The following is a 115,343-nucleotide window of genomic DNA, read 5'->3' as shown; positions in this document are numbered from 1 at the left end:
CCGCAACAACACCGCCCACGGAGTCTCCTTGCTTACGGATTTCATCAATGTATTGAAACATTTGATCAGCCATCGCCGTATCAGGGCAACGCACGGCATTGGTTTCAGTTAAACTCAAATCCAATTGCTCAACAGGTGTCCCCAACTTTATCGTACCCACTTGTGAAACATAAGCTGTAATTTTTACGCCTAATTGGGCTAAAACCAATTTCGCCAAAGCTCCAGCTGCCACGCGGGCTACTGTTTCTCTAGCTGAACTACGTCCACCTCCCCGATAATCCCTTAAACCATATTTAGCAAAATACGTGTAATCTGCATGCGAAGGTCTAAACTGATCAGAGATGTGAGAATAATCTTTAGAGCGCTGGTCGCCATTCCAAACCAACATAGCTATTGGTGTGCCTGTGGTTTTGCCTTCAAATACCCCGGAAAGCACCTCTATACTATCTGCCTCTTTTCTTTGGGTCGTAATTCTAGATTGGCCAGGCTTTCTTCTGTCCAATTCTGACTGAATGAATGCTAGATCAAATGAAATTCCTGCAGGGCAACCTTGTACCACCACACCTACTGCCGCACCATGTGACTCCCCAAAGGTACTAATCTGAAATATTTTCCCGTAAATACTCCCCATATCGCTTTATTTTTTTGTTTTCCAAACCAGGAAAACTAAGACTACAAAAATTGAAAAAATGGTCAAATTCGCCAATTGACGCCAATTTACCCACCGATTCCACACCACATCATCCGAGTTTAAATTCTCTAATCCACGGTATAAACCTTCCATTTCCCGACTGGTATTTAAACGCGTGTCGGAGGGTTGACCTTGAATTTCTACATTGATTTTGGATCTTAATGTATCAAACTTTTCCGTTCGTGTGTTAAAATAAATCCAGTAAAAATACTGCTTTAATGCAAATTTACCCGGTTGTTTGGGAATAATCTGAATAATTTCTGATTTATCTCCCAACATTTTATCCATGGAAGGATACACGGAACTCTGGGTAGAGAGTCGATTAAAATCGATAAAATAATCTGATTCTAGGCCTTTTGAATCCCACAAAATACCATTTCCATCACCAATGATACTGGAACTATACAATAACTGTTCCCCCGTTTTAGCTTGATTTTTAGAAATGGATTCTCTTAACTCATAAGCACCCACGGGCACTTTACCCGCTAAGGGGTGATTAGGCAAAGACCTAGGTTGTATCAACAAGGCTGGAGATTTAAAAACTATGGGTAAGGATTTCATCTCTCCACCCACTTTTTCTTTCTTTAAAATCTGTAAACTCAAGGAAGGAATTTGAATGGGGCGATTATTTAAGGCAAAATATGTTGCCTGAAAAAACCGGTATTCCGTATATTTTTTTTGATTGATTTCTACTTTTGACACCTTCTCTACCTGTAATCCAAAACTCTCCTCCCAACAATTCCTAGGCCTTAATTGTTGAATCAACTTGGGTATTTGAATATCATTTCTGTCAAAAGCAAGGTCCTGCGTATTGTTCTCGGGAACAAACAAGGAGAACTTCAGGGTAAACCCTTGTCCAACAAAAGGTCGAATATGATTACTAGCTACTAATAAAAAGGGTTGATTCGCCTTAGCTAAAACCTCATCTGCAATAGAGACTTCATCTGGGTTATTTTCCACCACGTTTCCATTACTCGGACTCACAGAAATATAAAATGGTTCAAACTTTTGAGATTGTTGATTCACGCTCACCTCATCGGTGGGAATGTAAAACTGCCCAACACCCAGCGGTTGATAATGCTGGGAATATATAATTCGCTGTTCTATTTGTCCATTTTGGAAATTAGATGATTTACCCCGACTAATTCCGAGTTTTTGAAAATTGGCTAATTCAGGAAATTTATATTGGATGGCTTCGGAAGAATTTCCCGTGGCAGGAACCGTGATAGAAATAACAAAGGTCTCATCTTGGTTAATATTTTTATCCCCTATTTGTATAGCAAAGTCCACTTTACTTTGAGCTACCAAAGCCTGAAGACCTAACAGAAAATAAAGAAATACGCCCGTAAAGACAATCCGTGAATTCATTCCGGCAATTTAAGCAATTGTCTTAAGGTCTTTAGGCTTGTATCTAAAAAACTTTGAAACGGAAGGATAATCCCAAAGCAGCATACCAAGTATTATCTATCTGCAGGCTTCGACCTGCGGAAACATCTAATTTTACATCATCAGAGATATAATAAGCCATTCCACCGTCTACCCATTGGTCTGTTTGGCTGGAAGAAGGCATCCTTCCAAAAACCTCGACATAAGCATATCCTCTTTTACCGATATTCATATTGGGGGCAAAACGGTATATCGCTTCCACCGTTCCATTGCTATGAACTTCTGCGCCTAGGTTATAGCCTAAACCAAAACCCTTGGGAAAATCATGTTGAATGGTAAAAACAAAATCACCGACTGAGTGGCGCTCATTATTTCGTTCACTTTCATCTCGCTTTTGATCATTGACCCGATAGTGCGCAATCAACGATACTCGAGCAAAGGACTTTTCTGGGAATAGAATTGCATACTTAAAACCTACGGCATCTGACTGATAACTAGACTGGCCTCCTTCTTGACCCCAAACGGAAGTATATCGAGCTTCCCAGCGTTTCCCTAATCCAATTTTCATCAATGAGGTGGGATAGGTTAAGGAAAGATCCCCCGATTCGATTTGTCGATTAAAACCCCATTCCATTTGAATATACCCTTTTTTGACAATAAAAGGGCATTCTGTTTGATCTGGACGGTCTGTTTCTATCCTGCCTTCCTGCTGTGCAAAAAGTGAAAAACTGGATAGGAAAAATAAGATGTAAAAGTATTTAGCTCGCAACATAGTGCGAGTTTACAAATTTTTAGTTTAATCTAAAAATTTATTTAGCCTTTCCTATTGAAAAACCGAGGGCCGCATAAAATTCACCAAACCAAATAGTCTGGGAAGCATGATCTACCGAACGCCCTGTCGTATGAACATCCCACAAATTGGTATACCCCCCTTTAAACGTGGTTTCAAAAAATAAAAGCTTGGTTAAATTCAAACGCAAACCTGTTTTGGCAGAGACTCCAGCACCGGCAAGGTTCCAAAAATTATTGGTTCCAACCGTAAATAAACGTACATCAGAACGGGGAATCACAGCCCCAATACCCAAACCTTTGATCCAATCCAATTGCAACTTAGACTTCGCTTTCTTCCAAATAGGCTGGTAATTTTCAATTTCGAGAGCCGCATAATTATAGCCATCGGTATGCTCATATTGTAGAAAATCTTTAGACTGAATAACAAATGGACTATGTTGATATTGGCCGACATAGGCTGGGTTTACCTCTATCTGTGGATTAGACACTTGTGCTTGAATTTGACCAGTAATATGTGATTCCTGATCAGGTGTGACCACATATTTCATATGATCCCAACCCAAACTGATTGACCAATTATCATGAAAAAAATAGCCTCCGTGTAAATTGAACTGAGGAATGGAAAATAAAGATGGGTTAAAGTACGTTTGAAAACCATCAAATTGGGTAGGTGCATCGCTGGCTTTGACAGCCTCCAAGGTAAAGTCATAGCCTGGACCTTGAAAACGGATATCGGAAGTAGGATAAGCCGAGCGATTATATCCCCAAAAGACAAAATAAGTACCTTTTCGATGTAAATAGTCGGTTTGTGATGAGGCAAAAAATGGAATAAAAAAAAGAAAGAATAGGATGTACTTAGGCATGAACGATGGTATAAATTGATAATAAAATGAAAGGCAGTTTACTTGGAGCCAAAAAAGCTTACAAAGCTGCTATTTTTTCCACAAAGTATGCTCATTTTATCATGATTTTCATCAGAAAATTAGGATGGAATAATCAAATTTTAGTAACATTGACGTAACTTGCATGTTCAAATTTATAATTAGAGTACCAATACTAAGCGAGAAACAAAACGCGCAAAATTGGCCATAGAATATGAAAAAATCATCACCAAAGTTTGAATACAAAACGTTTACTTTAGGTAGTGAGATAACTCAGGAGCAGAAAGAATACTTTACCAAATTTGGAGTTATTCAGTTCAAGGGTTTCATTACTGATGAAACAGCGCAGTTATTTATCCAAGAATTAGCTCAAATTGAGAAAAAATGGTTGGATGAAAAGGTGGAGAAAATCAATGGTATTCCATTAAAATTCGGTAAAGATCCACAAGGTAACGACATGATTCAGCGTATGTGTTTTACCAATAAATACAGTCCAGTTTTAGGTGAATTCCTAAAAGATCCTCGCTTTCAGCTATTAACTGAATTTTTGGCTCCTTATGATGGCCGTATCAGCGAAGATGAAAAGGATGGATTAGTATTTAATCATTATGTCAATCAACCCAATTCCAAATTCACTCAAATGGGCTGGCATACCGATAGCCCTAGAGATTTGTTTTTAGGTCAAAAGATTTTACCTATGTTAAATGTAGGTATACATTTAGATAATTGCCCATCTGCCAACGGAGGTTTGCGCGTCATTCCAGGTACACAAAACCAGAGTGTCCTTAAATTATTGTTTGGCAAGAAACAATTCATAGATCACCGCCCGGATCCGCGTGAGGTAGCTTTTGAAATTGAGCGTGGCGACTTAACCATTCATGACGGCCGTTTGTGGCACCGCGTGGAGGTATCTCCTAATTTTGGGGAGAAATCTAGAAGACGTGTGATGTACGTTCCGATCATCACAGGTAAGTTTAAACCGAAATCTGAAAATAGTAAAACCCCATTCTACCATCGCTTTGCGAAAGTAGTTCAGAAATAAAAAAAGCCCTCGAAATTGAGGGCTTTTTTTATTCTATCTTGATTCCATATAAGACTGCAAAATGATCGTCGCTGAAACGCGGTCAACCGTAGCTTTAACCCGACGGTCTTTCTTGGACATCCCTCCAGCAATCATAGCCTTCATGGCCATTTGAGAGGTAAATCTTTCATCGTGCAAATGCAATGGAATAGCAGGAAATTTCTTTTGAATCTGCTTGATGATATTCCTCACAGCTTGCGTAGAATCGGTATCAGTATTATCTAGGTTCTTAGGCATACCTATCACCATTTCATCTACTGCTTCTTTCGCCATATATGCTGACAAAAATGTCAATAACTGGTGAGAAGGTACCGTCTCCAATCCATTAGCAATGATTTGCAAAGGATCCGTGACAGCAATTCCTGTACGCTTTAAGCCATAGTCAATGGCCAATATTCTTCCCATGCTGGATGATTCCTAAGAATCGTTTTATGACAATAAACCTTTGTCGCGCAAAATCTTATCCAATAATTTACGATCGTTATCGCTCGTCAACACATTAAATGGAAGGTGAATAAACTGGTATTTACCCATGGTAAACACATATGCGTCTTTATCCTTATACACACTATTTATCATATCCCACTTAATCATCCCACCTTCTTTATCTGAGATTTTCATGAAAATCTGTCGACTGTCTATTTCATAGCGATACTTATCAAACAATTGTTTGTACTGGGCCAATTGTGTAATTCCTGTAAATTGAATCAACCAAAATAAGATATAACCAATCACACCAACGGCGATGAAAATATAAATCCAATAGTTTTTATACACAGCAGTCAGATTCAATGCCACGTTTCCAATAATCAAGGCCAATGGCAAAAAAGACCATTTCCACTGATTAGAGAAGAGTTGACGCATACACAAGCCGATGTATTTATTCTTTTCAAGAGAAAATTTCTTCGTCTTAATTGCTAAAGGGTTACTGGGTGCTTGCTGAACTCGCTGCTGAGCCCCATACATTTTGGCCATATATCTATTATTTTAATCGCTAAATAAGTCGCAAAGGTACAAAATTTGAATACTTTTTGGTAATTTCAGAGGCTATTTTGAATGAATCCCATTAGCATGAATTCCAAACAAATACTTGACGGTCCTGCTTTACTTCAAAAAATTCGCCGAATTGCCTTTCAGATTTTTGAAAACAATTTTGAAGAAAAAGAAATTATCATCGCTGGGATTGTAGGCGAAGGCTATTCTTTAGCTCAACTACTTTGTCAAAACATCTTGGAAATCTCCTCCATCAAAGCACAGGCTGTTGTTATTCAATTAAATAAGGATGTGCCTTATGAAAGTCCTGTTCAGTTTGATTGCGATAAAAACATTTTTGAAGACAAGGTCATCATCGTCGTGGATGATGTGCTTAATACAGGAAGAACTTTTTCTTATAGTTTAGCGCCCTTTCTCAGTATGCACGTGAAAAAGATCCAAGTAGCCGTGGTGGTAGACCGCAATTACCGTAAGTTTCCCATTTCAGCGGATTACATTGGATACCAAATGTCGACCACTCTTTCTGAGCACGTAGAGGTAGTTTTATCTGACAAAAGCAGATTAGGCGTTTACCTACGTTAGGAATTCCAAATCTCCCAGGCTTTGTCGGCCTGCCCATGTAGCATTTCTAACCCTTCATAAATCCCTCCTACCCCTTGGGCAAGTCCTTTCTCTAAAAAAGCAGTGCGTAATGGATTGTATACGATATCGTATAAAAAATGTTGACCACGTAATAAGCTATAATCCAAAGGAGGAAAAGACTCAATTTTAGGATACATCCCTAAAGGAGTTGTATTCACGATTAAGCCAACCTCATCCATGATATTTGCCAAGCTTTCATAGGAAATCTGACCTTTTTCAGGAGTTCTGGATACTTTACAAATCTCCATACCCAAATCTTCTAAGGCCGCAATAATGGCCTTTGCCGCTCCACCTTGTCCTAATACCACGGCTTTCTTCGACTTAAATTGGGCTAAGGCATCCCAAGACTCAATCGTTTGGCGAAAGCCCCAATAGTCCGTATTAAAGCCCTTTGTCTTACCATCTGGATATATTTTAATGGTATTAACAGCACCAATTTTAGCCGCGGCGGGGTCAATTTCATCCAACAAGGGCATAACTTGCTGTTTGTAAGGAATGGTTACATTTAAACCTTTTAGTATGTCTTTCTTGGCTGATGTAAGAGTCAAAAAATCTTCAATTTGTGGAATCTCAAATTGTTCATAACAATGACTTTCGGATAAACCCAATTTGACAAACTTTTCCGTAAAGTACTTTTTAGAAAAAGAATGACCTAATGGGTACCCAAGCAAACCGTACAAGTGGGAAATGGACATATTACTTTGATGAGAATTTTTGCTTAAGAATACCCAAGATAATTGGCAAAACGGAAACGCCAACTATCCCCAACACCACTTTTTCAAAGTTGGATTTTACCCATTCATTATCGCCTAAAAAATAACCCGCTAAAGTGATGCTTGTCACCCAAAGGCAAGCTCCAAGAAAACCAAATAACAAATAAACGGAATAGGACATCCGGCCAGCACCCGCCACAAAAGGCGCTACAGTACGAACTATAGGCACAAAACGAGCGATAATGACTGTTTTGACTCCATATTTCTCATAAAACTTTTCTGTTTCCTCAAAATGAGACCGTTTCAAAAACAAGATTTTATCCTTGGAGCGAACATAAGCACTAAAATATTTTCCCATGAAATAATTGACCTGATCTCCACTTAAAGCAGCTAAAATCAACATGGGAATAACAATGGCAATAGAAAGCTGACCACTGGCCGCTGCAATTAATCCAACTGAGAATAATAATGAATCACCGGGTAATAAAGGCGTAACGACTAGGCCTGTCTCCATAAATACGATGGCAAACAATAAGGCATAAGTCAATGAACCGTGGGCTGCGATAAACTCCGTCAAGAAATGCAATGGATCTTTTAATAGATCTAAGGCTTGCTGTATCATGTTTGTTTCAATTAGATAACATAAAAAACCCCGAATATTCGGGGCTTAACTTTATTTGGTTAAGAAATGGTCAAAGGTGTCTCCCCGTAGTCCAAGTCGGATGGTTTCTAATGAAACAACCTCATTAGGAGCAATATTTCCTACGTTGACATTGGCACCAACCAGTTTAACAAACCATACTTGTTGTGATTTTTGAGGTGCCTCCCAAATGATACTTTCTTCCGGAATTTCCGTTAATATTTCTTCCACTAAACCTTGACGAACCTCTCCCGATGAACGGAATAGTCCCACATTTCCTCCTTCTCTAGCTTCTCCAATTACCTTCCAAGCACCCGCTTCCAATTCCATGCGCATTAATTTAATCCACTTATAAGGAGGAATAATTTTTGCCTCATCTTTAGAACCCACTTCAGAAAGTACAGTCACCTGCTGAGAAAGTTGACGTATATACTCACACTTAACATCTGAATTCATTTCGACGGAACCGTCTGAAATCTCTGCATATTCCATGCCATATTGATCTAACACACGGCGGTATTCATCTACCTGCCCACGGATGTAAAATGCTTCAAATAAGGTTCCACCGAAATAAACGGGGATACCTGCCGACTTATAAATAGCTAATTTCTCTTTTAAATTAGGGGTAACATAAGAAGTCGCCCAACCTAATTTGACTAAATCCGTATAACTTCCCGCTACTTCTAAAAAATCTTCAACTTGTCGAAGGCTAAGCCCTTTGTCCATGACCATGGTCAAGCCCTTCTGACGCGGCTTATCAAATCTTTCAGGTATTTGCGATAAATTATAGTTCATATAGAAACAAGCATTAGGTTATTTGTTGACTGTTATTTTCCTGCTATCCTACAAAAATAAGCATAACATCTGATTGAGCCAAACCTCTAATAATCCAATTCTCCTGAAAGCTCAAAAGAAGATATCCTTTTGTATATTTGCAAAAAAAATAAGAAATGAAAAAATCGTTTTTGCTTTTGATTTTTAGTAGTCTTTTTATGTCCATGAGTATGGCTGAACCACCAAGTGATGTCATTTTAGGGGATTGGATATCTCAACTAAAAGATGGCAAAATCACGGTGTATAAACAAGGGGATAAATATTACGGAAAGATTTCTTGGAGTAAAACTCCTGGAAAAAAAGATGTAAAAAATCCAAATGAAGCCCTAAGAAATAGGGATTTACTTGGATCTGTCATTTTAAAAGATTTCACATTTACTGGTTCAGCTTGGGAAAACGGAACTATTTATGATCCGCATTCAGGGAAAACCTATGACTGCATTTTAAAAGTTAAAGATAATAATAAGACCCTCGATATTAGGGGATTTGTGGGCGTGGCTATGTTTGGAAGAACTAGCACTTGGACCCGTCCTTAATAAAAATTATATATCACCGCCTATCCAAATATCCATATGAAAGCAAATGATAAAGCCATTGCATTTTTGTCTCAGTACATTGGCAAAAAAATGGCACATGAAAATCCGAATCCCATTACACGTTATTTAGATGGAATTTTAAAATCGGTCTCCGCGGGTTCCATGACGGCTGAATTTGAGGTTAGGGAAGACCAATGCAATCATGCCGGGGTATTACATGGTGGAGTTATATCCATGCTATTGGATGAAATGATGGGGACTACGCTAATCACCTGTGATATAGAACATTTGTATGTCACCATCAACTTGAGCATAGATTTTCTGTATGGAGCTAAAGCCGGAGAAAAAATCACGGTAGTTTCAGAAGTGTTCCGAGTGGGTAAAAAAGTAGCCAATGTGGAAGCCAAAATGTTCAATGCCGAAGGCAAATTATTGGCCAAAGGATCTAGCAATTTAGCTGCCACATCCATTCCATTTAAAATGTAATTAGGATAAAATTTGGTATACCAAAAACGCGGCTAAATAAGCCAAAGTGGTCATGTAACCGAACTGAATTAAGGGGTATTTCCAAGATTTCGTTTCACGGTAGGTAGTAGCTAAGGTACTCATGCATTGCATAGCAAAGGCATAGAATATCAAAAGCGAGAAGCCTAAAGCAGCATCGTACATAGGTTTTCCTGTATCAGGATTAATTTCAGCACGCATCCTATTTTTGATGGTAGCATTCTCGTCATCTACTTCGCCGCCCAGGCTGTATATCGTTGACATTGTACCAACAAAAACTTCACGTGCTGCAAATGAGGTGATCAAGGCAATACCGATTTTCCAATCATATCCCAATGGTTTGATGGCGGGTTCAATCAATTTACCAAAATGGCCTGCGTAAGAATTCTCCAATTTCTCCGAAGCAATCTTATTGCTTAAATCTACTCCGCTCAGGCTTGGGTTGTTCAATCGAACTTGCTCTTCAATTTTGGACATACTATCACCCGGGCCATAACTAGCAAATACCCATAAAACAATGGAAATAGCCACAATGATTTTTCCTGCTTCGAATACAAATGCTCGAACAGAATTATAAATAGAAATAGCTACGTGCTTAAAACGAGGACCTTTGTAAGTCGGCAATTCCATGATGAAATAACTTCTTTCTTTGGCTCTCAAAATTTTCTTCAGCACCCAAGCAGAAAGTAAGGCCATAAAAAAGCCTAATAAATATAAACCAAACAAGGCTACTCCTTGCAGATTAAACACTCCAAAAAGAGTGTTTTTCTCGGGCACAACCAAAGCAATTAAAACCGTATAAATAGGTAGCCTAGCTGAACAAGACATCAAAGGTGTAACCAAAATGGTGATCAAACGATCTTTCCAAGAACCAATGGATCGGGTACTCATGATGGCAGGCACTGCACAGGCTATACCTGATATTAAGGGTACTACCGATTTGCCATTTAATCCAAAACGTCGCATCATTTTGTCCATGATGAACATCACGCGCGACATATATCCGGTTTCTTCCAACATGGAAATGAAGAAGAACAAAAAGGCAATTTGAGGTACAAATATCAATACTCCACCAACTCCAGCAATCAAACCGTCGGTCAATAAACCCGTTAAAGGAGATTCAGGTAATATTCCTTTTAACCAATCATTCAACTGGGCCACCCCTCCATCAATCAAATCCATGGGATAGGTTGCCCATGTAAATACCGCTTGGAACATCACAAATAGAATGGCCAAGAATATCACATATCCCCAGAATGAATGAATAAATGCTTTATCTAGGCGATCGGTCCAAGTCTTAACTGGTTCAGCATCCCATTGGCGATTCAGATTGATCACACAACGCTCCACGACCTCGGAAATCTGCTCATAGCGCTTAACCGTTTCTGCTGATTTGTATTTCTTTGGTTCAAAATGATGTTTCTCCATCAAATGATCAAAAGATTCCCGCTGTGCTTGATCAAACATTTTCATTCGATCATGCTCCATCAACCATAAAAGTGATCGATAAGGATCCGCTTCTCCAAACTGTTTTTGCACATCTTCAATCAGAGCTTCCTCCACAGGTAAGGGCAAGGCATCATTGGAAGCATATCGATGTTTCAAGGTTTTGACAACCGCAAGCTTCAAGCCACCCACACCAATTCCTTTTTTGGCATTGATTTCTGCCACTTCCACATTCAACTCACGAGCGAGCTTCAACGAATTAATCACAAATCCCTGATTTTCAGCTACATCTATCATATTCAAGGCCAAGACTGTCGGGATACCGAGATCTCTTACTTGAGAAAACAACAATAAATTACGCTTTAAATTGGAAGCATCCGCCACCACGATTGCCATATCAGGATAATCTGGATGATTGGGATTAGCTAAAATATTGATGACTAATTCTTCATCAATTGATTTAGGATAAATGCTGTATATGCCTGGTAAGTCCAGAATTTCGATATTTCGGCCTGGTTCTAATTCCCAAACACCGGTTAACTTATCCATGGTTACCCCTGGAAAGTTCCCTGTTTTTTGGTTCAATCCTGTCAACGTGTTGAACAAAGAGGATTTCCCAGCATTTGGATTACCAATAAGCGCTATTCTGGTTACGTTAGCCAATGTAATTTTATTTTCGTTTGATTTGAATGGTAGCCGCTTCTTCTCTTCTCATGGTTAAGGTATAACCAGAAACTTTTAAGGCAATCGGGTCACCAAATGGTGCATGATGCGTTAATATCACTTCGGTACCTGGCAAGCAACCCATTTCTAAAAGCTTTAATGAGAGAATTTCGTCTGTAAACCCTGTAATTTCCCCATGTTCTCCTATCCGTAAATCCGCCAGTGTTAGCATAAACAAACCTCCATTCTTATTTAGAATAATTCAAAATTAGGCACAAATGTACTAAGTATTTCCGAGCTAAAAAATGATAATTCTTAGTTTTAAATAATTTGATTTTAATTCCCCAAAATACTCCTTGGAATATTCATCAAAGCCAACTTTCTGTCGTAAATTGCAGGTCCTTTAAAATATTGACATTGATAATGCTTCAGGAGATCAAGGTTTTGTTTCAAAAAGAGTTACAAATGGAATGGCGTCAAAAATATGCCGTTTACGGTTTGTTGCTTTACTTGGCCTCTACCATTTTCGTTTGTTATTTAGCTTTCAAGGCCAAGCAAGAATCCATTAGTCCGATTACCTGGAATGTCCTTTTTTGGGTTATTTTGCTCTTTATTGCCATCAATGCTATCGGTAAAAGTTTTACACAAGAATCATCACAGCGGGGTCTGTTTTATTATACATTAGTAAAACCGGAATCCGTTATATTTTCCAAAATCCTCTATAATTCCATCCTAATGATGGGCATATCGTTGATAGGAATCTTTATGTACTCTTGGGTAATGGGAAACCCTGTAGGCAACATGTCGCTGTATGTCATTACCCTGTTACTAGGATCTATTGGATTTGCTTCAACCCTTTCCTTGGTTGGTGGGATTGCTGCACAAGCTGAAAATACGTCTACCCTGATGGCGGTATTAAGCTTCCCCATCATCATACCCTTATTGTTATTTTTGTTAAAACTTTCCAAAAGTGCTTTAGATGGGATTTCAATCTCAGAAAACTGGGATGAAATTGCGGTTTTAGCTTCACTTGATGTGATTGTCATCGTTTTATCTGGTATACTTTTCCCTTATATATGGAGACATTAAAAAAACAGTATTGGAAATGGGCCGGCATGCTATTGCTGGTTTACACCATGTACATGGGTTTTGCAGGGCAGGTGCCCCGCCAAGCTATTTTGAATGAAACTGTTCGTAATCTATACTTCCACGTAACCATGTGGTTTAGTATGATTGCCCTCTTAGGCGTGTCCGTGTTTCATTCCATCCAATATTTACGCAAATCTGACCCTTTGGATGATTTAAAGTCGAATGCCTATGTCATTACAGGACTTGTATTTGCCACTTTGGGCTTAATTACGGGCAGCATTTGGGCTAAATTTACATGGGGAGATTGGTGGACGAATGACCCAAAACTAAACTCGGTAGCCATTGGGATGTTAATTTATTTAGCCTATGGTTTGGTTCGTTCTTCTTTACCGGATGAACAACAAAAAGCGAGAATATCATCTGTTTACAATATTTTTGCATTCATCATTTTCATGGTCCTGATTTGGATACTTCCCCGCATGACGGATTCCTTACATCCGGGAAATGGAGGAAATCCTGGTTTTAATTCCATGGATTTGGACAATCGAATGAGGATGGTATTTTATCCGGCCATTATAGGTTGGATGTGCCTAGGTTTTTGGTATGCTCAATTACGAATCAGAATCCGAAAAATTGAAGTTTTATTAGAAGAAAAAGAACAAGCATGAAAAAATATAGTTTAACCTTATTGTTCAGTTTAACCTGTTTTCTTGGTTTAGCTCAAAGCGACATTGAAATGGCGGATAACTTTCGCGCTGATGGCAAAATCTACGTGGTGATTGCCGTAGTTCTCGTTATTCTCTTGGGATTATTCATTTACCTGATAAGTCTCGATAAAAAGATTAGTAAGCTCGAAAAGCAAGTCAATAAATAAAAATATGAAAAAGACACATATCATTGGTCTGATTCTAATTGCAGTGGCTATTGGAATTATTTTGATTACCACAGGAGATGCCAGTACCTATGTGGGTTTTGATGAGGCAGAGCGTATATCACAAAATGACCCCAATCAAAAAGTCCATGTGGTAGGTACCTTAAAAAAAGATTCCCAAGGAAAGATTGTTGGGATGCATTTTGACCCCGCAGTGGATGCTAATCGCTTGGAATTCATTGTTCAAGATAGTTTAGGAAGAGAAAACCAAGTGGTTTATGCTGCTCCCAAGCCTCAGGATTTTGAACGTTCAGAGAAAATCGTTTTGGTGGGAAGTATGAAGTCTGACAAGATTTTTTATTGCGATAAAATTTTATTGAAATGCCCTTCTAAATATCAGGAAGGTAAAATTTCGGCTGATTCAACAGCCACATATGAAGCAAAAAAACAATTATGATACACGAGACAATCGGATCAGTTGGTCACCTATTAGTCATCATATCCTTTGTAACTGCCCTTTTGGCAACTTTCTCCTATTTCAAAGCCACTCAAACGGCTGATGAATTAGCCGCCAAAGATTGGGTAAAATTAGCCAGAGGCATTTTTATCCTTCACCTCCTAGCGGTGATTGGTGTAGCATCTAGCCTATTTGTCATTATTTACAACCATTATTTCGAATACCATTACGCCTTCTCCCATTCATCTAAGGCTTTACCAATGGCATTCATGATTTCATGCTATTGGGAAGGACAAGAGGGCAGTTTCTTGCTTTGGATATTCTGGCAAGCGATTTTGGGCGTGATTTTGATGGTCAAAAACCCCAAATGGGAAGCACCCGTAATGACGGTATTTGCCCTAGTTCAAACCTTTTTGACTTCCATGATTTTGGGCGTCATTCTTCCTTACATTGATCTAAAAATTGGCTCATCGCCCTTTTTATTATTGCGTGAAGCCCAGCCAGATCTTCCGGTTTGGAGCATGCAACCGAATTTCATTCCGAAAGACGGACGTGGATTAAACCCTTTATTGCAGAATTATTGGATGGTGATTCACCCTCCTACCTTGTTCTTGGGCTTTGCTTTAACCTTAGTTCCTTTCGCTTATTTGATAGCTGGTCTATGGAAAAAGCAATTAACAGAATGGATTAAGCCGGCCTTGCCTTGGGCTCTCTTTGGAGCAGGAATCTTGGGTATTGGTATCATGATGGGGGCATATTGGGCCTATGAAACCTTGAACTTCGGAGGGTATTGGAACTGGGACCCGGTAGAAAATGCCTCTTTTGTGCCATGGTTGGTGCTTATTGGTGCTATTCACACCATGATTGCCTACAAGCATTCTAGTGCAGCCTTAAAAACCTCCATCATCTTGGTGATTGCCACCTTTATCTTAGTCTTATATTCTACCTTCCTAAATCGCTCAGGTATTTTAGGAAATGCGTCTGTTCACTCATTTACAGACCTGGGATTATCTGGACAGTTGCTCATCTACATGTTAACTTTCTTGTTTGTTGCTATATTCTTTGCTGTCAAGCGATGGAAAGAATTACCAGTAGACGAAAAAGAGCTAGGAGTTTACTCCCGTGAATTCTGGATTTTTGTAGGGGCTTCCATTTTAGGACTTTCTGCATTCCAATTAATTTTCACCACCTCCATCCCGGTATACAATAAAATTGCGGAAGCTTTTGGCATCGTATCAAATATTGCATTACCAGCTGATCAAGTAGAGCATTACAGTAAAATTCAAATTTGGATCTTCATTGCGATTGCTGCTTTAAGTGCGGTAGGACAATACATCTGGTGGGGAAAATTGAAAGAATCCACCTCATTTAAGCCGCTTACAAACTCGGCTTTGGTAGCTACATTATTTACTGTACTTTTTGTCAACCTAGGCAAGGTCTACACGATTTCCTATATCTTCTTATTGTGGACCAGTTTATTCTCGGTCATCGCTAATTTCAACATACTGATATTCTTAATTCGCCAGCGTTTCAATTTGGTAGGAGGAGCTATGGCTCACGTGGGTCTTGCAGTAATGTTGATTGGTATCTTATTTTCATCTGGATATTCCAAAGTCGTTTCACTGAACCGTTCAGGTTTCGCTATTTCCAATAAAGTGGAGCAGTTTACGAAAGATGACAACAAGGAGAACAAGGAAAATCTTCCACTTTGGTTAGGCCAAGGGGCTCAAATGCAAGATTATTTGGTTACCTACAAAGGCCGCATGATTGAGCTAAGAGGAAAGCCAGGATATTACCCTAGAAAGGATTTTGAAATCATTGAGGGTGATTTCCATGCAGTAGCTCTACGTAATGTAGAAAAAGATGGCCAATTGATTGCCAAAAAAGGGGATACTTTAACCGTAGAACCAGAGAATACCTATTATGAATTAGAATTTAAAAATGCCGAAGGGAAATCTGTTTCATTATTCCCGCGCTGGCAAGTAAATCCTAAAATGGGTACAGCCATTTCTCCCGACGTGAAACACGCCTTGAGCCACGACATCTATACTTACGTTTCGCTTGATCCTAGATTAGCAGCAGAAGCAGGAGAAGAAAAACAATGGAGTCAAACGGTGAACTCCACGGTTAGTATTGGCGATACTTTGTTCCTAAATGATTTTGTAGCTGTATTGCAAGATGTTTCTCGTGTTAATACGGTGGAAGATATGACTTTAGGTCCGAATGATGCCGCTGTGAAAGCACAATTCCTGGTCCTTGGAAAAAACTTCCAGCAATTCTCCCTAGCTCCACTTTTCATCATTAAAGGTGGAATGGTGGCCATGCCGGCATTTGAGAGCGAAGAAACGGGAATTAAAATTAAATTCACGGCCATAAATCCTAAAACCCAACAGTTTAGTTTTGCGGTAAACACGACCCAACAAGATTTGATTATCATCAAAGCCTTAGAAAAACCCTACATTAATTTGGTATGGGTAGGATCTATTTTGATCTTTATGGGATTATTTGTGGCCATGTACCGTAGAATGCAACAACCAAAAGTAGCATAATCACATGACTAGGAAAGAGATTATCATATTGTCAGCTGGCATAGGTTTTTTTATCATTTGGATCATAGACTTAAATGCTCCAACACCTGTTGAAATCAAAGGAAATTTTTGGTTAGAGATTTACTTTCATTATGTTTGGCTTATGTTTGCTCTAGGTTCACTCCTTTACTTTCAATATTCCAAGAATTTGCGCCTCAAGGAAGAAGAAAAAAAAGCGGGAGAGTCCAAACAAGATATCCGTAGCCGAGCTATGAAAAGTAACAAGCGCAAAAACTAATTTAAATGGACCCAGATCCCGGATTATATACCACTCAAGTAGCTGGAATAATCATTTCAATGATATTCTCTGCCTTCTTTTCTGGCGTAGAAATGGCCTTCGTTTCCTGTAATAAATTATACTTTGAGCTCAAAGCGAAGCAAAATATCCTGAGCGCCAAAATCATTTCCAATTTTAACCAATCACCCTCTAGATTCATAGGAACTATGTTGATTGGTAATACTTTGTCCCTTGTGGCCTATGGTATTTTTATGGAGGAGTTTTTGCACCATCAAATTTTACATTACATCCCATTACTTCAAAATGAAATCCTGGCACGTTTATTAGCTTCCATTGTTGCCACCATTCTCATTCTCATAACTTCCGAATTTACCCCAAAAAGTATTTTCCTCATTAACCCAGACGTCATATTGGAGTTTTTGGCTATCATCATTTGGATTGTATATGCTTTAATGTTCCCTTTAGTCTGGGTGACAGTTGGTTTATCTAAATGGTTTATTACCCGAGTTTTACGACTAAACTATTCGGAAGAAAAACCCGCTTTCGGTCTGACAGACCTAAATAACTATTTACAAAATTTAAATCGCAAGGTTTCAACGGAAGAGGAGGCGGAGGTCGATACCAAAATCTTTCATAATGCCCTGGAGTTTAAACAAGTAAAAGTGCGTGATTGCATGATTCCGAGAACAGAAATCACCGCCATAGATTTAGAAGAAGGAATAGAGGGTCTCAAACAAGTATTTATTGAATCAGGGCATTCCAAAGTATTGGTCTATAAAGAGAGTTTAGAAGATGTCTTGGGCTATTGCCATTCATTAGCCCTATTTAAAAAACCCAAGGATATTCAATCGATTCTTACCAGCATATTGATCGTTCCAGAGGCTATGCCAGCCAACGACCTGATGCTGAAGTTTTCCAAAGACAGAAAATCGCTGGCCTTGGTGGTGGATGAGTTTGGAAGCACATCGGGCCTAGTCAGTATGGAAGATGTCATGGAAAAGATTTTTGGAGAAATTCAGGATGAATACGATGATTCGGAAGATTGGGTAGAAAAGAAATTGGATGAAAATACCTACCTACTATCAGGAAGGCACGAGATAGATTACCTCAATGAGAAATATGATTGGAACCTTCCTGAAGGCGACTATGAAACCTTAGGAGGCATGCTAATCAGTTTGTATGAAGATATTCCGCAAGCCAATGAAATCATTACCTTGAATCCTTTTCAATTTCAGATTTTAACGTCCACTGAAACAAGAATTGACACGGTAAAATTGACCATAGTCGGTAAGATTTCTCCGAAAGAAGAATCAAAAATTAAACACTAATTTTCTAGTACCCGCTGTAAAGTTTGGCATTTCATCACCGTTTCCTGCCATTCCTTTTCTGGATCGGAGTCTTCCGTTATACCACAACCGGCAAAATAGGTAGCCCGACTTTTTCCTTCTACTTGTTCTACTTTAAGGGTTCTTAAGTTAACAAATAGGTGAATTTCATCTCCTAAATTGACTGGGCCTAGGTATCCAGAATATAATTCACGAGCATGGTTCTCCGCTTCTGAAATCCATTCAATTGCTTCCTGTTTCGGAGTCCCACATACCGCAGAAGTAGGATGCAACAGCGACAATAATATACCCGGCAATTGTGAGAAGTGTAAGGCCTTGGTATCTACTTTAAACTCGGTTTTTAAATGTAGGAGATTTCCTGCCAAAATCGTTTTAGGACCAATCTCTTCATATTCCCTCAAACGGATTTTCTTAAAACATTCGATGATGTAGCGACAAACATAAGCTTGTTCCTCGATTTCCTTTTGAGACCAACGTGCATTTTGAGGAGGAATTATTTGTCCACTAGGGTCTAAGGCAGATTGGGTACCTGCCAATGCGATGGTACGAAAAATCCCTTTTGCATCTTGCTCCACCAAAGTTTCTGGTGTAGCGCATAGCCAAGTACTTCCCAATTCAGGTATATATAAGGCGCAAACAAAGGCATTGGGATAGGCTTGGCATAATTGCCCAAAAGCCTTTAATGTGGAAAAGTCTCCCTGAAATTCAACCTCATCGGTTCGAGAAAGTACTACTTTTTGAAAATGCCCAGATTGAATTTCTTTGATGGATTCACTGACCCAATGGGTAAAATGCTGATGTTTTCGATCATTTTCCTCCGAATTATGTTGGGGTTTCCAAGTGGAACCAAGCACTTCATCCGACTCAATAGACTCCTCAAGCAATATGTCCGATTTAAGAAAATAAGGCAAACCAATGAAAGGAGCTACTAAAAAACCTGCCGGAAAAGATTCTAAGTCTAAAGAACCGAGCTTCTCTCCTCCCGAAGAATCAACTAAAAAATACCGTTTATCGCTCTTGGGTAATCTCCAAACAGCCATGCCTCCACGCTTTTGTTGCGTATCCTGCCACAATTGTTCCCAATCGAGCAAAGAGGTCATCGTTTTTGGAATTGCGTTAGGCATATATTGGGGTATCGAATTTCAAAGTTAATCAAATAGCTAATTTGATTCCGAATTGGATAAGAATTTTACAAAATTCAACTAATGATACACTCAAAAGGTTTTAATACAACATTTACCTCAGAGAGTGCTTGTTTCAAAATGGTATAGGATTTCTTTTTCTTCTCCCCATCAAAAATATAGGTTGCCACCATTAATTCATCAATGCCCGTTTCTTCAATAAAATCCCCTAATTTTTCTTGTAAAGTTTCTTGACTTCCATAAAAACTACATGCCAACATTCTATCGGCCATGGTTCTTATTTCTGGAATTTGATACGCTTCTGGTAATGGGCCCGGAGGGGCTAAAGGCACGCGACGGTTTGTGATGATGCCCACAAACATACGAATCAAACTACTACGAAGGAAAGATGCCTCCTCATCAGTATCGGCACCCACGACATTCACACAAGCCATGACATAGGGTTTATCCAATAGGGCAGAAGGAATAAAATTCTTTCTGTAAATATCGATAGCCGTACGGAATTGGGCAGGAGCAAAATGAGCCGCAAAAGCATAAGGTAATCCCATTTTCGCAGCCAAATAAGCGGAATCAGTACTTGAACCTAAAATCCAGATAGGTACATCGATTCCTTCGGCAGGGAATGCCCTAACTTGCGCTAAGCTATTTTCTTCACTGAAATACATTTGTAATTGCTCCACATCTTTTGGGAAATGGTAGGCCGTATCCATATTATCCCTTCTTAGCACTCGAGCAGTTTGTTGGTCCGTTCCTGGAGCACGCCCCAGTCCTAAATCAATCCGATGTGGATAGATGGATGCCAGGGTGCCGAACTGTTCGGCAATGACTAAAGGACTATGATTGGGCAACATGATACCACCGGAACCTACCCGAATCTGGGATGTTTTTCCCGCCACATGACCGATTAAAACAGAGGTAGCCGAACTAGCGATGAACTCCATATTATGATGTTCTGCTAACCATATTCGTTTATATCCCAATGCCTCCGCATGCTGAGCTATTTCCACCGTTCTATCGATGGCCGTTGCAGCTGTTCCTCCTTGTGGGATAGGAGCAAGTTCCAAGACAGAAATGGGTATTTGGCGCATTTTCAAATAATTTACAATAAAGGATTAAAACGATATGCTTCCAGATTATGTTCCCTTGGTTTACTATAATTTCACCTGCCGACTATAATATAGGTCATCAACTTTTCCGTCAAGGTCGAAATCTTCTATTCCCCAAAATTCAACCTGCTTTTTCTTGATTTTCAGTTTGAATTTATAGGTGATACGCTTTGGAATGGTGTCCTGAATGATCAAAGTATCTTGCTTAATGGTCCAAGTTCCCGCAGGATCATAGGTTGTTTTTCCTTGTAGGTTTCGGTGCAAAGAATGATACCGCCCATCGGCTGAATAGGTGGTTTGAATATTTTTCGCCTTCATTTTTGCCTCCCAATCTTTGGCCAGCACTTCCATCTGAAAAGTAGAATCCGTGTTTTTATAGGTAGGCATGGATATTTTTAAATGAGCTATCTCCCAAGTACCAATGATGGCTTTGGATGTGGGTTGACTGCAGGAAAAGGTCAGTAGGCTAACAAGTACGATGAAAGCTCCAAAAAGGTTTTCATGTGTTTTCATCTAGATTTGGTCTAACACAAATTACCAATATTTACGCCGACAATATCGCCACGGTCAAACGGCTCACACAGACTAAGTCGCCCTGCTCATTATGAATTTTAATATCATATACGTGCATGCTCCTGCCTATCCGAATGGGGCTGCAGGTACCTATCACCCAACCCTCTCGAACTGATTTCAAGTGATTGGCATTGATTTCTACCCCCACAGCTTTCATGCTTGCAGGATCCTTAGCCACCAACATGGTGGCAATACTGCCCATGGTTTCTGCCAAAACTACGGACGCTCCACCGTGCAATAGACCAAATGGTTGCTTTGTCCGATGATCTACTGGCATACGAGCTGTGAAATAATCCGGGTGAATTTCTAAAAATTCAATTCCTAGATGTTCAATCATATTGCCCTGGCTGAAGCTATTCAGTTGTTCTATCGTGATGGATGTATTAAACATATATTTCGTATTTTTGTGCCTAAAATTCGCAATAATTTACTAATTCCAATCCCAATTCGCCTTTTTTATGCACCCTATCAAAGACATTTACTTAATTCGCCACGGAGAAACTGATTATAATAGAATGGGGGTGGTGCAAGGAAGCGGCATTGACGCACATTTGAATGAATTAGGCCGTCGACAAGCACAGGCTTTTTTTGATCATTACGGTGATTTATACTTAGACAAGATTTATACCTCTGCTTTAGTCCGTACCCACCAGTCGGTAGATGGCTTTATCAAGAAGGGAATTGCTTGGGAACAACACCCCGGATTGAACGAAATTTATTGGGGAAATAAGGAAGGGAAGTCGCCCAACACGGAAGACGACCTTTACTATAAAAATTTAACCAGAACTTGGCGAGAAGGGAACATTCATGTACCTTCGGAGGAGGGAGAGAGCCCGGTGGAGGTTTTGGAAAGACAAAAACCCGTAGTTGATTTAATCCTATCTAGACAAGAAGAGCAGGCCATTTTAATTGCGATGCATGGTCGAGCGATGCGGGTTTTATTGACACATTTGTTTGAACAGCCTCTACATAAAATGGATGATTTTGCACATAGCAATCTCTGCTTATACCATTTACAATACTCTTATCCCGATCGTGCTTTTAAATTGGTAAAAGGTCCATTAACGGAACATTTAAAGCACTTGCCAGATTCTATGTAAATATGAAGAGACAAAAGCTGTATTGGGTATTACAATTTTCCGGCTGGTTTGCCTGGACACTCAATGAGGCTTTGTTGTACACCATGCAATATGGCTGGCGTTGGGCTTGGCTTTATGCCTTTGTGGGCAATATTTCTTTGGCTATTTTACTGACACATCAATACAAACAGATTACTCAAAAATACCAATGGCAGAATTTTCCGCTATTTAAATTATTGAGGAGGAATTTACAGGCGCTTTTGACCATGGCCTCCATCCTTTTAGCCTTTAATTTACCTCTCGATTTCGCCTTATTGCAAGAAAACTATGAAGTCAAATTGAATACCTTCATCATTCTACAATACCTATTTAACTTCATGAAACCGCTGGCCATTTGGCAGTTAATTTATTTCTTCTTTCAATACTCCCAAAGAAAACTGGAAATCGAAAGGCAAAATGACCAACTGGAGAGAACCATACAGGAGACAGAAGGCAAAGTCCTTCGGGCTCAAATGAACCCTCACTTTGTGTTCAATGCCCTCAATAGTATCCGAGCATTAATTACAGAGGATCCCAATAAAGCCAAGAGAGGAATTAATCAATTGTCGAAATTATTACGAAGTTCCTTACTGACTGAAAGGAAAAAAACGATTCCCCTAGCAGAAGAAATAGAAACCATTGTGGATTACCTTTCCCTGGAAAAAATACGGTATGAAGATCGCCTTTTCTGGGATGTTCAGATTCCCAAGGAGGATTTAAAAGCGGAGGTTCCTCCCATGATTTTACAAACATTGGTAGAGAATGCCATCAAACATGGAATTTCTCATTCAGTCAAAGGAGGTACCATTCTTATCCAAGCCTACAAGGAAGGAAATTTATTGCATGCCCATGTCATTAACCCCGGAAGCATTAAAACCAAAGAAAGCGAAACTGGCGTAGGAATGAAAAATTCCATTTCTAGATTGAAAATTTTGTTTGGTGAGACCGCTCAACTAAGACTTAAGCCATTCGACAAAAATCAAGTGATTGCCGAATTAATAATACCTTATCTTGTGCCTTAAATTTCTGTGTTTATATAAAAAAGCCCTATTATGAATGCTATAATCATCGACGACGAACGTTTAGCTAGAAATGAACTAAAACGTTTATTAGAAAATTTTCCTCATATCCATGTCATTGGAGAAGCTGCTAATACAGATGAGGCGGGGGCATTAATTGAAGAATTACATCCTGATGTTATTTTCTTGGACATTCAAATGCCTGGCAAAACTGGTTTTGAGTGGTTGGAAGAATGGGACGGATATTTACCAGAGGTAATTTTCACCACTGCCTTTGATGAATATGCCTTGAAGGCATTTGAAGTCAATGCACTTGATTATGTACTAAAGCCTATTGAACTAAGTCGATTGAGTGAAAGTGTTCAAAAACTGGAAAAACAAATTGCAAATAAGGTAAAATCCCATCCAGAACAAGTTTCGGTAGTGCCTCAACATTTTTTGACTGCGCAAGATCAAATTTTTGTAAAAGATGGAGAGAAATGCTGGTTTGTACGTTTAGATAAAGTCCGTTTATGTGAATCTATGGGCAATTATGTACGTTTATTTTTTGATGACCAAAAGCCTTTGGTATTGAAATCTTTAAATGCCTTAGAGGACCGTTTAGACCCTAAAGTCTTTTTTAGAGCGAATCGAAAACACATCATCAACCTCAATTTTATTGAAAAGATTGAACCTTGGTTTTCAGGTGGGTTACAAGTAACCTTACAGGGGAAAGGCGAGAAAATTGAAATCTCTAGAAGACAGTCGATTCGCTTCAAAGAATTACTCTCCCTCTAAATTTTCTTCTTTTACTATTTCTTCTTTCTTTTTGCGAGAGGGTGCTTCACCAAGCACATAGCCATAAGCGTGCAAGGACGGTACATAGTCAAATATCACTTTGACTATGGCTGTCAATGGCAAGGCCAATATCAAGCCCGGAATTCCCCAAATCATTTCACCTAATAGTAGGGCTAGCATAGCCACCATCGGATTAACACTTACTTTAGAACCAATCACCAAGGGCGTAATGAAGTTGGCCTCAATGAATTGAACTGCAGCAACCCAAGCAATTACCCCAAGGGCATGAGAAGGGCTCAATACTATCAAACTAAGGACAATTGGGCCACTGGCACCCATCCAAATACCCACGTAAGGAATCAGCAATAGTAAACCTGTTAAGATGCCAAAAAAGTAAGGGTAATCTACTCCAATCCACCAGAAACCGATGGTATTTAATATGGAAACGATGAGCATGACGACCATCAGTCCAACCAAATAGGCTTGTACAACTTGCCCTGTTTTACTCATGATGCCTTTTAATACATGTGATTCCGTATTGGGAAAGACCATTTCCAAAAATTTGGCAAAAAAGCTGCGGTAATACAGGAAAAAGAAAACGAAAATGGGTATTAAAATAATGGTGGTAATGGAATGAATAATGGTTCCGAAGGTGGTCGTTAAAATGGTCCCTGAATTCTTAAGAAGATTAATGGTTTGATTACTGATTTCCACCATTTGTTTTTTGCGAGAGATATTGAGATTCCTCGATAAAAAGCTCTGTAAACTAGCAATATAGGATTCTGCCTTCTTGATAAAAATAGGCCAATCTGAGGCAAATTCAACCATTTGAACCGTCAAAATAGCCAAAATGCCGACTATGGCAGCTACCGTAATCAAGAGGCAAATCGTAATAGAAACGGAGCGAGGTAAACCTTTCTTTTCCAGCCAAGAGGTTAGGGGAAGTAAGAGGAGGGCCAGAATTAAAGATGCTGCTAGGAGGATCAATAAATCCTGCAAAAAGTATAATCCCAAAACCAAGAGCGTAATGGAAATCAAAACAGCTGCTAAACGGACAATATAGGAAGATTCTTTCGCCATAAACCAAAGCTAATGATTAAATTTAGTCGAAAAAAATTAATAATTTAGTAACATAGCCCTCTCTATATTTGCAGCAAGTTTTAAAAACACTTCCCTAAATTCATCTTATGAGCCAGGCAGCAGCCAATTCGACAAAAATTCTTTTGGTAGATGATGATCCTGATATTTTAGAATTATTGGAATACAATTTAGCCAAAGAAGGTTTTGTGTTAGCGAAAGCAAGTGATGGGAAAGAGGCCATTGCGATGGCACAGGAATTCAATCCTCAATTAGTGATATTGGATGTGATGATGCCGGCTATGGACGGTATTGAAACCGCTCGCCGCATGAAATCCATGCCTGAGTTAAAAGATGCACTCATTCTTTTTTTAACCGCCCGGGGTGAAGAATATACCGAAGTAGCCGCTTTTGATGCCGGGGCCCATGATTACATCATTAAACCCATTAAACCGAGGGCTTTGGTGAGTCGAATCAAAGCGATGCTCAAGCGAGAAACGGTCGAGGATAATCAAGATATTATTGAAATTGGGGGCTTGCTCATCAACCGCACTCAATATGCCGCCACCTTTGAGGGAAAAGCATTGGTACTTCCTAAAAAAGAATTTGAATTACTTTCATTCTTAGCCAAAAACCCGAATAAGGTCTTTAACCGGGATGAGTTATTGGAGAAAGTTTGGGGTTCAGATGTGTACGTGGTAGAAAGAACCATTGATGTACATATTCGAAAATTAAGGGAAAAAATTCCTGAATATTACATCAAAACATTAAAAGGTGTTGGTTATTTATTTTCGATTGAAAAGAACTAATCGTAGAAAATTTCCATCATTTATCGGTAAATTGCGCCCTCAATGAGGGGTTCTTATTTAATTCTAGCACTATATTTTTTGATCCATTCCTTGGCGGCTCAAAGCCCCAAGCGAGAATTGCGTGGCGTTTGGGTAGCAACTGTCCAAAACATCGATTGGCCATCTGCGAGAAATTATAATAGCATTAAACAAAGGGAAGAATTCATAGACCTGATCAATTCTCACCATAAAACGGGCATGAATGCCATTTTTGTACAGGTTCGCTGTGCGGCAGATGCGCTTTATGCCAAAAGTACAGAACCTTGGTCGGCTTATTTATCTGGCTTTCAAGGACAAGCTCCAAGTCCCTACTACGATCCCATGGAGTTTATGATTGAGCAAAGTCATGAGCGAGGTTTGGAATTTCATGCTTGGTTAAATTTGAATCGAGCTACCATGTCTTCCAAAACCATTCTGAGTTCAGATCACCTGGCTCGCCGACATCCTGATTGGTTGTTTTCTTATAATGGTCAATTGATTTTAAATTTTGGTATACCTCAAGTCCGGCATTATATAGCGGAATTAGTTAAAAATTTAGTTAAAAATTACGACGTGGATGGGGTCCATTTTGATGATTACTTTTACCCCTACCCTGTTAAGGGAGCAAATATTGCTGATGAAAAAACCTACCAGCAATATAAATTTCCTGAGGAAAGTTTGGCGGATTGGAGAAGAAGAAATGTCAATATGCTCATTCAAGAAATTGCTGAAACGATTAAATCCACCAAGCCAAAAGTGAAGTTTGGCATTAGTCCTTTCGGGATTTGGAGGCACCAAAGTATTGACCAAGAAGATGGCTCACCCACCCGTGCAGGTTTACAATCTTATGATGATTTATTTGCCGACACAGAATTATGGATTAGAAAAGGTTGGGTAGATTATTTAGCCCCTCAATTATACTGGGGCACAACGCACCGGGTGGCACCTTACAAGGCATTGGCTACTTGGTGGAATGAGCATAGCTTTGATCGACCTATTTACATTGGGCATGCGGCATACCATTTAAGTGATTTGTGGGCACCCAATGAATTGGCAAAACAATTGAACATTTCAAGAAGTTTACCTAAAGTTCAAGGAGCCATTTATTTTAGCTCCCGACAAATCAGCCAAAATACCAAAGGTTGGAGAGATAGTTTACGTTCGAAGCATTTTGAGCATGTTGCCTTGATTCCCCCTATGTTATGGTTGGATAGCATTGCACCCACTGCACCGCACCAAGTTAATTTAAGTAAACAAAAAGACCAATGGGTCTTACGCTGGAAAGAGGGTGAACCCAGTTTGGATAATGATCCGCCTCTGTATTATGTGGTGTATCGGATTCAAAAAGATGAAATTGAGCCTTTGGACAAGGCGGAAAATATCATTTATAAAGGAAGTGATAAACAAATAATAATTGACACGAAATGGATCAAATCGGGCACCGGGTTTGTTGTAACAGCTTTGGACCGATTACATAATGAATCTATTCCTGGGACAATCCAATGGATAGTCCCCAATGTGGTTGAATAAATTGATGAACATGAAATTCTTGCATTTATCTGTTAAAGAAATTACCGAAGAAACGAAAGATACCAAAACGATACATTTTTGGCATCCGATACATGAGGCATTAAGCTATCATTCAGGACAATTTTTAACTGTGATTCCTGTAATTAATGGGAATAAGGTACGCCGAAGCTATTCCTTATCTTCCTCTCCCTTAATTGACCATTCTCCCGCCATTACGGTAAAGCGCATCCCTGGCGGAGTGGTATCCAATTATTTATGTGATCAAATTAAGGTTGGAGATAGCCTTGAGGTGATTGAGCCAATGGGCAACTTTTTTGTTGAACCGCAGGCAGACGCTGCTAAAACCTATGTATTCATGGGAGCTGGGTCAGGTATTACGCCATTGATTTCCATGATTAAGACAATACTGAAGTCGGAACCTCAATCCAAAGTACATTTGATTTATGGATCTCGACATGAGGATCAAATAATATTCAAGAAAGAATTGGAACATTTGGAAAAGTCACATGTTGGGCGCTTCCTTGTTTTACATGTAATTAGTCAACCGTCAGCGAATTGGCCTGGGCTAAAAGGACGAATCAATAAAGCTTCAACGGTATATTATTTGAAACAAGAATTTGGCCTAAATATAGCAGAGGCCCATTACTATTTATGTGGTCCAGTTGGCATGATGGATGAGATCCAGGAAGCCTTAGGCATGTTTGACGTACCTTCTACACATATTCATCGGGAATTATTTCACGCTAATACTCCTGCAGAAGAAACCCCGGAAGATGATGGTAGCTTAAAAGAGCAGGAAATCACCATTATTTATGAAGGTAAGGAGCATCGAGTTACCGTAAAGCCTCATGAGACCATTTTAGAGGCGGCCCTTTCAGCCGATGTTGATGTGCCTTATTCATGTCAGGCAGGAATGTGTACGGCTTGCATGGGCCTATGTAAAAGTGGCAAGGTTATGATGGATGAAGAAGATGGTTTGACAGACAATGAAATCAAAAAAGGCTATGTACTTACCTGCGTGGCTCATCCTTTGTCGAGTGGTGTGGTTATTGACCTAGATTAATATATCAATTTATTGATTCAATAAAAAAATCGTTTTTTCGTTAACCTTGACAGCGTTTCAAACGCTGTCAAGGTTTAAAAAATCAAAAAAAATCTCTTGGATCCCACGCTACTCGCGTATTGTCATACAGCAGATTTAGCTTTTGCATATCATCAGGTGCAATACTAAAATCAAAGACCTCCATATTCTCTTGAATCCTTGCTTTTTTAACTGATTTTGGAATAGTTACAGCACCTAATTCAATGTTCCATCGAACCAATAATTGAAAGGTACTTTTCCCATATTTTTCCGCAATTTCGTTTAAGGTAACATCGTCTTTTTTCCAACCACGAACTAAAGGAGCATAGCCTTCTACTTGAATATTGTTACTTTGATTAAAAGCAAGTTCATCTGGCATATAACAAAATGGACTCAATTCAAATTGATTCACTGCTGGACAAACATGGGCACTCACAAAAAGTTCTTCTAGGTGTTTTTGATAATAATTTGAAACACCAATGGAGCGACATAATTTTTGTTCATGCAAAGTCTCTAGGGCCTTCCATGTTTCTTTTCTGGCATTATCCTTGGGCCAATGAATCAAGTAGAGATCTAGGTATTCTACATCTAGGTCCTTTAAAGTTTTATCAAAGGCCCTCAGTGTAGAATCATAACCCATATCATCCATCCAGACTTTACTTGTTATAAATAGCTCGCTTCTAGGTATACCGGACTCATTTATTCCTTGTCCAACTTCTTGCTCATTCCCGTATATGGCCGCTGAATCTATCAAGCGAATACCCAAATCTAAGGCATCCAATACGGATTGTTTGATTTCATTTTGCTGTTTTGGAGCATATAATCCAAGGCCCAATTGGGGCATTTTTATGCCATTATTTAATGTTACGAAAGGTATGTTCATGTTAGAATTTTCTTGCTTTTCACCTCCTAGATTTGTCAACTTTTGAAAAGTTGACAAATCTAAAAAAAAATCATTTCAAAAATAGTGCCCATTTTATCAATCAATTGATTTATACCAATCAAGAAACCTATTTTTTCATCTGCAAAAGCCAAATACCTTGTGTATTTTTGTAAAAAATTATTCGCATGAGTAGAACGATTGGCTTAGAAGCGCCCAAAAGAAGTTTTCTTCCTTCTGATTTCCAGTTAAGCACTTGGGAAAGTGTATTACCCTATTTTGAAAAACTAAGTTCTTTGTCCATTCAAAGCCTGGAAGAGTTAGAACAGTTTTGCATCAGCCGATCTGAATTAGAAAGCTATTTATCTGAAAATTTTGCTTGGAGGTATATCAAAATGTCTTGCGACAATCAAAATGAGGAGCTACAAAAAAGTTACCAGCAGTTTGTCAATGACATCATGCCCAATGCCTCCATTTACGAGGATGCTTGGAACAAAAAAATAGTTGAATCTGGCTTTGCAGATCAATTACCCGCACATGGATATGGCATTATGCTTCGTGGCATGAAAAAAGCCATTGAAATATTTCGAGAAGAAAACATCCCATTATATACGGAACTATCCAATCTTTCCACCGAGTACGGTGCCCTAACTGGTGGCTTAATGGTCGAAATTGATGGTCAGGAAAAAACACTTCAACAAGCAAATGCCTATTTAGAATCCACTGACCGAAATAAGCGCCAGGAAGTGTATTTACTCGTAGCCAATAAACGGCTAAGTATCAAACAGGAATTGAATGAGCTATTCAATAAACTGATAGAACGAAGACATCAAGTGGCTCTAAATGCTGGTTTTAATAATTTTAGAGATTATTCCTTTGCAAGCTTAGGTCGTTTTGACTACACAGCAAATGATTGTTTTGAATTTCATGATGCTGTCGCTCAAACTGTTGTTCCCATGGTCAACCAGCAAGCGGCTAAAAGAAAGGAAGTCCTTCAAGTAGAGGCATTAAAACCTTGGGACAAAGCGGTTGATCCATGGGGAAGAAAGCCTTTAGTGCCTTTTACCACCGCTGATGATTTACTGAATAAAACCATACACGTATTTGATGAATTAGACCCATTCCTAGGTAACTGCCTCAAAGAAATGGTCAAATTAAATCGATTTGATTTAGATTCCCGAAAAGGGAAAAACCCAGGTGGCTATAATTACCCATTAGAGGAAAGTGGATTCCCTTTCATCTTCATGAATGCCGCAGGACAAGTACGCGATATGGTCACTTTACTACATGAAGGTGGACATGCTGTACACTCCATCGTCACCAAGGACCTAGCGCTGAATGCTTTTAGAAATGTTCCGTCTGAAGTAGCCGAACTGGCTTCCATGAGTATGGAATTATTAACCATTGATCATTGGGATATTTACTTTCCCAACCCAGAAGAAGCTAAAAGAGCCAAAATCAAGCATTTGGAAGACATTTTAGAAACTTTACCTTGGGTGGCCACGATCGACGCCTTTCAGCACTGGATTTATGAAAACCCTTCGCATAGCCAAGCAGAAAGAGATGCTAAATGGTTAGAAATCATTTCGAGATTCTCAGATAATGTCACAGATTGGTCAGATTTACAAGAAATCAAAACCAATATTTGGCAGAAACAATTACATCTATTCGAAGTACCCTTTTACTACATCGAATATGCCATCGCCCAGCTGGGTGCTTTGGCCGTTTGGAGAAATTATTGCCGTCAGCCTAAACAAGCTTTGGAGCAATATTTACAAGCTTTGGAATTAGGCTATACAGAACCTATGAAAACAATTTATGCCACGGCAGGAATTGAATTCAATTTTAGCAAAGCCTACATTGCTGAATTAATGAGCTTTTTAGCTGAAAAAATCAAAAATTTAGAAGAAAGCTAAGCCGCATATTTAAAGAAATTTTTTTTGTACCAATTTTGGACTTATTTTTGCATCGGATTTTTTACACAACTATATGAAATTGAAAAGTTTATTACCTGCCCTTCTTGTTGTTGCTTTAGCTAGCTCATGCGATTACCAAAAAAACAATCGAATTAAGCAAAAAGATGTTCGTGAAGGTGATACTTATGTATACGGTGTTCATCCAGATAGTGCAGCAGCTCAAACAAAACAGACTTACACAGCTAAACCTGAGTTGGAAGTGAAAGCCAATGAATTGCGTGCTAAATTGTACAACTCTAAAAATGTAAGTGAGTAATACCACTCGCTAGACCATATTCAAGCCTCCGAAATTTCGGGGGCTTTTTTATTTCTCCATGAAATAGTCGCGAATAAAATCCAACTGATAAATTAAGGCCGTGTAGATACTTGCCCATAAAAAGGCTGAAATTGCCATAAAAAACAGGATTCTTGGTAAAGGAACTTTAAAGGAGAGAGCCAACAAACTACCTCCAATAGGAGTCAAAAATAAGGGGGTACATGCCGCTATCCCTTTGATGCCAAACTTTGTCCAAATCTTAACCGCTAATCTAGCCCGTTTACTAAAAACCAAGGGTTTTTGTTGGCGCCATTGGGCAATATATTTGACTAACCATTGACCTAAACTAATCATAAAACTCACGGTAATCATCATCCCCAGCCAGGTAAAAAGTATCGTTTCAACCCAGCTGAGACCCATACTGAAACCTGTAATAGGACCAGCAATGAACTTGATGGCTGTGGCTGCCATGACAGCCGAATAAGAAGACCAATCCATCTTTTTAGTTCAATTTATATTGACGCAAACCTTTATCCAAAAACTCTACAAAATGGTCCACATTGGCATCAAATGCTACCGGGCTTACCAAAGGTCCACCCTCGGTTCTAGGATCCAATAAGACATAATGTGGTTGTGCGTTAGAATTAAATCGACTTATCTGAAAATCTAAGTTCTGATCACCCAAGGTTTTCTTTTCCTGTCCGTCCACTTTTGAAACGTACCATTGATCAGCAGGCAATTCCGTCTTATCATCACAATATAAAGCCACCACCACATACTCCTCTTGCAAACGTTTCAAGACCTTGGGATCAGACCATACATACTCCTCCATTTTTCGACAATTCACACAACCATGACCGGTAAAATCAATGAACAATGGCTTACCTACTTGAATGGCATAGGCTTTTGCCTCTTGGTAATCGAAAAAGCCGGTCAAACCTAGGGGCAACTCTAAGAAATCTCCGTATTTAACTGTTCCAGTTGAGCCTGGCTTTATGCTAACTTCTCCTGAATTACCTTTGAAATCTTGGCTACTCATAGGAGGCAACCATCCTGATAAACCTTTCAAAGGTGCACCAAACATTCCTGGAATTAAATACACCACAAAAGCCAATACAGCCGTGGCAAACAAAGTTCTTGGAATGGATAATTTTCCTGCAGGACCATCATGTGGTAAAGAAATTTTACCAAACAGATACAAGGTTAAGGCTCCAAAAATAGCAATCCAAATGGCTAAGAAGATTTCACGGTCCAATAAGTGCCAGTGATATACTTGATCCGCTACACTCAAAAACTTGAAGGCTAGGGCTATTTCTAAGAAACCCAATACCACCTTTACCTCGTTCATCCAATTCCCAGATTTGGGTAATTTTTGCATGAAACCAGGGAAAATGGCAAATAAAGTAAAGGGAATAGCAAAGGCTAAAGAGAAACCAAGCATGCCAATGATGGGTTTCACAAAAGCTCCTTGGGAAGCCGCTATTAAAATACTACCAGCCAATGGCCCCGTACATGAAAATGAAACCAACACCAAAGTGAAAGCCATAAAAAACACCCCAATCACCCCACCTTTGTCAGATTTAGCATCTACTGAATTAACCATGCCTGAGGGCAAAACTATTTCGAATGCTCCTAAAAAGGAAATACCAAAAAAGATAAAAATTCCAAAAAACAAGAGATTAGGAATCCAATGAGTACTTAAGAAATTGGCAAAACTAGCCCCAGCAAAAAAGGCCAAAAGCGTTCCGAAAAACACATATATCAACACGATGAAGGAACCATACAAAAAGGCCAATCCTTTACCCCCTTTTTGTTTGGTAAAAAAACTCACCGTCATCGGAATCAAAGGATAAACACAGGGTGTCAATAATGCCAAAAGTCCAGCCCCCATTGCAATCCAGAAAAATTGCCATAAAGACTCATCAGGAACTACGGGACTAGCACTAGGAACTACTGGTTCAAGGATTTTTTTTTTTGAATCGTCTGAAGTTACATTCGAGGCGGCAGCAGTGCTAGCAAGGGTAAATGCCCCTTTGACGGGCACACAAAGTCCACTTTCATTGGAACAAGCCTGAGAATCATAATTCCCTTCAATCTTCCAATTTTCAGCATTGATCTTGATTTTCTGTCTAAACTCCCCTTTTTCGGTAAAATAGGTGTACGTTCCATTCCAAATCTCTTTATCAAATTTAGAATGTGGATTAACAGCTTTTAAACCACCCACCAATTCAAATCCAATTGGATTTTTGATTGTCACGGTAGTCACAACCGGGCCTAAATCTTTGTCAAAATCAGATGAATAAAGGTACCATCCTTTTTCAATACTTACCTGAAATACAATTTCAGCCTCCTGGCCTACGGTCGGCTTCGCTGGCTCCAAAGTCCAAGACCATTTGGCGGGTACAAGCTTTTGGGCTAACACAGGGCTTAGCACAAAAAGAAACAAGCTTAGGAGAAGTAATTTGTATTTCATATGTTCAATATTTTCATAACCAAACGTTGTTTGGTGTATATCTAGTTCGTGAGAGTGAAATAATTTTCAAAATTAAACAATTTAGTGGATATCTATGACAAATCTATAGAACGGAAAAGGCCGTAAAATGGTTTTTCTATTCGGATAAAAAAACGTAATTTTGTGCCCATTCTAACGTAAATACGAACAATATATTTCCATGGCTGCAAGCACATTCCCACAACAGCGCGATAACGAAATTTTTTCATTGATTAGTCAAGAAGCTCACCGTCAGGAATTCGGTATCGAGTTAATTGCTTCAGAAAACTTTACTTCTCCTCAAGTGATGGAGGCTCAAGGTAGCGTTTTGACGAATAAATATGCGGAAGGACTTCCAGGCAAACGTTATTATGGAGGTTGCGAGGTAGTGGATGAGGTGGAAACGCTAGCCATAGAGCGTGCTAAGCAATTGTTTGGAGCTTCATGGGCAAACGTGCAACCACACTCTGGGGCACAAGCCAATGCAGCAGTATTTTTATCTTTTTTAAATCCTGGCGACAAGATTTTAGGATTTGATCTTTCTCATGGGGGTCACTTATCCCATGGTTCTCCGGTAAACTTTTCTGGAAAATATTTTCAAGCATTTTTTTACGGTGTAGAAAAAGAAACAGGTTTAATTGATTGGGATAAGGTAGAAGCAACTGCCGCCAAAGAAAAACCAAGATTAATCATATGTGGCGCTTCTGCCTATTCTCGTGATTGGGATTACGCTCGATTAAGAGCCATTGCAGATCAAGTGGGCGCCATTTTATTAGCCGATATTTCACATCCATCAGCGTTAATTGCCAAAGGTTTATTAAATAACCCGATGCAACATTGCCATATTGTGACAACTACCACGCACAAAACTTTACGTGGACCTCGTGGAGGCTTGATCATGATGGGAAATGATTTTGAAAATCCTTTTGGGTTCAAAACATTGAAAGGCGACTTGAAAACCATGTCGGCTTGTCTAGATGGAGCCGTATTCCCTGGAACTCAAGGTGGTCCACTAGAGCATGTGATTGCGGCGAAAGCCATTGCCTTCGGTGAAGCGCTTACTCCGACATTTGAAGCATATGCTAAACAGGTACAAAGCAATGCACAAGCTATGGCCAAAGCATTTTTAGCCAAAGGATATGATATCATTTCAGGAGGAACGGATAATCACTTGATGTTGATCGACCTACGCCCGAAAGGTCTAACTGGAAAATTAGCAGAAAATACCTTAATCAAATCAGATATCACCATCAACAAAAACATGGTGCCGTTTGATGATAAATCTCCATTTGTTACTTCGGGAATGCGCGTGGGTACTGCCGCTATGACAACCCGTGGTCTAAAAGAAACAGAAATGGAACAAATCGTTGATTTGGTTGATCGCGCATTGATGAACCACGAAAACGAGACAGTATTGGCACAGGTTAAAACAGAAGTAAATCAGTGGATGAAGCAATTCCCACTTTATTTATAAAAAACAAATATGGCATTAGATCAGGATTGGGACGACGAGGACCAGGATGAAGATAAGGACGGCACAGAAATGTCGTTTATGGATCATTTAGAGGAACTAAGGTGGCATATTATTCGCTCTTTAGCTTCTATTGTGATTTTTACAATCTTGGCATGGATTTTCAGAAATGAAATCTTTGGAATCATCATCATGGGTCCTACCAAAGTAGATTTCTATACGAATCAAGTGCTGTGCCATTTAGCTGAATTAACAGGAATGACCAGTTTGTGTATGCAAGCTGCTGACTTCATTCTGCAAAGTAGAGAGGTATCTGGTCAATTCATGATGGCTCTAACCCAGTCGATCATCGTGGGACTATTATTTGCATTTCCTTATGCCTTTTATGAAATCTGGCGATTTATCCGTCCGGGTTTGAAAGAAAAAGAACAGAAGGCAGCCCGTGGAGCAGTTTTCTGGGTTTCTTTACTCTTTTTTGTTGGGGTGTCTTTTGGCTATTTCGTGGTAGCTCCCATGGCCATCAATTTTCTGGCAAACTTCAAATTAGATCCTAGTATCCAAAATCAATTTGACATCAACGATTACATATCGTTATTATCCATGTTGACTTTGGCATGCGGCCTTACTTTCCAATTACCGATGATTGCCTTTGTACTATCTCAAGTGGGAATTCTTACGCCTTCTTTCATGAGAGAATACAGAAAACATGCCCTCATCGTGATTTTGTTAGTAGCAGCTATCATCACCCCTTCCCCCGATGTGATTTCACAATTATTGGTCGCCTTCCCTCTCTTTGGCCTCTATGAAATCAGTATCCTCGTTTCAGGAAGAGTATTGCGCAGAAAAATGAGAGAAGAAGCGCTTGAATCGAATTCGTAAAGAGTTCCTAATTAACCAACATGAATTACCTATCCGCGGAAAATATTTCTCGCAATTTGGGTGAAAGATGGGTCTTTAAAAACCTATTCTTTGGCCTACAAAAAGGAGAGAAAGTATCCCTCATTGGAAAAAATGGCACGGGTAAAACTACCCTCATGGAAACCCTTATGGGTCTCCAAAGCCCTGATGAAGGTAAAGTAACCATTCGCAAAGGTATTCGCGTGGGTTATCTTCCTCAAAACCCTATTTTTCAAGAAAATGAGGAAGTACTAAACTACCTTTTTTCGGATGATTTACCCAGTGCACAAGCCATCAAAGCCTATGAAAAGGCTATGATTTCTGGAGATGCCAAAGAACTTGAAGATTCTTTTGCTCTCATGGAAGCTAATAATGCTTGGGATTACGAGGCTAGAGCCAAACAAATCATTACGCGCTTAGGAATTCCCGATGGAGATCAAAAAGTTAGTACACTTTCAGGCGGACAAAAGAAACGTCTTTCGCTGGCCAAATTATTGATTGAAAGTCCGGATATCATGATTCTGGATGAGCCGACCAACCATTTAGATATTGAAACCATCGAATGGCTAGAAGGCATCCTCTCGGGCCCCAATGTAACGGTGCTCGTTGTCTCCCACGATCGATATTTCTTAGATAAAGTTTGTAATAAAATGCTAGAGCTAAGCAATGGCTCTATTTATACCTACGAAGGGAACTATGCCTATTTCCTGGAGAAAAAAGCAGAACGGGAAGCTTCCGAGGCTAGTACTATTTCCAAAGCCAAGAACTTATACCGTAAGGAATTGGAGTGGATGAGAAGGCAGCCAAAAGCCCGTGGAACTAAAGCTCAATCACGCATTGATGCTTTTGCTGAGACAGAAGAAGTTGCTCACCGTAAAGTAGATGATAGCAAACTGGAATTAAACATTCAGATGTCGCGTTTGGGCAATAAAATCATTGAGATTAATCACCTAAAGAAAGCCTGGGGTGACAAAAAAATAGTTAATGACTTTACCTATACTTTCAAGAAAAAAGACCGTATTGGTATAGTAGGTAAAAATGGAGCTGGAAAGACTACTTTCCTTCAGTTACTAACTGGACTTGAACAACCTGATGCCGGGACCATTGACCCCGGAGAAACTTTAGTCATTGGATATTATACCCAATTGCCTTTTGAATTTAAGCCAGAGCAAAGAGTCATTGATACCATTACAGAAATTGCCGAAGTGATTCCTTATGGAAAAAATGAGTCTTTGACACCAAGCCAATTTTTAAGTAAGTTTTTATTCCCAACAGCTCAACAATATACGCCCGTTGAAAAACTTTCTGGAGGGGAGAAAAAAAGGCTTCAATTGATGCAAGTATTGGTCAAAAACCCCAACTTCTTGATATTAGATGAGCCTACCAATGATTTAGATTTAGATACCCTACAATTATTGGAAGACTTTTTAAGTGAATTTCAAGGCTGTTTGTTATTAGTTTCCCACGACCGTTATTTCATGGATAACCTTGTGGATCAATTGATTTTAGTAGAAGGGGAAGGAGAAGTCAATTTCTTCAATGGAAATTATACTGATTATCGAATTGCCCTAGAAAACAAAGAAAAAGAACCTGTTGCAGAGAAAAAAAATCCAACTCCCGTAGTTGAAAGTAAACCAGCCCCTAAAGGAGCCAAGCTTAGTTTTAAGGAAGCCAAAGAATTGGAAGAACTTGAAAAAGAAATGGCCGTGATGGAAGGGCAAAAAGAAGCACTAATTGAACGTTTAAGCAAAGGGTCTGATAATTTTCAAGATTTAACAGCCTGGGCTGCGGAAGTTGAGCGATTAAAAAATAGTTTAGAGGAAAAAGAAATGCGTTGGCTAGAATTATCTGAGCGCGCTTAAACCAATACCTATGAGCGAAGGACAAATATCCAATGACCCTTTACATGGTAAAACCTTGGCTTTCATCATGGAGCAATTGGTAGAGCGTTATGGATGGGAAGAACTTGCCAGAAGGATACGGATCAATTGCTTTGCGATCAATCCCAGTATCAAATCTTCGTTAACTTTTTTACGAAAAACCCCTTGGGCAAGACAGAAAGTAGAAAATTTGTACATTCGAACTAAATGGTAATAAAAAAGGCTCCTTTCGGAGCCTTTTTCGAACATATTACTTTCCTAATTCTCAAAATAGATTTCCTTCAAACCATACAAAGGCTTATCACCTGCAGCAGGATTGGAGAAGACAAAATATAAGTTTTGAGAGCCCGAAACATTGACTGGCATACGAGATTGACCCGTGCTATTAATATCAATAGATCCTAGAAGAGTACCAGTAGGACTACCTGATCTCAATTCTAATTTACCTCCAGCGGTTTGACCTGGCATCACAAAAGATGAAACCTGAATCGACTTAATTCCAGTTAAATCAATCATACCAAAATTAGCATAACCCTGATCAGCAGTTGCAACTAATAACTCCCCCACTCCATCCACTTTATACTTCATCGTTTTCGAAGTCTTATCCGCTGAAGCAGCTGCTACATGTGAGTTTCTAAGGGTTATCACTTGTTGACCCGTAGCCGAACCTACCTTTGAGCCTCCTTTATCTGTATAACTAGCTACAAACAAGAACGTACCTGGTTTACCACCATCATTGGTTACATATTCACCTTTCAATGGCTTTGAAGTTTTCTTAGTATCCGATAAACTTAAAATGTAACGAACCATTTCTTTGGCATCATCGGATTTGATTTGTGGATGGGCAGCCATTACTTGTTCTCCCCAAACACCACCACCACCGTTAATAACTTTCTTCGCTAACATATCAATATTAGCCGCTGAAGCACGGTATTTTTTACTTACCTCAGTGTATGATGGCCCAATGGATTTCTTTTCCACTGCATGGCAGGTTTTGCAGTCTGATAATTCAATCAAACGCTTTCCATTGGAGAATGACGTATTACTCTGATGACCTTGCTCAATGAGCGTTTTATCAAATCCTTGTAGGTAGTTGATATTCAATACAACATCCTCTTCCGCAATCTTCTTATTACTTAAAGAACCATCTTCTTTATCTTCTACCTTCACGGCATACTTTACAGGTTTGTCATTCCAATAGAAGGATTTATTGCCTTCAATACTTACATCCACTTTAGGAATTTCATTACCCACCTTCACAATTGTTTCGGCTGAACTAACATTTCCTTTAGCATCTTTTACTTTCAATACGGCTTTAAATACCCCTGATTTGGTATAAGTTACCGTAGGGTTGGCCAAGGTACTGGTTTGACCATCACCAAATGACCATGCATATTGAATGGCATCTCCATCATAATCCAATGTTCCTGCAGAAGAGAATTTCACTTTCATTGGAGAAGCACCAGCTTTTTTGTCAGCGGCTATTTCCACTTTCGGAGGACGATTCCCCGCGTTGTATTCAATTTTATATAAGGTTGCTTCCTCATTCTGTGCAAACCAATTTGGACCATATTCTAAACCATAGAATGTACCATCTTTGGCAAATTGCATGTCAATTGGATGAGAGAATTTCACAGAAGGCAAGAAACGCTCCATAGAATCGAAATCCCCATTTTGCTTCATGCTAACCGTGTAGATGATGTCTCTAGCCCAATCATAAGCAAACAACTTGCCATCATAATACGATGGGAATTTCGTTTTTGAATTGGCTGGAAAATCTTCTGAATAATAAACAGGACCTGCCATAGCATTTCTAGACCCCTTACCAATAACTGGACCAAAATCTGGAGAATCTACATATGGGTAAAAAATAAAGGCTTTTTGAGGTTTAGGCAAATGAGCAAAACCCGTATTGTGAGGAGAATCGTTGATTGGCGCTTCCACACTAAACTTAGCCCAAGTACTGTCTTTCACAAAATCTCTTTGATTATAGGTCTGATTATTTCCTACGAATAAAGGCCAACCAAAATAACCTGCCTCACGCGCTTGGTTTACTTCATCGTATCCTCTAGAACCATATTTAGGTGAATTTTCGCCGGCATCTGGACCAACTTCACCCCAATATAAGAATCCTGTACGTTGATCTACCGCAATGCGGTATGGATTACGGTTACCCATCACATAAATCTCTGCCTTAGCATGTGGCGTCTTTTCTGGGAATAAGTTTCCTTTCGGAATCGTAAAGCTTCCTTCTGGCGTTGGTTTGATACGAATAATCTTGCCTCTTAAGTCGTTGGTATTGGAACTAGTAGCGCGCGCATCCCAGCCTGCTCTTCCAGGACGATTATCAATGGGACCATATCCATTGGATTCAAATGGATTGGTATCATCACCTGTAGATAAAAACAAGTTCCCTTCCTTATCCCAAGCGATTGAACCTCCTGTATGGCAGCATCCAGTACGCTTAACTGGAACTCTTAATAATACCTTTTCCGTGTTCATTAACAAGGTATCTTTCAAATCATCGTAGGTAAAACGAGATAAATGCTGCGCTGTATCAGACTGACCTGTTTGTGGAGAATAGAATAAATATATCCATTTATTTTGATCAAAATTGGGATCAATATTCATACCCATTAATCCGTATTCAAACTTATTGAAAACATCCAAATTGGCTATTACTTTCGTTTTGCCTTTCTTTGGATCATACATTTTCAATTTACCTTTACGCTCAGCAAAAAAGATTTTTCCCTGATTCGTAACTGCCAATTCAGTAGGTTCATCCAAATTACGATCTAAAGTAATTTTAGTGAATCTATTTTCTTCTGGAAGAACTCCTGTACGTAATTTCTTATTGTAGTTGATATCTGGTCCAGAAGCTACCCATTGCAATCCTCCCCAAATATGCTTCAGCACTAGATCTTCAGAAAATGTCTCATGGGTATGTCCCCAGTTGGTGTAAAATGCACGGCCGCCATCAAATTCATGGTACCAAGCCATTGGGTGAAAATCGCCCATTTTACCATCTTTATATGTTTTCTCATCCACTGTCACCAAGACCTTAACATCTTTATTAAATTCCTTGATGTCATAGAATTCATCCTTGCGAATAAAACTTGCTGGCATGTGGGAGGTAGAAATATGGCTACCATCTACCACGTTCATCTTTCCTTCTTGAACATTTGGACGACCTGGGTGAGAAGCAAAATAACCTCCAGATAATTTGCCATACCATGGCCAATCGTATTCTGTGTCAGTGGCGGCATGTATACCTAAATAACCTCCACCCGCTTGGATAAAACGCTCAAAAGCATTTTGCTGAGGATCATTTAATACATTACCCGTGGTGTTTAAAAACACGACCACACGGTATTTCTTTAAATTACTTTCGGTAAAAGCAGCCGCATTTTCAGTAGTATCCACTGAAAATCCTTTTTCCGCCGCCATTTTCAAAAAGGCAATTTTGCCCGGCTCAATGGAACTGTGACGAAAACCTTTGGTAGAGGAAAAAACCAAAACCTTTTTACCTTTGAGTACGTTTTTGTCTTGCGCTACTAGTGAGAACGAAAATAAGCATGCAAGACAGAAGCTAGCCATGATTCGGAGAGATCCGAAGAATTTGTTTTTCATATTAATTGTCAGTCTTAAAGAGTTGACAAAGTTATAGTAAAAGCTTCATTTTCGATTAATTTATTCAAAATTTTTATCCAAATAATACCATGAAAAAAATCGTCTTTTTACTCACCTTATTGGCTGGTTTTCAAGAACTAAACGCACAATCCTGTTGCTTTTTAAAAAAGGATGACATGCAATTGATGGCTTCCAACAAAGCCTTCCAGCGGTCGCATAAATTACCAAAACCCTACGTACATATCTCCAAAGCAGGAGGTGAAATGATTGAATTTAGCACGCCAGATGGTCAAAAGGCTCATGCTTTTTACATCAAAGCCGCAAAACCCACCACAAATACTTTATTTGTATTTCAAGAATGGTGGGGGTTAAATGACCATATCAAACGAGAAGCCGAACATTTCTACAGCACCCTGGGGAATGTCAATGTCCTAGCCATCGATATGTATGATGGGAAAGTAGCTACTACTCGGGAGGATGCTGGTAAATACATGGGAGAGGCGAATCCTGCCCGTTTGGAGGCCATCATTAAAGGTGCTATCCAACATGTAGGTCCAAAAGCAAAAATAGCCACCGTGGGCTGGTGCTTCGGAGGCGGACTATCGTTAAAAGCTTCTATTTTAGCTGGAAACCAAGGGGTGGCCTGCGTGATGTATTATGGCATGCCAGTTAAAGATATCAATGAATTAAAAGCTTTAAATACTGATGTTTTAGGACTTTTTGCTGGTAAAGAGCAATGGATTTCTCCTAAGGTTGTTGCTGAATTTCAAGAAAACATGAAAGCAGCAGGCAAAAAATTACAGGTTAAAAGCTTTGATGCAGAACATGCTTTTGCCAATCCTTCTAATCCGGCATTTGATAAAAAATCAACCGAAGAAGCATGGAACATGGCCATTGCTTACTTCAAAGAAAGAATAAAATAAGGCCTTGGGCAGCTTTTGGAGTGCCTATTCCAAGACTTCAGAAGCTGCCCGATAACCTGATGAAATGGCCCCATCCAAATAGCCATTCCACTTTTCGGCGGTTTCTGTTCCTGCAAAATGAACATGTTTAAAGGGCGCACGTATTTGATGTCCAAATTGCGTTAAAGTATTGGGACCCATTAACCCCGTGTAACATCCACGAGAATAAACTTCTTCCGTCCAGCACTTATCGACATATTGCAGAGGTTGTACCGCTTGATGCCCAAATATCTTTACTACACGCTCCAAAATCATTTTTCGGCGAACATCTTCTTCCAATTCAATGAAATTTCGAGCATCATTTCCTTCCACAAATACCAATAATACCCCATGATCTGAATCGGTATGTCCTACATCAAAGGTTACTTTTAAAGGGTACTCATCACTTACAATTTGTCCACTATAACCCATTCCCCGCCAAAAAGGACTAGGGTAAATTAAATATACTTTCATGGCCGCTCCCATGGGCATCCGCTGGTACAGTTGTGCCTTTTGCTGGAGTAAAGGTGGATCAAATACAATGGAATTAATCAGAACCGGTGGGATACTTAGAATACATTTATTGGCTGTAATCCTCAAATTTGCTGATGTAGCCACTATTCCCGTTTCGTGTTGAACCAATTTTAACAAGGGCTCATTCAACTGAATTTTTTTCATCCAAGGTGCAGCTATTTTCTTAACTAAACCCTGAGTACCGCCTTTCAAGATACTTTGTTGAGCCCCATTTTTTATGGAAATCAAGGTGTCCATATTATCACCTGATTTAAAATAAAATAAAGCAAAAAGGAGGGAAATTTCAGAGGCTTCTACTGCAAAAACCGTTTGAATCCCGATTTCAAATAAATGTTTGGCCTTGGCTGTCCATATATGTTTATCCATCCATGTGGCCAACGTCATTGCATCATATTCCTTGGCTTTCGGATGATTCCAAGGTTCGGAGATAGAAATTTGCTCCGAAAGCTTATTCATTCGATGGATGGCCATGCCTAAATCAATCAATGAAATGGGGTCTATTTTAGGAATAGTGCCCGTGTAGGAACTGATTTTATCTTTGAATTTTAATAGGTTTTTTCCTTGGTCATAGGTTTCATAGGTTTCCGTTTGACTTTCCTTAATCCATTCCCAAACCAAATGTTGGGTTGGACCGACCCATTTGGCCCCCATGTCCACGCTTGGACCCGATGTTAAATTCTCCGTCAACGTTCTTCCCCCGATCCGATCCCTCGCTTCTAAGATGATAAAATCTTTTCCTGCGGCATGAAGCTTTTTTGCGGCAGCTATTCCGGCATAGCCTGCTCCTACGATCAATATTTCGGTATTAATTTCTTTCATATTACATGACTCTATTTTGCCACTTCCAATACAAGGAATAGGCTAAAGATTTTAACCTGAAGGTAGGTTTAGGTTTATGTTGTTCCAATTTCATAGCCAATTGAAGGCATTCTTGAATAGCCCTCTGACTTAATTCTTCTTTCTTTTTTAGGTCCTTGCTGTTCGCCAACAATTGATCCTCTTTCAGCCAAAGCTTTTCTTTCTCCTCTCGAAATGCTTGAATTTTGGCATGTAGGGAGTGGTAATCCGTCAATGCCTTTCGATGAATTTTCTCCCATTGCCACCAATAGGAATCATCTAGATGCGAAGATGCTTGAGGGAAATTTTCAACGTCTAAGGTTATTGTTCCAAAATAAAATGGCTTAAATATGGATAAACAGGGAGCCGATGAACCCGTCAGCCAAACGCTAGATTGAGCATCTTTTCTCAATTCAACTACCAAACTACCTGTGGTTTGTGAGGGAGTTAATAATCCTTGCGCATGCAAACAAATGTTGCCCATATCTCCTCGACAAGGCTCAAAATTCTCTCTAATTCGATGACTTCTCAAAATATCAAAGGCATCTTGAAGCTCAAAATCCCTATTTTTAGAAAAAGGACCTTGCCATTCGCATTGTTGTTTTCTGGAGGCACCGCGACCCATAAAGGTCATAAATGGCTCAGAAAATGCTTGTTGAAAATCAAATGGCACATCTCGTTTTATCCAAGATTTTTGATAAGCATAAGCTTGGGCATCAGGATGAATTTGGTCAAAATCCGTTCCAAGAGTCAACAGATTGGAAATCGCATAAAAGGATTCAATATGCTTAAATGCCCAAAATGGCCCAGCCGTTTCTAAGACATAGGCAGCATGAGTGTCAGCTATTAGAAAACTATTACTATAATACATGCCTTTATCTTGATATCCACCGCAAGCGTCTTGACCGTATTTTTCTAAGTACTTGATGATAACATCCAGGGCCTCTTTGGCTGTTTTCGACTGTTCCAATGCCAAACGCAATAAATCCATTCCAGTCAAGCCTGTATTCTTTTTTAGCAATTTCATTTTGGTAAAAACTGCCTCATTTCCAATGGCAAGTCCGTGTTCATTAACCCCCATTTCAGCCCCCCACATATGAAAGGGCTTTGATAAAATAACTTCAAAAACCCGTTCTGGACATTCCACCGCAATATAGCTTGCTTGAACCCCTTTTTGAGGTCTAGTATGGGCAGGGAATCGAGCGATTTGCTGAGCTTCATTGGGCTCACGATCTGAATTTTTAGCCAAAATTGGGTTTCCTCCTACATTGAATTGAGAAGGGCTAAAAAAAGTATCGCACATAATTGGATGGTTTAGAGAGCCATTTTTTTTACAAGTATGGTATTTATTTCATGCATCTCAAAATAAATGGGATGACTTAAAATGAAATAAGATCTCTGAGGGAGATTTCAGTCAAAAACCTTATGTTTGTAAACTATTTAAAGCGATAACGCCATGAAATACTTGATTTTACTTTGCTTGATTTCATTCAGCATTCCGGCTAATAGCAGCACAGCTAAATCTTCAACTGAATTGAGCTATTCCATTTCTAGTCAAAAGAAAATGGCGAAATATCGCAAAAAGAAAGGGTTCCTTTGGGGACTTTTCAAAAAGAAGAAAAAAGGCTGCGATTGTCCCAAATTGTAACCTAAGGCCAATACATCGAAGAGAGTAATTACCTAGCTTAATATAGGATTCAAGGGAGAGGCGGCAGGTTGACCAGGAGCTAAACCTTGTAACCAACGCTGGCGGTCAGCTTCTTGATTGTCATTCAGCGGCTCTATGATTTTAGCGTTCGCATCCATGTAAATGATGGTCATTACTTCGCGCATAGTATTAGAATGATTTCCCGGAGCAGCATGTAAAGTCCAGCCTTTATGAAAAGTTGCATCTCCCGCTTTCATGGTTTTTTGAGCCACAATGGGGTAATTCTTTTCTTTGACAAACTGGCTAATCATTTGTTCCGACTCATCGGAAATATTTACTAAAGGTAAATTGACATTTTGAGTCCCTGAAGCAAAAGTAAGCATACCCATATCCTCGTCTATATCCACTAAGGGCATCCACATGGTGACCGTATTGGTGGTATCTAAAGGCCAGTAATATTGATCTTGATGCCAAGGTGTTAGGCCTCCTCCAGGCTCTTTAAACAAGGCTTGATCATGGTAAAGGCGAACATGCTCCACTCCTAATAATTCCGCTGCTATCTTAGCAAATCGCTTGGCAAATGTGAATTCTTTGATTTTGGCATCCTCTTCCCACAAATTCATCATTTGTAAAAAGGCTTTTCCGTAGGTATCGCGTTCAGCTAAGGATTTTTGCTTAGCGCGAAAATCCTTAGCACAGCGATTGATTGCCTCCCGATAGGGTTGCAAATCATCTTTACTCAACACGTCTTCTAAAAAGACGTGTCCATTCATATTAAAATAGGTTTTGTCTGTGTTCTTCAGTAAGTAAGCTTGATTAAACATCTAGCTAAATTTTTGATCAAAGGTCTCTAAAAAGAATCTCACATTCTACCATGAAATTTGTAAAAAATAATGCAATTTTACCATAATTTAATAAATACAATCCCAGTTTTGATAATTTTCAAATAAGATGAAAGCTAGTTTGGAGCATTTGGCCAAGAGTACCGAAGATTTATCGTTCGAGATAAAAGAAGTTAAACAAGCTCGATTTGATGCCCCTTATCATTTCCACCCAGAATTGGAGTTAACATTAATTATTGCCGGAGAAGGAAAGCGCTTTATCGGAAATCAGATCAGTGATTTTAGCGCGGGAGATTTGGTGCTGTTGGGCTCCAATTTACCCCATTGCTGGCAAAATCACCGCAAAGATTGGCTAACAGAAGATGTTGATCCAGATGCAGCACAAGCCCTGGTCATTCACTTTTCCGCAGATTTCCTGGGTGAGACCTTTTTGAATAAAAAGGAAAGCATGGCCATCAAATCTTTACTAGAAAGAGCAAAATTGGGCTTTTCCATTCAAGGCAGCACTCAAGAAAAGATTGCTCGAGAAATGCTCTTATTGAAAGAACTAGCTCCTTTTCCACGATTATTAAATTTCTTACAAATACTACATATATTAAGTACCCAAACGGCAGATCTTCAACCCATAGAATCCAGCGAAAGTAATTATACCTTATCGACGGTAGATCTAGAAAGAATTAATCGAGTGTATGCTTATGTAATTGCCAATTATACCCATGAGGTACATTTAGATGAAGTGGCGCATTTAGCCAACATGACTGAAACCGCATTTTGTCGCTATTTCAAAAAAGTAACCCAAAAAACATTTGTTGAATTAGTCACCGAATTCAGAATCAAACATGCTTGTCAATTACTTCGAAGCACCTCAAAACCCATGATTGAGATTTGCTTTGAAAGTGGATTTGGGAATCTATCTCACTTCAACAAACAATTCAAGCATTGGATGAAAATGCCTCCATTACAATATCGAAAATTGACTCTTGAGTGGCACCAGTAAAGGCAAAATTTTTAACGCTGTCAAGGTTTAAAACCTTGCCAGCGTTGGGCAAAAAAAGCCATTTTCCCTCAAATTCCCCACCAAATACCTGATAAAAAACTGATTATTTTTTTTCGGGGAAAAGCATGCTTAACACGATGCTCACAGTCAAAATTCCAATAATCACCCCAAGGGAGGCCAAAGTTCCAAAACCTATTTGCTCCAAATAATGATGTGCCAGCATTTTTATTCCAACAAAACTTAATAGTACACCCAAGCCCATGGGTAAAAAGCGGAAAAGTCCCATTAGGTTAGACAGGAAGAAAAACAGTGAACGTAAACCCATCACGGCAAATACATTGGAAAAGAAAACGATGTATGGGTCTTTGGAGATAGAAAATATAGCTGGAATGGAATCGACAGCAAATAAAATATCTGTAAATGCGATCACTACAACAACCACAAAAATCGGGGTAATATACAATTTGCCCGTTTTCATTCTTACGAAAAAACGACCAATCACATTCCGTTTGTACACATTAAAGTACTTAGACAATATTTTCACCACAGGATGATGTCCAGGCACCATCTCTTCCTCGCTTTCCTTTTTTACTATTATACTTATACCTGTGTACACTAAAAAGGCCCCAAACAAATAAATAATCCAATCAAACTTTTGTAAAAGTGCTGCTCCTAAAAAGATAAAAATGAGTCGTAATACAATCGCTCCTAGCACTCCCCAAACTAAAATCTTTTTATAGTAGCGTTTTTGAACACCGAATGAATTAAATATAAGAATGAAAACAAACACATTATCAGCGGATAATGAATATTCTACCAGGTAACCTGTTATGAATTCCAAGGACATATTTTCCTGAAATACAGCTAGTTGATCCAAATATAACCCTGACCCTAGATCAATCTGCTTGGCATATAATCCCTGCACTACTTGTAAGCTAGGGATATGATGTATACCATGTACCATCCCTCCATTGAACCTCAAAAAAAGATAAAATAATAAAGCTAACGCGACCCATGCACCACTCCAAAATCCTGCCTCCCGAAAAGTCACTTCAGCCTGCGGGCCCGTCTTAAAAACACCTAAATCAACCAACATCACGGCCAGGACTCCCAGTGAAAACAGAATAAAAAACAAAGTTTCGCTCATAAATATCTAATTTTGCATCAAAGCCCAAAGTTCGTAAATCTTTGGCACACATTTTATGTACGAAGGGAAAAAGGTAATTGTTGTGATGCCTGCCTATAAAGCCGCACTCACACTCGAAAAAACGTATAACGAAATTCCGCACGATTGGGTGGATGAAGTCATTTTAGTCGATGACCATAGTCCAGACAATACCGTGGAGGTAGCGAAACAAATCGGTATCCAACATGTGATTCGTCATGATAAAAACAAAGGATACGGTGGAAATCAAAAAACCTGCTATACGAAAGCGTTGGAGCTTCAAGGGGACATTGTGATCATGTTACACCCGGATTACCAGTATACTCCCTTGCTGTTGAAAGCCATGATTAGTATCATTGGAAATGGTCTTTACCCCGTAGTTTTTGCTTCTAGAATTTTAGGCAAAGGGGCTTTAAAAGGAGGAATGCCCATTTACAAATACATCGCCAATCGTATTTTAACCCTGTATCAAAATATACTTATCGGCCAAAAACTTTCTGAATACCATACCGGATATCGTGCTTTTTCCAGAGAAGCACTTGAAGCAGTTGCCTTTCATGAATGCGACGATGATTTCATCTTTGACAATCAAATGGTACTTCAATTATTTTGGAAAAACTTTGAAGTTGGAGAAGTTACTTGCCCTACCAAATATTTTGAAGAGGCTTCGTCCATCAATTTCAAACGCAGCTCCATCTATGGATTTGGCGTTTTATGGTATTCCTTACGTTACCGACTAGCCAAAATGGGTTGGACTTGGGAATTAATGGGGAAATAAATTCTTTTAAATTCAAAAAAATCCCCTGTTCAAATCAACAGGGGATTTTTTATTTCATATTTCTACAAGCGAAGGGATAAACCTAGTAAAAAGTTAAATCCCGCTTGAGGATATTGGAAATTTTCAGTAATTACTTTTTGTTCATACACATAGCTATAGGTATAGCCATTGGATGAATACAGGGTGTTGGCGACATTGTTTAACAACAAACTAGCTTGTAAATGCTTGGCCCAAGCTGTCTTTATTGGATATGTTAAGCGAATATCCTGTGTCCAATACGCTTTTAATTTTCTTTGCTCATCCGATGTATTATCCAAAAATTGCTGACCCACATACTTGGTCATTAAGGTCGTCTCTAGGCCCTTCCAAGTATAAGTCAGTTGACTCCCAGCAATAGTCGAAGGAGAATAAGCAATATCAGTGGTACCATGATTGACCAATTTAACCCCATAGGTATCATAATCAGGAATGCTTTCTACAAAATTCAATACCTTATTCTGACTCAAGGTTAAATTTGCTTGCCAATTAAAATGACGGGATAATCGGTAATTCAAACTTGCTTCAATTCCCATGCGATAACTTTCAGGTACGTTCGTCCTTATGGCCTCTCCTACGCTATTCACCGCACCTGTCAAGACCAATTGATCTCGATATTGCATTCGGTATGCATTTAATTGAAAGGAATAATTCGAGGCCACTCGTTCAAATCCAAGTTCATAATCTGTCAAAAACTCAGAACGAGGGGTTGTTCCCGGATTATCAATAAAATCTTGCCTACTTGGCTCTTTACTTCCCACGGCCATCGACCCATAAATTTTGTTTGATTCAGATAATTGATGAGTCAAACCCAATTTAGGATTAAAGAAATTATAGGTCCAAATTTGAGATATATCTTGCATTTTATCTGCTGTACCTTGCATTTTATACCCTACCGTACGATACTGCAAGTCGAGATAACTTTGCCATTTATCCGCCAAAGCATAATTTATTTTAACAAACATATTCAAATCCGTTTTCTGTGATCGACTTTGATACCATCGATGACCTAGATAAGAACTTGGCAATTTATCTCCAGCAACAACTTCCCCAAAGTGACGACCCAAATAACGGCTCCATGCCCCTCCCAAAGTAATTTTAAAGCCTTGATTGGCATCATAATTTAAAGCAAATGTGCTACCATAAAAATCATTATCCAGCCATTTTCTTCGCACTAAATTGGTACCTGTAAGCAAAACCGAACCCAAATTGATGGGTGCTAAACCATACTTGGATAATTCAGCATCAGCCTTGAATTCCTCATAATATCCTCTACCGTAGGTATAATGTGCATTTAAATCCAAATTCCAATATTTCCCAAGGCTATGGTGCGTCAAGAATTGATAATGATCTTGCGCATAATTATCCGTTTGATTAGGATACATATAGTAATTAAAAGTCCTACCGCTTTCCAACAAATTCTTAGCATCCGCTTCACTCAGCCAATTTCGCTCGATGTAAGCTTTCATTCCCAAAACATCGTTATTTACCCGACTATCCGGAGTTCCATACCAAGATTGAAAGGTCTTTTCCTTACCAATAAAATAATTCAATCGGAAAAAGGATTTCTTCCCAAAATAGGCGGCCGACAAATAGGCTGATTGCAAATTGGAAAAAGAGCGATCAATATAACCATCTGAAACCACACGAGATAATCGGCCATCTATGGTCCATTTCCCACCCATTAAACCTGTTCCAAGTTTCAAGGTAGATTTTAAGGTCCCAAAAGATCCACCAGAAACATTCAATTCGGCATAGGGATCTTTTTCAAAGGTATTCGTTTGCATATTCACAGATCCACCAAAGGCTCCTGCACCGTTCGTAGATGTTCCTACACCCCGCTGAATTTGAACAGAAGCTACCGAACTTGCAAAATCTGGCATATTTACCCAATAGGTTCCTTGTGATTCTGAATCGTTGACTGGAATCCCGTTAATGGTCACATTGACACGTGTGGCATCAGAACCACGGATACGAATCCCTGTATAGCCAACTCCAGCCCCAGCATCGGAAGTTGTCACAATGGATGGCGTAAAATTGAGCAAAACTGGCATATCTTGGCCCAAATTTGACTTTGCCAATTCCTTCGCCCCAACATTGGTATAGGCCATGGCTGAATTTTCATCAGCACGTGTAGCCTTGACCACCACTTCATCATTTAAGAAAGATGATTTTTTCAGTTGAATGGATATGGATTTGTCCGAAGATTTCAATTCCTTAATCTGAGTTTCATATCCAACAAAATGAATCGAAATACTGATTGAGGGTTGAGTACTAGTCAACACAAAATGTCCCTTGCGGTCGGTAACTGTACCTCGTTGACTATCCTTTAATTGAATACTAGCCCCCCAAAGTGCCTGAGCATTTTCTTGGTCTACCACCGTCCCTTCCCATCGAAAGGTTTTCTGCGCCCAAACAGGCGCAGCCATCAAAGCAATCATTACTATTAAAATAAATGTTGTCGTTATCTTTTTCATTTTTGAAAAGTTTAACAACAGGTAAAGGAGTCAAATCCTGTCTGATTTAACATGCTAACCCTTACATCGATGATTTTTTTGAGTTTTCAGCGCTAAAAACTCTACAAAATCCCTTCGACGGTACTAACCGTATCAGGTTCAATGGGTATAATCTCAGCCCAAATATTTGGGCACCCCTTTTTGTGGATGCACAAAGATACAAAAATTCCTACCTTTGCAAGCCCTAAGAAAAAATTGGCTGCCCTGATTCGGTAGATTATGATTGTAAAAGATTTTATTGCCCACTACCAGCAAGATGGAATTATTCAAACTCTTTCCTCGCAAATCCACTATGCCCCTAAAGGGAGCAAATTTCATATAAAAGGCTTATCAGGCTCATTGGACGCCATCCTGATGGCGGCCTCCAAGCAAGAGAAAAGACCCTATTTGCTGATTTGCGAAGAAAAGGAAGAAGCACATTATTTGCTCAATGACTTACAAGCCTTGATGGCAGATGCTGAAGTCTTGCTATTTCCAATGTCCCACAAAAAGCCCTATGAATGGGAAGAAATAGACAATGCCAATGTTTTGATGCGGGCTGAAGTGCTCAATGTGCTCAGTAATTTATCCCATAAAGACACCTTTATTGTCACCTATCCTGAAGCATTAAGCGAAAAAGTAATTAATCGAAAATCGCTAGTAAAAAATACGCTTTCTATCCGAGTTGGAGACAAAATAGATCCCAATTTTGTGGCGGAAACGCTCAATGAGTACGACTTTGAGCGAACTGATTTCGTTTATGAAGCTGGACAATACTCCGTTCGTGGCGGCATTTTGGATGTGTTTTCTTATGCCACAGAATTCCCATATCGATTGGATTTCTTTGGAAATGAAGTAGATAGTATACGAACCTTTCATCCAGAAACCCAACTTTCCATTCAGTCAGTTTCTGCCATGCATCTCATTCCCGATGTACAAACGAAGCTCATTCAGGAAAGTCGAGAAAGCTTTCTAAGTTTCTTCCCAGAAAATAGCATCATTTGGATGAAAGATCAGGAAATGCTTCTAGAAATTATACAGAACTATTTCCAAAAAACGAATGCTGCTTTCGAAGAACTGAAAAGCAAAGGAAGTGACATTCAAATCATTTCTGACCCAACAGAACGCTGGGAAAACAAAAAAGATTTTATAAAATCCCTTAATCAGTTTACCCAAGTCGAATACGGAAAAAGAAATCATTTAAAAAATGCGGAAACTATCACCTATGCTTCTAAAAACCCGGGAGCTTTTCATAAAGATTTTGAACGCTTAGCGGGAGCATTGCTCGACAATCAAACCCAAGGCTATCAAAACATCATTTGTTCGGAATCATCCCGACAACTAGAACGTTTGGAAGTCATTTTTAATGAATTAAATACCTCCATACAATTCAAAAACCTGCAGATTTCCTTACGTGAAGGATTCATTGACGAACAAACAAAAATTGCATTTTACCCCGACCATCAATTATTTGATCGCTTTCACCGATTTAAAGAGAAAAACAAATTCTCCAAGAATAAGGCCTTAACATTAAAAGAATTAAGAAGCCTTCAAGTGGGTGATTTTGTCACACACATTGATTATGGAATCGGTCGATTTGCCGGATTAAATCTAATAGAAACATCCAATGGAGAGCAAGAGGTGATACGATTGATTTACCGAGATGATGACGTTCTCTCTGTATCCATTCATGCTCTACATAAAATCTCCAAATATTCTGGAAAAGAGGGTGCGCCACCTAGCATGTCCAAACTGGGATCCCCAGATTGGGATAATAAGAAATCCAGAGTTAAAAAACAGGTAAAGGACATTGCCAAAGAGTTGATTTCTCTGTATGCCAAACGTAAATCTGCGCCCGGATTTTCATTTTCGCCAGATACCTATTTACAAGCTGAACTTGAGTCCTCCTTTTTATATGAAGATACACCTGATCAAGCCAAAGCCACACAAGATGTGAAAGCGGATATGGAAAAACCTCATCCGATGGACCGCTTGGTTTGTGGGGACGTAGGATTTGGAAAGACAGAAATAGCCGTTCGGGCTGCATTCAAAGCAGTAGCAGATTCTAAGCAGGTGGCTGTATTAGTGCCTACCACAGTATTAGCTATGCAGCATTTCCGAACCTTCCATGATCGTTTGGCTGCATTTCCTTGTAAAGTTGAATACATCAATCGCTTTAAATCTCCCAAACAAATCAAGGAAACCCTTGAGCGAGTAGCCAAAGGAGAAACCGATATACTTATTGGAACGCATCGTTTGGTCAACAAGGACGTAATTTTCAAGAATTTGGGCTTGATGATCATCGATGAGGAACAAAAATTTGGAGTGAAGGTAAAAGATCGACTGAAAGAAATGCGGGTGGATGTGGATGTGCTGACCTTAACGGCAACACCCATTCCTAGAACCTTGCATTTTTCTTTGATGGGCGCTAGGGACCTATCCATCATTGCAACTCCTCCTCCTAACCGACAACCCGTTGAAACAAAATTGGTTGTATTAAATGATGAACTATTACGAGACGGAATTAGGGAGGAATTGGCAAGAAACGGACAAGTTTTTGTGGTTTATAATCGAATCGGTGAACTTGAGAGCATTGCCAACCGCATTTTACGACTAGTGCCAGATGCCAAAATTGCCGTAGCTCATGGCCAAATGGATGGTGATAAATTGGAAAAAATCATGCTGGGATTCATTGAAGGGCACTATGATGTATTAGTGGCTACCAACATCATTGAATCAGGTTTGGATATCCCCAATGCCAATACCATTTTCATCATCAATGCCAATAATTTTGGCTTGTCGGATTTACATCAAATGAGAGGTCGTGTGGGTAGGTCAAATAAAAAGGCATATTGTTACTTGGTTACTCCTTCATTGGCCAATTTGACAAGCGACGCTCGAAAAAGATTGAGTGCCTTGGAGGAATTTTCAGATTTAGGAGATGGCATCAAAGTGGCCATGCGAGATTTGGATATTCGGGGAGCTGGAAATTTATTAGGGGCCGAACAAAGTGGTTTTATCAATGACTTAGGCTATGATATGTATCACAAAATATTAGATGAAGCAGTTCAAGAGCTCAAGGAAAATGAATTTAAGGCCTTATTTGAAGCTGATTTACAGGAAGTTGCAGAGACATTAAAAGTAGATTGCCAGATTGAAACAGATTTGCGAGTCTTAATTCCAGACACCTATGTTCAAAGCATTTCTGAGCGACTGGCCTTATATACTCGCTTAGATGAGATAGACCACGAGGAAGATCTTCAAAAATTTATCCAAGAAGTTGAAGACCGATTTGGGAAAATGCCGCAAGAAGTAAGTGATATGATTGACTTGGTTAAATGCCGATGGAAAGCTCAGGTTCTGGGAATTGAAAAAATACTGCTAAAAAACAATATCCTTAAACTTCATTTCGTTTCATCTGAGACGCATCAAAAACATGCCAGTTCCATTGTTTTGAAGGTTATCAACTTTGTTAATGCTCGAAAAGGCCAATGTCAGCTGAGGGAAAAAGCGAACAAATTGATTCTTCAGGTGGACCGAATCAGTAGTATTGACGAATTAAATACTATTTTAGTGGATATTTTAGGCTAGTTTTGAGCTTATTAATTGAATTTTATACCTTTGCTTTTCAAATTCTTACGATAAAAGATATCAATGATTGCTAAATTGAAAATTGTAATGGGGATTTGTGCTAGTGTATTTCTCTTGACATCATGTCCAAGCGGAATCAAATCTGGCGTAAAACCTAGCAGTGTAAATATCGGTTCAAAATCCTCTGCTACCGGCATTTCCTATAACCAAAAGGGCGGATTTCAAGTAGATAAAAAATTCAGCGGTCAATTAACTGGCCCGAATTTAGTGTTTATTGAAGGTGGCCGTTTCACCATGGGTTCTTTGGAAGAGGATGTTTTAGGTATGCACGACAACGTAGAAAGAACTGTTTCTGTTCAATCCTTTTACATGGATGAAACGGAAATTGCCAATGTGCATTACCTCGAATACTTATATGCCGTTCAAAAGGATTCTACTCAAGATTTTTACGAATCTGCTCTACCTGATACCACCGTTTGGAAAAACGATTTAGCCTTTAATGATCCCTATGTGGAGCAATATTTACGTTTCCCTGGATTCCGTATGTATCCAGTAGTAGGTATTTCTTGGAAGCAGGTGAATGATTACTGTGTATGGAGAACGGCAGCGGTTAATCAACAATTAGCCGGAGGCGAAAAAATCAAAGAAAAGAAGCCTAAAAAAGGCGCTACAACTGGTACAGCCGCTACGGCAGCAACCACTAGAACCAACACTACAGCTCGCTTAACGATTGAGTCTGGCAGAGTATTACCTTCCTATCGACTTCCAACGGAAGCAGAGTGGGAATATGCCGCCAAGGCTATGATTGGTACTCAGCAAGAAGATGAGAATCAAATCAACCAACGAATTTACCCATGGGATGGCCCATCTTTACGTCAATCTCAAGGAAAGGCGAGAGGAACCATGCTAGCTAACTTTAAACGTGGGCGTGGTGACTATGCAGGTATTGCCGGTAAGTCAAATGACGGTGCCATTATTACTACGGAAGTTTATAAATACCCACCAAATGACTTTGGTTTATACCAAATGGCGGGAAATGTCAATGAATGGGTACAAGATTTGTATCGTCCGCTTTCCTTTCAGGATTTCAATGACTTGAACCCTGTTCGTAGAAACGAAAAATTAGATAAGGCCAGTCGTTACGACAGCAAAAACAATAATTCATTAATTGACAATAAGGTTCGCGTTTACAAAGGTGGATCTTGGTCAGACGTGGCTTATTGGTTGGCTCCTGGAACTCGTCGCTTTTTAGATGAAGATTCCGCAACAGCGACCATCGGTTTCCGTTGTGCCATGATTTCTGCAGGAACAAATAAATAATTCCTTTCTTATTGCAAAGCCGCCAGAGCTAAAAAAGACACTTGTCTAGCTCCGGCGGTTTTTATTTTTTGGCCTAATGCCAACATCGTAGCCCCTGTAGTCAACGTGTCATCTACGATTAGCACATGTTTCCCTTGAATCAATTCTGGATTAGAAACACTAAATACATCCTCCAAAGCATGAAATCGATCTTGCCTGTTTTGATGAATCAAGGTTTGACTATTTTTCACCCTTTCTATCCCATGAGATAAAATGGGAATTTGCGTACTTTTAGATATCCCTTCAGCGATACAATGTGCTTGATTATACCCGCGTAAGCGAGTCCTTTGGGAGTGCATGGGAATAGGAAGGATTAGATCATATTCTTGAGACCAATTGTACTTATTTAATTCTGCACCACACCAAAAGCCAAGAAAACGACCCAATTCTTGGGCACCTTGGTATTTAATTTGGTGCATTAGGTGCTGAACTCGACCTCCTTCTGAAAATAAAAAGAAACAATGAGCATCTTCATATTCCATCCAACCATCAAATTTAAGACTGAGCCAATTGGGCCTAGGAAGGAATAAACCTGGCCTTGGAAGCTCCAATCGACACCTGGTACATAGGAATTCTTCGGAATCCAAGAGGGTATTGGAACACGCAAAACAAACTTCCGGATAAAGCAATTGTAAAATGCGCTTAAACATTTGAAAAAAGTTTTGTATTTAATTAAGATTCAGTAATTTTGCACCCCTAAATAAGAACCTAAAGTTTACATGTTAAAACCATGTAGTTCAAGTTCTTGATAATCTTAGCGAAGAGTAAAAACACTTATATCATAATTAACCTTTAAAAATGGCACGCGATTTAAAATTCACTAGAAACATCGGTATTGCTGCGCACATTGACGCTGGTAAAACCACCACCACGGAACGTATCCTGTATTACGCAGGTGTGAGTCACAAAATTGGTGAGGTACACGATGGTGCGGCAACCATGGACTGGATGGAGCAAGAGCAGGAGCGTGGAATCACGATCACTTCCGCTGCTACGACTGTTAACTGGAAATACCGTAACGAAGATTACCATGTTAACATCATTGATACACCGGGTCACGTTGACTTTACTGTTGAGGTAAACCGTTCACTTCGCGTGTTAGATGGTCTAGTTTTCTTATTTTCTGCAGTAGATGGTGTTGAGCCACAGTCAGAAACTAACTGGCGCTTAGCTAATAACTATAACGTTGCTCGTATTGGTTTCGTTAACAAAATGGACCGTTCTGGAGCTGATTTCTTAAACGTGTGTAAGCAAGTGAAAGAAATGTTGGGTAGTTATGCGGTGCCATTACAATTGCCAATCGGTGCTGAAGAGCATTTCGAAGGAGTGGTTGACTTGGTTAACTTCCGTGGTATCAAGTGGAACGAAGCTGACAAAGGAATGACATTCACTGAGGTACCTATCCCAGATGATATGTTGGAAGAGGCGACTGAATACCGTGAGAAATTATTAGAAGCTGTAGCTGAGTTTGATGAGACTTTGATGGAGAAATACTTCGAAGATCCGAACTCAATTACTGAAGATGAAATTTTAGCTGCCCTACGTGCTGCTACTATTTCCATGAAAATTGTACCAATGCTTTGTGGATCTTCTTTTAAAAACAAAGGAGTTCAAACGATGTTGGATTACGTAATGGCAATCTTGCCTTCTCCAATGGACAAAGAAGGTGTTAAAGGAACAAACCCTGATACAGGTGAAGAAATCCTTAGAAAACCATCTGAGTCGGAGCCATTTGCGGCTTTGGCATTTAAAATTGCTACAGACCCTTACGTTGGTCGCTTATGTTTTATCCGTGCCTATTCAGGTGGATTGGATTCAGGTTCTTATGTATTGAACAACCGTTCAGGAAATAAGGAGCGTATCTCTCGTATCTTCCAAATGCACGCAAACAAGCAAAACTCCATTGAGCGCTTAGGTGCTGGTGATATTGGTGCGGTAGTAGGATTTAAAGACATCAAAACGGGTGATACTTTATCTGATGAAAAACACCCAATCATATTAGAGGCAATGGATTTCCCAGAGCCAGTAATTGGATACGCCATTGAGCCAAAGAAAACAGCTGATGCTGATAACTTCTCAAAAGCTATTACCAAATTAATCGAAGAAGATCCAACTTTACAAGTAGAATCTAACGAAGAGACTGGTCAAACCATCATCAAAGGAATGGGAGAGCTTCACTTAGAAATCATCATCGACCGTATGCGTCGTGAATTCAAAGTAGAAGTAAACCAAGGTGCACCGCAGGTTGCTTACAAGGAGTCTTTAACTAAGACAACTGAGCACCGTGAGGTATACAAAAAACAATCAGGTGGTCGTGGTAAATTTGCTGATATCGTATTTGAAATCGGACCAAGAGAAGACGACAAACCAGGTTTAGAATTTGTGAACAATATTGTGGGTGGTGTAATTCCTCGTGAATTTATTCCAGCAGTTCAAAAAGGATTCGAAGAAGCCATGAAAACAGGTGCTTTAGCAGGATATCCAATGGATTCGATGAAAGTGCGTTTGTTCCACGGATCTTACCATGATGTCGATTCAGATTCATTATCTTTCGAATTAGCCGCTCGTATGGGTTACAAAGAAGCAGCGAAAAGTGCAGGTGCTAAATTAATGGAACCTATCATGGCTGTAGACGTAGTTACTCCAGATGAGTACACAGGACCTATCACAGGTGACTTAAACCGTCGTCGTGGTATTATGAAAGGTATGGATTCTCGTCAAGGTGCTGTTATCCTAAAAGCGGATGTACCTTTGTCAGAATTATTCGGATATGTTACTGATTTACGTACTATGTCTTCAGGACGTGCTACGGCTTCTTTAACTTTCTCTCACTATGAATTCGTTCCGCAAAACATTGCTGACGAAGTAGTTAAGAAAGCGAAAGGATTATAATATCCAAGCAAAATAAGTAGGGAAAGCCTCCGATTTCGGGGGCTTTTTTTTATGGGTCAATCTTAAAACATCCCCAATCAGAATACTTATATTTATTCAAAATTTCATGAATGACAAGTACTAAAACGGAAATCCTTTCATTTAAAACAAGCAAAGCATGGCGTGATTGGCTTGAATTACATCATGCAAGTTCTCCGAGTATATGTCTTCAAATCGCTAAAATTAGCGCACCAGAGCAAACTATTTCTTACAAAGAAGCATTGGATGAAGCCCTATGCTTTGGTTGGATAGACGGACAAAAACTTCCTTTCAAAAATTTCAACGCTGTCAAGGTTTAAAACCTTGCCAGCGTTAGGCAAAAATATCAATTTCCTTCCTTTTTATACACCAACAAACTGATAATCAACCAATGTTTTAAACAAAATATCGCTTAAGTGATTGAATGGGCTTTTCGAAAATATAATAAGAGATAAAACTAACCACAAACAAGGCTATTATTCCATAGATATGAAATGTATCTTGAATAGGGAGGTGAATTCGATTTGCCAACTGATAAAATAAATCAGGTATTACCATGTGATACAAATACAATCCATAACTAATTTTACCGACCTCCCTTAAGGGTTTTACCGATAAAAATTGAGCCAAAATACCTGGCCTCATGGCGCCTAAAATTAACCCAGCAGAAAGAATTGAGGTAAAGGTTCGAAAAAATAATTGTTTACCTAAATCAGCATCAGATAATAGCAATGAGGTCCATAAAAATCCGAAAAAGGCCAATGGAAGTAGCCATTTGGCTAGGGCCCTTACTTGTATTTCTTTCCCTTCTCTCAAATAAAACGCCAATAAAGCACCCCAAGCGAACGTATCAACACAGGTAATCATATAAACCCCGATGCCACTATACTGATGTATTAACATGTACCTTGCGAGTAAACCTATCAAGGTTGTAGCCCAAAGAAGGCCCAATAAACTCCTTTTAGAGGCTATTCCTAAGATTAATACCGGCCAAATGATGTAAAATTGTTCCTCCACAGATAATGACCAATAAGGCGAAAGCATATCTGACCAATTTTGGCTTTGCTCTAACCAATGGTTGTATAAATAGGACCAATAATAAATCGGATGTAGGTAAAAATCACTTACGATTTGAATGCCTACTTTTTTTAAAACAAGCAATGAGGCTAATACGGCGTAATATATAGGAAAAATACGTAATGCTCTACGAGCAACAAAATTACCAAATGCCTTCGCAAATGAATGTTTCTCTCGCTGACTTAATAGTATGGATGTAATCAAATACCCACTCAAAACAAAGAAAAGCGTTACTCCAACCGGCCCATTAGGGATCGTATTAATCCAATGATTCGTGGGAAACCAATGAAAAATTAACACTAATAAGATGGCGATGGCCCTAATGCCATCCAAAGCTGGTATGTATTTCATCACTTTAATCTACGGCTAACAAAGCTAAAACATATTGAGCAATAAACCTCTTATCCTTGCTAGCGCTACTTTATCCACGATGCGTATCTTTTGTAGAAAAGTGAAACTTCTTTCAGGTATTGGATGTATTTTTAAGATATTTTATTCCTGAGATTATGACCAAAATTATTGAAACGAAAAATATTTCCAAACGCTATGTGATGGGAGAAGAGGTAATAGATGCCTTAAAAAACATCAGTATTTCAGTGAATAAAGGCGAATATGTAGCATTTATGGGCCCTTCGGGTTCTGGTAAATCTACCCTAATGAACATCGTTGGCTGCTTAGATACACCAAGTACAGGTAAGTATATTTTAAATGGTCATGATGTAAGCGAAATGTCCGAGAATGAATTAGCCGCTGTTCGTAACAAAGAAATAGGCTTTGTATTTCAAACATTCAACTTATTACCCCGACAGTCGGCTTTAGACAATGTAGCCCTTCCTCTAATCTATGCTGGATATTCCAAAAAAGAAAGGAATGAAATCGCGATGGAAACGCTAAGAGGCGTTGGGCTTGACAATCGAGCTAACCATAAACCGAATGAACTATCAGGTGGTCAAAGGCAACGAGTAGCTGTAGCGAGAGCCCTGGTGAATGAGCCATCCATCTTATTAGCTGATGAACCTACAGGAAACTTAGATACCAAAACTTCTTATGAAATCATGGATCTTTTTGACCAACTTCATAAAAAAGGGAATACCATCGTGATGGTTACCCATGAAGATGATATTGCTCAATATGCTCACCGTATCATACGTTTAAGAGATGGGTTAATAGAATCTGATACCATCAATCAAAATGTACGCAAAGTTATCAAATGATAACTCTCACTATAAGGCCCTGATTAACAATAATATACAGACATCAGGGTCTTATGTTTTTTTCTTCTTTCAGTTTCTTGAGAAAACGCAAGAAATTCAATTTATAGGTAGCTTTCATACATTCAAAATTGCCTATCCTCTAAAGGATTTATATCTTATGCGATATAAATCAATTACTCCTTGAGGATTAAATTACCACCTTTCCTATCGCTTTATTTAATCACAAGAAAATCAAGTCTGATTTATCGGTTATATATGTATTGCATACAGTTCTACTCTCTTATACAAAACTTTAATTTTAAATTTTATGACGCCTTCAACTCTGCTAGAAGCCTACCTAAATTCCTATCAATTAATGCCACCATCTGAAGTAAAAGAAATTACTCGCTACTTTAAATTTGCAACCTTTCAGAAAAACCAAATCCTCTTAGCCGAAGGGGACATTAACAACAAATTTTACTTTCTAGCATCCGGATTATTAAGGGAATATTCTTGGGTCGAACAAATGGAAAAGACAGAGCCCATATCCAGATGGTTTACGCTTCCAGGAAGATTCAGCTTTGCCCCAGATAGTTTTTTCAATGAAAGACCCAGTGAAATTAGTATTGATGCCTTAAAGAAGTCGGAAGTTTTCTATATCGAAAAAGAAGATCTCTTAAGAGCCTACATAGAATTACCTATTTCAAATACCGTTTGCCGAATCATTTTACAAGAAATTCTTATTCAACAAGAACGAATTACCTCTTTCCTACATATCAGAAATACACAAATTCGATATGAAGCTTTTTGTAAATCATTTAAAGAATTGGATGAGCAAGTTCCGGATAAATATAAAGCCTCCTTTCTAAACATGAGCCCTTCTGAACTAAGTCGAATCCGAAGAAAAATCATGGAAAAAGGATCTCTAATTAGCTGATTGTTGCGTTTTATCAATTTAATTTATTGCCTTTTCGCAAGAAAATTTCATGATAAAATTGGCAGTTTTGTAGCATAGAATTTGCTACAACATCTTGGGTGGTTTCAAGATGTTCTATTTTTCAGGTTAAATAGAGTGAAGCATGGCAACCTGTGTTCTATGATAATTTGTAGAAATGAAAGAATGGGTGACTCAATATCTAAGTTTCCCTTTCAATTGCATTTATGCTTTAGTTTCAAAAATTATTTATTACGTGCTCACTCTACTTAACCAAATAATCTCTAAAAATTTCTAGTTTTTGAGGGAAGTATATGACTTCTCTCAAAAACTAGAAATTTATTCTTTTTTCCCTGCATCGAACAAAAGTGAAACTTATTATCAACTAATTATTGGGCAAAAACAAAAGAGCTGCCCTTGCGAGCAGCTCTTTCTATATCAAAGAATTCAAACCTCTTATTTTTTCTTCTCTTTAACACGAGCCGCTTTACCTTGCTTACCTCTCATGTAATATAAACGAGCTCTACGTACTTTACCACGACGTAATACTTCAATTTTGTCAATGTTTGGAGACAAGATTGGGAAAATACGCTCTACTCCAATTCCGTTTGAGATTTTACGAACTGTAAATGACTCACCAGCACCTGAATTCTTGCGCTGAATAACTAATCCTTGGAATACCTGGATACGCTCTTTGTTACCTTCACGAATCTTTACGTGAACATTAATAGTATCTCCTGCTGCAAATTCAGGATGATCTGCTCTACGAGCTGCATTTTCTGCTTCAACTAATTTAATTAAATCACTCATCTTAATAATTTGTTCAAACTTTGGTGATTATCAGTGCTTAGCGGTCCAATCGTACATAAGGCTCACTGATTTGGGTTGCAAAGATAGAAAATTTATTTTTTCTAAAAAACTGTTAGTCAAAAAATTGTGAATTAATTCAAGCCTTTTATACCCCTAACAAAAGCTATAATATCCTCTCTTAATTGACTAGACTTTGCTAGTAATTTCACAAATGCACTTCCTATGATGGCTCCAGAGGCAGATGAGGAAGCCTTTAAAAAGCTTTCTCTGTCAGAAATACCAAATCCGATTAACCTTGGGTTTTTCAAATTCATTTGATTGATTCGATCAAAATACCGTTCCTGCTCTGAACTTATACCCGTTTTGGCTCCTGTAGTGCTGGCCGAGGAAACCATATAAATAAAACCTTGACTTACTGAATCAATCCGACGAATCCTTTCGTCAGTCGTTTGAGGAGTAATCAAGAAAATATTAAACAAGCCGTAACTTTCAAAAATAGCTTGATATTCTGACTCATATTCCGCCATGGGCAAATCCGGCAAAATCAATCCATCTACTCCCACCTCTTGGCATTTTTGACAAAAACGCTCAACCCCGAATTGCAATACCGGATTAATGTAACCCATCAATAAAACGGGCACTTGAATTTTCTCTCTCAACTCCTTCAATTGCTCAAATAAAAGAGCTACCGTCATACCTTGATCCAAGGAAATTTGATTCGATTGCTGTATGGTTTCTCCATCTGCTACAGGATCAGAATAGGGCATTCCAATTTCAATGATATCAGCGCCTCCTTCTTGAAGTGCCTCCAAAACAGTCATGGTATCTCCCAATTTAGGAAATCCTGCCGTGGCATATACATTTAAAATAGGCCCATTTGCCGATTCAAAAACTGCTGAAATTCGATTCATCTATAATAAATTTAATCGTTGTTGGTAGGTAGCCAAATCCTTATCTCCTCTTCCTGATAAATTAATGACCACTATTTCCTCAGGCTTGGCCTGTAATTTTGGTAAAACAGCCAAGGCATGAGCTGATTCCAATGCAGGAATAATTCCCTCTAATTGACTTAATTCCAATGCCGAAACTAAGGCTTCATCATCCGTAATATCGTAGAAATGTGCCCTGCCGGTTTTAAATAAATGAGCATGCATCGGGCCAATGCCTGGATAATCTAATCCGGCTGAAATAGAATAGGGTTCTATCACCTGACCATCCTCCGTTTGCATCAATAAACTCTTACTTCCGTGTAATACTCCTGCCTTACCTAAAAAAGTCGTAGCAGCAGAATGTCCAGTACTAACTCCTTGACCTGCCGCTTCTGCAGCAACTAACTGCGTTCTAGGTTCATCTAAAAAATGGTAAAAAGCTCCTGCAGCATTTGACCCTCCTCCAACACACGCTAACACATAATCAGGGTAATTTCTCCCAACTTTCTCAGTCAATTGGGCTTTAATTTCTTCTGAAATAACAGATTGAAAACGTGCCACCATATCTGGATATGGATGCGGGCCCACCACTGAACCTATAATGTAATGTGTATCCACCGGATTATTAATCCAATGGCGCATGGCTTCATTGGTTGCGTCTTTCAAGGTCTTCGAACCCGATTGTGCAGCCACCACCGTAGCCCCCAACATTCTCATTCTGGCCACATTAGGCGCCTGACGTTCTATGTCAATAGCTCCCATGTAAACAATACATTCTAGGCCCATCAAGGCACAAACAGTAGCCGTTGCTACTCCATGCTGACCTGCACCCGTTTCCGCCACAATCTTATTTTTCCCTAATTTCTTAGCGACTAAAATTTGACCAATGGTATTGTTTACTTTGTGCGCACCGGTATGGCAAAGATCCTCTCGCTTGAGATAGATCTGCGTTTGGTATTTCTCAGATAATCTTTTAGCCTCAAACAAAGGCGTTGGCCTACCCACAAAATCTTTCAATAAATCATGAAACTCTTGTTGAAAGGATGGATCATAAATTATATCTAAGTAATGTGTTCTTAGTTCTTCCACATTGGGATACAGCATTTCAGGAATAAATGCCCCGCCAAACTCCCCATAATAACCTTTTTCGTCAACTTGATACATAAGTGCCATAGCTCTATTTTTCTGCTAATCGTTTCGAAATTTCTCGTACAACTTGTACATCTTTTAATCCCGCTTTGACTTCAATTTTACTGTTAAAATCTAAGGCATGAATCGGGTATTTTTTACTTAATTCCATCGCTTCTTCCAAATTCTCTTTTGATAAGCCTCCTGCCAAAATAAAGGGCTTATCTAAGGTATAAGCTTCTAAAATATTCCAGTCAAATCGCTGGCCTGTACCTCCTGTTTGCTTTCCTTTCTTGGTATCAAATAAATAAAAATCAGGCAAATCACTCAATCCTTGTAAATCCCACTTATCTGACACTGAAATAGCCTTAATGACTTTTATACCTGCTTTTTGTAAGGCAATTACCTCTTCATCTCCCTCCTCTCCATGTAATTGAACCCATTTAAAGCCTGCTTGTTTTGACAATGCTAGTATACTTGCAACAGACCGGTCAACAAACACCCCCACGGCAATAGTTTCCCCCAAAACTTCTTGAGGAATGATGTAGTCCTCTCCCACATACCTAGGCGAAGCTTCTGCCCATATAAAACCCATAAAATCTGGCTTGGCCTTGGCCACTTCTTGGATATTATCCAAGTCTCGCATACCACAAACCTTCCATTTCATATTAATCCTGGTTTAAAAAATCTGACAATGCCTTTCCTGGAGCATCGGTCTTCATAAAACTTTCTCCAATCAAAAACCCTTTATAACCATATCCCCTCAATTCTTGTATGATGGAGGGCCCTGAAATGCAGCTTTCTGAAACTTTAATGCATGTCGCTGGTATTTTTTCCGCCAATTGCTTGGATGCCTCAACATTTTGCTCCGCAAAATTCTTAAGGTTACGGTTATTAACTCCTACCACCGAAATATAATCGCCTAAACTTCTTTTCAATTCTTCTTCGTCATGTACTTCCAATAAGGTTTCCATCCCCAAAGAACGTGCCAAAGTCCCGAATTGCTTGATTTCCTGTGGACTTAATGCAGCAGCAATTAACAAAATCACATCAGCTCCCATGGCCTTTGCCTCAACAATTTGGTATTCATCCACCATAAAATCCTTACGGAGAATGGGCGTATTTGGATTGGCCCGACGAGCCTTTTCAAAATCATCATCTGTCCCACCAAAAAACGGAGTATCCGTTAATACAGACAAACAAGCAGCTCCAGCAGCAGCATAGGCTTGGGTTACTTCCTCGACGGATAAACGATCGTTAATAATTCCTTTGGAAGGAGATTTACGCTTAAATTCAGCAATAATTCCCGTAGAAGCAGGCTGAGTTAAGGACATGGATAGCGAATGACAATGACGCGCAAAAAATCCTGTTTTTTCCAATTCACGCATAGAAATACGCGACTTTCTCTCTGCAACTTCCTTCCTTTTGGAATCTAAAATAGTAGCTAAAATACTCATCTTAATCCATGATAAATTTCTTGAAAACTTGAAAGGCTCTACCGCTTTCTAGGGATTCTTTGGCCATTAAATAACCATCCGACAAATTACTAACTTTTTCTGCTACCAATAAAGCAGCGGCAGCATTGGCTAATACTACTTGAGTTTGGGCAGGGCTACCTTGTCTTTGTAAAATCTTATACAACATATCTGCTGACTGCTCTACATTGGAGCCTCCGCTCAACTCTTGTGATTGGAAGGTTTCACATCCGAAATCGCCGGGCAAGTATCGAGTTTCGCCTTCTTTCGTTGTCAACAAAAATGAACTGGTTAATGAAATCTCATCATAACCGTCCTCCCCAAAAACAATACCAAATTTCTTAGATCCAGCATCATAAAATTGTACAAATAAATCATACACTTCCTTGGCATAAACTCCAGTTAATTGTTTGGTAACCAAGGCTGGATTCATCAAAGGACCTAATAAATTGAAAAAGGTTTTCATTCCTAACTCCTTGCGGATAGGACCTACGTGACGCATTGCAGGGTGGAATAAGGGAGCATGCAAAAAACAGATGCCTGAAGATTCCATTTTCCGTTTTAAATAACTTGGATCATTACTAAACTTAACACCCAAAAATTCCAACACAGTGGAAGAGCCTACCGCAGAAGAAACACCATGATTTCCATGCTTAGCGATTTTTTGCCCTGCACCAACCACCACAAAAGAAGAAGTTGTACTCACATTAAAAGTATCTTTTCCATCCCCTCCAGTCCCACATACATCCATGGCATCAAATTCTGTCAAATCGATGGTAACCGCCAATTCCATCATGGCAGAAACAAATCCTTTTAATTCTTGAACTTGAATAGGTGTATACCAATAACTAGCTAAAAATGCAGCAATTTGACTAGGATTTATTCCTCCTTGACCCACGCGCAACAAGACCTCTTTGGCTTCTACTTCTGTTAAGGAATACCCTTGAACTCGTTTACTTAATATATCTTTCATGTTTTATTGAATCCAATTTTTAATCATTTGTAATCCATGCTGGGTCAAATAAGCCTCAGGATGAAACTGAACACCTCGAACATCGTATTTCTGATGCGCCTCCGCCATGACAAATCCCTTATCATCCACAGCAGTAATTTTCAAATCTGAAGGCATGGTTTCGGGGATAACGGTCCAAGAATGATATCGACAAACCTCAAATCGAGATGGAATACCTAGAAATAATTTTTCGGTTGGATCAGTTACCACGCATTCGGTCGTTACTCCATGCAATACCTCGCCCATATTTTGCAATTTCGAGCCAAAAGATTCTGCTATGGCTTGATGACCTAGGCAAACACCTAAAATTCGTTTCGATGGGGCATATTCCTTCAATAAATCAAGCATAATTCCTGCTTCTGAAGGAATTCCAGGACCGGGGGATAGTAAAATATGATCGTATGCCTTTACTTCTTCCAAAGCAATTTTATCATTTCTGAATACATCTACTTCAGCCCCAATCTCTTTCAATAGGTATACCAAATTGTATACAAATGAATCATAATTATCTATTACTAATACTTTCATGGCTTCCTATGATAAATTTTCTGCTACATCTAAGGCCTTTTTGAGTGCCGCTAATTTATTATGTATCTCCTGCATTTCACTGGCCACAACAGATTTAGCAACAACCCCCATTCCAGCTTGATAAAACAAGGTATTCCCTTTACTTAAAAATGTGCGAATGGCTATGGCATGATTGAAGTTGCCTTCAAAATCCATAAATCCTATGGCTCCCCCGTAAATATGACGGTTGGTAGGTTCCAGTCGATTGATGATTGTCATGGCATTGTGTTTGGGAGCGCCACTTAGGGTTCCTGCTGGAAAGGTATCTGCCACCATTTGTAATGGATTCACCCCTTTTTGTAAAGTTCCCGTCACCTTAGATACTAAATGTATCACATGGGAGAAAAACTGCACCTCCTTAAAAGTTTCTACTTTCACGTTGTCTGCACTTCGGCTCAAATCATTTCTAGCTAAATCCACTAGCATAACATGCTCAGCCGATTCTTTGGGGTCTGCAATTAACGCCTGAGCTAATTCCGCATCCCGAGCATCGTCTCCTGTTCGTCGGAATGTTCCGGCAATCGGATGAATTTCTGCCAATTCATGATCAATCTTAATTTGTTTCTCAGGCGAAGCGCCGAAAATACGATATTGCTCGTAATCAAAAAAGAACAAGTAGGGTGAGGGATTCACTGAACGCAAAGCCCGATATACTTGAAAATCATCACCAATAAAGGTTTGACTAAACCTTCGGGAAGGTACTATTTGGAATACATCACCTCTCAAACAATGCTTGATACAAGTATTGACAATTTCTTCTGTTTGTGCTTCCGTTAAATTACTCTGTTCCTCCCCTACGCGCTTGAATGGCTCTAAGGTATAATGAGGCATTTCTAAATGATAGGCAACTGCATCCAGATTTGGCGTTTGACCTTCCAAATAACTATGGGCATACCAGGTCATTTGATTATTGAAATGGTTCAAAGCGACCACATAACGATACACATAATACCGAATGGAAGGAATAGCTGTTTCTGGATTTTTATCTTGGATATGAATATCCTCAAAATAACTAACGGCATCATAGCTAATGTGACCAAAAAGTCCATTGGCCATCGGTGAATCACCAACTTCTTTTTGATAAGAAAATCTTGAAGAAAAATCCTGTAAAACTTTAACAGCATCTTTCGGATTTTCCAAACGGAAAGTCTCTACGCTACCATCGGGGAATTGCTGAGTAACAAGCTGTTGATCTAAAACAAAACTGGCTACGGGATCAAAAGCAATATGAGAAAAACCATGTTCACGACCGTGATAATCAGCACTTTCAAGGATAACAGAATTTTTATAATTTTTTCTGATTTTCAAGAAAATACCAATGGGCGTTAACGTATCAGCTAACAAGGTCTTCCTAGTGGTATGAATGGTAAATTTATTTGAACTGGACATGAGGCTATCGACAAAATTAAAATAAAAAGGCTTACTGGGAACAGCAAGCCTTGAGTAAAACATATCATATACACACAGCAAAACTGTTCAAGGAAGTATTAGCCTTGCCACCAGTTTTTGTTGTGCGTTGTTTTAGTCATTTCTATTATAATTTGATGCAAATGTAATCTGAAATATGGTAAATCAAAATTTCAAACTAAAAAAACTAAGCATTCTTCTCCACTAAATCCCATAAATTACCATACAAATCAGCAAAAACGGCTACTTTACCATATTCCTCTATGCTTGCTTCTCGTACTATTTTAACTTCATTTTTAATTAGACCTTGGTAATCACGGTCAAAATTATCGGTAAGTAAAAATAAGAAAACTCGACCACCTGTTTGATTCCCTATTCGAGACTCCTGCTCTTCATTGGCGGCTTTAGCTAACAATAATTGGCAAGACCCCTCTCCCACTGGCTTCACGATAACCCAGCGTTTAGTAGGACTCATGATGGTGTCTTCTACTAATTCAAAACCTAGCTTTTGTGTATAAAAAGCAATGGCTTCATCATAGTCCTTCACCACCAAAGATAATTGGGCTAAACGTTGATTCATGGTTTTAGTTTTCGTCTCTACCAACAAAATTAAAAGGTGAAATCAATAATAATTCAGCCTTGATCGCCTCAGAAACCTCCAATCCTTGAATGAACTGCTGAAATACACCCTGATCTATCTTTCCATGATGACGAGTTAATTCTTTCAAGGCTTCATAGGGTTTTGGATATGACTCCCGACGTAAGACGGTTTGAATCGCCTCGGCAATGACTACCCAATTTTCCTCCAAATCTTGGTGAATTTTGGATTCATTTAATTCCAATTTTCCCAAGCCTCTTTGCAAAGAAGATAAGGAAATCAAAATATGAGATAAAGGAGTTCCAACATTTCTTAATACTGTGGAATCCGTCAAATCTCTTTGTAAACGCGAAATAGGCAATTTGGCAGATAAAAATTCCAATAAAGCATTGGCTATGGCTAAATTACCTTCGGCATTTTCAAAATCGATGGGATTAACTTTATGAGGCATGGCGGAAGAACCAATCTCCCCAGCTTTGATCTTTTGTTTGAAATATCCCATAGAAACATAGGACCATATATCCCGAGCCAAATCTACCAAAATGGTGTTTAGTCGCTTTAAGCCATCAAAATAAGCCGCCAAATTATCATAATGCTCTATTTGGGTCGTGTATTTGCTACGATGAATACCTAATTTATTTTCTAACAAATTAGCGCCAAATGCAGGCCAATTAATTGTTGGAAATGCTACATGGTGGGCATTAAAATTACCTGTGGCACCCCCAAATTTTCCTGTAAATGGTACTTGAGATAATAACTCCAATTGCCTATCTAAACGCTCAACAAATACCTGGATTTCCTTACCTAAACGAGTAGGAGATGCGGGTTGACCATGCGTATGGGCCAACATGGGAATATCTTTCCAATCAGTAGCTAAAGCTGCCAATTGATCTTTAACTTGAATATAAGTAGGTAATAGGACCGCACGATGCGCTTCCAAAATAGAAACAGGGATAGCTGTATTATTGATATCTTGAGAGGTTAATCCAAAGTGAATAAACTCCAAATAGGCTGATAAGTCACCGAATTGCGTAAATCCAGAAATCTTTTCTTTGATAAAGTATTCAACCGCCTTGACGTCGTGATTTGTTTCTTTTTCTTTCTCTTTAATCCAGAGGGCATCTTGCTCGGAAAAATTTTGGTATAATTGACGTAAAGCCGCTATCGCTTCCGATGGAAAGTTTTGTAAGGGAGCCAATGGAATTTCGCACAAAGCAATGAAATATTCAATTTCCACTCGAACACGGTATTGAATTAATCCAAATTCAGAAAAATAAGGAGATAAGACTTCCGTTTGTTTTCGGTAACGACCATCAACGGGAGAGATGGCACTTAAGCGATTTAATTCCATGGTATTTTGTGTAAAGCGCAAAGGTACGAAAATGTGCGTAAAACCTGATTATACTAAAACAATTGGAAAATGATCCCCCAAAAGAAATTTAAATCGTAACTTGAAAACAAAAATTTCAGCATGTTAAGCCCTAGATACCTTTCCCTTTTATTGGCCTTTGTCATTGCTGGGGTATGTACCTCTTTTCTTTCCTTTTTACCCAATACCGACTTTACTATCCTTTTTGTCTGTTTTATTAGCTCTTTCATTTTTGGTAGTGCGGTCATTTATTTTGCCTTGGACAATCTAGTTTTTAAGGAAGTCAATAAATTATACGACCGCATCAAACAGATTAAAAAGAAGAATTTTTCTGTTATTCCACGTAAGCAATTAATCGAGAAAGAGAATCCGATTGTATTATTGAAAGAGGAGTTAAATTCTTATGTAACGACCAAAGAAGACGAGGTTAAGGAGTTGAAGAAAGCGGCCAAATACCGGCAAGAGTTCTTAGCGGATGTCTCTCACGAATTAAAAACTCCGATTTTTGCCGCACAAGGTTTTGTTCACACACTATTGGATAATCCTGAAGAAGATCCAGCAATCAGAAAACGTTTTTTGGAAAAAGCTGCCAAAAGTCTCGATGGATTGGACATCCTGGTGAAAGATTTACTCACGGTTTCTCAAATTGAAACAGGCGCCATCAAAATTGATAAAAGAGCCCTTGATTTAAAGCCATTGGTAATAGAGATTTTTGAACAATTAGAAGCCAAGGCAAAAACTAAAAACATTGAATTAAAACTCATCGGTCATCAAGGCCCCGTTCTAGTAAAAGCTGATTATCAGCGAATTAGCCAAGTATTAGTTAATTTAATTGATAATGGCATTAAATATGGCCATCAAGATGGTAAGGTAACAGTACATTTGGAGGAGAAGAAAAAGGCATTTTTAATCATGGTAAAAGATAATGGGCCTGGAGTTCCTGCAGAACATTTACCTCGTTTATTTGAGAGGTTTTACCGGGTGGATAAAAGTAGGGCCAAGTTAAGTGGTGGCTCAGGATTAGGCTTATCCATTGTGAAACACATCATTCAAGCACATAACAGTAAAATTGCTGTTTTCTCAAAAGTTGACAAAGGAACATCCTTTCAATTCAAATTAGAAAAGGCCTAAAAATCTTAACGCTGTCAAGGTTTAAAACCTTGACAGCGTTGACGTTTTAACAATTTTTAGATTCTTTTTGTTTCTATTTTTTCATCAAGAAATTGATAAAAAAACGGCCATATTCTGAAGAATAAGGCCGTTTCAATACTTTATTTATATTAGCTTACATAGAGCCTTCTTTCAATCGCTCTGCGTTTTCGGCAATACGTAATTGCTCAATAAATTCTGCTATCTCTCCATCCATCACCACGGGTAAATTATATACGGTTAAACCAATACGATGATCCGTTACTCGACCTTGTGGATAATTATAGGTTCTAATCTTATCTGATCGATCTCCCGAACCCACCATGGACTTTCTGTTTCCAGCTATTTCAGCATTTCTTTTTTCTAACTCAATCTCATATAATCTCGAACGCAAAACAGTCATTGCCTTGTCAAAGTTTTTAATTTGAGATCTTTCATCCTGGCATTGAACAACTAAACCCGATGGAATGTGGGTAACACGCACAGCTGAATAAGTGGTATTTACCGACTGCCCTCCTGCTCCTGATGAACAGAAGGTGTCTTTACGAATATCATTCATATTAATCTGAACATCCACTTCATCTGCTTCAGGCATAACTGCTACCGTGGCGGCAGATGTATGAATTCTTCCAGCAGATTCTGTAGCAGGAACTCGCTGAACACGATGTACTCCCGATTCAAACTTCAGTTTAGCATATACATCTTCACCTTGAACAGAAACAATAATCTCTTTAAAACCGCCAGCTGTTCCTTCCGTAAAATCCATAATTTGAAATGTCCACCCCATTTTCTCAGCATATCGCTGGTACATACGGAACAAATCCCCAGCAAAAATGGAAGCTTCGTCTCCACCAGTACCACCACGAATTTCAAGAATACAGTCTTTGGAATCATTCGGATCTTTAGGAATCAACATTTCCTTCAACTCCTCCTGCATTTCTTTTTCTTGTGGAACCAATATCTCTAATTCCGCTTTTGCCATATCTCTAAAATCCTCATCCTTCTCCGTAGCAATAACATCTTTCGCTTCTTCTATGGATTTTAGTAAATTTTGATAGGCCATGTATTGATCTACTATCTTTTGTAAATCTTTGTATTCTTTACTTAAAGTTTTGAATTTCTTTAAATCAGAAACGATTTCAGGCATGGCAATTTGTTGCTCTACCTCTAAAAATCTTTCCCTAATAGCCTCCAGCTGCTCCAACATACTCGTATAATATTTTTAAAATTCCCCGCAAAGATAACAATTAAATTCATTGCCCTTTCTGCTTGGATAGAATACCTTTGTACAACAAATTTCACCCCATGAAAAAAACACTTCTTTTCTCTTGCCTAGTTTCAAGCATCCTTTCGCTTCAATCTTGTGATTTCTCCAAGCGCATCGATACTACTGCTGCGGTAAAAGAAATGAAAAGTCGACAAGTAAAGCGAATTCTACCACAGGATATTGTTAACAAAGCGGATACTTGGGGCCAAGAAATTCAAAAGCTTATTGAAAGTCCCTCTAATAAATTGGGCCTAGATAGCATTGCCAAGCAATTTCAAATTAGAATCCAATCCGGCAAAGCCCTTGACCTAAAACAACAAAACAAGGACAGAAAAATTCAGGAAGTGTTGGATGCCTTAGATTACAGTTTATCCATAAAACAAGAAATCCCCCCTAGCATTCAAAAAAATACAGCAGGAGATAGCCTTTACTACATCTTCATCGATAAAAAGAAAGATGTTATCCTGTTAGGATTCAGCAAATCGCAAATCGTTTTGAATATAGATAAGCCTTTGATCAAGTAGTCTTAACTATATGTTGAACCATGTTTCGATAAACCTCTTGTAGTTCAACGCTTGACAAAAATCCTTGTTGCTCAAATACCATTCGGCCATCTTGTAGTGCGCTGGCTTCTACTTGGCTAGAAACAGGTAAATTCTTAAAATAAGATTGTACATAGTTTTGTATCAAGCCTTGTAATAAAGAAGTATCCAATTCGATGGAGTGCAATAATTTACTGGCCTCTGCCCAGAGTTGTTGGGTAAAGGTTCCTGCCAAGAGCATGGACAGGTAAATTTTCTTTCTTTCCTCCCCATTCACCAAATACATGGCATCAGTCACATCTCGAGCCAATTGAACTAGGACTTGCTCCGTCTCCTCAACCATCACCTCTAGGCAAATAGGCATGTGACTCAAATTGATTTTCCTTCCGCTTTGTAAATGCTGTACGGGGAAAAATATAGCCAACTGGTTGGTACTTTCTCGGGCTGGATCATACCAAATGGACGCTTCAGATAAAAGAACTGTACCCGAAACCAGTAAAAGAGTCGCGTATTTAGGAAGGATTAATTCCTTTAAAACAGTGGGATATGCTAATTCTGGAACACAAAAAAAGAATACACTGGATTTTGATTCTGAAAAATCCAAGTGCTCCTGGACTTTAGCATTGTATAAATAACTGACTAAATCTTTCGCTTTAGCAGGGTCTCTACTAAAAACTTCTTGAACACTATGACCTGCATTTTCAAGAGCCTGCGATAAATGCCAGGCCACATGACCAGAACCAATAAAAGAAATATTCATGCTTAAACGATTTGTTCCATTTTAGATCCGACAAATGGAATCCATTGTTGATCCAAAATTCCAGAAAAATTCCGCAAAAACATAACAAAGGAAGGTTTAAATGGTCTTCGCTTTAAAGTCATTCCTGCCTCTTCGGGAGTAAGGTCTCCTTTTTTTGAGTTACAATACTTACAGGCTGTGATTAAATTATCCCAAGATGTACGCCCTTGCCTTGATTTTGGCATAACATGATCTAAGGTCAAATGATCCCTCGAGCCACAATATTGGCACATATTATCATCTCGCTTAAAAATATTTTGCCGACTAAGAACCACTCCCTTGTAAGGAAAATAGACATATCGGTTCAGTCGAATCACAGATGGAAAGGGGAAAGTTTGGGAAATAGAATGAAGTTTTTCGGTCGTCGACTCCGCAACCAATTCCGCCTTATTTAAATAGACCAATAAAAAGGCCTTAGGCATAGAACAGATGGTTAATGCACTATAATCTTGGTTTAAAACTAAAACTTTCCGACTCATAGGACAAAAGATTAAAGGTGAATACTCTCCTACACATCCCTTGTCTTTAAAGTTAAGAAAAAAACTCTTTGAAGCAATATTTTGTAGATTTGTAAAAAATTAAATTTTAATATGTCGAGCCTACTTAAAAAGATACAGGAACTAGCTGAGCAACAGGCCAGTGCTAATATAGCTGCACGCCGTCACTTACACGCCAACCCTGAACTTTCCTTCCATGAATTTGAAACACAAAGTTATGTGGAAAAACAATTGCATGAATTAGGTATCCCGACACAGCGTATAGCCAATACTGGAGTTATTGCCATCATTGAAGGCAAAAACCCAAGTAAAAAAGTGGTGGCATTACGGGCCGACATGGATGCACTACCCATTCAAGAGACAAATGATGTTCCTTATAAATCCCAAAATCCAGGTGTCATGCATGCCTGTGGGCATGATGTACATACGTCTTCATTATTGGGAAGTGCCCGTATTTTGCAATCTGTTAAAGATGAATTTGAAGGAACCATTAAATTGCTTTTTCAACCTGCCGAGGAAAAAGCTCCCGGAGGTGCCAGCATCATGATTCAAGAAGGAGCACTAAGTAATCCGACTCCTTCAGGTATTTTAGGTCAACACGTAGCCACCAATATTCCAGTAGGTAAGGTTGGATTTAGAGAAGGAATGTACATGGCTAGTGCAGATGAATTGTATTTAACTGTCAAAGGTAAAGGTGGGCATGGAGCTATGCCCGACCAATGTATTGACCCCATCGTGATTGCCTCCCATATTATTATTGCCATGCAGCAAATCATTTCCAGAAATAAAAACCCAAGACTCCCTTCGGTGCTAAGTTTTGGAAAATTCATTGCTGAGGGTGCGACGAATGTTATACCGAATGAAGTAAAAATTGAAGGTACATTCCGTGCCATGGACGAAGAATGGAGAGCAGATGGTTTGGCTAAAATGAAAAAATTGGCAGAAGGCATCGCTGAATCCATGGGAGGTTCTTGTGAGTTTTTTGTATTGAAAGGATACCCATTTCTAAAAAATAATCCAGAATTGACTCGTCGAATGAAAGAAGCTGCCATAGAATATATGGGAGCAGAAAATGTCATTGATTTAGATATTTGGATGGCGGCAGAAGATTTTGCCTTTTATACGCATCATGTTGATGCCTGTTTTTATCGATTAGGAACCAGAAATGATGAAAAAGGAATTATAAATGGAGTACATACCCCAAATTTTAACATTGATGAAAAAGCCCTGAATGTAGGTCCAGGACTAATGGCATGGTTGGCCATACAAGAATTAAACTTGGCTTAATTTTCGATCGGAAATGACATGGGATCCGGGTATTGAAATGAATAATTCAATGCCTGGATTATTTTTTGGGAGCTAATCCATTTCATGGGTTCGCTACTTTCTATATAATCTAATGGCATATTCAACTTCCGTCTTTGACACTCTTCCTTGACCAAATCAGCTTTTACTGGATGCAAAGGTGCCACCACATTACATGTATCGGCTAATGAAACCTGAATACATCCATGAATTATTTGTAGAACATCGCTGCGGTGAACATAATTAACCAAGTGATTGGCTGCTGGCACTTGCTTACCCGCGTAATATTTGGCTACATACCGCTCTCCTCCCATTAAACCACCCAAGCGTAGAATTAGTACTGGACTTTTTATTTGGTTGATTAACTGCTCCGCCTGATTCATCAAATTAAATTCTACGGGTGATTCTTCATCGACAGCTTTATTCTCCGATTTATAAATGGATGTGGAAGAAAGAAAAATCACTTGCTGGTATTTTCTTTGATTGACCAAACGAACAAAATCAGTTAAAACATCTAAATAAAATGTATCCCCATGCTGCTTTCTACGTGGAGGAATGGTCCAAATTAAAATTTTAGCCTGTAATATTGGCTCCCAAGCCTGTTGAGAAAGATTGACATCCGCTCTCCATGCCTCAACATGAATAGCTTTATTCTGAATTGATTGAGTTTGAGAGGATTGACTAATTTGCACTAAATAGCCCTTTTGAGCCAAATTTTCAGCCAAAGGAACTCCCACCCAGCCACCACCTAAAATAGAAATATCAAACATATGTGTACATGCGGGAACAAAATATCCCTATTTGCCGTTAAGTCAGCAATTTAAGGAGGATTATCCTGGCTTAAACACCGCTTGTCCAGAATATTTTTGATAATTCCTTGAATTACCTCTATTTGCTATCCTAAATTTAGACATGAATAAATTATTATTTATACCCTTGATGAGTTTGTTGATACTTGCCATTGACTATTATGTCTGGCAAGCATTCAAAACAGGCTTTCAACAGCAAAGTCAATCCACCCAACAAACCATTCGTTGGGTATATTGGTCCATTTCAACCTTAGTCATTCTAGGAATCGTTGGATACAATTTTCTTCCCTTAAGCTATTGGAATAAAACGGTTCGTACTTTTTTTATGGCTAGTGTCATGATAACGGTGGTATCAAAGTTATTCGTAGTTATATTTCTATTTATTGAAGATATTACCCGCATCATTCGCTGGGCCTTTGCCAATAAAAACTTAGATATCATTCCGGGCGAACCTGCACCAGGTCAAATCAGTCGAAGTGAATTTTTATCTAAAACAGCATTGGTGGTAGGGGCCGTACCAGCAGCCACCTTCACCTTTGGCATACTTTCGGGTGCACATGACTACCGAGTTGAAAATATTAGTTTAAAAATCCCAAACCTCCCCAAGTCATTTGATGGCCTGCGCATTGCCCAACTTTCCGACATTCACTCAGGAAGTTTTTACAATAAAAGAGCGGTGCAGGGAGGGGTAGAGATGGTCATGCGGGAGAAGGCCGACTTGCTTTTTTTTACAGGTGATTTAGTGAATAATGAAGCAACAGAAGTGGAAGACTATTTTCAGATGTTTTCCAAATTGAGTGCCCCATTAGGGGTTTATAGTACTTTAGGTAACCACGATTATGGTGATTATGTACGCTGGAAAACTCCTCAAGCTAAAAAGCAAAATCTACAAGATTTAATGAAAGCGCATGAATTGATGGGTTGGAATCTATTGATGGATGAAAATAAAATCATCGAAGAGTCCGGCGAAAAGTTGGCATTGATTGGTGTTCAAAATATTGGAGTTGGTCGTTTTCCTTGGTATGGAAATTTAGCAAAAGCTCACCAAGGGACAGAGGAGGCAAGTACAAAATTATTATTGTCTCATGACCCGACGCATTGGAATGCGGAAGTAACTGAAAAATATCAGGACATTGATGTGGCTTTTGCTGGCCATACCCATGGAACGCAATTTGGAGTAAAGGTGGGTGATTTTAAATGGTCTCCAGCTCAATATGTATACAAACAATGGGCAGGCTTATACCAGGAAGGAAAACAACAATTATATGTGAATCGCGGATTTGGGTATATAGGATATCCTGGACGCGTAGGAATGCCTCCCGAGATTTCTGTATTCACCTTAACTAGGGCATAATAGAAATAGAATGCTCCATCACAGGGACCTTTCTTAAATGAACCAAAGAGTTGAAAAGGAATACACGTGGAAAATTAGCCAATAGCTTCATTTTAGCTGAAAAACTGATTTTTATCTCCTTAACTTCCCCAAACAATTAAAAAACACTTGGCATTTAAACAAAAATGACCTAATTTTGTGTCCCCAAAACGATGGTTTCGTGGCCGAGTGGCTAGGCAGAGGTCTGCAAAACCTTCTACAGCGGTTCGAATCCGCTCGAAACCTCCCAAAAACCTCCCAAACTGGGAGGTTTTTTTATGCCTAATGGGTTTTATGCAATTAATTGTCAAAATATTCAAATTTCAACTTTGCCTTATTTTGAAAAATTCTAAATAGTAGACTAAAGCTTAAAAATTACTGAAATTGAATGGCAAATAAATTGTTTCCTAAAAATTCGAATTGTAGTTTTGCGGACTGAATAAATAGGAGATTTTCAAACATGATTCGCAAAAATTTTACGCTCGTTAAGTTCCTTTTCTCATTTCTGTTTTTGTTTGCATCCACATATGCGACTTTAGCGCAAGACGCTGCAGAAGGTGAAACATTGTTTAAAAACAACTGTGCTGCTTGCCATAGCAGTGGAGATGATGTACTAGTTGGTCCAGGTTTAAAAGGCATTGGAGAACGCAGACCGATCGAATGGATCGTGAAATGGGTACATAATCCACAAGCTGTTATTGCTTCTGGAGACAAATATGCCAATGATCTTTACAACAAGTTCAACAAGGCAGCGATGACTCCTTACCCTAACTTTACAGAAGGTCAAATTAAGAGCATCGTAGCCTATATTGATGCTTCTAATGCAGCTCCTGCTGCTCCTGCTGCCGGTGCTGCCCCTGCGGGTGCTGCTGCGCCAGCTGCCGCTGCTAGTTCAGGTGGTATGATGGAAGTATTATTAGTTGGCTTATTAGTAATCATGGTTTTCGTTTTGATTGCTTTACTTTCAATCGTAAGCACGCTAAGTAAATTAGCTGGTGGAGAAGCTGACGCTGAAGCTCCGTTGATGAAAAGAATTGCTGAGAATGCTAAGAAATTAGCTGCGAACTCAGCAGTTAAAACTGGAATCATCATTTTTGCTTTATTATTAGGTGGTAAGGCTACCATCGATGCCGCTTATGGAGTGGGTATTCACCAAGGATATGCACCAGAGCAACCGATTAAATTCTCTCACAAATTGCATGCTGGACAATATCAGATCAACTGTAACTATTGCCATACAGGCGTATATGAAGGTAAAGGCGCTAACGTCCCTTCTGCAAACATTTGTATGAACTGCCATAATGCCATTAAAAGAGAGTCCCCAGAAATTCAAAAAATCTATCAAGCACTTGAGAAAGACGAGCCAATTCAATGGGTTCGTGTACACAACCTTCCTGACTTAGCATATTTCAATCACTCACAACATACCAATGTGGGTAATTTGGAGTGTAAAAACTGTCACGGAGAAATTGAGAAAATGGAAGTAGTAGAGCAACGTTCTACTTTAACCATGGGATGGTGTATTGATTGTCACCGCAATACTGACGTAAATGCAAAAGGCAATGCCTATTACGACAAGTTGGTTGAGGTTCACAATAAGGATAGCAAGACACCCCTTAAAGTTCAAAACATTGGCGGTTTAGAATGTTCTAAGTGCCACTATTAATAGTATACGCGTCATAATAGATTCAATTTTAGTCTGAATAAGAAAGATTATATGGAAAATTCGAACAAGAGGTATTGGAAAGGGATTGAGGAGTTAACCAATGAACCATCGTTTGTAAAAAATATCCACAACGAGTTTGGCAATATGCCATCGGAGAACGATTCTAAAGGGGAAGCCCTAGTGGATGGTTCAGGAACTCATCGTCGTGATTTTCTTAAAATGTTGGGATTCGGTGTAGCAGCAGTTTCATTAGCTGCTTGCGAGGCTCCAGTAAAGAAAACCATTCCTTACTTGAACAAACCAGTAGATGTAGAACCTACCATTGCTAACTGGTATGCTTCTACGTATACAGATGGAGGTGAATACGCTTCCATTCTAGTAAAAACTAGAGAAGGTCGTCCTATCAAAATTGAAGGAAATAAACTTTCTGCTGTTTCTAAAGGTGTTCTTTCTGGTAGAGCTCACGCTTCCGTATTGAGTCTTTATGACAACGAGAAATTAAAGGGTCCACAAATTGGTGCTAAAGCTGCTGATTGGGCTCAATTAGATAAAGAATTCACAGCTAAATTAGCTGCCGTTGCTGCTAAAGGAGGTCAAATTAGAATTGTTTCTAATACCATCCTTTCTCCAACTACTAAAAAGGTGATTGCAGAATTCACAGCTAAATATCCAACTACACAACATGTTGTTTATGATGCTAACCCAGCTTACGGCTTAACACAAGCACATGGTGGAATTCTTCCAAGTATTGATTTCAGTAAAGCTAAAACCATAGTTTCGGTTGGAGCTGATTTCTTAGGTACTTGGGTGGCTCCTACGGAGTTCGCAGCACAATGGGCTGAAACCCGTCGTGTAGGTTCTGCAAAAGATGGCAAAAAAGAGATGTCTCGTCATTATCAGTTTGAGACCATCTTATCTAATACGGGAGCAAATGCCGACTACCGTTCGGCTTACAAACCATCGCAAGAGGGTTTAGTCGTAATTAGTTTATACAATGCTGTTGCCAAATTAACTGGTGCCGCAGCATTAGCAGGAGCTTCCATTAAAATTGATCACCTAGATAAGGCTGCTAAAGATTTAGTTGCTTCTAAAGGTGCTTCAATCGTTGTGGCTGGTTCAAATGATCCTGAAGTACAAAAAGTAGTTGTAGCCATCAATGCCTTAGTAGGTGCTTATGGTACTACTATCAATACAGGTGTAGCTGTTAATTACCGCCAAGGTAATGATATGGCAATGGCTAATTTCATTAAAGAAGCAGGTGCAGGTAAAATTGCTGCTGTCATTTTCTACAATGCCAACCCAGTTTACAACCACCCAATGGGTGCCGCTTTAGCTACTGCACTACCAAAAGTAGAAGTTAGTTTAGCTACCAATGAACGTGCTGATGAAACTGCTTCATTATGCCAATTCATTGCACCTGATTCGCATTACTTAGAGTCTTGGAATGATGCAGAACCAAAAGCAGGTTTCTATTCATTAACTCAACCAACCATTTCGACTATCTTCAAAACTCGTCAAGCTCAATCAAGTTTCTTAACTTGGGCAGGTTTGAATGGGGATTATGCTTCTTATTTAGAGCGTAACTGGGAATCAACTATTTTAAAAGCTGGTGCTGTTCAATGGAAAAATGCTTTGCATGATGGAGTTTTCCAACCAAATGCAGTGAGTATTTCTAGTGCGGTGCCTTCTGTAGATGTTAACGCCGCTGCAGCAGCTATTTCAAAAGCTTATACCGCTAATTCTACTGGGTTAGAAATTTCAGTATATGAAAAAGTTGGTTTAGGTACAGGATCTCAAGCCAATAACCCTTGGTTACAAGAATTCCCTGAGCCAGTATCAAAAGCATGTTGGGATAATTACGCATCTATTTCGCAACCTACAGCCACTAAATTGAACTTGAAGCAAGGCGATGTAGTGAAAGTAGCTGCTAAAGGATATGAAGTTAGTTTACCCGTGTTAGTTCAACCGGGTCAAGCACAAGATACCATTGCTATAGCTATTGGTTATGGTAGAACAAAAGCAGGAAAATCAGCTGATGGTGTAGGTGTAAATGCCTATCCATTTATTTCAGAGATCAATGGTGCTTGCGTAGGTACCTGTACTCAAGGCGTATCGCTAAGCCCAACGGGAGAAACTAAAGACATTGCTCAGACTCAAACTCACCACACGGTGATGGCCCGTCAAGCGGTGATTCAAGAAACTGTTTTAGGAGAATTTGTTAAGAATCCTCAAACAGGACGTTTCAATCCTACTGTTGCTACATCAGAAGGCAAGAAAAATGCTACTGATTTAACACTTTGGAATGGTCACCAATACAACAACCATGCTTGGGGTATGGTGATTGATTTAAATACTTGTACAGGTTGTTCAGCTTGCGTGGTTTCATGTTCGGCAGAAAATAACGTACCGGTAGTAGGTCGTCAAGAGGTTATCAACCGTCGTGAAATGCACTGGATGCGTATTGACCGTTATTATTCTTCTGATGCAGAGGTAGAAGATTTAAAAGGATTAGAAGTAGCATCAGATAATCCGGAGGTTGTATTCCAACCTATGCTTTGCCAACACTGTAACAATGCTCCTTGTGAGACTGTTTGTCCAGTATTGGCTACGACTCACTCAACAGAGGGTCTAAATCAAATGACATATAACCGTTGTATCGGTACTCGTTACTGTGCTAACAACTGTCCATATAAAGTTCGTCGTTTCAACTGGTTCCGTTATTTCCAAACTGATGATTTTGATTTCCATTTCAATAATGATTTGGGACGTATGGTTATCAATCCTGACGTGACAGTTCGTTCACGTGGAGTAATGGAAAAATGCTCTATGTGCGTTCAACGTATCCAAGAAGGTAAGTTGACAGCGAAGAAAGAAAAAAGAAGACCAATCGATGGAGAGATCCAGGTTGCTTGTGCTCAATCTTGTCCAACCAATGCGATTACCTTTGGTGACATGAACGATCCTGCTTCTGAAATTTCTAAATTATTAGCTATTGAGAAAGAAGGAAGAGCTTACGGAGTTATCGAAGAGATTAACGTGAAGCCAAACATCTCTTACTTAATGAAGGTTCGTAACAAGGACGTTAAAAAAGAAGCATAATTAATCAATCGTATTAAAAAGTAAATAAAAATATGTCGCACGTTGTATCACCCATAAGAGAGAAACTAGTTACTGGTGGCAAATCTTATTCCGATGTTACCCACGATATTTGCAAGCAGGTAGAAGGGGAACCCACCAAAGAATGGAAATGGGCCTTCGGTATATCCTCCCTTGTATTTATCTATGGAGCTTACTGCCTATTCTATACCTGGTGGCAAGGTATTGGTGTTTGGGGTCTAAATAAAACAGTAGGTTGGGCATGGGATATTACCAACTTCGTATGGTGGGTGGGTATTGGTCACGCCGGTACGTTGATTTCTGCCGTATTGTTATTATTCCGTCAAAAATGGAGAACCTCCATTAACCGATCAGCGGAAGCGATGACCATTTTTGCCGTACTTTGTGCTGCCTCATTCATCTTAGCTCACATGGGTCGCCCATGGTTAGCTCATTGGGCATTACCACTTCCCAATGCTTTCGGATCACTTTGGGTTAACTTTAACTCTCCTTTGGTTTGGGACGTATTCGCGATTTCTACATATTTATCTGTTTCCTTATTATTCTGGTACATGGGTTTAGTACCTGACTTAGCATCGATTCGTGACCGTGCAACTACAAAAGGACGTAAGTTTTGGTATGGTTTATTCAGCTTAGGCTGGACAGGCTCATCTAAGACTTGGGCTCGTTATGAGTACATGTCATTAATTTTGGCTGGTATCTCCACTCCTTTGGTACTTTCAGTTCACACCATTGTATCCATGGACTTTGCTACCTCGGTAATCCCGGGATGGCATACGACCATCTTCCCTCCATATTTCGTGGCTGGAGCGATTTTCTCTGGATTTGCCATGGTACAAACTTTATTGTTAATCACTCGTGTAGTTTTCAAATTAGAAGATTATATCACAATAGAGCATATTGAAATGATGAACATCGTTATCACGGTAACGGGTTCTGTGGTTGGTATTGCCTACTTAACTGAGTTTTTCATAGCTTGGTACTCTGGGGTAGAATATGAAAGTTATGCTTTCATTAACCGTGCAACAGGTCCATACTGGTGGGCATATTGGATGATGATGACATGTAACGTTATCTCTCCGCAATTATTCTGGTCAAAAGCCATCCGTACCAACTTAATGGTGAGCTTCTTCTTATCTATCGTTGTAAACGTAGGTATGTGGTTCGAGCGTTTTGTAATTATCGTAACATCCTTGCACAGAGATTACTTGCCTTCATCATGGGCTATGTTCTCTCCTACCATGTATGATATTGGAGATTACATTTTCTCTTTCGGTTTATTCTTTACACTATTCTTCTTATTTGCTAAATATTTACCAGTTGTAAATATGGCTGAGGTAAAATCAGTAATGAAAGGTGTGTCTAGCAATTTTCCAGAAAAGAAAAAAGCAACGAAAAAAACCGAAGAATAAATTATTAGCAATTCGAAATTAAAACGATATGAGTTCGACAACTAACTACATTTTAGGTGTATACGATGATGAAGATGAGGTATTGCACGCAGTTAGCGAGGTAAAATCCAAAGGCATCAAAATTGAAGACGTATTCACTCCATTTCCTATTCACGGACTGGATCGTGCTGTTGGGCATGAGCGTACACGCCTTCCTATTGCAGCCTTCTTATTTGGCGTACTAGGATTAACATGTGCCCTTTCATTGATCAGCTATACAATGGTTTTTGATTGGCCTATGATCATTGGAGGTAAAGACTTTTTTGCCTTACCAAACTGGATTCCAGTAAGCTTTGAAGGTACAGTATTGTTTACCGCATTTGGATTGGTAACAACCTTTTGTATTTCCAATAACCTTTATCCTGGTAACCAACCTGACCTACTTGATCTTAGAATCACGGACGATAAATTTGTTATGGCAATCAATGTTGACAAAAACAAAAAAGTAAGTGCCGACGATATCAAGAAAGCCTTGAAAGATTCAGGTGCGATTGAAGTAAATGTTAAATAATTAACCAAGAACAATTGTTCACGAAGAAGCATAACAAAATGTTGAATCCAAGATACCAATTCGTTTTATTTGCTGGTTTAGCCTTAGGCTTATTGTCCTCTTGTAGTGACGACCACAATGATACAGGAACAGAATTTGCTCCAAACATGTACCATTCCGTTGCTTATGAGCCAATGACTCAAACTGATGGCGATACCAATACAATCAATCCATACGGCATGAATATGCGTCAACCTGTTGCAGGTACGATTGCAAGAAGCAAATTCACCGGAAATGATTCCTTACAAAAAGAATTATTACATCAAGATTTGATTTCAAGAACTATTCCAAACGATAGCATTACCTATTCAGCTGCAGCTTTGAAAAATCCTTTAGCTGCAACACCTGAAAATATTGAGGCAGGTAAATTACAATACGAAAGATATTGCCAGCACTGCCACGGTGAAACAGGTAAAGGAGATGGTTTGGTTGCTAAAATGTACAAAGGAGTACCAGTATACTCAAGCGACGCATTAAAAACCTTGAACGATGGTCATATCTACCACGTGATTACACATGGTAAAGGAAGAATGTGGCCTCATGGCTCACAAATCACCTCAGCCAATCGTTGGAAAATTGTACTTTATGTACATGAATTACAAAAACAATAGTTCAATTATTAAAAATTAAAATACCAGATAAAATGGCGGGACACTCACATTTTTCCCCAGCAAACGTTGAAGAGCATTTTGAATTCACTTCTGAAGGCAAAAAAAGAGTTATTTATGCTTTCATTGCCGGAGTAGTAGCTTTAGTGCTTGGAATATATCTTTTATCCAAAGGTGAGGCTGGTGGCCACGAAGTTGCCAATGCAGGTCATGATGCTGTAAAAGCAGGACATGAAGCTGCCTCAGAACACCTTTCAGGCGGAGCGGTTTCCCACCAACCTGCTGCAGAAGAACATTATGATTGGACCAACCGTATTTGGGCCAACGTATGGTTAAATGCCGTTTTCTTTACTGGTATAGCCGTTATTGGTATGTTCTTCGTTTCATTGCAATACCTAACCAAATCAGGTTGGTCTTCAGTGATGAAACGTGTGCCAGAAGCATTCCCTAAATTTTTATACATCACCCTACCTATTTTATTGGCCGTATTCTTCTTCAAAGGAGACGCTATTTTCCACTGGATGCACCATGGTGTAACAGAAGTAGGAAGTGAAAATTATGATAAAATCATTGCAGGAAAGGCAGGTTACTTGAACAAGACTTTCTTCATCGTTCGTCTAGTTGGATTTTTTGCACTATGGATTGGTTTATGGACAGTACTACGTAAAAAATCTTTAGAAGAAGATTTAATTGGTGGCACAGATCTATTCACCCAATTAGTGCGCATATCTACGGCCTTCATAGTAGTATTTGGAGCCTCTAGTTCAATGTTTGCTTGGGATTGGGTAATGTCCATCGATACTCACTGGTTCTCTACCATGTTTGGTTGGTATATGTTCTCATCTTGGCACGTTACAGGATTGGCAGTAATTACTTTAACCATCCTTTTATTAAAAGATAAAGGCTATATGGCTTATGTTAACGAGAATCACTTACATGATTTAGGAAAGTTAATGTTCGCATTTTCTATCTTCTGGACATATGTTTGGTTTGAGCAATTCTTATTGATTTACTATGCCAATATGCCTGAAGAGATCATTTATTTCTTAGAGCGTTGGGAAGGACACAACAAAATTTATAAAACTTCAGAAATTTTGATGGTTTTCTTAAACTTCTTCTTCCCTTTCCTAGTTCTTATGACACGTGACGCGAAAAGAACTCGTATATTCTTAAAAATTGCGGCATTCTTTATCATTGTTGGACATTATATTGATTTCTATCAAATGATTATGCCGGGTGTTTTAGGGGGCCATGCAGGATACGGTTTAGTCGAGTTTGGAATGGTTACTATTTTTGCTTCTGCTTTTATTTACATCATCACTGATGAATTAACAAAAGCTTCATTAATAGCTAAAAACCACCCATTCTTACCAGAAGCAGTTCACCACGATATTTAATATTTTAAGTAAGATCCTAACAAATAAAACATATGAATTACCTAGTTGGTCTTTTATCCGTTGTATTCTTCATCTTAGCGATTACTGTAATCAGCAAAAGTTTGAAGCTAAACAAAAATCTTAGTGGTGAAAATGAGTCAGATTCTGCTCTAGATTCACATAATAATACCAATGCTGTTGGATTCTTATTATTCTGGCTGTTTGGAACTATTGCTGGGGTATGGTCTTTCTTGCATTCGCAACCTGATTTCCTTCCAGAAGCAGCTTCTGCTCACGGAGTAAAAACAGACTCCATGTTTTGGATTTCAATGGCAGTAGTAACATTTGCCTTTTTCATAACGAACTCGTTATTGTTCTTTTTTGCGTTCCAGTATCGCAACAATAAAAACAGAAAAGCTACCTTCTATCCAGTTAATCACAAGCTTGAAATCATCTGGACAATCATTCCAGCGATTGTAATGGCCATCTTGGTTTTCACAGGTTGGAGAACTTGGAGAGATATTACTTCTCAAGCGCCAAGCAATGCGGTTGTTATCGAATTAACGGGACATCAATTTGGCTGGTATGTTAGATATGCTGGTAATGATGATAGTCAATTAGGAAACATTAACTACAAATTAATTGACGAAACCAACAGTTTAGGTTTAGATTTTACCGATAAAAACACGTTTGACGATTTTACAGCAAGTGAATTACACCTTCCAAAAGGCGTACCTGTATTGTTAAAAATCAGAGCTCAGGATGTATTACACTCGGTATATCTTCCTTTCCACCGTGTAAAAATGGATGCCGTTCCTGGTATGCCTACTAAGTTCTGGTTTACTCCAACCATCTCTACGGATGAGATGCGTGCCAAATTAGGTAAGAGTGATTTCAACTTTAAATTAAACTGTACAGAAATTTGTGGTCGTGGTCACTTTGGAATGGCTATTACTGTATTCGTAGATGAGCCAGAAGATTATAAAAAATGGGTATCAGAACAAAAACCATTCTTAACCATGAATCCTGCGTACTTATCTAAGGTACCAGAGAATCTAAAAGCGAAGGCAAGTAAATATATTCCAGCAGAACCGATTGCCACGGATAGTACTGCTAGTGAAGCTGTAAGTGTCAAATAATTAGAAAGCAATTAGAAAAAATAATACCTATGTCAACAGCCGTATCAACTACTGAAGAAGTTATCGCTCATGGACACGATCATGGTCATGATCACGAGCATGAACATCATGAACTTGGTTTTATCCGTAAGTACATCTTTTCAGAAGATCATAAGACGATTGCAAAACAATATTTAATTTCTGGTATCCTATGGGCTTTCATCGGGGGAGCATTATCCATCATATTCCGCTTGCAATTAGGTTTCCCAGATATGAGTTTAGAGTGGTTAAGACCTGTATTAGGTGAGTGGATTGACGAGTCTGGTAAATTAGACAAAGAATTTTATTTAGCCTTGGTAACCATGCACGGTACCATCATGGTATTCTTTGTATTGACTGCTGGTCTTTCAGGAACTTTCTCTAACTTCTTGATTCCTTTACAAATTGGAGCCCGTGATATGGCATCTGGATTTATCAATATGTTATCATATTGGTTCTTTTTCTTGTCATCCGTAATCATGTTCTCTTCTTTGTTCATTGAAACAGGTCCAGCATCGGGTGGATGGGTAATTTATCCACCATTAAGTGCCTTACCTCAAGCCATGCCTGGTTCAGGATTAGGTATGACGCTATGGCTTACTAGTATGGCTCTCTTCATTGTATCTCAATTGATGGGTGGTATTAACTACATCTGTACTATTATTAACTTGAGAACTCGTGGTATGACATTTACTAAAATGCCATTAACCATTTGGTCATTCTTCTTTACAGCGGTGTTAGGTTTATTATCTTTCCCTGTATTGTTATCTGCTGCATTATTGTTGATTTTTGACCGTAGCTTTGGAACTTCATTCTACTTATCAGAAATCTATATTCAAGGTCAAGCGCTTCCAAATATGGGAGGTAGCCCAATCTTGTACCAACACTTATTCTGGTTCCTAGGGCACCCTGAGGTATATATCGTATTATTACCTGCATTAGGTATGACTTCAGAAGTTATCGCAACCAATGCTCGTAAGCCTATTTTCGGTTACCGTGCTATGATTGGTTCAATGATGGGTATTACTGTACTAGCCTTTATTGTGTGGGCTCACCACATGTTCGTTACTGGTATGAATCCATTCTTAGGATCGGTATTTATGTTCTTAACCTTAATTATTGCTGTACCATCAGCGGTGAAAGGATTTAACTACATTACCACCCTATGGAAAGGTAATATCGTATTTACACCAGCCATGTTATTCTCAATTGGTCTTGTATCCTTGTTTATTTCAGGTGGTGTTACAGGTATCATTTTAGGAAACTCTGCTTTAGATATCAACTTACACGATACGTATTTTGTAGTGGCTCACTTCCACTTGGTAATGGGTGCTGCATCATTCTTTGGCTTAATGGCTGGGGTATACCACTGGTTCCCTAAAATGTTTGGTCGCATGATGAATAAAACAGCAGGATATATTCACTTCTGGTTCACTTTTGTGGGTGTATACTCTGTATTTTTCCCAATGCACTACACAGGTATTGCTGGTTTCCCAAGACGTTACTATTCATTCACCGCTTTAGGAAATGATAGTCAAGCAGCTTTCACAGATTTAAATGCATTCATATCTTTTGCCGCTATTATTACTTTTACGGCTCAAGCTATTTTCTTTATCAACTTCTTCTATTCTATTTTTAAAGGAAAGCGTGCAACACAAAATCCTTGGAAGTCAAATACCTTAGAATGGACTACGCCAATTGTACCTGGACACGGAAACTGGGAAGGAGAAATTCCTGCAGTTTATCGTTGGCCTTACGACTACAGTAAACCAGGTTCTGAGGCGGATTTCATCCCTCAAACGATCCCTCACTCTGCAACTCCAGAATCAAATCTACCTGAAGAGAATGATGAGATTGCAAAAGAAAAGGAAATTGAAAGTTTATTAGCGGCTCAGAACGAGAGTTACAACCGATAAAAACCAATAACCTAAAAGATGCATCGAAATGAATCTCATTTGGATGCATCTTTTTTTTTCTCCCTATAACCATGACATTCCATAAATTTGGCTTTGTTACTTTGCTCTGTATCTACCTACTCATATTAGCAGGAGGAATCGTTCGAAGTACTGGATCTGGCATGGGATGTCCGGATTGGCCAAAATGTTTTGGAAGATTCATTCCTCCAACAAAAGAATCCGAATTACCGCTTCATTACGAAATCACCTACAAAGAAAAATTACACGGTGAAGTCTTATTCAATCCAATAAAAACTTGGATTGAATACATCAATCGCCTCATTGGTGCTTTAACAGGTTTATTTGTATTAATAACAACCATATTAGCTTATAAAACAGGAAAGAAAGAATTCATTTTATCTTTCCTAGCTTTATTACTCGTTTTGGGCAACGCTGTTTTGGGGAAATATGTGGTTGATTCATTTCTATTACCTGGTGTAGTGACCTTACACATGTTATTGAGCATAGGAGTACTCTTTTTGCTTTTAAAAGCCTTACAAGTAAAACAAAGCAGAATTGAAGTGAGTCCGACTATCCGTACTTGGATGCTAATCAATTTATTTATCTGTGTAATACAAATTGTATTAGGGACACAGGTTAGAGAGGAGATGGACCATGTAATTGTTCAATGGGGAGAAAATGCTAAATCGGAATGGGTTAGCCACTTAGGCATCATTTACATCATCCATAGAACATTTTCTTGGGTATTAGTAATTGGTCACTTAATACTGTGGTACAAAATAAAAAAATCAAATTTTAGTTCAATAAAAAACTATAGTACCTACTTATTAGTTTTTCTTAGTATATCCTTACTAACAGGAGTTTTAATGGCCTATGTCAGTTTACCTTTAGGTAGTCAAGCTATACATTTAACCATTTCACTCGTCATTTTAGGATTACACATGAACACTTGGATTAAAACGAGTTTAAAAGCATAAAATGTCAAGCATAAAACCATATATAGCTTTACTGAAATCCAGACTATCCATTACGGTAGCTTTCTCTGGTACATTTGGCTATTTATTGGCACCGATTGAACATACAACTTTTCATATCATACTCATTTCATTAGCAGGTTACTTACTCACAGGAGCAGCCAATATTGTAAATCAATTAAAAGAAATTGATTATGATAAATTAATGAAAAGGACCGCAAAAAGACCATTGCCTACCGAAGTCCTACGTCCACAGCAAGCCAAAATTTATGGCATAATTATATTAATCATTTCCTTGGGATTGCTAGGGTATTTATCCTGGAAAGCCGCTGTTATAGGTTTCATATCGTATATTTTATATGGATTTGTATACACTCCTTTAAAGCGAGTTGGGCCTATTTCAGTATTTGTTGGAGCTATTCCTGGAGCCTTTCCTCCGATGATAGGATGGCTTGCAGCCACCAATGAATTTGGTTGGGAACCTGGTATATTATTTGCCATACAATTTTTCTGGCAATTCCCACACTTCTGGGCTATCGCCTGGGTGGCAGATGCAGATTATAAAAAAGCCGGATTCAAAATGCTACCTAATGATGGAAAGAAAGACATGAAAACGGCTTTCACCATCATGATTTATACGATCTTTTTAGTACCTCTGGGCCTTGTGCCTTATTTATTGCACATGACAGGAATTCAATCGGCGATTATTGCGGTAATAGCTGGTTCCTTATTCCTTTGCCAAACTTTTTATTTAATGATGCGTCCTACCGATAAAGCCGCAAAATGGATGATGTTTGGATCTTTTTTCTATTTACTCATAGTACAAATTGCCTTTTTATTTGATAAAATTTAATATCATGAACGCAGAAACCAATTCTATAGAAGTAAAAGCAACACGTTCGGTGAACCCAAAAATATTCACGATGTGGTTGTTTATTGTATCTATTATCATGCTCTTTGCGGCCTTCACGAGTGCTTACCTAGTGCGTAAAGCAGAGGGTAACTGGGTCGAGTTTCAGCTGCCTAATTTATTTTGGATAAGCACAGTCGTATTACTCCTAAGTAGTGCTTCTATGCATTTTGCATTATTGGCAGCAAAAAAAGACCAATTTAATGCGTTAAGAATAAGTATTTCTATTACTTTTGTGCTCGGATTATTGTTTTTAGTATTACAATATTTCGGATGGATACAATTGGTCGAAATGAACGTTTATTTCGTGGGTAATCCATCAGGGTCCTTTGTTTATGTATTATCAGGTCTTCATGGTCTACACTTAATCTCAGGATTAATTGTTTTGATAGTAGCCCTAGTAGCTGCATTCCGAATGAAAATCAATGCCAAGGCCCTAACTCAAATTAAAATTTGTTCCACCTACTGGCACTTTTTAGATGCCTTGTGGATATATTTATTTTTATTTTTAGTGTTTAACAATTAAGCTATTACCTCATGTCAGTTGCACACGCTGCCCCTTCTGTTCCTGAAAATTTAACCTGGACAGGTGGTTCTGAACCTCTTAAAGCTAGTTATGGAAAACTAATGATGTGGTTTTTCCTACTTTCTGACACCTTTACATTCTCGGCACTTTTGGTGACTTATGGAATGATTCGTTTCAGTCAGCCAGCTTGGGAAGGAAGTCCAAGTGATTTCTACTTTTCAACACAACACTGGCCAATCCCAGAAAAAGTGTTTGAAGCAGTACCATTTTTACATGGCATTGCATTACCCTTGGTATTCGTAGGAATCATGACCTTCATTTTGATTGCATCTTCCGTTACTATGGTATTAGCTGTTGAAGCTGGTCATCGTGGAGATCGTAAAGATGTAGAAAAGTGGATGCTTTGGACTATTGTAGGAGGTTTCACCTTCTTAGGTTCTCAAGCTTGGGAGTGGAGTCACTTCATTCATGGCCCAGAGGATTTATCTTTAGCAGCAAAACAACTGGTAGATGGAGTAATGACACCTATAGAAGGAGCTAATCTAGTTCGTAACCCATATGGCCCTCCTGCCTTTGCTGACTTATTCTTTTTCATTACAGGTTTCCACGGAACACACGTATTTTCAGGAGTAATCCTTAACATATTAATTTTCTTTAATGCCGCTACAGGAGTTTATGAGCGTAGAGGTCATTATGAAATGGTTGAAAAAGTAGGTTTATACTGGCACTTTGTAGACCTTGTTTGGGTATTCGTATTTACCTTCTTTTATCTTGTTTAATATTTAATTCACCAATCATATGGCTTCGCACGTTACTGCACACGAAACCTCAGAAAAAGAAATTCCAGCTCCACAAACTGCTGCGATTTGGAAAACTTTTTGGATTCTTTTAATTCTAACAGCAATCGAGTTCGTTATTGCCTTTACATTACCGGCTAATACATTACGTGTAGCCATTTTCTCTGGCATGACCATCGTTAAAGCTTTTTATATAGTAGGTGAGTTTATGCACTTAAAGCATGAAGTTAAAACCCTTATCTGGGCTGTTTTAGTACCTACTATTTTCGTTGTATGGTTACTAATCGCATTGATCTACGAAGGTGGTCATTTGTATTAGTAGATCTTAAACTCTTATTGGCGCATGACTAAAAAGACAGGCATTTTATTAACCATTTTAATAGTGCCTGTCTTAATATATTTAGGCCTGCACGAATTTGGCAATAATCATTTTCAATTACCTAGGTACATTCCAGAAATTGACTCCACCACTGGAGAAGTCAAAATGGAAAAAAGGGTCAATCCTCGTTGGAATGAATCTGACATGGATACTGTATTTTTCCGTATTCCCCCATTTCAGTTAGTAGATCAAAAAGGAGCTCCATTTTCATCTAAAGTTTTGGACAATCAAATTTACGTCGCGAGCTTTTTCTTCACTCGTTGTTCAACTATTTGTCCAAAAATCACCTCACAGGTTAGTAGACTTCAAGATACATTTAGTCAAGATTCTGATATTAAATTATTATCCATTTCGGTGGACCCGAAATATGATACACCAGAAAAATTGGCTGCCTATGCCAAACGATTTGATGCCAAAGCCGGTAAATGGTATTTTTTGACAGGAGATAAGAAAACGATTTATCCCTTAGCACTTAAAGGATTTCATGTACCCCTTGCAGATGCATCTGAATATGACCAGGCAATTAAAAATCCAGATGAAACATTTATCCACTCTGAAAGGTTAATATTAATAGATAAAGAAAAACACATCAGAGGTTTCTACAATGGTACTGATAAAAAAGACGTAGATCGCTTGATGATGGAAATTAAAGTATTAAAAAGTATTTACGAAAGTGAAAAATAATATGGCAGCATATAAGATTGAAAATACACCGAAAAATAACCAAATAGTTAACATCTTATCTTTGGTTATTCCCATAGCAGTAGCTTTATTAAATGCGATTCAAACCAAACTTCCTTTAGGTACTTGGACAAAAATCCTTCCCCATATTAATGGCGTTTTAAATGCCACATGCTCCATCATATTAGTTTTAGGTTTTATTGCTATCAAAAATAAAAATATAGATTTGCACCGTAAATTGATGGGTGTGGCATTCATTCTAGGAAGCCTTTTCTTAGTCTCGTATGTTAGCTATCATATTTCCAATGAGCCTACCAAATTTGGTGGTTCAGGATGGTTAAGACCAACCTATTATATTCTATTATTTTCTCATATTTTACTTTCTATCGGTGTTGTTCGATTGGTATTGAAGGCCATATTTTATGCCTTAACAGATCAAATTGATTCCCATAAGAAATTAGTGAAATGGGCCTATCCTATTTGGTTGTATGTAAGTGTAACAGGTGTTTTGGTTTACTTATTAATTGCCCCTTATTATGTCTAAAAAGTTAATACTTGTATTCTTTTTATTTTTCTTGCTAAGTCAATTCGATGGTTTAGCTCAATGTGCCATGTGCCGTACCACTGTAGAAAGTAGCATTTCAAATGGACGAACTAATATTGCGACAGGTTTAAATACCGGAATTTTATATTTATTATCTGCTCCCTATTTATTAGTAGGAGCTATCGCTTTTTTATGGTTCCGTCAAAGTAAAAAGGAACAACAAGAAAGAATAGCAAAGTGGAGAATCAAACAAAAGGTAAGTCAAATCTTGGGTCAATAATTAATCCCAGATAGGATATTGGGTCAGCTTAATGGCCTCCCCAAAGAATATCTGCGTAGACTTTTCAAAAGAATCCGTGTAATCAGACACAAAAAATTGCCTAGAACCTGTTTCACCTGCTTGAATCGACAAATCTTGTTGATCCAGTATACGTTTAATTTCTTGAGCTACAATTTGAGAAGTATCAATGACTGGAATTCGGCCTTGATAAAATTGGTCAATTTGAGACTTGATTAAGGGGTAATGGGTACAGGCTAAGATTAAACCATCAATGTTTTTTAGCACGTCTTGTTCCAAATATTCCCTAATAATCTGCTCAGAAATGGTATTATTAAAAAAGCCCTCCTCAATCATAGGAGCTAATAATGGAGTCGCAAGTGATTGAATATGGATGTCTTTACCCAAAGCTTCAGCCTTTCGTGCATAAATTCCTGAATTGACAGTTTGCTTCGTACCAATCAGACCAAGAGTTTTACCCGCCCATTGTTGATCCAAATACTGAATAACTGGATCAATTACATTTACCACAATCGCTTTCGTGCCCACATAGGTTTTCACTAAATCATAGGCTGCGGCAGAAGCTGAATTACAAGCGATTAAAATTAATTTGCAGTTTTTTTCTAGCAATAAATTACAAATCTTAACTGAATAGGCTTGGATAGCGGTAGCCGATTTGTCTCCATAAGGTAAGTGGGCGGTATCCCCAAAATAAATAATAGGTTCTTGAGGAATAAGTTCTGTAATGGCATGAGCAAGGGTTAAGCCTCCAATTCCACTATCAAAAATCCCAATGGGTGCTGAGTTTGGCATACATGTTAAATCTGCGTAAAGAAAGGAATTTTGAAAATCTTTTCAAACCCATGCAACCATTTATGTTTAATGCACATCTTTACGTTCAAATAAGTTCTATAATCATTGAGTAAAACTTTACTACCCTTCAAGAGCGAACAAGAGTTAATCCAAGCTTGCCAAAAACAAGATCGGAGAGCTCAGCAAATTGTCTACCAAATCAATGCTGGTAAGATGATGGCCGTGTGTAAGCGCTATCTAGGTGTAGGTCCAGATGCGGAAGATGCATTAATGGAAGGTTTCATGAAGGTCTTTAGTAAAATAGACAACTTCCAGGGCCAAGGAAGTTTTGAGGGTTGGATTCGAAAAATCATGGTGAATGAATCATTGATGAAGATTCGGAAAACGGCTAATCGCTATGATCAGGACATTGATGAAACCTATGATGTGGCACATCCAGAAGATGCACTAATGCATTTAGGAGTGGAGGAAATTCAAAATTTGATTTTAGAATTACCGCCAGGCTACCGGACGATATTTAATTTATATGCCATTGAAGGCTATTCACATGTTGAGATTGGGGACATGTTACAAATATCAGAAGGTACATCCAAGTCGCAGCTCTCAAGAGCCCGACAAATTTTACAGAGTAAATTAAAGGAATTACAAGCATGAAAAAATCGACTGTTGACAATTGGGATTCCATTGAGAAAAACTGGAGAGAAAAACTAGACTCTCATGAAGAGGTAGTGCCAGGTGCTATATGGGAACAAATGAAGAAGAAGCTTGATGAAAAAAACAAAAAGGCATACCCTTTTATCATTCATCGTAGGCAATGGTCATGGGCCGCAGTTCTGTTGATTTCCTTTGGATTAACTTGGTGGCAGTTATCCAATACAGATACACCGGTAGTGGGAGAAAAAGTATCCAGTAAATTGACAAGCAAGATTCAAGTGCCAAGAAATGAGTTAGCTACAACAGGCAATTTGGAAGATAATATTCAAATAGTAACTGTCGAAAATCCAAAGCATGCTACAGCTATAAGTCCAGGTGAAATTCATTCAGCGGTTTCGAAAGAAATACCAGAGGAGTTGAAGTCTAGCCCATTCATTGAAGAAAATAAACCCAATTCAAACCCTATTATTTTAGCCGATAATAGAAGTACAGAAAAAGAAAATCCCGCTTTATTGGCGAAAGAAGAAAGTGTCGAATTACTAATTGACATTCAACCTAGCCAAGCGAACAACCAAGAAAAAGTAAATAGCTATGTTCCGGAGCCTAGCAAAAAAAGAAATTCCTTGTTTGCTCGTGTCGTGAAACAATTAAGACAGGCTATCGATGGAGAACCTGTAGATTGGCAAACGTTAAAACAGGGAGACCCCAAACTAGAAAACAGTATTCACCAAGTGGCGAATACGTATATCAAAACCGAACAAGTAGTACAAAGAACATTTCAATTTTAAGTATATGAAAAATCTATTCATCTTAGGATTTATCCTATTCAGCACAGGCTTATTGGCCAAACCTACGCAAGATTCCTTATTATTAAAGATAGACAAGCGGAATCAAGAAATTATTGGAAATCCAAGTAATTCAAAAAAATCCTTGAAGGAAGAATTGCAAGCAATATTTGCAAAAAATGGAATTGTATTAGAAGATAGTTTGTGGCAAAGTATTCGTAAGGCGGTACAAGCTGACAGTGACAAAGACACATCCATTGTCGTTACCATTGGAGGAAGGAATGTTAATATCAAATTACATCAAAATGGATTTAATGGCACCCAAGAACTAAGCACCACTAAAACCATAAGAGCCAGTTCCCCAGGAAACAACAATAAACAGGTGAACGTGGGGATAAACGGGATACATGTGAAAGAAGGCAACGAGGAGGTGCATGTTGGTTGGAATGGAGTTCAGGTAAAAGAGGGTGATGAAGTTACCCGGGTAATTTGGGGAAAGGATTCCACTAAAATTCAAGCAAAAGATCGAAATTTTTATCAAAGAAAAGGTTTAAATCTTTATTTGGGATTAAATGGAACTTCAGGGAATTTACCCGCAGTCAGTATTGCCCAATTTCCAGCACCACTTTTATCCACGGATTTTGCTTTGAAACCCTTAGGATCTAGGTATGCAGGGATTGAAATTGCTCGAACTATTCGAATGGGTGGTGGCAAAAAATCGAGATTCAACCTAGGTTATGGCTTGCAATTTGATTGGTACAACTTCATGTTTGATCATAATCGAATTATTCAAAAAGGGAATGATGCCATTATTTTTCAACCTATTCTCAATGCCAATGGGGGCGAAACCGTTCTTTCCAAGAACAAAATGACGGTTAGTTATTTGACATTACCAATTATACCACATTGGACCTATTCAAAAGAATCTTCGGTTCAAATGATTGGTTTGGGGGGATATGTTTCATACCGACTAGATAGTTATACGAAAGCTTTGGAAGATAAAACAGACAATTTATATAAATCGACCTCCAATTTATTTGTTAATCAAATTAGATATGGTGTGCGAGCGGAATTTGCTTTGAAACATTTCCCTGATTTATTTTTCTCTTATGATTTAAGTCCGTTATTTGAGAAGGGAAAAGGACCAGATGTGCAGGCATTTAGCTTTGGTTTAAGATTATTATAAAATTAATTTAGAAATTTTTGACCAAGGTGTTTGTGGATACCAAAATTTGAGCTACTTTTGCGAACTATTTCAGTAAAACGTTTCACTGAAATAAGAAAGAGGGGGATATACCAGAGCGGCCAAATGGGGCAGACTGTAAATCTGCTGGCGAATGCCTACGGTGGTTCGAATCCATCTGTCCCCACCATTCGCACACAGAAAAGTACCAAATTTTTGTGTTGAAAGTATCAGCGGGAGTAGCTCATTTGGTAGAGCGATAGCCTTCCAAGCTATAGGTGGCGGGTTCGAGCCCCGTCTCCCGCTCAATAAACATCGTACTGTGAGGAAACTCATAGGCGATTTTTACATTGGTAGGGCCCAGAAGACCTACTATTGGCCCTAGGGTAAAGGCCTTTGTAGCTCAGTGGTAGAGCACTTCCTTGGTAAGGAAGAGGTCGGCAGTTCAATCCTGCTCAAAGGCTCTAAAATACCAAAATTACTCGCAAGAGTAGCTTCGATTAGCACATTTTGAAACTTTTTATAACTAAATTAAGAACTAAATAATCATGGCAAAAGAGAATTTTGACCGAAGTAAACCCCACGTAAACATTGGTACTATTGGCCACGTTGACCACGGTAAAACTACCTTGACTGCTGCTATCACAAAAGTTCTTTCTGAAAAAGGTCTAGCTGAGAAGAAAGATTTCTCTTCCATTGACTCTGCTCCAGAAGAGAAAGAGCGTGGTATCACAATCAACACTGCTCACGTTGAGTATTCAACAGCTAACCGTCACTATGCTCACGTTGACTGTCCAGGTCACGCTGACTACGTGAAAAACATGGTTACAGGTGCTGCCCAAATGGACGGTGCTATCCTAGTAGTAGCTGCTACTGACGGACCAATGCCACAAACTCGTGAGCACATCTTGTTGGCACGCCAAGTTGGTGTACCTCAATTGGTTGTTTTCATGAACAAAGTGGATATGGTGGATGATCCAGAATTATTAGAATTAGTAGAAATGGAGATTCGCGAGCTTCTTTCATTCTATGAATTCGATGGCGATAACATTCCAGTAATCCAAGGTTCTGCTTTGGGTGGTTTGAATGGAGATGCTAAGTGGGTTGCAACTATTGACGCATTAATGGATGCAGTAGATAGCTGGATTCCACTTCCTAAGCGTGACGTAGATAAGCCATTCTTGATGCCAGTTGAAGACGTATTCTCGATCACAGGTCGTGGTACTGTAGCAACAGGTCGTATCGAGACAGGTGTTATCAACTCAGGTGAAGGTGTAGATATCTTAGGTATGGGAGCTGAAAACTTAAAATCAGTTGTAACTGGTGTTGAGATGTTCCGTAAGATTTTGGATCGTGGAGAAGCTGGAGATAACGTAGGTTTATTGTTACGTGGTATTGAGAAAACTGATATCCGTCGTGGTATGGTTATCTGTAAGCCAGGTTCAGTTAAGCCTCACACTAAATTCAAAGCTGAGGTTTATATCTTGTCAAAAGAGGAAGGTGGTCGTCACACTCCATTCTTCAACAAGTATCGTCCACAGTTCTATTTCCGTACAACAGACGTAACAGGAGAAATCATGTTGCCAGCTGGTGTGGAGATGTGTATGCCAGGTGATAACTTGACAATTGAAGTTACATTATTGAACCCTGTAGCTATGGACAAAGGTCTTCGTTTCGCGATTCGTGAAGGAGGTCGTACAGTAGGTGCTGGTCAGGTAACTGAAATCTTAGACTAATATTTTATTAGATATAGAAAAAGAGCGGTTTATCCCGCTCTTTTTTTTTGCCTAAAATATAGAATTTCTCTTAGATTTGTCAACTTTTTGAAAGTTGACAAATCTCAAACGAATGAACCTTGAAATAAATTATTCTATGAAAAAGATCCTTACATTATTATCACTAATCTTATTAAGTCATCTAGCTATCAGCCAAGAATACTATGAAATAAGAACCTACCAAATGAAATTCAGAGGTAATTTGGGTGTTGTTGAAAAATACATTTCGAATGCCTTGATTCCGGCATTAAATAAATATGGTGTTTCTAAAGTGGGTGTATTTAAAGATTTAGGGAAACCAGAACCGGCAATATTGGTCGTTACAATTCCTTTTTCTTCCTTAGAATCATACGCTGGTTATAAAGCAGCCTTGGAGAAGGATGAAGCTTATTTGCAAGCCAGCAAAACCTACTTTGACATGGTTGGATTGGATAAACCATTATTTGAAAAAATATCAGCTTATTTGGCCAAAGGCTTTAAGGGTCACCCAGCCTTAACCTTACCAACCAAAAATGAAGGTAGAATTTACGAATGGAGAACCTATGAATCCTATAATGAAGATGCTTTACGTAGAAAAATAGCCATGTTTGACGACGCCGAACTACAGGTATTTGAAAATGTAGGTTTACATCGCGTATTCTTTGGCGAAGTGTTAGCAGGAGAAAATACACCATGCTTAAGTTATATGGTAAGCTTTGAAAACATGGCAGAGCGTGATAAAAATTGGGCTAAATTTTCAGCCGATCCAGAATGGAAACGCATTTCGAATGACCCAAAATATGCCAATAGTCACTCAAGAACCGTTCGCCGTTTCTTAGAACCTACCTCATATTCGCAATGGTAATAACTTATAATTAAACTGAGGTTTGCGAATTAGGAAAATTTGCCTAAATTTGCAGTCCTCTACGGGCATAGTATAATGGTAGTATGCAGGTCTCCAAAACCTTTGGTCAGGGTTCGAATCCTTGTGCCCGTGCCATGTAATAATTTTAAAGCCGAATAATCGGTGAAAATATGAGCAACTTTACATCATTAATTAAGGAATCTTGGGTAGAAGTAACAGAACACGTTACTTGGCCTAAATTTTCTGAACTGCAATCAAGTTCTATATTGGTTTTAGTGGCCTCTCTAATTTTTGCCATCTTGGTAGGATTAGTTGATTTGGCATTCAAATCTGGATTGGATTTATTTTATAGTTCATTTTAACAGGGCTTAACCCGATCCTTAACACGAAAATAGCCATGGCAGAGACTAAATGGTATGTTTTGAGAGCAATTTCAGGACAAGAGAAAAAAGTAAAAACGTATATGGAGAACGAAATCGCACGTCAAGGCGTGGCAGATGCAGTTCCTCAAATATTGATTCCCACTGAAAAAATCTATGAAATCAGAAAAGGGAAAAAGGTTATTCGTGAGAAAAATCTATTTCCTGGCTATATCATGATTGAAGCGGATTTGGCGGGAGAGGTGAGTCACATCTTAACTTCTACACCAGGTGTTATTGGTTTCCTTCAAACCATGAATGAAGAAGTAGAGGAAACAAAAATTGAAGGAGGAAAAACTAAAAAGGTAAAAGTGGTTGTTAAAAAACCAATGCCATTGAGTCAATCCGAAGTTAATCGTATTTTAGGTAAAGTAGATGAATCTGCAGCTGTAGAAGATTTTGCTTCTGTATCCTTTATCAAAGGTGAAACAGTACGAGTTATTGACGGACCATTTGCTACATTTGAAGGTACTGTTGAGGAGATTCACGAAAACAGCAAGAAATTATCTGTAATGGTGAAGATTTTCGGCAGAAATACTCCTTTAGAATTAAATTATTCTCAGGTAGAAAAATAAGACCTTATTTTATATAATTCAATAAACCCCGGCCATCAGGTTGGGGTTTATTATTTTAACATTAATTTACTGTTTCCATTATCGAGTAAAAATACTTACTCGAGGTAACTTTCTCCATCATAAGAGTTCGGATTCTGCCCTGCGTTTTTACATTAAAAATACTCGAACTGAAATTTTTCAAAGTAATAAATCTATCAAATGACAAATTTTAATAGGCCTCTGGAATTTGATCGAAATAGAATTTCAAACAACTAATAGCATTTTCAATATTTGATAGATTTACAAGAGGAGGACTGTCCCTATTTTTTTAATATTTACTCAAAAGATTAATAACACCACCTTTTAACTACCCTAGCCCTAAATTAAATTTTAATTTCCTCATTTCGAATGTCTATTGTTTTAGGACCCAATTTTAGATCAAAAATAATGGAGATAGTGACTCATCCATTTCTCACCTAGCCTTTGCTGGCAAATCCGATATTAATATATAAATCGACAAGCTCTCCCCAATCAATGGAAACATGGATTTAAATATTAAATTGATTTATTGACAATTAGCTTTGGTATATCAAATAAATCTCCTAATTTTGCAGTCCGTTTAAAAAGCGGCATTCTATTTGTTTGATTATCAAATGAATGAATGGATTGGAAAGTTTGTTACGCTGGAAGATCAAAACGAGGTGCATCAGATAAGGAAGCTTCCACCCTTATTGGCAGATAAACCTCAATAATTCACTTAAAAACGATGTTTTAATATGGCAAAAGAAATAGCTGGTTACGTTAAGCTTCAATGCAAAGGTGGCCAAGCCAATCCTTCACCGCCCATCGGTCCTGCATTAGGTTCGAAAGGATTAAATATCATGGAGTTCTGTAAGCAGTTCAATGCGAGAACTCAAGATAAAAACGGCGTAGTATTGCCGGTCCTTATTACTTATTACGCAGATAAATCGTTTGATTTTGTTGTAAAAACTCCTCCTGCACCTATTTTATTATTAGAAGCAGCTAAGGTGAAATCAGGTTCGGCTCAGCCAAACTTGAAAAAAGTTGGATCAGTTTCTTGGGATCAAGTGCGAGTAATCGCTGAGACTAAGATGCCAGATTTAAACTGTTTTACAATTGAAGCAGCAATGAGTATGATTGCTGGAACGGCCCGATCAATGGGTATTACTGTTTCTGGAGAGAAACCGTTCTGATTTTAATAATCAGGATTTAACATTTTAATAAAAAGGTAATGGCAAAACTTACGAAGAAAAAAAAGGAAGCCCTTTCAAAATATGACGCGACGTTAGAGTATTCTCTTAACAAAGCGGCTGAAATTTTGAAGGAAATTTCCTATACAAAATTCGACGCCTCTGTGGACATTGATGTTCGCTTAGGAGTAGATCCCCGCAAAGCCGACCAAATGGTTCGTGGTGTGGTTGCCCTACCTCATGGAACAGGAAAAGACGTACGAGTTCTCGTATTATGTACTCCTGATAAAGTCGAGGAAGCAAAAGCAGCCGGCGCTGACCATGTAGGATTAGATGATTATATTTCAAAAATCGAAGGAGGCTGGACCGATATCGATGTAATCATCACAATGCCTACGGTTATGGCCAAATTAGGTCGCTTGGGTCGTGTGTTAGGTCCACGTGGACTTATGCCTAATCCAAAGTCTGGTACAGTAACTTTGGAAGTAGGAAAAGCAGTAAATGAAGTGAAAGCTGGTAAAATTGACTTTAAAGTTGATAAAACTGGTATCATCCATACCTCTATTGGTAAGGTCTCATTTGATGCAAGCAAAATTGCTGAAAATGCGCAAGAAGTGATTAATACGTTGATCAAATTGAAGCCATCTTCTGCAAAAGGTACATATGTTAAATCGATCAATATATCTTCTACTATGTCTCCGGGCATTGTTATTGATAAGGCGACAGTAACTGGATTGTAATCATGACAAGAGAAGAAAAAAATCAGATTATTGATGAGTTAAGCGAAAAGTTCGCGGTAACTCCGTACTTCTACATTGCAAGTACAGCCGGTTTAACAGTAGCTCAAGCTACAGAATTCCGTAGAATGTGTTTTTCAAGAGGTTTAGAATACAAAGTATTCAAAAACACTTTGATTGCAAAAGCATTAGAGAAAACGGGAAATGACTATTCTGCATTCAACGAAGGTGTATTGAAAGGTATGTCTGGAATCATTTTCTCCCCAGAAAATGCTAAAGTTCCAGCTAAATTGATCAAAGACTTCCGCAAAGAAGCAGGAAAGGATAAAATTGCATTCAAAGGCGCTTCTATTGAAGGTGGTTTATATATTGGTGAAGACCAATTAACAGCACTTGAGAATATCAAGTCGAAAAACGAGATGATTGGAGAGGTTATTGGCCTATTACAATCGCCTGCTAAAAACGTTATCTCTGCTCTTACAAGCGGCGAGAAGAAATTAGCTGGTATCGTAAAGACTTTAGGAGAGCGTCCTGAATAATTACCAGATTTAACCGGGTCATAAGACCCACAAAATAATTAATTCTTAACAATTAAATTTTCAAAAAATGGCAGATTTAAAAGCGTTCGCTGAACAATTAGTGAACTTAACTGTAAAAGAAGTAAATGAATTAGCTGCTATCCTTAAGGATGAGTACGGTATTGAGCCAGCTGCTGCTGGTGCTGTTGTAGTTGCAGGTCCTGCTGCTGGTGCTGGTGACGGTGCTGATGCTCCTGCTGAGAAAACATCTTTTGATGTGATCTTGAAAGCTGCTGGTCCTAACAAATTAGCTATCGTTAAATTAGTGAAAGACTTAACTGGTTTAGGTTTGAAAGAAGCGAAAGATGTAGTTGATGCTGCACCGAAAGCTGTTAAAGAAGGTGTATCTAAAGACGAAGCTGAAGGTTTGAAAAAATCTTTAGAAGAAGCTGGTGCTGAAGTTGAATTGAAATAATTCACACACTGATTTTATAAAAAAAGGGGATGGCAACATTCCCTTTTTTTTGCTTTATTTGAATTCTAATTGCCTTTTACCAAAACATTAACTCATGCGTGATTTGATACAATTACTTCCCGATGCCATAGCAAACCAAATTGCTGCCGGAGAAGTAGTACAAAGACCCGCTTCTGTGGTAAAAGAGCTCATGGAAAATGCCATTGACGCCCAGGCAACTTATATCCAACTCATCATCAAAGATGCAGGCAAAGGTGTCATTCAGGTCATCGATGATGGAACAGGTATGTCAGAAACAGATGCTCGAATGTGCTTCGAAAGACATGCGACTTCCAAAATTAGAAAAGCTGAAGATTTATTCAGCATCAAAACCATGGGCTTCCGAGGAGAAGCTATGGCTTCCATAGCATCAGTGGCTCAGGTTGAATTAAAAACCAGAAGAGAACAAGACGAATTAGGGACCTTAGTTCGAATAGAGGCCTCTAGCCTAAAAACTCAGGAAAGCATTCAGCATCCTGTAGGCACATCGATTACGGTTAAAAATTTATTCTATAATATCCCCGCACGGAGAAATTTCCTCAAATCGAATCCTGTGGAAATCCGCCACATTCTTGATGAGTTTCAACACGTAGCCCTTGCTCATCCCAATATTCGCTTTTCCTTTGTTCAAAATGAACAAGAAACCTATCAATTGCCCGCAGAAAAGCTCGGTAAACGAATTGTCGATTTATTTGGAAAAGGTTATCGAGAACAACTAGCCTCTTGTGAGGAAGACACCTCCTATGTCAGCATAAAAGGCTATGTGGGAAAACCAGAACATGCCAAAAAGACGCGGGGCGAACAGTTTTTCTTTGTCAATGATCGCTTCATTAAAAATGCCTACCTCAACCATGCGGTGATGAGTGCTTATGAAAGATTATTGCCAGAAGGTGCATTTCCATTCTATGTTTTGTTTTTAAGCATCGATCCTAGTCACATTGATATCAACGTTCATCCAACGAAAACGGAGATCAAATTTGACGACGAAAAGTCGATTTACGCCATTGTTCAAGCTGCCGTAAGAAAGACGTTAAGCATACATAACCTAATTCCTTCCTTGGATTTTGATACCAATGTCAATTTCAACATTCCTCATGTTCCTTCAAATCTAAACTCATCAAACAAAACAAGTACTTTTTCCCCAAGTACGGGTAATTCACATAAACATGTACAAGATGCCTGGAAAAAATTATACGAGGGTTTACAAGATAATATTCAGGCATTTGAACAACAAGCTCCCCAGGTAAAGCCAGCCTTATTTGAACATTCAAATAACGCTTCTGAAACTATTCTCCAGAGTAGAGCCAACCAAAGAGAAAATACAGCATTTAATTCCACAAATTTTCAGGTCATCCAAATTTTACAAAAATACTTAGCCCTAAGCTGGTCAAATGGTCTCATTTTGATTGATCAAAAAAGGGCTTATCAACGTATTCTATATGACCAATTTATGGATCATTTGCAGCGTAAAAATGGGGCATCTCAACAATTACTTTTCCCTAAATTATTACACATTAGTCCTGCCGACCAATTAATATTAGAGGAAATCAAAGAAGACCTCATCTATTTAGGTTTTCAATTGGCACTAGAAGAAGGGACTAAATATTGGGTAAAGGGGATACCCGCAGGTTTAGGAGAGGAAGACGGCCAATCCCTGCTCGAAGGGATTTTAGAACAGGTAAAACATGAAGCTAGCGATTTAGGTAAACACCGTAATGAAAAAATAGCCCAAGTCATGGCCAATAGGTCTGCCATCCGTTACCAGCAAAAAAAATTGAGTTCTGAGGAAATGAATGCCTTAGTTGAACAATTATTCGCTAGCAGTAATCCCAACTCCTCCCCCAATGGAGAACAAATCAGTAGAGCTTTAGCTGCTCAAGAAATCATGGACTTACTCAACTAAGACCTATTTTTTGAATTTAGCTTTCGAGGGATTGAATTGCTTTTTAGCCATTTTAACCACCGCATAAATCATATTGGCTACTGTAGCAGGAACCATGGTAATTAAGCCCATTCCTTGCTTGTAATCAGGATTTTGGTTTAAAAAATCATTGACATACTTATTTTTATGTCGCAAGGTTTCAAAATTCAAACTAGTTTCTTCCATTTTGAATGGAGTCTTTCGGACACGACTAAACCTTTCTATTTCAAAAAGATCATAAATCTTATGAATAATAGCTGTTTGAGAAGGTAGATTATTTTCATATCGCAAAAAGTTTTTGGTATACTCCCGAATAACCGAATATATAATTGGATTTATAGGATTGGAATAGAATACCACTTTTTTGGATAAATTCTTCAATTTTATGAAGATCATCTCCCAAAGAAAATCATGATAAGGCATTTTTACAATGTGCCTGTAATTTCTTTCTACCGATAATGTTAATCGAATTATAACTAAATCTTCATGGGTCAAGATGGTAAAATAGCAGAAACCAACCATCTTGTCTTTCACCATGAAACTCCAAACAAAAACTTCGTCAGGAACCGGTCGACAAAATGAGCCACCCAAAGCTTCTTCTAGACTGAGATTAGGACCAATGGTATGTGATAAAATAGTATAAATGCCTGAAAACAAGTCTGATTGAATATCAATATCCTGTTTTTTTATGTGGTACTTTACAACCCTCATAGAACAAATTGAAATTAAAAGTACCCTTTACTATAAATTTAAGCTCTAAAGAAAGCGGAATTTTTTAAAATTATCATCCTATAGATGAATATCACAGCATTAAATTCATAAAATCATGTAAGCTAAAATTATTTAGCCAACTCCACAGCTCTGTCGCGTGCCGCAAATATTCCCTTTTGAAGGCCCAACCCTACTTCTTTTTCAGCAAAAGCCTTTAATGCCGCTTCAGTAGTTCCTCCTTTAGAAGCAACCGCTTGAATTAATTCATCCAAAGACTTATCGCTCGTTTGCATGAGATGATAAGAGCCTAACATTGTTTGTTTAACTAATAACGATGCCATGGAAGGATCAAAGCCCATTGCTATGCCTGCATCAATCATGTTTTTGATTAAATAAAAGAAATAAGCAGGTCCACTACCACTTAAACCAGTCACCGCATCCAATAGACTTTCTTCTTCTAAAAATACGGCACGGCCTGTTGAGTTGATTAAATTCTCCGCCAATCGAATATCTGATAAACCCACTTCAGGAGCAGAAGCAAACGCGGTCATACCCATACCCAATAGTGCCGGAGTATTAGGCATAGCACGAATTATTAATGGATAGGATAGACTTTCTTGTAATTTTTTGATGGGTATCCCTGCCATAATGGAAAGAACCAATTGACTCGGACGCAAATATTGTTTTAACTCTTCCGAAACGGAAGGATAGTCTTGAGGCTTAACAGAAAGGATGACTAAATTAACTAATGATATTTTATCTGATATGGTATCTACTACAACCCCTGCTTTTTGTTCTTGTAGAATATCTCCTCGTTCCTTATTTTTTTCGATAAGCAAAAGGTCCTCTTTCTTAACTAAATTATATTGAATAAATGAGTTGGCAAATGCCATCCCCATATTTCCACAACCTATGATTGCAATTTTCATATGTTATTTTCCTTTAAATAAATCTTCTAAAAACTGATCTAAACTAGCTCCACGAAGGCCTTTTGCCATTATTTTGCCATCTTTATCCAACATAAATGTCATAGGAATAGCAGAAACTTGATAGGCCTGCGCTGCCACAGAATTCCAATACTGTAGGTCGGAAACATGTTTCCAAGTCAGCTGATCAGTTTCAATAGCCTTTAACCATGCACTTCTATCTTGATCTAAACTCACCCCAAAAATCTCAAAACCCTTATCTTTAAAACGGGCATAGGTTTTTATCACGTTGGGATTTTCTCGTCGACAAGGGCCACACCAACTTGCCCAAAAATCAATTAAGACATATTTCCCACGTAAAGATGAGAGAGCTAGTTTTTCACCAGAAGGAGACGGCAAACTTATTTCAGGAGCTTCTGAGCCAACTTGAACACCCTTGAGCCGCTTGATATTTTCTAAAAACGGTTTGATTTGCGGGTGATTGGGTCTTGCCGCTTTAAACGTTTCGGCAATCGATTCTAAAGTCTGCATTTCCGACTCGATTGGAAGGAAATTCGTAGTCCATAGTGCCACCAAATTAGAACCCATCTGAGGAATTAAAGCTTTAATTTGGTTTAGAGCTAGATTTTGAGCCGTTTCAAATTCTTTTTGAATTCGAGTTTGAGATGCTGGTGTTTTTTGAATTTCGGCATTCCAAGCAATGACTTTTTTTTCTAGACCTTTTGAAATGGCCATCACTTGGTTCATCATTTTAATATTAATGGACTCTCCAGTTACGCTATAGGTCCCTGGCTTATCAGGAATATTGACTCCATCCGCTTCAATTTGCACCTGCTCATTGCCCTCCAAAATCACCATAATTTTTTGAGGATTGGCTATGTCATAGCAATTTATCAAATAAAAGCCGCCATTGTCTCTTACTTTCCCACGAAATAGGACAGAATTATTTTGATCTGGACTTAGCGAATCTATTTTAACAGCTTGTCCTCGACCATTGAGAAATTCCAAATAAATTTTCCGTTGAGGTACAATTTGCTTAAGCTTAACTTGAATAGTAAATTCTTGAGCCTTCAGGGCAAAGGACAAGAAGATAAAAGCAAATAAACATATACGATGCATAGCTGTAGATTATTGGGTCAGAGCTTCCTGAACTAATTGATTAACTAATTTTGGGTCAGCTTTTCCTTTTGATTTCTTCATTACTTCCCCAATAAACAGGGCAATTAACCCCTTTTTACCTTTTTGGTATTCTTTAACTTTATCAGGAAAGGCCTTAATGACCTCTTGAACAAAATTGGTAAGCTCATCATTATTACTAGCTAAAGACCAGCCATTTTCTTCGACCAATTGTTTAGGACTTTTATCCCTTACTTGAATACAAAGTGGGAATAATTGATGAGCCGCTAAGTTATGGGTAATGACGCCTTGTTCTACTAGGTCCACAATTTCTGCTAAACTTTTAGGGCTTATTTCAAATTCGTGGATATGCAATAAACTTTCATTCAAATGGGATTTTACAGGACCCATCAACCAATTAGACAATGCTTTATATGCCTTGGTGTTAACAGCAGCTTCTTTAAAATACAAGGCCATTTCTTTGGTATCAGCTAAAAAATGGGCATCATAAGCGGGTAAGCCATATAGGTCTATCAATTCCAGTTCTTGCTCCCATGGGAGAAGTGGCATAGTCGATTTAATATCATTGATCCAATCCTGGGTGATGTGCAAAGGTGCTAAATCTGGCTCAGGAAAATAACGATAGTCATTCATGGTTTCTTTCACACGCATGCTAGAAGTTCTTCCCGTATGAGCATCAAAAGTCCGTGTTTCCTGAATGATGGTTTCGCCAGCATCTAACATAGCCGCTTGACGACTGCATTCATATTCTATGGCGCGTTGGATATTCCGAATGGAATTCATATTCTTGATTTCCACTTTGGTACCCAGTGTAGTCGTACCAATAGGTCTTAAAGAAATATTGACATCAGCGCGTAAAGATCCTTCTTCCATGTTTCCATCGCAAATCCCTAGATAGCGAACTAATTTTCGTACTTCAGAGACAAGAGCAAAGGCTTCATCAGAGGAATGCAAAGTTGGGTCAGTAACCATTTCTATTAGAGGTGTTCCTGCTCGATTGTAATCAATGAAACTAAATGGATTATCACCTTCATGCATGGATTTCCCAGCATCTTCTTCTAAATGAATATGATGAAAAGAAATGTATTTTTCCTCCGTTTTTAATTTGACTTTTATTTTCCCACCTATACAAATAGGTGTCTTATCTTGAGTAATTTGATAACCTTTTGGAAGATCTGGGTAAAAATAATTTTTACGATCAAAATATTGCCATTCATTAATTTCAGAACCAATAGCGATTCCCATTTTAATGGCATATTCCACTACTTTTTTATTTAAAAATGGCAAAGTGCCAGGATGACCCAAACTAATAGGGGATATTAAGGTATTAGCCTCCCAACCAAAGCGGACTGCGTCATGGGCAAATATTTTAGAATCCGTTTGCAATTGTGCATGGATTTCAAGTCCGATAACTGGTTGATAAGTAGCCGATTGAAATGTACTCACAGATTTGAAATAATTAGGTCATCAATAGTCTGTAAAGATACAAAAAAGGATAGGAAAGCTAGGCTTGGTGCTTGATTTTACACGTACAGGCGACCTTATGTTGATAATTTACCCAATAAGCGATTGAAATAAACACCCCTAATAACAGACCGAAAGCCCAGTCAAAGGAGTTTTTAGCCCATAAAACTTCAATCAGTTTTACCAAAACCGCTAAACCCAAATAAATCATGGGTAAGGGCTTACGATGTCTTTTGTAATCTTGAAAGAGAAGTATTAAAGCTAACAAGAAACTGGTAGAGACCAAAATCCATTCAAAAGTAGAAGTAAAGGCAAAGCTACTAGCAATGTATGGGGCAAAAAACAAAAAGATGGGAAGTGTCAAACAATGAATGGCACAGGCGATTGAAAAAAACAATCCCATTTTCTCTACTGGCAATAAATGTTTGTACCTTTTATACATTTAGATATTTTCCTAATTATTTAACTTCAAGTTTAAACTCTAGGTCTATATCGGTAGAACCAATTTCTTCGTCACCAGTTTTTGTCCGTTTTCCATTGGCTGGTGGCTGGTGTTTTAGAATTACATGAAGCTTACCAATACCTTTACCTTGAGTTTTACCTGTATTTTTCAAGCCCAGTGGTAAATTATTTTTATCCTTATCCTTTGCTTTGACCGAAAATAAAGAGGCCGGAGTTACTTTAAACACAAATAAATGAGCTTCTGCGTCTTCTTTAATTTTTTCCGTAACATCAACTTTTGTTTTTTTAGATTCATCATAAACTTTCACCTCCATTTCGTAGCTTTCATTGGCATCTAGCACAATGGACTCAAACTTATCGGGAGGAGTAATGGAATTAGCATCCAAATCTTGAAATGAAAAAGTCTTGGTGACATTTTTACTATTCGTAAACTCCAGATCCACCGTGGTGATAAGTTCATTATCATCGGTAGGTTCTACTTCTGGATCTTTTTTACAGGACAATAAGGTCAAACTCAAAAAGAAAACGGAATAAATTAGACGATTCATAAGTTATTAGTTTGCAATAGTGTTGCAAAGATAAAAAGAAAAATAATCAATGCAACAGTGTTGCAAAATAATTATCAAGGAATTTCTATTATTGGAGAAAAAAAATTAGCTGTTCGACATGTTCCGCAGAGTCATGTCGAATAATAGATTATTGGAATTTGTAATTCCATTTTAAAGGTTAAAATCGAAAACTGGCTGTTCGACATGTTCCGTAGGGTCATGTCGAATAATAGATAATTAGAATTTGTAATTCTATTTTTAAAGTTTAAATTAAACGCTTCTTTATATCTAATGTCAAGGTATTTCTTTTTTTGGAGAAAAAAAGAAACAAAAAAACCTAGTTTAAAATACGGTTAATCCTAAGACGAATTCCGCTTTGCGGAACCGATGCTCACTCCGCATACGGCTTTAATTTTTGACGCTAAGCTAAACCCTTCGCACTCGGTCAAAAATGCGCCTGCCGCTTCGCTCATGCTTCGTTCCCATTTTTGTTGGGATTAACGTTTGAATGAAGAATGTAGAATGTAGAATGTAGAATGGTAAGGGATAGTGATTATAAGGATATTGGTAGTAAATATCAATAAAGTAGATTTTATTTAGTAAGGTTTAGTAGATATTGTACAAACCCCTTATTACTTGGACAGATTTGTAGAAATAGTTGTGTAATAATTGCTTGTTTTTTCGTTTAAATTTTGTCTAAGGTATTGATAATCTTGGTTTAAAACATCACTGGTTTCGTGTTGG

General features: G+C 38.6%; 113 protein-coding genes, 5 tRNA genes and 1 riboswitch (1 of these 119 running past the window's edge). Of the genes, 70 read left to right on the top strand and 48 right to left on the bottom strand.

Annotated features, from left to right (window positions below; translation table 11 throughout):
• The 4 genes in view from aroC to ACST15_RS07845 are tightly spaced (at most 43 nt apart) and all read right to left on the bottom strand, a layout consistent with a single transcriptional unit that may run on beyond the window.
• A protein-coding gene (gene aroC / locus ACST15_RS07860) for a chorismate synthase (RefSeq protein WP_459454110.1) crosses the window boundary here: on the bottom strand, positions 1 to 631 show its 5' portion. It extends 455 nt beyond the left edge of the window; only the first 631 of its 1,086 coding nucleotides appear in the window; the start codon lies at positions 629 to 631; its stop codon lies off the left edge, out of view.
• 6 nt (positions 632 to 637) lie between these two features.
• Complete coding sequence (locus ACST15_RS07855; RefSeq protein ID WP_459454109.1) at positions 638 to 2,059, bottom strand: BatD family protein; 1,422 nt, start codon at positions 2,057 to 2,059, stop codon at positions 638 to 640.
• A 43-nt stretch (positions 2,060 to 2,102) separates the two neighbouring features.
• Positions 2,103 to 2,849 (bottom strand): transporter, encoded by a 747-nt coding sequence (locus tag ACST15_RS07850; RefSeq protein ID WP_459454108.1) that lies wholly within the window; start codon positions 2,847 to 2,849, stop codon positions 2,103 to 2,105.
• A gap of 37 nt (positions 2,850 to 2,886) precedes the next feature.
• Positions 2,887 to 3,732 (bottom strand): hypothetical protein, encoded by an 846-nt coding sequence (locus ACST15_RS07845; RefSeq protein ID WP_459454107.1) that lies wholly within the window; start codon positions 3,730 to 3,732, stop codon positions 2,887 to 2,889.
• 232 nt (positions 3,733 to 3,964) lie between these two features.
• On the opposite strand from ACST15_RS07845, the gene ACST15_RS07840 reads away from it, so the two are divergent.
• A complete protein-coding gene (locus ACST15_RS07840) occupies positions 3,965 to 4,792 on the top strand; it encodes a phytanoyl-CoA dioxygenase family protein (protein WP_459454106.1) in 828 nt (275 codons plus the stop codon).
• Between the two features lie 33 nt (positions 4,793 to 4,825).
• Here the strand turns inward: ACST15_RS07840 and ruvX are convergent, their stop codons facing one another.
• Positions 4,826 to 5,236 (bottom strand): Holliday junction resolvase RuvX, encoded by a 411-nt coding sequence (gene ruvX / locus ACST15_RS07835; protein WP_459454105.1) that lies wholly within the window; start codon positions 5,234 to 5,236, stop codon positions 4,826 to 4,828.
• 24 nt (positions 5,237 to 5,260) lie between these two features.
• Positions 5,261 to 5,806, bottom strand: coding sequence for a YcxB family protein (locus ACST15_RS07830; RefSeq protein WP_459454104.1), 546 nt, complete (start codon positions 5,804 to 5,806; stop codon positions 5,261 to 5,263).
• Positions 5,807 to 5,902: 96 nt separating this feature from the next.
• On the opposite strand from ACST15_RS07830, the gene ACST15_RS07825 reads away from it, so the two are divergent.
• Positions 5,903 to 6,406, top strand: a complete 504-nt coding sequence (locus ACST15_RS07825; protein WP_459454103.1) for a phosphoribosyltransferase family protein — start codon at positions 5,903 to 5,905, stop codon at positions 6,404 to 6,406.
• Here ACST15_RS07825 and ACST15_RS07820 read toward each other — a convergent pair.
• From ACST15_RS07820 to ACST15_RS07810, 3 genes are read right to left on the bottom strand one after another with little or no spacing between them, the layout of a single operon-like run.
• A complete protein-coding gene (locus ACST15_RS07820; RefSeq protein ID WP_459454102.1) occupies positions 6,403 to 7,161 on the bottom strand; it encodes a shikimate dehydrogenase family protein in 759 nt (252 codons plus the stop codon). The genes ACST15_RS07825 and ACST15_RS07820 overlap by 4 nt on opposite strands.
• A gap of 1 nt (position 7,162) precedes the next feature.
• The gene (locus tag ACST15_RS07815; RefSeq protein WP_459454101.1) at positions 7,163 to 7,801 is read right to left on the bottom strand and encodes a VTT domain-containing protein; all 639 of its coding nucleotides are present in this window, start codon (positions 7,799 to 7,801) and stop codon (positions 7,163 to 7,165) included.
• A 51-nt stretch (positions 7,802 to 7,852) separates the two neighbouring features.
• Positions 7,853 to 8,614 carry a phosphosulfolactate synthase gene (locus ACST15_RS07810; protein ID WP_459454100.1) on the bottom strand — a complete coding sequence of 254 codons (762 nt, stop codon included), beginning with the start codon at positions 8,612 to 8,614 and terminating at the stop codon, positions 7,853 to 7,855.
• 155 nt (positions 8,615 to 8,769) lie between these two features.
• Between ACST15_RS07810 and ACST15_RS07805 the strand changes: the two genes are divergently transcribed.
• Together ACST15_RS07805 and ACST15_RS07800 are read left to right on the top strand one after the other, a co-directional pair.
• Positions 8,770 to 9,189, top strand: a complete 420-nt coding sequence (locus tag ACST15_RS07805) for a DUF2147 domain-containing protein (protein WP_459454099.1) — start codon at positions 8,770 to 8,772, stop codon at positions 9,187 to 9,189.
• A 36-nt stretch (positions 9,190 to 9,225) separates the two neighbouring features.
• Positions 9,226 to 9,675, top strand: a complete 450-nt coding sequence (locus ACST15_RS07800; protein WP_459454098.1) for a PaaI family thioesterase — start codon at positions 9,226 to 9,228, stop codon at positions 9,673 to 9,675.
• Here the strand turns inward: ACST15_RS07800 and feoB are convergent, their stop codons facing one another.
• The gene (feoB, locus tag ACST15_RS07795) at positions 9,676 to 11,802 is read right to left on the bottom strand and encodes a ferrous iron transport protein B (RefSeq protein ID WP_459454097.1); all 2,127 of its coding nucleotides are present in this window, start codon (positions 11,800 to 11,802) and stop codon (positions 9,676 to 9,678) included.
• Positions 11,803 to 11,809: 7 nt separating this feature from the next.
• Positions 11,810 to 12,034 carry a FeoA family protein gene (locus ACST15_RS07790; RefSeq protein WP_129026564.1) on the bottom strand — a complete coding sequence of 75 codons (225 nt, stop codon included), beginning with the start codon at positions 12,032 to 12,034 and terminating at the stop codon, positions 11,810 to 11,812.
• A 191-nt stretch (positions 12,035 to 12,225) separates the two neighbouring features.
• Here ACST15_RS07790 and ACST15_RS07785 point away from each other — a divergent pair, with 191 nt between their 5' ends.
• The 7 genes from ACST15_RS07785 to ACST15_RS07755 are packed head-to-tail and all read left to right on the top strand — an operon-like array spanning position 12,226 to position 18,373.
• Positions 12,226 to 12,891, top strand: coding sequence for a heme exporter protein CcmB (locus ACST15_RS07785; RefSeq protein ID WP_459454096.1), 666 nt, complete (start codon positions 12,226 to 12,228; stop codon positions 12,889 to 12,891).
• Positions 12,879 to 13,559: a cytochrome c biogenesis protein CcsA gene (gene ccsA, locus ACST15_RS07780; RefSeq protein WP_459454095.1), complete on the top strand. Its 681-nt coding sequence runs from the start codon at positions 12,879 to 12,881 to the stop codon at positions 13,557 to 13,559. The genes ACST15_RS07785 and ccsA (ACST15_RS07780) overlap by 13 nt, the downstream gene beginning before the upstream one ends.
• Positions 13,556 to 13,765 carry a CcmD family protein gene (locus ACST15_RS07775; RefSeq protein ID WP_459454094.1) on the top strand — a complete coding sequence of 70 codons (210 nt, stop codon included), beginning with the start codon at positions 13,556 to 13,558 and terminating at the stop codon, positions 13,763 to 13,765. Before ccsA (ACST15_RS07780) ends, ACST15_RS07775 begins: the two co-directional genes overlap by 4 nt.
• Before the next feature lie 4 nt (positions 13,766 to 13,769).
• Complete coding sequence (locus tag ACST15_RS07770; protein WP_459454093.1) at positions 13,770 to 14,219, top strand: cytochrome c maturation protein CcmE domain-containing protein; 450 nt, start codon at positions 13,770 to 13,772, stop codon at positions 14,217 to 14,219.
• Entirely contained in the window at positions 14,216 to 16,768 is a 2,553-nt protein-coding gene (ccsA, locus tag ACST15_RS07765; RefSeq protein ID WP_459454092.1) for a cytochrome c biogenesis protein CcsA, read from the top strand. Before ACST15_RS07770 ends, ccsA (ACST15_RS07765) begins: the two co-directional genes overlap by 4 nt.
• 4 nt (positions 16,769 to 16,772) lie before the next feature.
• Positions 16,773 to 17,045, top strand: coding sequence for a hypothetical protein (locus ACST15_RS07760; RefSeq protein ID WP_459454091.1), 273 nt, complete (start codon positions 16,773 to 16,775; stop codon positions 17,043 to 17,045).
• A gap of 5 nt (positions 17,046 to 17,050) precedes the next feature.
• Positions 17,051 to 18,373 carry a hemolysin family protein gene (locus tag ACST15_RS07755; RefSeq protein ID WP_459454090.1) on the top strand — a complete coding sequence of 441 codons (1,323 nt, stop codon included), beginning with the start codon at positions 17,051 to 17,053 and terminating at the stop codon, positions 18,371 to 18,373.
• On the opposite strand, the gene ACST15_RS07750 is transcribed toward ACST15_RS07755, so the two are convergent.
• The 4 genes from ACST15_RS07750 to ACST15_RS07735 form a co-directional block, all read right to left on the bottom strand.
• Complete coding sequence (locus ACST15_RS07750; RefSeq protein ID WP_459454089.1) at positions 18,370 to 19,515, bottom strand: chorismate-binding protein; 1,146 nt, start codon at positions 19,513 to 19,515, stop codon at positions 18,370 to 18,372. The two genes, ACST15_RS07755 and ACST15_RS07750, sit on opposite strands and share 4 nt — an antisense overlap.
• Before the next feature lie 74 nt (positions 19,516 to 19,589).
• The gene (locus ACST15_RS07745) at positions 19,590 to 20,621 is read right to left on the bottom strand and encodes an LLM class flavin-dependent oxidoreductase (protein ID WP_459454088.1); all 1,032 of its coding nucleotides are present in this window, start codon (positions 20,619 to 20,621) and stop codon (positions 19,590 to 19,592) included.
• Positions 20,622 to 20,684: 63 nt separating this feature from the next.
• A complete protein-coding gene (locus ACST15_RS07740; RefSeq protein WP_459454087.1) occupies positions 20,685 to 21,152 on the bottom strand; it encodes a hypothetical protein in 468 nt (155 codons plus the stop codon).
• A 31-nt stretch (positions 21,153 to 21,183) separates the two neighbouring features.
• Complete coding sequence (locus tag ACST15_RS07735) at positions 21,184 to 21,603, bottom strand: hotdog fold thioesterase (protein WP_459454086.1); 420 nt, start codon at positions 21,601 to 21,603, stop codon at positions 21,184 to 21,186.
• A gap of 67 nt (positions 21,604 to 21,670) precedes the next feature.
• Here ACST15_RS07735 and ACST15_RS07730 point away from each other — a divergent pair, with 67 nt between their 5' ends.
• From ACST15_RS07730 to ACST15_RS07720, 3 genes are read left to right on the top strand one after another with little or no spacing between them, the layout of a single operon-like run.
• Complete coding sequence (locus tag ACST15_RS07730) at positions 21,671 to 22,312, top strand: histidine phosphatase family protein (protein ID WP_459454085.1); 642 nt, start codon at positions 21,671 to 21,673, stop codon at positions 22,310 to 22,312.
• Positions 22,313 to 22,314: 2 nt separating this feature from the next.
• On the top strand, positions 22,315 to 23,352 hold the full coding sequence (locus ACST15_RS07725; RefSeq protein ID WP_459454084.1) for a sensor histidine kinase: 1,038 nt from the start codon (positions 22,315 to 22,317) through the stop codon (positions 23,350 to 23,352).
• A 30-nt stretch (positions 23,353 to 23,382) separates the two neighbouring features.
• On the top strand, positions 23,383 to 24,126 hold the full coding sequence (locus ACST15_RS07720; RefSeq protein ID WP_459454083.1) for a LytR/AlgR family response regulator transcription factor: 744 nt from the start codon (positions 23,383 to 23,385) through the stop codon (positions 24,124 to 24,126).
• Here the strand turns inward: ACST15_RS07720 and ACST15_RS07715 are convergent.
• Positions 24,112 to 25,206: an AI-2E family transporter gene (locus ACST15_RS07715; protein ID WP_459454082.1), complete on the bottom strand. Its 1,095-nt coding sequence runs from the start codon at positions 25,204 to 25,206 to the stop codon at positions 24,112 to 24,114. The genes ACST15_RS07720 and ACST15_RS07715 overlap by 15 nt on opposite strands.
• A 107-nt stretch (positions 25,207 to 25,313) precedes the next feature.
• Between ACST15_RS07715 and ACST15_RS07710 the strand changes: the two genes are divergently transcribed.
• Genes ACST15_RS07710 through ACST15_RS07700 form a run of 3 tightly spaced genes read left to right on the top strand, consistent with a single transcriptional unit; the run spans position 25,314 to position 28,623 of the window.
• Positions 25,314 to 26,012 carry a response regulator transcription factor gene (locus ACST15_RS07710; protein WP_459454081.1) on the top strand — a complete coding sequence of 233 codons (699 nt, stop codon included), beginning with the start codon at positions 25,314 to 25,316 and terminating at the stop codon, positions 26,010 to 26,012.
• A gap of 42 nt (positions 26,013 to 26,054) precedes the next feature.
• A complete protein-coding gene (locus tag ACST15_RS07705) occupies positions 26,055 to 27,560 on the top strand; it encodes a glycoside hydrolase family 10 protein (RefSeq protein WP_459454080.1) in 1,506 nt (501 codons plus the stop codon).
• A gap of 10 nt (positions 27,561 to 27,570) precedes the next feature.
• On the top strand, positions 27,571 to 28,623 hold the full coding sequence (locus tag ACST15_RS07700) for a 2Fe-2S iron-sulfur cluster-binding protein (RefSeq protein ID WP_459454079.1): 1,053 nt from the start codon (positions 27,571 to 27,573) through the stop codon (positions 28,621 to 28,623).
• 82 nt (positions 28,624 to 28,705) lie between these two features.
• Here ACST15_RS07700 and ACST15_RS07695 read toward each other — a convergent pair whose 3' ends face one another.
• Positions 28,706 to 29,524, bottom strand: coding sequence for an aldo/keto reductase (locus ACST15_RS07695; RefSeq protein ID WP_459454078.1), 819 nt, complete (start codon positions 29,522 to 29,524; stop codon positions 28,706 to 28,708).
• 185 nt (positions 29,525 to 29,709) lie between these two features.
• On the opposite strand from ACST15_RS07695, the gene ACST15_RS07690 reads away from it, so the two are divergent.
• Entirely contained in the window at positions 29,710 to 31,437 is a 1,728-nt protein-coding gene (locus tag ACST15_RS07690; protein ID WP_459454077.1) for a M3 family oligoendopeptidase, read from the top strand.
• Between the two features lie 73 nt (positions 31,438 to 31,510).
• Positions 31,511 to 31,753 carry a hypothetical protein gene (locus ACST15_RS07685; protein ID WP_459454076.1) on the top strand — a complete coding sequence of 81 codons (243 nt, stop codon included), beginning with the start codon at positions 31,511 to 31,513 and terminating at the stop codon, positions 31,751 to 31,753.
• A gap of 48 nt (positions 31,754 to 31,801) precedes the next feature.
• On the opposite strand, the gene ACST15_RS07680 is transcribed toward ACST15_RS07685, so the two are convergent.
• Positions 31,802 to 32,251 carry a hypothetical protein gene (locus ACST15_RS07680; RefSeq protein ID WP_459454075.1) on the bottom strand — a complete coding sequence of 150 codons (450 nt, stop codon included), beginning with the start codon at positions 32,249 to 32,251 and terminating at the stop codon, positions 31,802 to 31,804.
• 4 nt (positions 32,252 to 32,255) lie between these two features.
• Entirely contained in the window at positions 32,256 to 34,226 is a 1,971-nt protein-coding gene (locus ACST15_RS07675; RefSeq protein WP_459454074.1) for a protein-disulfide reductase DsbD family protein, read from the bottom strand.
• A 199-nt stretch (positions 34,227 to 34,425) separates the two neighbouring features.
• Here ACST15_RS07675 and ACST15_RS07670 point away from each other — a divergent pair, with 199 nt between their 5' ends.
• From ACST15_RS07670 to ACST15_RS07655, 4 genes are read left to right on the top strand one after another with little or no spacing between them, the layout of a single operon-like run.
• A complete protein-coding gene (locus ACST15_RS07670) occupies positions 34,426 to 35,718 on the top strand; it encodes a serine hydroxymethyltransferase (protein ID WP_459454073.1) in 1,293 nt (430 codons plus the stop codon).
• A gap of 9 nt (positions 35,719 to 35,727) precedes the next feature.
• On the top strand, positions 35,728 to 36,594 hold the full coding sequence (gene tatC, locus ACST15_RS07665; RefSeq protein WP_459454072.1) for a twin-arginine translocase subunit TatC: 867 nt from the start codon (positions 35,728 to 35,730) through the stop codon (positions 36,592 to 36,594).
• Between the two features lie 20 nt (positions 36,595 to 36,614).
• Positions 36,615 to 38,474: an ABC-F family ATP-binding cassette domain-containing protein gene (locus tag ACST15_RS07660; protein ID WP_459454071.1), complete on the top strand. Its 1,860-nt coding sequence runs from the start codon at positions 36,615 to 36,617 to the stop codon at positions 38,472 to 38,474.
• Positions 38,475 to 38,484: 10 nt separating this feature from the next.
• Positions 38,485 to 38,706, top strand: a complete 222-nt coding sequence (locus ACST15_RS07655; protein ID WP_459454070.1) for a VF530 family protein — start codon at positions 38,485 to 38,487, stop codon at positions 38,704 to 38,706.
• A gap of 44 nt (positions 38,707 to 38,750) precedes the next feature.
• On the opposite strand, the gene ACST15_RS07650 is transcribed toward ACST15_RS07655, so the two are convergent.
• Positions 38,751 to 42,122, bottom strand: coding sequence for a ThuA domain-containing protein (locus tag ACST15_RS07650; RefSeq protein ID WP_459454069.1), 3,372 nt, complete (start codon positions 42,120 to 42,122; stop codon positions 38,751 to 38,753).
• Between the two features lie 89 nt (positions 42,123 to 42,211).
• Between ACST15_RS07650 and ACST15_RS07645 the strand changes: the two genes are divergently transcribed.
• Positions 42,212 to 43,045 (top strand): dienelactone hydrolase family protein, encoded by an 834-nt coding sequence (locus tag ACST15_RS07645; RefSeq protein WP_459454068.1) that lies wholly within the window; start codon positions 42,212 to 42,214, stop codon positions 43,043 to 43,045.
• A 24-nt stretch (positions 43,046 to 43,069) separates the two neighbouring features.
• Here ACST15_RS07645 and ACST15_RS07640 read toward each other — a convergent pair whose 3' ends face one another.
• Both ACST15_RS07640 and ACST15_RS07635 read right to left on the bottom strand, forming a co-directional pair.
• Positions 43,070 to 44,416, bottom strand: coding sequence for a flavin monoamine oxidase family protein (locus tag ACST15_RS07640; RefSeq protein WP_459454066.1), 1,347 nt, complete (start codon positions 44,414 to 44,416; stop codon positions 43,070 to 43,072).
• Position 44,417: 1 nt separating this feature from the next.
• Positions 44,418 to 45,737, bottom strand: coding sequence for a carcinine hydrolase/isopenicillin-N N-acyltransferase family protein (locus ACST15_RS07635; protein ID WP_459454065.1), 1,320 nt, complete (start codon positions 45,735 to 45,737; stop codon positions 44,418 to 44,420).
• A gap of 153 nt (positions 45,738 to 45,890) precedes the next feature.
• On the opposite strand from ACST15_RS07635, the gene ACST15_RS07630 reads away from it, so the two are divergent.
• Positions 45,891 to 46,082 (top strand): hypothetical protein, encoded by a 192-nt coding sequence (locus ACST15_RS07630; protein WP_459454064.1) that lies wholly within the window; start codon positions 45,891 to 45,893, stop codon positions 46,080 to 46,082.
• 32 nt (positions 46,083 to 46,114) lie between these two features.
• Here ACST15_RS07630 and ACST15_RS07625 read toward each other — a convergent pair whose 3' ends face one another.
• Positions 46,115 to 46,855 (bottom strand): phytanoyl-CoA dioxygenase family protein, encoded by a 741-nt coding sequence (locus tag ACST15_RS07625; protein ID WP_459454063.1) that lies wholly within the window; start codon positions 46,853 to 46,855, stop codon positions 46,115 to 46,117.
• Between the two features lie 178 nt (positions 46,856 to 47,033).
• Here ACST15_RS07625 and ACST15_RS07620 point away from each other — a divergent pair, with 178 nt between their 5' ends.
• Complete coding sequence (locus ACST15_RS07620; RefSeq protein WP_459454062.1) at positions 47,034 to 47,921, top strand: AraC family transcriptional regulator; 888 nt, start codon at positions 47,034 to 47,036, stop codon at positions 47,919 to 47,921.
• Between the two features lie 103 nt (positions 47,922 to 48,024).
• On the opposite strand, the gene ACST15_RS07615 is transcribed toward ACST15_RS07620, so the two are convergent.
• On the bottom strand, positions 48,025 to 49,074 hold the full coding sequence (locus ACST15_RS07615; protein WP_459454353.1) for a TerC/Alx family metal homeostasis membrane protein: 1,050 nt from the start codon (positions 49,072 to 49,074) through the stop codon (positions 48,025 to 48,027).
• A gap of 49 nt (positions 49,075 to 49,123) precedes the next feature.
• On the opposite strand from ACST15_RS07615, the gene ACST15_RS07610 reads away from it, so the two are divergent.
• Positions 49,124 to 49,864 carry a glycosyltransferase family 2 protein gene (locus ACST15_RS07610; protein WP_459454061.1) on the top strand — a complete coding sequence of 247 codons (741 nt, stop codon included), beginning with the start codon at positions 49,124 to 49,126 and terminating at the stop codon, positions 49,862 to 49,864.
• 62 nt (positions 49,865 to 49,926) lie between these two features.
• Here the strand turns inward: ACST15_RS07610 and ACST15_RS07605 are convergent, their stop codons facing one another.
• Complete coding sequence (locus tag ACST15_RS07605) at positions 49,927 to 52,377, bottom strand: TonB-dependent receptor (protein WP_459454060.1); 2,451 nt, start codon at positions 52,375 to 52,377, stop codon at positions 49,927 to 49,929.
• 92 nt (positions 52,378 to 52,469) lie between these two features.
• A riboswitch (TPP riboswitch) is annotated at positions 52,470 to 52,565 on the bottom strand.
• Between the two features lie 70 nt (positions 52,566 to 52,635).
• Here ACST15_RS07605 and mfd point away from each other — a divergent pair.
• Positions 52,636 to 55,986, top strand: a complete 3,351-nt coding sequence (gene mfd, locus ACST15_RS07600; protein ID WP_459454059.1) for a transcription-repair coupling factor — start codon at positions 52,636 to 52,638, stop codon at positions 55,984 to 55,986.
• 63 nt (positions 55,987 to 56,049) lie between these two features.
• The gene (gene gldJ / locus ACST15_RS07595) at positions 56,050 to 57,306 is read left to right on the top strand and encodes a gliding motility lipoprotein GldJ (RefSeq protein WP_459454058.1); all 1,257 of its coding nucleotides are present in this window, start codon (positions 56,050 to 56,052) and stop codon (positions 57,304 to 57,306) included.
• 8 nt (positions 57,307 to 57,314) lie between these two features.
• Here gldJ and ACST15_RS07590 read toward each other — a convergent pair whose 3' ends face one another.
• Positions 57,315 to 57,995, bottom strand: coding sequence for a ComF family protein (locus ACST15_RS07590; RefSeq protein WP_459454056.1), 681 nt, complete (start codon positions 57,993 to 57,995; stop codon positions 57,315 to 57,317).
• Between the two features lie 148 nt (positions 57,996 to 58,143).
• On the opposite strand from ACST15_RS07590, the gene fusA reads away from it, so the two are divergent.
• Both fusA and ACST15_RS07580 read left to right on the top strand, forming a co-directional pair.
• Positions 58,144 to 60,237: an elongation factor G gene (gene fusA / locus ACST15_RS07585; RefSeq protein WP_223142995.1), complete on the top strand. Its 2,094-nt coding sequence runs from the start codon at positions 58,144 to 58,146 to the stop codon at positions 60,235 to 60,237.
• A gap of 110 nt (positions 60,238 to 60,347) precedes the next feature.
• Positions 60,348 to 60,575, top strand: a complete 228-nt coding sequence (locus ACST15_RS07580; protein ID WP_459454055.1) for a YdeI/OmpD-associated family protein — start codon at positions 60,348 to 60,350, stop codon at positions 60,573 to 60,575.
• A 76-nt stretch (positions 60,576 to 60,651) separates the two neighbouring features.
• On the opposite strand, the gene ACST15_RS07575 is transcribed toward ACST15_RS07580, so the two are convergent.
• Positions 60,652 to 61,683, bottom strand: coding sequence for an acyltransferase family protein (locus ACST15_RS07575; RefSeq protein WP_459454054.1), 1,032 nt, complete (start codon positions 61,681 to 61,683; stop codon positions 60,652 to 60,654).
• Positions 61,684 to 61,838: 155 nt separating this feature from the next.
• On the opposite strand from ACST15_RS07575, the gene ACST15_RS07570 reads away from it, so the two are divergent.
• Both ACST15_RS07570 and ACST15_RS07565 read left to right on the top strand, forming a co-directional pair.
• Positions 61,839 to 62,546: an ABC transporter ATP-binding protein gene (locus ACST15_RS07570; protein WP_459454053.1), complete on the top strand. Its 708-nt coding sequence runs from the start codon at positions 61,839 to 61,841 to the stop codon at positions 62,544 to 62,546.
• A gap of 307 nt (positions 62,547 to 62,853) precedes the next feature.
• A complete protein-coding gene (locus tag ACST15_RS07565; protein WP_459454052.1) occupies positions 62,854 to 63,462 on the top strand; it encodes a Crp/Fnr family transcriptional regulator in 609 nt (202 codons plus the stop codon).
• Between the two features lie 453 nt (positions 63,463 to 63,915).
• Here ACST15_RS07565 and rplS read toward each other — a convergent pair whose 3' ends face one another.
• From rplS to purB, 10 genes are all read right to left on the bottom strand, one after another.
• Positions 63,916 to 64,269 (bottom strand): 50S ribosomal protein L19, encoded by a 354-nt coding sequence (gene rplS / locus ACST15_RS07560; RefSeq protein ID WP_109322003.1) that lies wholly within the window; start codon positions 64,267 to 64,269, stop codon positions 63,916 to 63,918.
• 131 nt (positions 64,270 to 64,400) lie between these two features.
• Positions 64,401 to 65,180, bottom strand: a complete 780-nt coding sequence (trpA, locus tag ACST15_RS07555; RefSeq protein ID WP_459454051.1) for a tryptophan synthase subunit alpha — start codon at positions 65,178 to 65,180, stop codon at positions 64,401 to 64,403.
• On the bottom strand, positions 65,181 to 66,371 hold the full coding sequence (trpB, locus tag ACST15_RS07550; RefSeq protein WP_459454050.1) for a tryptophan synthase subunit beta: 1,191 nt from the start codon (positions 66,369 to 66,371) through the stop codon (positions 65,181 to 65,183).
• Positions 66,372 to 66,375: 4 nt separating this feature from the next.
• Positions 66,376 to 66,993, bottom strand: a complete 618-nt coding sequence (locus ACST15_RS07545) for a phosphoribosylanthranilate isomerase (protein WP_459454049.1) — start codon at positions 66,991 to 66,993, stop codon at positions 66,376 to 66,378.
• Between the two features lies 1 nt (position 66,994).
• Positions 66,995 to 67,783: an indole-3-glycerol phosphate synthase TrpC gene (gene trpC, locus ACST15_RS07540; RefSeq protein WP_459454048.1), complete on the bottom strand. Its 789-nt coding sequence runs from the start codon at positions 67,781 to 67,783 to the stop codon at positions 66,995 to 66,997.
• Between the two features lies 1 nt (position 67,784).
• The gene (gene trpD, locus ACST15_RS07535; protein WP_459454047.1) at positions 67,785 to 68,774 is read right to left on the bottom strand and encodes an anthranilate phosphoribosyltransferase; all 990 of its coding nucleotides are present in this window, start codon (positions 68,772 to 68,774) and stop codon (positions 67,785 to 67,787) included.
• A 3-nt stretch (positions 68,775 to 68,777) separates the two neighbouring features.
• Positions 68,778 to 69,341 (bottom strand): anthranilate synthase component II, encoded by a 564-nt coding sequence (locus ACST15_RS07530; RefSeq protein ID WP_459454046.1) that lies wholly within the window; start codon positions 69,339 to 69,341, stop codon positions 68,778 to 68,780.
• Positions 69,342 to 69,347: 6 nt separating this feature from the next.
• On the bottom strand, positions 69,348 to 70,769 hold the full coding sequence (locus tag ACST15_RS07525; RefSeq protein WP_459454045.1) for an anthranilate synthase component I family protein: 1,422 nt from the start codon (positions 70,767 to 70,769) through the stop codon (positions 69,348 to 69,350).
• A gap of 205 nt (positions 70,770 to 70,974) precedes the next feature.
• A complete protein-coding gene (locus ACST15_RS07520; protein ID WP_459454044.1) occupies positions 70,975 to 71,367 on the bottom strand; it encodes a VOC family protein in 393 nt (130 codons plus the stop codon).
• 4 nt (positions 71,368 to 71,371) lie between these two features.
• Positions 71,372 to 72,736, bottom strand: coding sequence for an adenylosuccinate lyase (gene purB / locus ACST15_RS07515; protein ID WP_459454043.1), 1,365 nt, complete (start codon positions 72,734 to 72,736; stop codon positions 71,372 to 71,374).
• Between the two features lie 120 nt (positions 72,737 to 72,856).
• On the opposite strand from purB, the gene ACST15_RS07510 reads away from it, so the two are divergent.
• Positions 72,857 to 73,885 carry a sensor histidine kinase gene (locus ACST15_RS07510; RefSeq protein ID WP_459454042.1) on the top strand — a complete coding sequence of 343 codons (1,029 nt, stop codon included), beginning with the start codon at positions 72,857 to 72,859 and terminating at the stop codon, positions 73,883 to 73,885.
• A gap of 154 nt (positions 73,886 to 74,039) precedes the next feature.
• On the opposite strand, the gene prfA is transcribed toward ACST15_RS07510, so the two are convergent.
• Complete coding sequence (gene prfA / locus ACST15_RS07505) at positions 74,040 to 75,110, bottom strand: peptide chain release factor 1 (RefSeq protein ID WP_459454041.1); 1,071 nt, start codon at positions 75,108 to 75,110, stop codon at positions 74,040 to 74,042.
• Positions 75,111 to 75,208: 98 nt separating this feature from the next.
• On the opposite strand from prfA, the gene ACST15_RS07500 reads away from it, so the two are divergent.
• Positions 75,209 to 75,694: a hypothetical protein gene (locus ACST15_RS07500; RefSeq protein ID WP_459454040.1), complete on the top strand. Its 486-nt coding sequence runs from the start codon at positions 75,209 to 75,211 to the stop codon at positions 75,692 to 75,694.
• Here ACST15_RS07500 and ACST15_RS07495 read toward each other — a convergent pair.
• Positions 75,687 to 76,472: a DUF2520 domain-containing protein gene (locus tag ACST15_RS07495; protein ID WP_459454038.1), complete on the bottom strand. Its 786-nt coding sequence runs from the start codon at positions 76,470 to 76,472 to the stop codon at positions 75,687 to 75,689. The two genes, ACST15_RS07500 and ACST15_RS07495, sit on opposite strands and share 8 nt — an antisense overlap.
• A 2-nt stretch (positions 76,473 to 76,474) precedes the next feature.
• Positions 76,475 to 76,990, bottom strand: coding sequence for an HNH endonuclease (locus tag ACST15_RS07490; RefSeq protein ID WP_459454037.1), 516 nt, complete (start codon positions 76,988 to 76,990; stop codon positions 76,475 to 76,477).
• Between the two features lie 111 nt (positions 76,991 to 77,101).
• Between ACST15_RS07490 and ACST15_RS07485 the strand changes: the two genes are divergently transcribed.
• The gene (locus ACST15_RS07485) at positions 77,102 to 78,295 is read left to right on the top strand and encodes a M20 metallopeptidase family protein (protein ID WP_459454036.1); all 1,194 of its coding nucleotides are present in this window, start codon (positions 77,102 to 77,104) and stop codon (positions 78,293 to 78,295) included.
• On the opposite strand, the gene ACST15_RS07480 is transcribed toward ACST15_RS07485, so the two are convergent.
• Positions 78,292 to 79,083, bottom strand: a complete 792-nt coding sequence (locus ACST15_RS07480; RefSeq protein WP_459454035.1) for a Rossmann-fold NAD(P)-binding domain-containing protein — start codon at positions 79,081 to 79,083, stop codon at positions 78,292 to 78,294. The genes ACST15_RS07485 and ACST15_RS07480 overlap by 4 nt on opposite strands.
• A 142-nt stretch (positions 79,084 to 79,225) precedes the next feature.
• Here ACST15_RS07480 and ACST15_RS07475 point away from each other — a divergent pair, with 142 nt between their 5' ends.
• The 18 genes from ACST15_RS07475 to ACST15_RS07390 all read left to right on the top strand — a co-directional run bounded on the left by ACST15_RS07475 (position 79,226) and on the right by ACST15_RS07390 (position 97,426).
• Positions 79,226 to 80,476, top strand: coding sequence for a metallophosphoesterase (locus ACST15_RS07475; protein WP_459454034.1), 1,251 nt, complete (start codon positions 79,226 to 79,228; stop codon positions 80,474 to 80,476).
• A 193-nt stretch (positions 80,477 to 80,669) separates the two neighbouring features.
• Positions 80,670 to 80,740 (top strand) — tRNA-Cys (locus ACST15_RS07470).
• Positions 80,741 to 80,954: 214 nt separating this feature from the next.
• A complete protein-coding gene (locus ACST15_RS07465; protein WP_459454033.1) occupies positions 80,955 to 82,160 on the top strand; it encodes a c-type cytochrome in 1,206 nt (401 codons plus the stop codon).
• Between the two features lie 51 nt (positions 82,161 to 82,211).
• On the top strand, positions 82,212 to 85,259 hold the full coding sequence (locus tag ACST15_RS07460) for a TAT-variant-translocated molybdopterin oxidoreductase (RefSeq protein ID WP_459454032.1): 3,048 nt from the start codon (positions 82,212 to 82,214) through the stop codon (positions 85,257 to 85,259).
• 32 nt (positions 85,260 to 85,291) lie between these two features.
• Positions 85,292 to 86,689 (top strand): NrfD/PsrC family molybdoenzyme membrane anchor subunit, encoded by a 1,398-nt coding sequence (gene nrfD / locus ACST15_RS07455; RefSeq protein WP_459454031.1) that lies wholly within the window; start codon positions 85,292 to 85,294, stop codon positions 86,687 to 86,689.
• 28 nt (positions 86,690 to 86,717) lie between these two features.
• A complete protein-coding gene (locus tag ACST15_RS07450) occupies positions 86,718 to 87,239 on the top strand; it encodes a DUF3341 domain-containing protein (RefSeq protein WP_459454030.1) in 522 nt (173 codons plus the stop codon).
• A 38-nt stretch (positions 87,240 to 87,277) separates the two neighbouring features.
• A complete protein-coding gene (locus ACST15_RS07445; protein ID WP_459454029.1) occupies positions 87,278 to 87,889 on the top strand; it encodes a c-type cytochrome in 612 nt (203 codons plus the stop codon).
• Between the two features lie 32 nt (positions 87,890 to 87,921).
• On the top strand, positions 87,922 to 89,283 hold the full coding sequence (locus ACST15_RS07440) for a quinol:cytochrome C oxidoreductase (protein ID WP_459454028.1): 1,362 nt from the start codon (positions 87,922 to 87,924) through the stop codon (positions 89,281 to 89,283).
• Positions 89,284 to 89,315: 32 nt separating this feature from the next.
• Positions 89,316 to 90,401 (top strand): cytochrome c oxidase subunit II, encoded by a 1,086-nt coding sequence (locus ACST15_RS07435; protein WP_459454027.1) that lies wholly within the window; start codon positions 89,316 to 89,318, stop codon positions 90,399 to 90,401.
• A gap of 29 nt (positions 90,402 to 90,430) precedes the next feature.
• Positions 90,431 to 92,335: a cytochrome c oxidase subunit I gene (locus tag ACST15_RS07430; RefSeq protein ID WP_459454026.1), complete on the top strand. Its 1,905-nt coding sequence runs from the start codon at positions 90,431 to 90,433 to the stop codon at positions 92,333 to 92,335.
• Positions 92,336 to 92,406: 71 nt separating this feature from the next.
• On the top strand, positions 92,407 to 93,312 hold the full coding sequence (locus ACST15_RS07425) for a COX15/CtaA family protein (protein WP_459454025.1): 906 nt from the start codon (positions 92,407 to 92,409) through the stop codon (positions 93,310 to 93,312).
• Between the two features lies 1 nt (position 93,313).
• Entirely contained in the window at positions 93,314 to 94,162 is an 849-nt protein-coding gene (gene cyoE / locus ACST15_RS07420; RefSeq protein WP_459454024.1) for a heme o synthase, read from the top strand.
• A gap of 4 nt (positions 94,163 to 94,166) precedes the next feature.
• On the top strand, positions 94,167 to 94,745 hold the full coding sequence (locus ACST15_RS07415; RefSeq protein WP_459454023.1) for a cytochrome c oxidase subunit 3: 579 nt from the start codon (positions 94,167 to 94,169) through the stop codon (positions 94,743 to 94,745).
• A gap of 11 nt (positions 94,746 to 94,756) precedes the next feature.
• Entirely contained in the window at positions 94,757 to 95,524 is a 768-nt protein-coding gene (locus ACST15_RS07410) for a cytochrome c oxidase subunit 3 (RefSeq protein WP_459454022.1), read from the top strand.
• Positions 95,525 to 95,543: 19 nt separating this feature from the next.
• Entirely contained in the window at positions 95,544 to 95,861 is a 318-nt protein-coding gene (locus ACST15_RS07405; RefSeq protein WP_459454021.1) for a cytochrome C oxidase subunit IV family protein, read from the top strand.
• A 24-nt stretch (positions 95,862 to 95,885) separates the two neighbouring features.
• Positions 95,886 to 96,605, top strand: a complete 720-nt coding sequence (locus ACST15_RS07400; RefSeq protein WP_459454020.1) for an SCO family protein — start codon at positions 95,886 to 95,888, stop codon at positions 96,603 to 96,605.
• Position 96,606: 1 nt separating this feature from the next.
• Positions 96,607 to 97,146, top strand: coding sequence for a DUF420 domain-containing protein (locus tag ACST15_RS07395; RefSeq protein WP_459454019.1), 540 nt, complete (start codon positions 96,607 to 96,609; stop codon positions 97,144 to 97,146).
• Positions 97,139 to 97,426 (top strand): hypothetical protein, encoded by a 288-nt coding sequence (locus ACST15_RS07390; protein ID WP_459454018.1) that lies wholly within the window; start codon positions 97,139 to 97,141, stop codon positions 97,424 to 97,426. The genes ACST15_RS07395 and ACST15_RS07390 overlap by 8 nt, the downstream gene beginning before the upstream one ends.
• Here ACST15_RS07390 and murI read toward each other — a convergent pair whose 3' ends face one another.
• Complete coding sequence (gene murI, locus ACST15_RS07385) at positions 97,427 to 98,236, bottom strand: glutamate racemase (RefSeq protein WP_459454017.1); 810 nt, start codon at positions 98,234 to 98,236, stop codon at positions 97,427 to 97,429.
• A 105-nt stretch (positions 98,237 to 98,341) separates the two neighbouring features.
• Here murI and ACST15_RS07380 point away from each other — a divergent pair, with 105 nt between their 5' ends.
• The 16 genes from ACST15_RS07380 to mutL all read left to right on the top strand — a co-directional run bounded on the left by ACST15_RS07380 (position 98,342) and on the right by mutL (position 109,333).
• Positions 98,342 to 98,890: an RNA polymerase sigma factor gene (locus tag ACST15_RS07380; RefSeq protein ID WP_459454016.1), complete on the top strand. Its 549-nt coding sequence runs from the start codon at positions 98,342 to 98,344 to the stop codon at positions 98,888 to 98,890.
• Positions 98,887 to 99,678 carry a hypothetical protein gene (locus ACST15_RS07375; RefSeq protein ID WP_459454015.1) on the top strand — a complete coding sequence of 264 codons (792 nt, stop codon included), beginning with the start codon at positions 98,887 to 98,889 and terminating at the stop codon, positions 99,676 to 99,678. Before ACST15_RS07380 ends, ACST15_RS07375 begins: the two co-directional genes overlap by 4 nt.
• A gap of 4 nt (positions 99,679 to 99,682) precedes the next feature.
• Positions 99,683 to 100,861 carry an outer membrane beta-barrel protein gene (locus tag ACST15_RS07370; RefSeq protein ID WP_459454014.1) on the top strand — a complete coding sequence of 393 codons (1,179 nt, stop codon included), beginning with the start codon at positions 99,683 to 99,685 and terminating at the stop codon, positions 100,859 to 100,861.
• Positions 100,862 to 100,962: 101 nt separating this feature from the next.
• A tRNA-Tyr gene (locus ACST15_RS07365) sits at positions 100,963 to 101,048 on the top strand.
• A 43-nt stretch (positions 101,049 to 101,091) separates the two neighbouring features.
• Positions 101,092 to 101,164 (top strand) — tRNA-Gly (locus ACST15_RS07360).
• Between the two features lie 86 nt (positions 101,165 to 101,250).
• Positions 101,251 to 101,322, top strand: a tRNA-Thr gene (locus ACST15_RS07355).
• 84 nt (positions 101,323 to 101,406) lie between these two features.
• Positions 101,407 to 102,594: an elongation factor Tu gene (tuf, locus tag ACST15_RS07350; RefSeq protein WP_109321965.1), complete on the top strand. Its 1,188-nt coding sequence runs from the start codon at positions 101,407 to 101,409 to the stop codon at positions 102,592 to 102,594.
• A 136-nt stretch (positions 102,595 to 102,730) separates the two neighbouring features.
• On the top strand, positions 102,731 to 103,477 hold the full coding sequence (locus tag ACST15_RS07345; protein WP_459454013.1) for an NIPSNAP family protein: 747 nt from the start codon (positions 102,731 to 102,733) through the stop codon (positions 103,475 to 103,477).
• 61 nt (positions 103,478 to 103,538) lie between these two features.
• Positions 103,539 to 103,612, top strand: a tRNA-Trp gene (locus tag ACST15_RS07340).
• Between the two features lie 35 nt (positions 103,613 to 103,647).
• A complete protein-coding gene (secE, locus tag ACST15_RS07335) occupies positions 103,648 to 103,839 on the top strand; it encodes a preprotein translocase subunit SecE (RefSeq protein WP_459454012.1) in 192 nt (63 codons plus the stop codon).
• Positions 103,840 to 103,874: 35 nt separating this feature from the next.
• Positions 103,875 to 104,471 carry a transcription termination/antitermination protein NusG gene (nusG, locus tag ACST15_RS07330; RefSeq protein ID WP_109321962.1) on the top strand — a complete coding sequence of 199 codons (597 nt, stop codon included), beginning with the start codon at positions 103,875 to 103,877 and terminating at the stop codon, positions 104,469 to 104,471.
• 755 nt (positions 104,472 to 105,226) lie between these two features.
• Complete coding sequence (rplK, locus tag ACST15_RS07325) at positions 105,227 to 105,664, top strand: 50S ribosomal protein L11 (protein WP_109321960.1); 438 nt, start codon at positions 105,227 to 105,229, stop codon at positions 105,662 to 105,664.
• Positions 105,665 to 105,702: 38 nt separating this feature from the next.
• A complete protein-coding gene (rplA, locus tag ACST15_RS07320; protein ID WP_130924446.1) occupies positions 105,703 to 106,401 on the top strand; it encodes a 50S ribosomal protein L1 in 699 nt (232 codons plus the stop codon).
• A 2-nt stretch (positions 106,402 to 106,403) separates the two neighbouring features.
• Complete coding sequence (rplJ, locus tag ACST15_RS07315) at positions 106,404 to 106,937, top strand: 50S ribosomal protein L10 (protein ID WP_130924445.1); 534 nt, start codon at positions 106,404 to 106,406, stop codon at positions 106,935 to 106,937.
• 67 nt (positions 106,938 to 107,004) lie between these two features.
• Positions 107,005 to 107,391 (top strand): 50S ribosomal protein L7/L12, encoded by a 387-nt coding sequence (gene rplL, locus ACST15_RS07310; RefSeq protein WP_166229839.1) that lies wholly within the window; start codon positions 107,005 to 107,007, stop codon positions 107,389 to 107,391.
• A 94-nt stretch (positions 107,392 to 107,485) separates the two neighbouring features.
• Positions 107,486 to 109,333 carry a DNA mismatch repair endonuclease MutL gene (gene mutL, locus ACST15_RS07305; RefSeq protein ID WP_459454011.1) on the top strand — a complete coding sequence of 616 codons (1,848 nt, stop codon included), beginning with the start codon at positions 107,486 to 107,488 and terminating at the stop codon, positions 109,331 to 109,333.
• Between the two features lie 3 nt (positions 109,334 to 109,336).
• Here the strand turns inward: mutL and ACST15_RS07300 are convergent, their stop codons facing one another.
• From ACST15_RS07300 to ACST15_RS07275, 6 genes are all read right to left on the bottom strand, one after another.
• On the bottom strand, positions 109,337 to 110,062 hold the full coding sequence (locus tag ACST15_RS07300; RefSeq protein WP_459454010.1) for a hypothetical protein: 726 nt from the start codon (positions 110,060 to 110,062) through the stop codon (positions 109,337 to 109,339).
• A gap of 128 nt (positions 110,063 to 110,190) precedes the next feature.
• Positions 110,191 to 110,991 (bottom strand): pyrroline-5-carboxylate reductase, encoded by an 801-nt coding sequence (proC, locus tag ACST15_RS07295; RefSeq protein WP_459454009.1) that lies wholly within the window; start codon positions 110,989 to 110,991, stop codon positions 110,191 to 110,193.
• A gap of 3 nt (positions 110,992 to 110,994) precedes the next feature.
• Entirely contained in the window at positions 110,995 to 112,107 is a 1,113-nt protein-coding gene (locus tag ACST15_RS07290; RefSeq protein ID WP_459454008.1) for a peroxiredoxin family protein, read from the bottom strand.
• Positions 112,108 to 112,116: 9 nt separating this feature from the next.
• A complete protein-coding gene (gene gatB, locus ACST15_RS07285) occupies positions 112,117 to 113,571 on the bottom strand; it encodes an Asp-tRNA(Asn)/Glu-tRNA(Gln) amidotransferase subunit GatB (protein ID WP_459454007.1) in 1,455 nt (484 codons plus the stop codon).
• A gap of 58 nt (positions 113,572 to 113,629) precedes the next feature.
• Positions 113,630 to 114,031 (bottom strand): MerC domain-containing protein, encoded by a 402-nt coding sequence (locus tag ACST15_RS07280; protein ID WP_459454006.1) that lies wholly within the window; start codon positions 114,029 to 114,031, stop codon positions 113,630 to 113,632.
• A 16-nt stretch (positions 114,032 to 114,047) separates the two neighbouring features.
• The gene (locus ACST15_RS07275; RefSeq protein ID WP_459454005.1) at positions 114,048 to 114,599 is read right to left on the bottom strand and encodes a hypothetical protein; all 552 of its coding nucleotides are present in this window, start codon (positions 114,597 to 114,599) and stop codon (positions 114,048 to 114,050) included.
• Positions 114,600 to 115,343: the final 744 nt, after the last annotated feature.

The sequence above is a fragment of the Aquirufa sp. Wall-65K1 genome (genome assembly GCF_054558475.1).
The sequence above is the reverse complement of the archived record's forward strand: the minus strand, read 5'-3'. Positions and strand labels throughout refer to the sequence as shown.

Excerpts from the sequence above, each read along its gene's own strand:
- ACST15_RS07670 (WP_459454073.1), top strand. The coding sequence starts at position 34,426 with ATGGCTGCAAGCACATTCCCACAACAGCGCGATAACGAAATTTTTTCA.
- rplA (WP_130924446.1), top strand. The coding sequence starts at position 105,703 with ATGGCAAAACTTACGAAGAAAAAAAAGGAAGCCCTTTCAAAATATGAC.
- ACST15_RS07425 (WP_459454025.1), top strand. The coding sequence starts at position 92,407 with ATGACATTCCATAAATTTGGCTTTGTTACTTTGCTCTGTATCTACCTA.
- rplL (WP_166229839.1), top strand. The coding sequence starts at position 107,005 with ATGGCAGATTTAAAAGCGTTCGCTGAACAATTAGTGAACTTAACTGTA.
- ACST15_RS07485 (WP_459454036.1), top strand. The coding sequence starts at position 77,102 with ATGTCGAGCCTACTTAAAAAGATACAGGAACTAGCTGAGCAACAGGCC.
- ACST15_RS07580 (WP_459454055.1), top strand. The coding sequence starts at position 60,348 with ATGACAAGTACTAAAACGGAAATCCTTTCATTTAAAACAAGCAAAGCA.
- ACST15_RS07645 (WP_459454068.1), top strand. The coding sequence starts at position 42,212 with ATGAAAAAAATCGTCTTTTTACTCACCTTATTGGCTGGTTTTCAAGAA.
- rplK (WP_109321960.1), top strand. The coding sequence starts at position 105,227 with ATGGCAAAAGAAATAGCTGGTTACGTTAAGCTTCAATGCAAAGGTGGC.
- trpA (WP_459454051.1), bottom strand. The coding sequence starts at position 65,180 with ATGAATCGAATTTCAGCAGTTTTTGAATCGGCAAATGGGCCTATTTTA.
- ACST15_RS07700 (WP_459454079.1), top strand. The coding sequence starts at position 27,571 with ATGAAATTCTTGCATTTATCTGTTAAAGAAATTACCGAAGAAACGAAA.
- fusA (WP_223142995.1), top strand. The coding sequence starts at position 58,144 with ATGGCACGCGATTTAAAATTCACTAGAAACATCGGTATTGCTGCGCAC.
- ACST15_RS07480 (WP_459454035.1), bottom strand. The coding sequence starts at position 79,083 with ATGTTTGATATTTCTATTTTAGGTGGTGGCTGGGTGGGAGTTCCTTTG.
- ACST15_RS07605 (WP_459454060.1), bottom strand. The coding sequence starts at position 52,377 with ATGAAAAAGATAACGACAACATTTATTTTAATAGTAATGATTGCTTTG.
- ACST15_RS07280 (WP_459454006.1), bottom strand. The coding sequence starts at position 114,031 with ATGTATAAAAGGTACAAACATTTATTGCCAGTAGAGAAAATGGGATTG.
- prfA (WP_459454041.1), bottom strand. The coding sequence starts at position 75,110 with ATGTTGGAGCAGCTGGAGGCTATTAGGGAAAGATTTTTAGAGGTAGAG.
- ACST15_RS07640 (WP_459454066.1), bottom strand. The coding sequence starts at position 44,416 with ATGAAAGAAATTAATACCGAAATATTGATCGTAGGAGCAGGCTATGCC.
- ACST15_RS07390 (WP_459454018.1), top strand. The coding sequence starts at position 97,139 with ATGTCTAAAAAGTTAATACTTGTATTCTTTTTATTTTTCTTGCTAAGT.
- rplS (WP_109322003.1), bottom strand. The coding sequence starts at position 64,269 with ATGAGTGATTTAATTAAATTAGTTGAAGCAGAAAATGCAGCTCGTAGA.
- ACST15_RS07575 (WP_459454054.1), bottom strand. The coding sequence starts at position 61,683 with ATGAAATACATACCAGCTTTGGATGGCATTAGGGCCATCGCCATCTTA.
- ACST15_RS07845 (WP_459454107.1), bottom strand. The coding sequence starts at position 3,732 with ATGCCTAAGTACATCCTATTCTTTCTTTTTTTTATTCCATTTTTTGCC.
- ACST15_RS07705 (WP_459454080.1), top strand. The coding sequence starts at position 26,055 with ATGAGGGGTTCTTATTTAATTCTAGCACTATATTTTTTGATCCATTCC.
- ACST15_RS07395 (WP_459454019.1), top strand. The coding sequence starts at position 96,607 with ATGGCAGCATATAAGATTGAAAATACACCGAAAAATAACCAAATAGTT.
- ruvX (WP_459454105.1), bottom strand. The coding sequence starts at position 5,236 with ATGGGAAGAATATTGGCCATTGACTATGGCTTAAAGCGTACAGGAATT.
- ACST15_RS07290 (WP_459454008.1), bottom strand. The coding sequence starts at position 112,107 with ATGCATCGTATATGTTTATTTGCTTTTATCTTCTTGTCCTTTGCCCTG.
- ACST15_RS07735 (WP_459454086.1), bottom strand. The coding sequence starts at position 21,603 with ATGTTTAATACATCCATCACGATAGAACAACTGAATAGCTTCAGCCAG.
- ACST15_RS07750 (WP_459454089.1), bottom strand. The coding sequence starts at position 19,515 with ATGCCTAACGCAATTCCAAAAACGATGACCTCTTTGCTCGATTGGGAA.
- ACST15_RS07725 (WP_459454084.1), top strand. The coding sequence starts at position 22,315 with ATGAAGAGACAAAAGCTGTATTGGGTATTACAATTTTCCGGCTGGTTT.
- nusG (WP_109321962.1), top strand. The coding sequence starts at position 103,875 with ATGGCAGAGACTAAATGGTATGTTTTGAGAGCAATTTCAGGACAAGAG.
- ACST15_RS07815 (WP_459454101.1), bottom strand. The coding sequence starts at position 7,801 with ATGATACAGCAAGCCTTAGATCTATTAAAAGATCCATTGCATTTCTTG.
- trpB (WP_459454050.1), bottom strand. The coding sequence starts at position 66,371 with ATGGCACTTATGTATCAAGTTGACGAAAAAGGTTATTATGGGGAGTTT.
- ACST15_RS07300 (WP_459454010.1), bottom strand. The coding sequence starts at position 110,062 with ATGAGGGTTGTAAAGTACCACATAAAAAAACAGGATATTGATATTCAA.
- ACST15_RS07730 (WP_459454085.1), top strand. The coding sequence starts at position 21,671 with ATGCACCCTATCAAAGACATTTACTTAATTCGCCACGGAGAAACTGAT.
- ACST15_RS07530 (WP_459454046.1), bottom strand. The coding sequence starts at position 69,341 with ATGAAAGTATTAGTAATAGATAATTATGATTCATTTGTATACAATTTG.
- ACST15_RS07770 (WP_459454093.1), top strand. The coding sequence starts at position 13,770 with ATGAAAAAGACACATATCATTGGTCTGATTCTAATTGCAGTGGCTATT.
- ACST15_RS07410 (WP_459454022.1), top strand. The coding sequence starts at position 94,757 with ATGTCAGTTGCACACGCTGCCCCTTCTGTTCCTGAAAATTTAACCTGG.
- ACST15_RS07760 (WP_459454091.1), top strand. The coding sequence starts at position 16,773 with ATGACTAGGAAAGAGATTATCATATTGTCAGCTGGCATAGGTTTTTTT.
- ACST15_RS07525 (WP_459454045.1), bottom strand. The coding sequence starts at position 70,769 with ATGTCCAGTTCAAATAAATTTACCATTCATACCACTAGGAAGACCTTG.
- ACST15_RS07680 (WP_459454075.1), bottom strand. The coding sequence starts at position 32,251 with ATGGATTGGTCTTCTTATTCGGCTGTCATGGCAGCCACAGCCATCAAG.
- ACST15_RS07375 (WP_459454015.1), top strand. The coding sequence starts at position 98,887 with ATGAAAAAATCGACTGTTGACAATTGGGATTCCATTGAGAAAAACTGG.
- ACST15_RS07655 (WP_459454070.1), top strand. The coding sequence starts at position 38,485 with ATGAGCGAAGGACAAATATCCAATGACCCTTTACATGGTAAAACCTTG.
- ACST15_RS07475 (WP_459454034.1), top strand. The coding sequence starts at position 79,226 with ATGAATAAATTATTATTTATACCCTTGATGAGTTTGTTGATACTTGCC.
- ACST15_RS07810 (WP_459454100.1), bottom strand. The coding sequence starts at position 8,614 with ATGAACTATAATTTATCGCAAATACCTGAAAGATTTGATAAGCCGCGT.
- ACST15_RS07805 (WP_459454099.1), top strand. The coding sequence starts at position 8,770 with ATGAAAAAATCGTTTTTGCTTTTGATTTTTAGTAGTCTTTTTATGTCC.
- ACST15_RS07275 (WP_459454005.1), bottom strand. The coding sequence starts at position 114,599 with ATGAATCGTCTAATTTATTCCGTTTTCTTTTTGAGTTTGACCTTATTG.
- purB (WP_459454043.1), bottom strand. The coding sequence starts at position 72,736 with ATGGAATTAAATCGCTTAAGTGCCATCTCTCCCGTTGATGGTCGTTAC.
- ACST15_RS07650 (WP_459454069.1), bottom strand. The coding sequence starts at position 42,122 with ATGAAAAACAAATTCTTCGGATCTCTCCGAATCATGGCTAGCTTCTGT.
- ACST15_RS07710 (WP_459454081.1), top strand. The coding sequence starts at position 25,314 with ATGAGCCAGGCAGCAGCCAATTCGACAAAAATTCTTTTGGTAGATGAT.
- ACST15_RS07415 (WP_459454023.1), top strand. The coding sequence starts at position 94,167 with ATGAACGCAGAAACCAATTCTATAGAAGTAAAAGCAACACGTTCGGTG.
- ACST15_RS07840 (WP_459454106.1), top strand. The coding sequence starts at position 3,965 with ATGAAAAAATCATCACCAAAGTTTGAATACAAAACGTTTACTTTAGGT.
- ACST15_RS07620 (WP_459454062.1), top strand. The coding sequence starts at position 47,034 with ATGAAAGCTAGTTTGGAGCATTTGGCCAAGAGTACCGAAGATTTATCG.
- ACST15_RS07635 (WP_459454065.1), bottom strand. The coding sequence starts at position 45,737 with ATGTGCGATACTTTTTTTAGCCCTTCTCAATTCAATGTAGGAGGAAAC.
- ACST15_RS07545 (WP_459454049.1), bottom strand. The coding sequence starts at position 66,993 with ATGAAATGGAAGGTTTGTGGTATGCGAGACTTGGATAATATCCAAGAA.
- ACST15_RS07785 (WP_459454096.1), top strand. The coding sequence starts at position 12,226 with ATGCTTCAGGAGATCAAGGTTTTGTTTCAAAAAGAGTTACAAATGGAA.
- tatC (WP_459454072.1), top strand. The coding sequence starts at position 35,728 with ATGGCATTAGATCAGGATTGGGACGACGAGGACCAGGATGAAGATAAG.
- ACST15_RS07855 (WP_459454109.1), bottom strand. The coding sequence starts at position 2,059 with ATGAATTCACGGATTGTCTTTACGGGCGTATTTCTTTATTTTCTGTTA.
- ACST15_RS07520 (WP_459454044.1), bottom strand. The coding sequence starts at position 71,367 with ATGAATCAACGTTTAGCCCAATTATCTTTGGTGGTGAAGGACTATGAT.
- cyoE (WP_459454024.1), top strand. The coding sequence starts at position 93,314 with ATGTCAAGCATAAAACCATATATAGCTTTACTGAAATCCAGACTATCC.
- ACST15_RS07820 (WP_459454102.1), bottom strand. The coding sequence starts at position 7,161 with ATGTCCATTTCCCACTTGTACGGTTTGCTTGGGTACCCATTAGGTCAT.
- ACST15_RS07445 (WP_459454029.1), top strand. The coding sequence starts at position 87,278 with ATGTTGAATCCAAGATACCAATTCGTTTTATTTGCTGGTTTAGCCTTA.
- ACST15_RS07495 (WP_459454038.1), bottom strand. The coding sequence starts at position 76,472 with ATGAATATTTCTTTTATTGGTTCTGGTCATGTGGCCTGGCATTTATCG.
- tuf (WP_109321965.1), top strand. The coding sequence starts at position 101,407 with ATGGCAAAAGAGAATTTTGACCGAAGTAAACCCCACGTAAACATTGGT.
- ACST15_RS07435 (WP_459454027.1), top strand. The coding sequence starts at position 89,316 with ATGAATTACCTAGTTGGTCTTTTATCCGTTGTATTCTTCATCTTAGCG.
- ACST15_RS07625 (WP_459454063.1), bottom strand. The coding sequence starts at position 46,855 with ATGAATGGACACGTCTTTTTAGAAGACGTGTTGAGTAAAGATGATTTG.
- proC (WP_459454009.1), bottom strand. The coding sequence starts at position 110,991 with ATGAAAATTGCAATCATAGGTTGTGGAAATATGGGGATGGCATTTGCC.
- ACST15_RS07490 (WP_459454037.1), bottom strand. The coding sequence starts at position 76,990 with ATGAGTCGGAAAGTTTTAGTTTTAAACCAAGATTATAGTGCATTAACC.
- ccsA (WP_459454095.1), top strand. The coding sequence starts at position 12,879 with ATGGAGACATTAAAAAAACAGTATTGGAAATGGGCCGGCATGCTATTG.
- ACST15_RS07440 (WP_459454028.1), top strand. The coding sequence starts at position 87,922 with ATGGCGGGACACTCACATTTTTCCCCAGCAAACGTTGAAGAGCATTTT.
- ACST15_RS07450 (WP_459454030.1), top strand. The coding sequence starts at position 86,718 with ATGAGTTCGACAACTAACTACATTTTAGGTGTATACGATGATGAAGAT.
- ACST15_RS07775 (WP_459454094.1), top strand. The coding sequence starts at position 13,556 with ATGAAAAAATATAGTTTAACCTTATTGTTCAGTTTAACCTGTTTTCTT.
- ACST15_RS07660 (WP_459454071.1), top strand. The coding sequence starts at position 36,615 with ATGAATTACCTATCCGCGGAAAATATTTCTCGCAATTTGGGTGAAAGA.
- ACST15_RS07695 (WP_459454078.1), bottom strand. The coding sequence starts at position 29,524 with ATGAACATACCTTTCGTAACATTAAATAATGGCATAAAAATGCCCCAA.
- secE (WP_459454012.1), top strand. The coding sequence starts at position 103,648 with ATGAGCAACTTTACATCATTAATTAAGGAATCTTGGGTAGAAGTAACA.
- ACST15_RS07460 (WP_459454032.1), top strand. The coding sequence starts at position 82,212 with ATGGAAAATTCGAACAAGAGGTATTGGAAAGGGATTGAGGAGTTAACC.
- ACST15_RS07510 (WP_459454042.1), top strand. The coding sequence starts at position 72,857 with ATGTTAAGCCCTAGATACCTTTCCCTTTTATTGGCCTTTGTCATTGCT.
- ACST15_RS07565 (WP_459454052.1), top strand. The coding sequence starts at position 62,854 with ATGACGCCTTCAACTCTGCTAGAAGCCTACCTAAATTCCTATCAATTA.
- ACST15_RS07825 (WP_459454103.1), top strand. The coding sequence starts at position 5,903 with ATGAATTCCAAACAAATACTTGACGGTCCTGCTTTACTTCAAAAAATT.
- ACST15_RS07715 (WP_459454082.1), bottom strand. The coding sequence starts at position 25,206 with ATGGCGAAAGAATCTTCCTATATTGTCCGTTTAGCAGCTGTTTTGATT.
- murI (WP_459454017.1), bottom strand. The coding sequence starts at position 98,236 with ATGCCAAACTCAGCACCCATTGGGATTTTTGATAGTGGAATTGGAGGC.
- ACST15_RS07465 (WP_459454033.1), top strand. The coding sequence starts at position 80,955 with ATGATTCGCAAAAATTTTACGCTCGTTAAGTTCCTTTTCTCATTTCTG.
- mutL (WP_459454011.1), top strand. The coding sequence starts at position 107,486 with ATGCGTGATTTGATACAATTACTTCCCGATGCCATAGCAAACCAAATT.
- gldJ (WP_459454058.1), top strand. The coding sequence starts at position 56,050 with ATGATTGCTAAATTGAAAATTGTAATGGGGATTTGTGCTAGTGTATTT.
- ACST15_RS07850 (WP_459454108.1), bottom strand. The coding sequence starts at position 2,849 with ATGTTGCGAGCTAAATACTTTTACATCTTATTTTTCCTATCCAGTTTT.
- ACST15_RS07345 (WP_459454013.1), top strand. The coding sequence starts at position 102,731 with ATGAAAAAGATCCTTACATTATTATCACTAATCTTATTAAGTCATCTA.
- ACST15_RS07790 (WP_129026564.1), bottom strand. The coding sequence starts at position 12,034 with ATGCTAACACTGGCGGATTTACGGATAGGAGAACATGGGGAAATTACA.
- ACST15_RS07400 (WP_459454020.1), top strand. The coding sequence starts at position 95,886 with ATGACTAAAAAGACAGGCATTTTATTAACCATTTTAATAGTGCCTGTC.
- trpC (WP_459454048.1), bottom strand. The coding sequence starts at position 67,783 with ATGAGTATTTTAGCTACTATTTTAGATTCCAAAAGGAAGGAAGTTGCA.
- ACST15_RS07690 (WP_459454077.1), top strand. The coding sequence starts at position 29,710 with ATGAGTAGAACGATTGGCTTAGAAGCGCCCAAAAGAAGTTTTCTTCCT.
- ACST15_RS07720 (WP_459454083.1), top strand. The coding sequence starts at position 23,383 with ATGAATGCTATAATCATCGACGACGAACGTTTAGCTAGAAATGAACTA.
- trpD (WP_459454047.1), bottom strand. The coding sequence starts at position 68,774 with ATGAAAGATATATTAAGTAAACGAGTTCAAGGGTATTCCTTAACAGAA.
- ACST15_RS07430 (WP_459454026.1), top strand. The coding sequence starts at position 90,431 with ATGTCAACAGCCGTATCAACTACTGAAGAAGTTATCGCTCATGGACAC.
- mfd (WP_459454059.1), top strand. The coding sequence starts at position 52,636 with ATGATTGTAAAAGATTTTATTGCCCACTACCAGCAAGATGGAATTATT.
- ACST15_RS07590 (WP_459454056.1), bottom strand. The coding sequence starts at position 57,995 with ATGTTTAAGCGCATTTTACAATTGCTTTATCCGGAAGTTTGTTTTGCG.
- ACST15_RS07370 (WP_459454014.1), top strand. The coding sequence starts at position 99,683 with ATGAAAAATCTATTCATCTTAGGATTTATCCTATTCAGCACAGGCTTA.
- ACST15_RS07610 (WP_459454061.1), top strand. The coding sequence starts at position 49,124 with ATGTACGAAGGGAAAAAGGTAATTGTTGTGATGCCTGCCTATAAAGCC.
- ACST15_RS07830 (WP_459454104.1), bottom strand. The coding sequence starts at position 5,806 with ATGGCCAAAATGTATGGGGCTCAGCAGCGAGTTCAGCAAGCACCCAGT.
- rplJ (WP_130924445.1), top strand. The coding sequence starts at position 106,404 with ATGACAAGAGAAGAAAAAAATCAGATTATTGATGAGTTAAGCGAAAAG.
- ACST15_RS07405 (WP_459454021.1), top strand. The coding sequence starts at position 95,544 with ATGGCTTCGCACGTTACTGCACACGAAACCTCAGAAAAAGAAATTCCA.
- ACST15_RS07675 (WP_459454074.1), bottom strand. The coding sequence starts at position 34,226 with ATGAAATACAAATTACTTCTCCTAAGCTTGTTTCTTTTTGTGCTAAGC.
- ACST15_RS07800 (WP_459454098.1), top strand. The coding sequence starts at position 9,226 with ATGAAAGCAAATGATAAAGCCATTGCATTTTTGTCTCAGTACATTGGC.
- nrfD (WP_459454031.1), top strand. The coding sequence starts at position 85,292 with ATGTCGCACGTTGTATCACCCATAAGAGAGAAACTAGTTACTGGTGGC.
- ACST15_RS07755 (WP_459454090.1), top strand. The coding sequence starts at position 17,051 with ATGGACCCAGATCCCGGATTATATACCACTCAAGTAGCTGGAATAATC.
- ACST15_RS07500 (WP_459454040.1), top strand. The coding sequence starts at position 75,209 with ATGAAAAAAACACTTCTTTTCTCTTGCCTAGTTTCAAGCATCCTTTCG.
- ACST15_RS07630 (WP_459454064.1), top strand. The coding sequence starts at position 45,891 with ATGAAATACTTGATTTTACTTTGCTTGATTTCATTCAGCATTCCGGCT.
- ACST15_RS07745 (WP_459454088.1), bottom strand. The coding sequence starts at position 20,621 with ATGCGCCAAATACCCATTTCTGTCTTGGAACTTGCTCCTATCCCACAA.
- ACST15_RS07570 (WP_459454053.1), top strand. The coding sequence starts at position 61,839 with ATGACCAAAATTATTGAAACGAAAAATATTTCCAAACGCTATGTGATG.
- ACST15_RS07685 (WP_459454076.1), top strand. The coding sequence starts at position 31,511 with ATGAAATTGAAAAGTTTATTACCTGCCCTTCTTGTTGTTGCTTTAGCT.
- ccsA (WP_459454092.1), top strand. The coding sequence starts at position 14,216 with ATGATACACGAGACAATCGGATCAGTTGGTCACCTATTAGTCATCATA.
- ACST15_RS07740 (WP_459454087.1), bottom strand. The coding sequence starts at position 21,152 with ATGAAAACACATGAAAACCTTTTTGGAGCTTTCATCGTACTTGTTAGC.